The 112,310-nt window shown below is 71.9% G+C and carries 102 protein-coding genes, 1 tRNA gene and 3 pseudogenes (1 of these 106 only partly in view); 62 read left to right on the top strand and 44 right to left on the bottom strand.

Annotated elements, in window-relative coordinates; genetic code table 11:
* Nucleotides 1-96: 96 nt before the first annotated feature.
* Entirely contained in the window at nt 97-915 is an 819-nt protein-coding gene (locus tag IE206_RS10395) for a Fic family protein (RefSeq protein WP_189961758.1), read from the top strand.
* Nucleotides 916-1,394: 479 nt separating this feature from the next.
* On the opposite strand, the gene IE206_RS10390 is transcribed toward IE206_RS10395, so the two are convergent.
* Entirely contained in the window at nt 1,395-2,231 is an 837-nt protein-coding gene (locus IE206_RS10390) for an HAD-IB family hydrolase (RefSeq protein ID WP_189961757.1), read from the bottom strand.
* 457 nt (nt 2,232-2,688) lie between these two features.
* Here IE206_RS10390 and ssd point away from each other — a divergent pair, with 457 nt between their 5' ends.
* From ssd to IE206_RS10355, 7 genes are all read left to right on the top strand, one after another.
* A complete protein-coding gene (gene ssd / locus IE206_RS10385; RefSeq protein ID WP_189961756.1) occupies nt 2,689-3,792 on the top strand; it encodes a septum site-determining protein Ssd in 1,104 nt (367 codons plus the stop codon).
* 29 nt (nt 3,793-3,821) lie between these two features.
* Nucleotides 3,822-5,018, top strand: coding sequence for a TadA family conjugal transfer-associated ATPase (locus tag IE206_RS10380; RefSeq protein ID WP_189961907.1), 1,197 nt, complete (start codon nt 3,822-3,824; stop codon nt 5,016-5,018).
* Nucleotides 5,015-5,893, top strand: a complete 879-nt coding sequence (locus tag IE206_RS10375) for a type II secretion system F family protein (RefSeq protein WP_373300899.1) — start codon at nt 5,015-5,017, stop codon at nt 5,891-5,893. Before IE206_RS10380 ends, IE206_RS10375 begins: the two co-directional genes overlap by 4 nt.
* Nucleotides 5,890-6,684 carry a type II secretion system F family protein gene (locus IE206_RS10370; RefSeq protein WP_189961755.1) on the top strand — a complete coding sequence of 265 codons (795 nt, stop codon included), beginning with the start codon at nt 5,890-5,892 and terminating at the stop codon, nt 6,682-6,684. Before IE206_RS10375 ends, IE206_RS10370 begins: the two co-directional genes overlap by 4 nt.
* A 90-nt stretch (nt 6,685-6,774) precedes the next feature.
* Nucleotides 6,775-7,008: a DUF4244 domain-containing protein gene (locus IE206_RS10365; RefSeq protein ID WP_189961754.1), complete on the top strand. Its 234-nt coding sequence runs from the start codon at nt 6,775-6,777 to the stop codon at nt 7,006-7,008.
* A 34-nt stretch (nt 7,009-7,042) separates the two neighbouring features.
* Entirely contained in the window at nt 7,043-7,372 is a 330-nt protein-coding gene (locus tag IE206_RS10360; RefSeq protein WP_189961753.1) for a TadE family type IV pilus minor pilin, read from the top strand.
* A 44-nt stretch (nt 7,373-7,416) separates the two neighbouring features.
* Nucleotides 7,417-7,848 carry an Rv3654c family TadE-like protein gene (locus IE206_RS10355; RefSeq protein ID WP_226598553.1) on the top strand — a complete coding sequence of 144 codons (432 nt, stop codon included), beginning with the start codon at nt 7,417-7,419 and terminating at the stop codon, nt 7,846-7,848.
* Here the strand turns inward: IE206_RS10355 and sftH are convergent.
* Nucleotides 7,790-10,267, bottom strand: coding sequence for a DEAD/DEAH box helicase (sftH, locus tag IE206_RS10350; protein ID WP_189961752.1), 2,478 nt, complete (start codon nt 10,265-10,267; stop codon nt 7,790-7,792). The genes IE206_RS10355 and sftH overlap by 59 nt on opposite strands.
* A 79-nt stretch (nt 10,268-10,346) precedes the next feature.
* On the opposite strand from sftH, the gene IE206_RS10345 reads away from it, so the two are divergent.
* The 12 genes from IE206_RS10345 to IE206_RS10290 all read left to right on the top strand — a co-directional run bounded on the left by IE206_RS10345 (nt 10,347) and on the right by IE206_RS10290 (nt 27,064).
* Nucleotides 10,347-10,700: an STAS domain-containing protein gene (locus IE206_RS10345; protein WP_053728100.1), complete on the top strand. Its 354-nt coding sequence runs from the start codon at nt 10,347-10,349 to the stop codon at nt 10,698-10,700.
* Nucleotides 10,701-10,805: 105 nt separating this feature from the next.
* Nucleotides 10,806-11,255 (top strand): ATP-binding protein, encoded by a 450-nt coding sequence (locus tag IE206_RS10340; protein WP_189961751.1) that lies wholly within the window; start codon nt 10,806-10,808, stop codon nt 11,253-11,255.
* Nucleotides 11,256-11,517: 262 nt separating this feature from the next.
* Entirely contained in the window at nt 11,518-13,911 is a 2,394-nt protein-coding gene (locus tag IE206_RS10335; protein WP_189961750.1) for a sodium-translocating pyrophosphatase, read from the top strand.
* A gap of 168 nt (nt 13,912-14,079) precedes the next feature.
* Nucleotides 14,080-14,739 carry a small secreted protein gene (locus IE206_RS10330; RefSeq protein WP_189961749.1) on the top strand — a complete coding sequence of 220 codons (660 nt, stop codon included), beginning with the start codon at nt 14,080-14,082 and terminating at the stop codon, nt 14,737-14,739.
* A 97-nt stretch (nt 14,740-14,836) separates the two neighbouring features.
* The gene (locus IE206_RS10325) at nt 14,837-16,336 is read left to right on the top strand and encodes a DUF7059 domain-containing protein (RefSeq protein ID WP_189961748.1); all 1,500 of its coding nucleotides are present in this window, start codon (nt 14,837-14,839) and stop codon (nt 16,334-16,336) included.
* A gap of 216 nt (nt 16,337-16,552) precedes the next feature.
* Nucleotides 16,553-16,957 carry a hypothetical protein gene (locus tag IE206_RS10320; RefSeq protein ID WP_189961747.1) on the top strand — a complete coding sequence of 135 codons (405 nt, stop codon included), beginning with the start codon at nt 16,553-16,555 and terminating at the stop codon, nt 16,955-16,957.
* 75 nt (nt 16,958-17,032) lie between these two features.
* Complete coding sequence (locus IE206_RS10315; RefSeq protein ID WP_226598554.1) at nt 17,033-17,248, top strand: hypothetical protein; 216 nt, start codon at nt 17,033-17,035, stop codon at nt 17,246-17,248.
* 188 nt (nt 17,249-17,436) lie between these two features.
* A complete protein-coding gene (gene topA, locus IE206_RS10310) occupies nt 17,437-20,274 on the top strand; it encodes a type I DNA topoisomerase (protein WP_189961746.1) in 2,838 nt (945 codons plus the stop codon).
* Between the two features lie 140 nt (nt 20,275-20,414).
* Nucleotides 20,415-23,720, top strand: a complete 3,306-nt coding sequence (gene tmk, locus IE206_RS10305) for a dTMP kinase (protein WP_189961745.1) — start codon at nt 20,415-20,417, stop codon at nt 23,718-23,720.
* 288 nt (nt 23,721-24,008) lie between these two features.
* Complete coding sequence (locus IE206_RS10300) at nt 24,009-25,214, top strand: DNA polymerase III subunit delta' (protein ID WP_189961904.1); 1,206 nt, start codon at nt 24,009-24,011, stop codon at nt 25,212-25,214.
* A 121-nt stretch (nt 25,215-25,335) separates the two neighbouring features.
* The gene (locus IE206_RS10295; protein WP_189961744.1) at nt 25,336-26,895 is read left to right on the top strand and encodes an alpha/beta hydrolase; all 1,560 of its coding nucleotides are present in this window, start codon (nt 25,336-25,338) and stop codon (nt 26,893-26,895) included.
* 95 nt (nt 26,896-26,990) lie between these two features.
* Nucleotides 26,991-27,064, top strand: a tRNA-Thr gene (locus IE206_RS10290).
* A 118-nt stretch (nt 27,065-27,182) separates the two neighbouring features.
* Here IE206_RS10290 and IE206_RS10285 read toward each other — a convergent pair.
* Together IE206_RS10285 and IE206_RS10280 are read right to left on the bottom strand one after the other, a co-directional pair.
* Entirely contained in the window at nt 27,183-28,442 is a 1,260-nt protein-coding gene (locus IE206_RS10285) for an MFS transporter (protein ID WP_373300898.1), read from the bottom strand.
* Nucleotides 28,439-29,845: a GH1 family beta-glucosidase gene (locus IE206_RS10280; protein WP_189961743.1), complete on the bottom strand. Its 1,407-nt coding sequence runs from the start codon at nt 29,843-29,845 to the stop codon at nt 28,439-28,441. The genes IE206_RS10285 and IE206_RS10280 overlap by 4 nt, the downstream gene beginning before the upstream one ends.
* 204 nt (nt 29,846-30,049) lie before the next feature.
* On the opposite strand from IE206_RS10280, the gene IE206_RS10275 reads away from it, so the two are divergent.
* From IE206_RS10275 to IE206_RS10265, 3 genes and pseudogenes are all read left to right on the top strand, one after another.
* The gene (locus IE206_RS10275) at nt 30,050-30,709 is read left to right on the top strand and encodes a histidine phosphatase family protein (RefSeq protein WP_189961742.1); all 660 of its coding nucleotides are present in this window, start codon (nt 30,050-30,052) and stop codon (nt 30,707-30,709) included.
* A gap of 307 nt (nt 30,710-31,016) precedes the next feature.
* A pseudogene (locus IE206_RS10270) lies at nt 31,017-31,523 on the top strand (SigE family RNA polymerase sigma factor); the annotation flags it as partial.
* A 77-nt stretch (nt 31,524-31,600) separates the two neighbouring features.
* On the top strand, nt 31,601-32,845 hold the full coding sequence (locus IE206_RS10265) for a hypothetical protein (protein ID WP_226598556.1): 1,245 nt from the start codon (nt 31,601-31,603) through the stop codon (nt 32,843-32,845).
* Nucleotides 32,846-32,874: 29 nt separating this feature from the next.
* Here the strand turns inward: IE206_RS10265 and IE206_RS10260 are convergent, their stop codons facing one another.
* The gene (locus tag IE206_RS10260; protein WP_189961741.1) at nt 32,875-34,593 is read right to left on the bottom strand and encodes a bifunctional 3'-5' exonuclease/DNA polymerase; all 1,719 of its coding nucleotides are present in this window, start codon (nt 34,591-34,593) and stop codon (nt 32,875-32,877) included.
* A 70-nt stretch (nt 34,594-34,663) separates the two neighbouring features.
* Nucleotides 34,664-35,977 (bottom strand): helix-turn-helix transcriptional regulator, encoded by a 1,314-nt coding sequence (locus IE206_RS10255; RefSeq protein WP_189961740.1) that lies wholly within the window; start codon nt 35,975-35,977, stop codon nt 34,664-34,666.
* Between the two features lie 196 nt (nt 35,978-36,173).
* Between IE206_RS10255 and IE206_RS10250 the strand changes: the two genes are divergently transcribed.
* Nucleotides 36,174-37,082, top strand: coding sequence for an NADP-dependent oxidoreductase (locus IE206_RS10250; protein ID WP_189961739.1), 909 nt, complete (start codon nt 36,174-36,176; stop codon nt 37,080-37,082).
* A 79-nt stretch (nt 37,083-37,161) separates the two neighbouring features.
* Here the strand turns inward: IE206_RS10250 and IE206_RS10245 are convergent, their stop codons facing one another.
* A complete protein-coding gene (locus IE206_RS10245; RefSeq protein ID WP_189961738.1) occupies nt 37,162-37,842 on the bottom strand; it encodes a GDSL-type esterase/lipase family protein in 681 nt (226 codons plus the stop codon).
* An 87-nt stretch (nt 37,843-37,929) separates the two neighbouring features.
* On the opposite strand from IE206_RS10245, the gene IE206_RS10240 reads away from it, so the two are divergent.
* Complete coding sequence (locus tag IE206_RS10240) at nt 37,930-38,901, top strand: PQQ-dependent sugar dehydrogenase family protein (protein WP_189961737.1); 972 nt, start codon at nt 37,930-37,932, stop codon at nt 38,899-38,901.
* Between the two features lie 38 nt (nt 38,902-38,939).
* On the opposite strand, the gene IE206_RS10235 is transcribed toward IE206_RS10240, so the two are convergent.
* The 8 genes from IE206_RS10235 to IE206_RS10200 form a co-directional block, all read right to left on the bottom strand.
* Entirely contained in the window at nt 38,940-39,602 is a 663-nt protein-coding gene (locus tag IE206_RS10235) for a DUF4360 domain-containing protein (RefSeq protein ID WP_189961736.1), read from the bottom strand.
* Nucleotides 39,603-39,933: 331 nt separating this feature from the next.
* The gene (gene serC, locus IE206_RS10230; protein WP_189961735.1) at nt 39,934-41,052 is read right to left on the bottom strand and encodes a phosphoserine transaminase; all 1,119 of its coding nucleotides are present in this window, start codon (nt 41,050-41,052) and stop codon (nt 39,934-39,936) included.
* A 253-nt stretch (nt 41,053-41,305) separates the two neighbouring features.
* The gene (locus IE206_RS10225; protein ID WP_189961734.1) at nt 41,306-42,553 is read right to left on the bottom strand and encodes a cytochrome P450 family protein; all 1,248 of its coding nucleotides are present in this window, start codon (nt 42,551-42,553) and stop codon (nt 41,306-41,308) included.
* Nucleotides 42,550-43,779, bottom strand: a complete 1,230-nt coding sequence (locus tag IE206_RS10220; protein ID WP_189961733.1) for a cytochrome P450 — start codon at nt 43,777-43,779, stop codon at nt 42,550-42,552. Before IE206_RS10220 ends, IE206_RS10225 begins: the two co-directional genes overlap by 4 nt.
* Nucleotides 43,776-44,393 (bottom strand): GTP-binding protein, encoded by a 618-nt coding sequence (locus IE206_RS10215; RefSeq protein ID WP_189961732.1) that lies wholly within the window; start codon nt 44,391-44,393, stop codon nt 43,776-43,778. The genes IE206_RS10220 and IE206_RS10215 overlap by 4 nt, the downstream gene beginning before the upstream one ends.
* Nucleotides 44,374-44,721 (bottom strand): DUF742 domain-containing protein, encoded by a 348-nt coding sequence (locus tag IE206_RS10210; RefSeq protein WP_189961731.1) that lies wholly within the window; start codon nt 44,719-44,721, stop codon nt 44,374-44,376. The genes IE206_RS10215 and IE206_RS10210 overlap by 20 nt, the downstream gene beginning before the upstream one ends.
* Nucleotides 44,718-45,119 carry a roadblock/LC7 domain-containing protein gene (locus tag IE206_RS10205; RefSeq protein WP_189961730.1) on the bottom strand — a complete coding sequence of 134 codons (402 nt, stop codon included), beginning with the start codon at nt 45,117-45,119 and terminating at the stop codon, nt 44,718-44,720. Before IE206_RS10205 ends, IE206_RS10210 begins: the two co-directional genes overlap by 4 nt.
* Nucleotides 45,116-46,537 carry a sensor histidine kinase gene (locus IE206_RS10200; RefSeq protein ID WP_189961729.1) on the bottom strand — a complete coding sequence of 474 codons (1,422 nt, stop codon included), beginning with the start codon at nt 46,535-46,537 and terminating at the stop codon, nt 45,116-45,118. Before IE206_RS10200 ends, IE206_RS10205 begins: the two co-directional genes overlap by 4 nt.
* A 288-nt stretch (nt 46,538-46,825) precedes the next feature.
* On the opposite strand from IE206_RS10200, the gene IE206_RS10195 reads away from it, so the two are divergent.
* Nucleotides 46,826-49,750, top strand: a complete 2,925-nt coding sequence (locus IE206_RS10195) for an FAD-binding and (Fe-S)-binding domain-containing protein (RefSeq protein ID WP_189961728.1) — start codon at nt 46,826-46,828, stop codon at nt 49,748-49,750.
* 176 nt (nt 49,751-49,926) lie between these two features.
* Nucleotides 49,927-50,877 (top strand): EamA family transporter, encoded by a 951-nt coding sequence (locus IE206_RS10190; RefSeq protein WP_189961727.1) that lies wholly within the window; start codon nt 49,927-49,929, stop codon nt 50,875-50,877.
* 127 nt (nt 50,878-51,004) lie between these two features.
* On the opposite strand, the pseudogene IE206_RS10185 reads toward IE206_RS10190, so the two are convergent.
* Both IE206_RS10185 and IE206_RS10180 read right to left on the bottom strand, forming a co-directional pair.
* Nucleotides 51,005-51,296, bottom strand: a pseudogene (locus tag IE206_RS10185) (NUDIX domain-containing protein).
* 4 nt (nt 51,297-51,300) lie between these two features.
* A complete protein-coding gene (locus IE206_RS10180) occupies nt 51,301-51,504 on the bottom strand; it encodes a hypothetical protein (protein WP_189961726.1) in 204 nt (67 codons plus the stop codon).
* Nucleotides 51,505-51,647: 143 nt separating this feature from the next.
* On the opposite strand from IE206_RS10180, the gene IE206_RS10175 reads away from it, so the two are divergent.
* The 8 genes from IE206_RS10175 to IE206_RS10140 all read left to right on the top strand — a co-directional run bounded on the left by IE206_RS10175 (nt 51,648) and on the right by IE206_RS10140 (nt 62,320).
* Nucleotides 51,648-52,463 carry a TIGR03084 family metal-binding protein gene (locus IE206_RS10175; protein WP_226598558.1) on the top strand — a complete coding sequence of 272 codons (816 nt, stop codon included), beginning with the start codon at nt 51,648-51,650 and terminating at the stop codon, nt 52,461-52,463.
* Nucleotides 52,464-52,528: 65 nt separating this feature from the next.
* Nucleotides 52,529-54,163 carry an acyclic terpene utilization AtuA family protein gene (locus IE206_RS10170; protein WP_189961900.1) on the top strand — a complete coding sequence of 545 codons (1,635 nt, stop codon included), beginning with the start codon at nt 52,529-52,531 and terminating at the stop codon, nt 54,161-54,163.
* Between the two features lie 318 nt (nt 54,164-54,481).
* On the top strand, nt 54,482-56,083 hold the full coding sequence (locus IE206_RS10165; protein WP_189961724.1) for an acyl-CoA carboxylase subunit beta: 1,602 nt from the start codon (nt 54,482-54,484) through the stop codon (nt 56,081-56,083).
* A gap of 38 nt (nt 56,084-56,121) precedes the next feature.
* A complete protein-coding gene (locus IE206_RS10160; protein WP_189961899.1) occupies nt 56,122-58,005 on the top strand; it encodes an acetyl/propionyl/methylcrotonyl-CoA carboxylase subunit alpha in 1,884 nt (627 codons plus the stop codon).
* A 52-nt stretch (nt 58,006-58,057) separates the two neighbouring features.
* Complete coding sequence (locus IE206_RS10155) at nt 58,058-59,191, top strand: acyl-CoA dehydrogenase family protein (protein WP_189961723.1); 1,134 nt, start codon at nt 58,058-58,060, stop codon at nt 59,189-59,191.
* 167 nt (nt 59,192-59,358) lie between these two features.
* Entirely contained in the window at nt 59,359-60,969 is a 1,611-nt protein-coding gene (locus tag IE206_RS10150) for a 4-coumarate--CoA ligase family protein (protein WP_189961722.1), read from the top strand.
* On the top strand, nt 60,966-61,700 hold the full coding sequence (locus IE206_RS10145) for an enoyl-CoA hydratase family protein (protein WP_189961721.1): 735 nt from the start codon (nt 60,966-60,968) through the stop codon (nt 61,698-61,700). The genes IE206_RS10150 and IE206_RS10145 overlap by 4 nt, the downstream gene beginning before the upstream one ends.
* On the top strand, nt 61,688-62,320 hold the full coding sequence (locus IE206_RS10140) for a TetR/AcrR family transcriptional regulator (RefSeq protein ID WP_189961720.1): 633 nt from the start codon (nt 61,688-61,690) through the stop codon (nt 62,318-62,320). Before IE206_RS10145 ends, IE206_RS10140 begins: the two co-directional genes overlap by 13 nt.
* Nucleotides 62,321-62,387: 67 nt before the next feature.
* Here the strand turns inward: IE206_RS10140 and IE206_RS10135 are convergent, their stop codons facing one another.
* Nucleotides 62,388-62,549 carry a hypothetical protein gene (locus IE206_RS10135; protein WP_506005467.1) on the bottom strand — a complete coding sequence of 54 codons (162 nt, stop codon included), beginning with the start codon at nt 62,547-62,549 and terminating at the stop codon, nt 62,388-62,390.
* A gap of 175 nt (nt 62,550-62,724) precedes the next feature.
* Between IE206_RS10135 and IE206_RS10130 the strand changes: the two genes are divergently transcribed.
* Nucleotides 62,725-62,919, top strand: coding sequence for a hypothetical protein (locus IE206_RS10130; protein ID WP_189961719.1), 195 nt, complete (start codon nt 62,725-62,727; stop codon nt 62,917-62,919).
* Between the two features lie 158 nt (nt 62,920-63,077).
* Here the strand turns inward: IE206_RS10130 and IE206_RS10125 are convergent, their stop codons facing one another.
* Nucleotides 63,078-63,485: a rodlin gene (locus IE206_RS10125; protein WP_189961718.1), complete on the bottom strand. Its 408-nt coding sequence runs from the start codon at nt 63,483-63,485 to the stop codon at nt 63,078-63,080.
* Nucleotides 63,486-63,820: 335 nt separating this feature from the next.
* Between IE206_RS10125 and IE206_RS10120 the strand changes: the two genes are divergently transcribed.
* The 4 genes from IE206_RS10120 to IE206_RS10105 all read left to right on the top strand — a co-directional run bounded on the left by IE206_RS10120 (nt 63,821) and on the right by IE206_RS10105 (nt 67,810).
* Nucleotides 63,821-64,228, top strand: a complete 408-nt coding sequence (locus IE206_RS10120; protein WP_189961717.1) for a rodlin — start codon at nt 63,821-63,823, stop codon at nt 64,226-64,228.
* 297 nt (nt 64,229-64,525) lie between these two features.
* The gene (locus IE206_RS10115; RefSeq protein ID WP_189961898.1) at nt 64,526-64,753 is read left to right on the top strand and encodes a chaplin; all 228 of its coding nucleotides are present in this window, start codon (nt 64,526-64,528) and stop codon (nt 64,751-64,753) included.
* Nucleotides 64,754-64,887: 134 nt separating this feature from the next.
* Nucleotides 64,888-66,222 (top strand): chaplin, encoded by a 1,335-nt coding sequence (locus tag IE206_RS43405; protein WP_189961716.1) that lies wholly within the window; start codon nt 64,888-64,890, stop codon nt 66,220-66,222.
* 334 nt (nt 66,223-66,556) lie between these two features.
* The gene (locus IE206_RS10105; protein WP_189961715.1) at nt 66,557-67,810 is read left to right on the top strand and encodes a glycoside hydrolase family 26 protein; all 1,254 of its coding nucleotides are present in this window, start codon (nt 66,557-66,559) and stop codon (nt 67,808-67,810) included.
* Here IE206_RS10105 and IE206_RS10100 read toward each other — a convergent pair.
* Genes IE206_RS10100 through IE206_RS10065 form a run of 8 tightly spaced genes read right to left on the bottom strand, consistent with a single transcriptional unit; the run spans nt 67,796 to nt 77,078 of the window.
* Nucleotides 67,796-68,926, bottom strand: coding sequence for a GNAT family N-acetyltransferase (locus tag IE206_RS10100; RefSeq protein WP_189961714.1), 1,131 nt, complete (start codon nt 68,924-68,926; stop codon nt 67,796-67,798). The genes IE206_RS10105 and IE206_RS10100 overlap by 15 nt on opposite strands.
* Complete coding sequence (locus IE206_RS10095) at nt 68,926-69,591, bottom strand: YveK family protein (RefSeq protein WP_189961713.1); 666 nt, start codon at nt 69,589-69,591, stop codon at nt 68,926-68,928. The genes IE206_RS10100 and IE206_RS10095 overlap by 1 nt, the downstream gene beginning before the upstream one ends.
* The gene (locus IE206_RS10090) at nt 69,588-70,826 is read right to left on the bottom strand and encodes a glycosyltransferase (protein WP_189961712.1); all 1,239 of its coding nucleotides are present in this window, start codon (nt 70,824-70,826) and stop codon (nt 69,588-69,590) included. Before IE206_RS10090 ends, IE206_RS10095 begins: the two co-directional genes overlap by 4 nt.
* The gene (locus IE206_RS10085) at nt 70,823-71,608 is read right to left on the bottom strand and encodes a polysaccharide deacetylase family protein (RefSeq protein ID WP_189961711.1); all 786 of its coding nucleotides are present in this window, start codon (nt 71,606-71,608) and stop codon (nt 70,823-70,825) included. The genes IE206_RS10090 and IE206_RS10085 overlap by 4 nt, the downstream gene beginning before the upstream one ends.
* The gene (murJ, locus tag IE206_RS10080; protein WP_373300897.1) at nt 71,598-73,208 is read right to left on the bottom strand and encodes a murein biosynthesis integral membrane protein MurJ; all 1,611 of its coding nucleotides are present in this window, start codon (nt 73,206-73,208) and stop codon (nt 71,598-71,600) included. The genes IE206_RS10085 and murJ overlap by 11 nt, the downstream gene beginning before the upstream one ends.
* The gene (locus tag IE206_RS10075; RefSeq protein WP_189961710.1) at nt 73,205-74,533 is read right to left on the bottom strand and encodes an O-antigen ligase family protein; all 1,329 of its coding nucleotides are present in this window, start codon (nt 74,531-74,533) and stop codon (nt 73,205-73,207) included. Before IE206_RS10075 ends, murJ begins: the two co-directional genes overlap by 4 nt.
* 2 nt (nt 74,534-74,535) lie before the next feature.
* Complete coding sequence (locus tag IE206_RS10070) at nt 74,536-75,957, bottom strand: sugar transferase (protein ID WP_229853179.1); 1,422 nt, start codon at nt 75,955-75,957, stop codon at nt 74,536-74,538.
* A 50-nt stretch (nt 75,958-76,007) separates the two neighbouring features.
* Nucleotides 76,008-77,078 carry a glycosyltransferase gene (locus tag IE206_RS10065; RefSeq protein ID WP_229853178.1) on the bottom strand — a complete coding sequence of 357 codons (1,071 nt, stop codon included), beginning with the start codon at nt 77,076-77,078 and terminating at the stop codon, nt 76,008-76,010.
* Between the two features lie 392 nt (nt 77,079-77,470).
* On the opposite strand from IE206_RS10065, the gene IE206_RS10060 reads away from it, so the two are divergent.
* From IE206_RS10060 to IE206_RS10020, 9 genes are all read left to right on the top strand, one after another.
* Nucleotides 77,471-77,716, top strand: a complete 246-nt coding sequence (locus tag IE206_RS10060) for a chaplin (RefSeq protein ID WP_189961707.1) — start codon at nt 77,471-77,473, stop codon at nt 77,714-77,716.
* Between the two features lie 196 nt (nt 77,717-77,912).
* Nucleotides 77,913-78,152 carry a chaplin gene (locus tag IE206_RS10055; protein WP_189961706.1) on the top strand — a complete coding sequence of 80 codons (240 nt, stop codon included), beginning with the start codon at nt 77,913-77,915 and terminating at the stop codon, nt 78,150-78,152.
* 225 nt (nt 78,153-78,377) lie between these two features.
* A complete protein-coding gene (locus IE206_RS10050; protein ID WP_189961705.1) occupies nt 78,378-78,962 on the top strand; it encodes a hypothetical protein in 585 nt (194 codons plus the stop codon).
* Between the two features lie 303 nt (nt 78,963-79,265).
* The gene (locus IE206_RS10045) at nt 79,266-79,604 is read left to right on the top strand and encodes a hypothetical protein (RefSeq protein ID WP_189961704.1); all 339 of its coding nucleotides are present in this window, start codon (nt 79,266-79,268) and stop codon (nt 79,602-79,604) included.
* Between the two features lie 203 nt (nt 79,605-79,807).
* Nucleotides 79,808-80,047, top strand: coding sequence for a chaplin (locus IE206_RS10040; protein WP_189961703.1), 240 nt, complete (start codon nt 79,808-79,810; stop codon nt 80,045-80,047).
* Nucleotides 80,048-80,272: 225 nt separating this feature from the next.
* Nucleotides 80,273-80,773, top strand: a complete 501-nt coding sequence (locus IE206_RS10035; RefSeq protein WP_189961702.1) for a DUF5949 family protein — start codon at nt 80,273-80,275, stop codon at nt 80,771-80,773.
* A gap of 34 nt (nt 80,774-80,807) precedes the next feature.
* Nucleotides 80,808-81,458, top strand: a complete 651-nt coding sequence (locus IE206_RS10030; protein WP_189961701.1) for a vitamin K epoxide reductase family protein — start codon at nt 80,808-80,810, stop codon at nt 81,456-81,458.
* Nucleotides 81,459-81,771: 313 nt separating this feature from the next.
* On the top strand, nt 81,772-82,296 hold the full coding sequence (locus IE206_RS10025) for a tyrosinase family oxidase copper chaperone (protein ID WP_226598898.1): 525 nt from the start codon (nt 81,772-81,774) through the stop codon (nt 82,294-82,296).
* Nucleotides 82,280-83,149 (top strand): tyrosinase family protein, encoded by an 870-nt coding sequence (locus IE206_RS10020; protein ID WP_189961700.1) that lies wholly within the window; start codon nt 82,280-82,282, stop codon nt 83,147-83,149. The genes IE206_RS10025 and IE206_RS10020 overlap by 17 nt, the downstream gene beginning before the upstream one ends.
* 104 nt (nt 83,150-83,253) lie before the next feature.
* Here the strand turns inward: IE206_RS10020 and IE206_RS10015 are convergent, their stop codons facing one another.
* From IE206_RS10015 to IE206_RS09990, 6 genes are all read right to left on the bottom strand, one after another.
* Entirely contained in the window at nt 83,254-83,523 is a 270-nt protein-coding gene (locus IE206_RS10015; protein ID WP_189961699.1) for a chaplin, read from the bottom strand.
* 139 nt (nt 83,524-83,662) lie between these two features.
* Nucleotides 83,663-84,331 carry a hypothetical protein gene (locus tag IE206_RS10010; protein WP_189961698.1) on the bottom strand — a complete coding sequence of 223 codons (669 nt, stop codon included), beginning with the start codon at nt 84,329-84,331 and terminating at the stop codon, nt 83,663-83,665.
* Nucleotides 84,332-84,504: 173 nt separating this feature from the next.
* Entirely contained in the window at nt 84,505-85,485 is a 981-nt protein-coding gene (locus tag IE206_RS10005; protein ID WP_189961697.1) for a glycoside hydrolase family 26 protein, read from the bottom strand.
* A 29-nt stretch (nt 85,486-85,514) separates the two neighbouring features.
* Entirely contained in the window at nt 85,515-85,769 is a 255-nt protein-coding gene (locus IE206_RS10000; RefSeq protein ID WP_189961696.1) for a hypothetical protein, read from the bottom strand.
* A 58-nt stretch (nt 85,770-85,827) separates the two neighbouring features.
* On the bottom strand, nt 85,828-87,099 hold the full coding sequence (locus IE206_RS09995) for a cytochrome P450 (protein WP_189961695.1): 1,272 nt from the start codon (nt 87,097-87,099) through the stop codon (nt 85,828-85,830).
* A 61-nt stretch (nt 87,100-87,160) separates the two neighbouring features.
* Nucleotides 87,161-87,439, bottom strand: coding sequence for a hypothetical protein (locus tag IE206_RS09990; RefSeq protein WP_189961694.1), 279 nt, complete (start codon nt 87,437-87,439; stop codon nt 87,161-87,163).
* A 178-nt stretch (nt 87,440-87,617) separates the two neighbouring features.
* Between IE206_RS09990 and IE206_RS09985 the strand changes: the two genes are divergently transcribed.
* From IE206_RS09985 to IE206_RS09975, 3 genes are all read left to right on the top strand, one after another.
* A complete protein-coding gene (locus tag IE206_RS09985) occupies nt 87,618-88,115 on the top strand; it encodes a hypothetical protein (protein WP_189961693.1) in 498 nt (165 codons plus the stop codon).
* 38 nt (nt 88,116-88,153) lie between these two features.
* Nucleotides 88,154-88,783 carry a hypothetical protein gene (locus IE206_RS09980; protein ID WP_189961692.1) on the top strand — a complete coding sequence of 210 codons (630 nt, stop codon included), beginning with the start codon at nt 88,154-88,156 and terminating at the stop codon, nt 88,781-88,783.
* A 248-nt stretch (nt 88,784-89,031) separates the two neighbouring features.
* On the top strand, nt 89,032-89,325 hold the full coding sequence (locus IE206_RS09975) for a hypothetical protein (RefSeq protein ID WP_226598897.1): 294 nt from the start codon (nt 89,032-89,034) through the stop codon (nt 89,323-89,325).
* A gap of 425 nt (nt 89,326-89,750) precedes the next feature.
* Here the strand turns inward: IE206_RS09975 and IE206_RS09970 are convergent, their stop codons facing one another.
* Nucleotides 89,751-90,860 carry a citrate synthase 2 gene (locus IE206_RS09970; protein WP_189961690.1) on the bottom strand — a complete coding sequence of 370 codons (1,110 nt, stop codon included), beginning with the start codon at nt 90,858-90,860 and terminating at the stop codon, nt 89,751-89,753.
* Between the two features lie 272 nt (nt 90,861-91,132).
* On the opposite strand from IE206_RS09970, the gene pdxH reads away from it, so the two are divergent.
* Nucleotides 91,133-91,789 (top strand): pyridoxamine 5'-phosphate oxidase, encoded by a 657-nt coding sequence (gene pdxH / locus IE206_RS09965; RefSeq protein WP_226598896.1) that lies wholly within the window; start codon nt 91,133-91,135, stop codon nt 91,787-91,789.
* A gap of 285 nt (nt 91,790-92,074) precedes the next feature.
* On the opposite strand, the gene IE206_RS09960 is transcribed toward pdxH, so the two are convergent.
* On the bottom strand, nt 92,075-92,455 hold the full coding sequence (locus tag IE206_RS09960; RefSeq protein ID WP_189961689.1) for a VOC family protein: 381 nt from the start codon (nt 92,453-92,455) through the stop codon (nt 92,075-92,077).
* Nucleotides 92,456-92,637: 182 nt separating this feature from the next.
* On the opposite strand from IE206_RS09960, the gene IE206_RS09955 reads away from it, so the two are divergent.
* Complete coding sequence (locus tag IE206_RS09955; RefSeq protein WP_189961688.1) at nt 92,638-94,002, top strand: PAS domain-containing protein; 1,365 nt, start codon at nt 92,638-92,640, stop codon at nt 94,000-94,002.
* A 94-nt stretch (nt 94,003-94,096) separates the two neighbouring features.
* Here the strand turns inward: IE206_RS09955 and IE206_RS09950 are convergent, their stop codons facing one another.
* The gene (locus IE206_RS09950; protein WP_189961687.1) at nt 94,097-94,852 is read right to left on the bottom strand and encodes an SIS domain-containing protein; all 756 of its coding nucleotides are present in this window, start codon (nt 94,850-94,852) and stop codon (nt 94,097-94,099) included.
* 203 nt (nt 94,853-95,055) lie between these two features.
* Between IE206_RS09950 and IE206_RS09945 the strand changes: the two genes are divergently transcribed.
* Both IE206_RS09945 and IE206_RS09940 read left to right on the top strand, forming a co-directional pair.
* Nucleotides 95,056-95,748: an iron-dependent transcriptional repressor DtxR gene (locus tag IE206_RS09945; RefSeq protein ID WP_189961686.1), complete on the top strand. Its 693-nt coding sequence runs from the start codon at nt 95,056-95,058 to the stop codon at nt 95,746-95,748.
* A gap of 598 nt (nt 95,749-96,346) precedes the next feature.
* Nucleotides 96,347-97,210, top strand: a complete 864-nt coding sequence (locus tag IE206_RS09940; protein WP_189961685.1) for an alpha/beta fold hydrolase — start codon at nt 96,347-96,349, stop codon at nt 97,208-97,210.
* Nucleotides 97,211-97,276: 66 nt separating this feature from the next.
* Here the strand turns inward: IE206_RS09940 and IE206_RS09935 are convergent, their stop codons facing one another.
* The 3 genes from IE206_RS09935 to IE206_RS09925 form a co-directional block, all read right to left on the bottom strand.
* Entirely contained in the window at nt 97,277-98,884 is a 1,608-nt protein-coding gene (locus IE206_RS09935) for a transporter (protein WP_189961684.1), read from the bottom strand.
* Nucleotides 98,881-99,705, bottom strand: coding sequence for an ABC transporter ATP-binding protein (locus IE206_RS09930; RefSeq protein WP_189961683.1), 825 nt, complete (start codon nt 99,703-99,705; stop codon nt 98,881-98,883). The genes IE206_RS09935 and IE206_RS09930 overlap by 4 nt, the downstream gene beginning before the upstream one ends.
* 67 nt (nt 99,706-99,772) lie before the next feature.
* Nucleotides 99,773-100,462 carry a bifunctional DNA primase/polymerase gene (locus IE206_RS09925; RefSeq protein ID WP_189961682.1) on the bottom strand — a complete coding sequence of 230 codons (690 nt, stop codon included), beginning with the start codon at nt 100,460-100,462 and terminating at the stop codon, nt 99,773-99,775.
* Between the two features lie 259 nt (nt 100,463-100,721).
* Here IE206_RS09925 and IE206_RS09920 point away from each other — a divergent pair, with 259 nt between their 5' ends.
* The gene (locus tag IE206_RS09920; RefSeq protein ID WP_189961681.1) at nt 100,722-102,104 is read left to right on the top strand and encodes an NsdA family TPR-like regulatory protein; all 1,383 of its coding nucleotides are present in this window, start codon (nt 100,722-100,724) and stop codon (nt 102,102-102,104) included.
* Nucleotides 102,105-102,228: 124 nt separating this feature from the next.
* The gene (locus IE206_RS09915; RefSeq protein WP_189961680.1) at nt 102,229-103,743 is read left to right on the top strand and encodes a hypothetical protein; all 1,515 of its coding nucleotides are present in this window, start codon (nt 102,229-102,231) and stop codon (nt 103,741-103,743) included.
* Nucleotides 103,744-103,769: 26 nt separating this feature from the next.
* Here the strand turns inward: IE206_RS09915 and IE206_RS09910 are convergent, their stop codons facing one another.
* On the bottom strand, nt 103,770-105,131 hold the full coding sequence (locus tag IE206_RS09910; RefSeq protein WP_189961679.1) for an ABC transporter substrate-binding protein: 1,362 nt from the start codon (nt 105,129-105,131) through the stop codon (nt 103,770-103,772).
* A 173-nt stretch (nt 105,132-105,304) separates the two neighbouring features.
* Here IE206_RS09910 and IE206_RS09905 point away from each other — a divergent pair, with 173 nt between their 5' ends.
* Together IE206_RS09905 and purU are read left to right on the top strand one after the other, a co-directional pair.
* A complete protein-coding gene (locus tag IE206_RS09905) occupies nt 105,305-105,751 on the top strand; it encodes an SCO4402 family protein (RefSeq protein WP_189961894.1) in 447 nt (148 codons plus the stop codon).
* 56 nt (nt 105,752-105,807) lie between these two features.
* On the top strand, nt 105,808-106,659 hold the full coding sequence (gene purU, locus IE206_RS09900) for a formyltetrahydrofolate deformylase (RefSeq protein ID WP_189961678.1): 852 nt from the start codon (nt 105,808-105,810) through the stop codon (nt 106,657-106,659).
* Between the two features lie 26 nt (nt 106,660-106,685).
* Here the strand turns inward: purU and IE206_RS09895 are convergent, their stop codons facing one another.
* Both IE206_RS09895 and IE206_RS09890 read right to left on the bottom strand, forming a co-directional pair.
* Entirely contained in the window at nt 106,686-108,071 is a 1,386-nt protein-coding gene (locus IE206_RS09895) for a zf-HC2 domain-containing protein (protein WP_226598902.1), read from the bottom strand.
* Between the two features lie 8 nt (nt 108,072-108,079).
* Nucleotides 108,080-108,661 (bottom strand): annotated as a pseudogene (locus IE206_RS09890) (sigma-70 family RNA polymerase sigma factor).
* Nucleotides 108,662-108,868: 207 nt separating this feature from the next.
* Here IE206_RS09890 and IE206_RS09885 point away from each other — a divergent pair.
* Complete coding sequence (locus IE206_RS09885) at nt 108,869-109,243, top strand: STAS domain-containing protein (RefSeq protein WP_189961677.1); 375 nt, start codon at nt 108,869-108,871, stop codon at nt 109,241-109,243.
* Nucleotides 109,244-109,398: 155 nt separating this feature from the next.
* Complete coding sequence (locus IE206_RS09880) at nt 109,399-109,929, top strand: EF-hand domain-containing protein (protein WP_308433915.1); 531 nt, start codon at nt 109,399-109,401, stop codon at nt 109,927-109,929.
* 19 nt (nt 109,930-109,948) lie between these two features.
* On the opposite strand, the gene IE206_RS09875 is transcribed toward IE206_RS09880, so the two are convergent.
* The gene (locus tag IE206_RS09875) at nt 109,949-110,893 is read right to left on the bottom strand and encodes a phosphatidylinositol-specific phospholipase C (protein WP_189961676.1); all 945 of its coding nucleotides are present in this window, start codon (nt 110,891-110,893) and stop codon (nt 109,949-109,951) included.
* A 38-nt stretch (nt 110,894-110,931) separates the two neighbouring features.
* Nucleotides 110,932-112,310, bottom strand: partial view of a class I adenylate-forming enzyme family protein gene (locus tag IE206_RS09870; RefSeq protein WP_189961675.1) — the 3' portion only. Its footprint extends 157 nt past the window's final position; only the last 1,379 of its 1,536 coding nucleotides appear in the window; its start codon lies off the right edge, out of view; its stop codon occupies nt 110,932-110,934.

Below are 112,310 nucleotides of genomic sequence, written 5' to 3'. Positions count from 1 at the left end.
CAAGGGTAATTGCATGGTGGCGTTATGTATGCATGCCGAGTGAAGAAGACCACTCGAAGGTGGGGCGCGGCTTGCGGACGCGTAGCCTCCTTACCTATGAGTACGAACGCCGCTGACCCTCTCGTCGCCCTCGGTGGGCTGCCGGGCGTCCCGGACGCCGTGGACTCCGTGCGCAAGGCCGTGGACCGGGTCTACGGGCACCGTGTGATGCGGCGCCGCAGCAACGAGATCACCTCGGAAGCGGCACTGCGCGGGGCCCGCGGCAGTGCCGCCCTGTCCGGCGCGGACTGGGCCCTCGAAGAGGTGCGGCGGCGTACCGACTTCGGCAGCGAGCCCGAGGCGCGCACGGTCGGCGCCGCACTGCGACTGACCGCCGAGGCGGGCCAACTCCTTTCCATCTGGCGGCAGTCGCCCCTGCGGGTGCTGGCCCGGCTGCACCTGGTCGCCGCCGCGGACGCCGGTGACGCGGTCGGCCGGCCGCGTCAGCACGGCGAAGCCGTCGACGAGCCGCTCATCGAACTTTCCCTGCCGGACGCGGACGAGGTCGCGGGGCGCCTCGAAGGCCTCTCCCAACTGATCATCGCGGGCAGCTCGGCCCCGGCCCTGGTGACCGCCGCCATCGTGCACGGAGAGCTCCTCGCGCTGCGGCCCTTCGCCTCGTACAACGGACTCGTCGCGCGCACCGCCGAGCGGATCGTGCTGATCGGCAGCGGCCTGGACCCGAAGGCGATCTGCCCGGCCGAGGTCGGTCATGCGGAGCTGGGGCGGGCGGCCTACGCGGCGGCGCTCGACGGCTACGCCTCGGGGACCCCGCAGGGCATGGCGGCCTGGATCGCCCACTGTGGCAAGGCGGTCGAGCTGGGTGTGCGCGAGTCGACGGCGGTGTGCGAGGCGCTGCAGCGAGGCGCCGCGTAGGCGGCAGGTTCGCCCGACTGCTCGCGACGGGCCCCCGGTTCGCCCTCCCCTGGGAGCCCCAAGCCGTACAGTGCGTACACCTGAAGTCGTACATTTCGTACGGGAAAAGGGTTGCGGCGGTATCGATGTCCGATACCGCCGCTGGCATGTCCACCGTGTTACCAAGCGTCCTCGAAAATTGCCCATCAGGCCGGGATTCTCTGCCCGTTCACCTGGTGCGGCTGGCCCGTAATCGACGGGTCGACGTCGCGTGGGTGCTCGATGTTCATGCTCGGTCCGTGGGGCCTTTATTGCGTAGAAGGTGATCCTCTCGGATGTCCCAGGTCTCGCGGGCCGTTGAGTCCTTTCTACTCCCGTATGGCGGGAAGCGAAACCCCTGACCCCAGTTCTTTACTTTTAGGTTCAAACAGGGGTAAAGCGGACGACCGTTTCCTCGTGTGCTCTCCAGGAACACCCTTCGGGCGGGTTCGTGCACCGCCTCAAGCAGAGTCGCAGCCACGCCGGCGGCTGGCGTACCAGACGAGACCCGCGGTCGCCGCGGCCGCTCCGACCGCTGCCGCGACCAGCAGCGCCGACCGGGGCGGCATCTTGATGACGGGCAGCCGTTGTTTGAGACTGACCGGCCTGTTGAAGACGAGAACCGGCCATTCCCGGGCGGCCGCTTCGCGGCGCAGTGCCCGGTCCGGATTGACGGCGTGGGGGTGGCCGACCGACTCCAGCATCGGCACATCGGTTGCCGAATCGCTGTAGGCGTAGCAGCGTGCCAGGTCGTATCCCTCGGACTCGGCCAGCTCCTTGACGGCCTCGGCCTTCGTCGGCCCATAGGCGTAGTACTCGACGTCCCCCGTGAAGCAGCCGTCGTCGCCGACCACCATTCTGGTAGCCACCACCCGGTCCGCGCCGAGCAGTTCGCCGATCGGCTCGACGACCTCGGCGCCGGACGTCGACACGATGACCACGTCGCGGCCGGCGGCGTGGTGCTCCTCGATCAGCGAGGCGGCCTCGTCGTAGATGATCGGGTCGATCAGGTCGTGCAGGGTCTCGGCGACGATCTCCTTGACCTGCTGGACGTTCCAGCCCTTGCAGAGGGCGGACAGATACTCGCGCATCCGCTCCATCTGATCGTGGTCGGCGCCACCGGCGAGGAATACGAACTGCGCGTACGCGGTGCGCAGTACGGCGCGGCGGTTGATCAGTCCTCCTTGATAGAAGGACTTGCTGAAGGTCAGTGTCGACGACTTGGCAATGACTGTCTTGTCCAAGTCGAAGAAGGCGGCGGTTCGCGGCAACGAGTGGTTTTCCACGAGCCCGAGCATAGGCGCCCACCATTCGGCGTAAGCTGGGGCGCGTGGGTTTGCCTGAGAAGGCTCTCGGGTACACCATGGAAGTCACGGATCGTTCGCGACCGTGCTAACCCGGTCCGACTCCTCCCCCCCCGAGTCGGCCGTGGGGACGACCCCCGCTCTCCCCCCCGGCGGGGGTCGTCGCATGTCCGGATGCGTTTTCGGCCCTTGGATCCGATCGTCGTCCCCCTCTTGCCGACTCGCGCCTGTCGCTCTTCCATGCCTGAGACTCGTCACTGTGCGTAGCGGTTGCGCTGCGCTCCGGAAGTCACCGGTATAGGTGAACGGGATATTCACAACGCGGATAGTTGTCCACAGATTTCGATCAAGATCCACATTATTTCGAGTCTCCCTCCACGGTGATTCCAGTTCGCGAAGAACGCGGACACGGGAATCCGAGTGAGAGGGGGCGGAAATCGTGGACGGAGTCATGGCTTCCGATCGGCCGCCGGGTACGGAGGGGCGGCGCGGCGGACCGCTGATCGTGACCGAGGACGAGGAGCTGCTCGACGATCTGCTGCGCCTGTGCGCGGCGGCCGGCACCGAACCCGAGGTGTGCCACGGCGTGCCCGACCGCAAGGGCGGCTGGGAGAGTGCACCACTGATCCTGGTCGGCGACGACGCCGCTCCCCGGCTGCTCGGATCGGCCCGCAGGCGCGGGGTGCTCCTGGTGGGCCGGGACCAGGACGACCCCGGCGTGTGGCAGGCCGCGGTCGAGCTCGGCGCGGACCATGTGCTGCGGCTGCCCGACGCCGAGCCGTGGCTCGTCGACCGGATCGCGGACGCGGCCGAAGGCGTAGGGCGCCCGGCCCTGACCGTCGGAGTGATCGGCGGACGAGGCGGTGCCGGGGCCTCCACGCTGGCCTGCGCCCTCGCGGTGACCGCCGCCCGGTCCGGGCAGCGCACCATGCTGATCGACGGCGATCCGCTCGGCGGGGGCCTCGACGTCCTGCTCGGCGGGGAGCAGGCCGATGGCCGCCGGTGGCCGGATTTCGCCGCTTCGCGGGGGCGGGTCGCCGGGGGCGCGCTGGAGGAGTCGCTGCCGCGGCTGCATCAATTGAGGGTGCTGAGCTGGGACCGGGGGGACTCGGTGGTGATCCCCGGGGAGGCGATGCGTGCGGTGCTCGCGGCGGCCCGCCGGCGCGGCGGGGTGGTCGTCGTGGACCTGCCGCGCCGCGTCGACGATGCGGTGGTCGAGGCGCTCGCCCAGCTGGACCTGGGGCTTCTGGTGGTCCCGGCCGAGCTGCGCGCGGTCGCGGCGGCGAACCGGGTCGCCTCCGCGGTCGGCATGGTGCTGCGCGATCTGCGCGCGGTGGTACGGGGCCCGTACGCGTCCGGGCTCGACGAGCAGTGGGTGGCCGACGCGCTGGGTCTGCCGCTCGCGGGTGAACTCCCGGTGGAATCAGGTCTGTTGGAGGCGCAGGAGGGTGGTGCGCCGCCCGGGAGTGCGCCACGCGGTCCACTGGCCAGATTCTGTACGGCCTTCTGGGGCCAGGCACTGGCAGGCGGCCTCGCCGGGGGAGCAGTGTCATGAACACGGTGCAGTCCTCCTTGAGTGCGTCGATGCCGGCCGCCGGCGGGGCGCGCCCCAGCAGGGCGCCGGTACAGGGCGCGGGCCCGCCGCTGCTCGACGCCGTACGGCAGCGCCTTGCCGAGAGCGGGGCCGAGCCCACCCCGGCCAGGGTCGCGGCCGCGCTGCGCGCTCAGGGGCGGTTGCTCGGCGACGCCGAAGTACTCGGCGGGGCCGAGGAGTTGCGGTCCGAGCTGGTCGGGACGGGGCCTCTTGAGCCCCTGCTCGCCGACCCGGAGGTCACGGACGTCCTGGTCTCGGCGCCCGACCGGGTGTGGGTGGACCGGGGCGGCGGGCTGGAGCTGACCGGGGTCCGCTTCGTCGACGCGGCGGCGGTGCGCCGGCTCGCCCAGCGCCTCGCCGCGGTGGCGGGACGCCGGCTCGACGACGCCCGGCCCTGGGTGGACGCCCGGCTGCCGGACGGCACCCGGATGCATGCCGTCCTGGAGCCGGTCGCCGTCGGCTCGGCCTGTCTCGCGCTGCGCGTGGTGCGGCCGAGGGCGTTCTCGCTGGCCGAGCTCGCCGAGGCGGGCACGGTGCCGCCCGATGGTGAGCGGATGCTGCGGGCGTTGATCGAAGCCCGGGTGTCGTTCCTGGTGAGCGGCGGCACGGGCACCGGCAAGACCACGCTTCTGTCCACCCTGCTCGGCCTGGTCGGAAAGGGCGAACGGATCGTACTGGCCGAGGATTCGGCCGAGTTGAGGCCCGACCATCCGCATGTGGTGCGCCTCGAATCACGGCCCGCCAACCAGGAGGGCGCGGGTCTGGTGACCCTGCGGGACCTGGTGCGCCAGGCCCTGCGGATGCGGCCGGACCGGCTGGTCGTGGGCGAGGTGCGGGGCGCCGAAGTGACGGATCTGCTGGGGGCTCTGAACACGGGCCACGAGGGAGGTTGTGGGACGGTCCATGCCAATTCCGCCGCAGATGTACCGGCCCGTCTTGAAGCGCTGGGCACGGCGGCCGGGCTCGACCGGGCCGCGCTGCACAGCCAGTTGGGGGCCGCGCTGTCGGTGGTGGTCCATCTCGTACGCGATCGGGATGGGCAGCGCCGGATCGCCGAGGTGCGCGTCCTGGAGCGCGACGCGGCGGGGCTGGTGGTGACGGTGCCCGCGCTGCGGTGGGGCGCGGCGGGGTTCGAGCGCGACTCGGGCTGGGAGCGGCTGCGGGCGCTGGTCGGGGGTGCGTGGTGACGGATCTTCAGGTGGGGCTGCCCGCTTGGGCGGCGATGTGCGCGGGGGCGGCCGCCTGGATGTGGGCCGGGCAGGACCAGGGGATGCGGCGGGCCCGGCTGATGTTCGCGGGAGCCGGAAGCGCCGCCGGGGACGGCGCTTCCGGGGCGTCGCCTCTCGGGCGGTTGCTCGAGGGGATGCGGGGCCGGGCGCGGTGGCGGATGGAGTGGCTGTGCCTGCCGCTGGGTCTTGTGCTCGCCGTCCTGGGCGGATCGGTGCTCCCGCTGGTCGTAGGGGCGGTGGCAGTGCCCTTGGTGGGGCGGCGGCTGCGGGCCCGGGAGCGCGAGCGGGCCAGGGCACGGCGGGCCGACGAGGTGATCGCCTGGTGCGCCGCCGTGGCGGGGGAGCTGCGAGCAGGCCGTCAGCCCGGCCAGGCGCTGGCCGCGGCCGCCCGGGACACGGCGGCCCTGGGCACGGCGACGGCCTCCGTGGTGGCGGCCGCGAAGTTCGGCGGCGATGTGCCGGGGGCGTTGCGCGAGGCGGCCAGGGAGCCGGGCGCCGAGGGCCTCGCCGGGGTCGCCGCGTGCTGGCAGGTCGCGGTGGACGGCGGGGCGGGGCTCGCCTCCGGCCTGGAACGCCTGGAGAGCGCGCTGCGGGCGGAACGGGAGCAACAGGAAGCACTCGGCTCCGAGTTGGCCGGCCCCCGCACCACCGTGCTTCTCCTCGCCCTCCTGCCGGCTCTGGGGCTTGTACTCGGCACGGCGATGGGCGCGAGCCCGCTGCGGGTGCTGCTGCACAGCCCGGCCGGGCTCGGCTGCCTGCTGGTGGCCGCGGTTCTGGAGACCGCAGGGGTGTGGTGGGCGGCGCGGATCGTACGGGCCGGGGAGGGGCGATGAGCCTGTGGTCGCCGGAGGTTGTCCACAGGCTGGGGGCGGCGGTGGGGGTGGTTGCCCTAGTCCTGTGGACGGTGCTGGGCGTGGCGCGGCGCCATGAGGAGCGCAGGGTGCGGCGCCGGACGGCCGCACTGCTGGCCCTCGAGGCGCTCACCCTGCCCTCGCGCCGCAAATGGAGCCCGGCGTGGACGGCCCGAGCCAAGCGCGGGGGAGCCCCGCTCGGGGCGTTGGCGGCCGGCTATGTACTGGTCGGCGGGATCGGGGGCGTACTGGCGGGACTGGCGGCGGCGTACGGGGCCTGGGTGTGGGGGCGTCGGCGCCGGGCCCGAGGGGAGGGGGACGGTGCGCCCCGGGCGGCGCCCCGCGAACTTCCGCTCGCGGCAGACCTGTTGGCCGCCTGTCTCGCGGCCGGGGCCGGGCCGCGCGAGGCGGCGGGGGCGGTCGGGGCCTCATTGGAAGGGCCCGTCGGCGCACGGCTCGGCAAGGTCGCCGCCGAGCTGCGCATGGGCGGTGAACCGGCTGACGCGTGGGGGCGGTTGGGGGCGATGCCGGGCGCGGCCGAGCTGGCCCGCTGCCTGGAGCGGGCGGCTTCATCGGGGGCTCCCGCGGCGGGGCCCGTCGCGAGGGTGGCCGAGCGCTGCCGGGCCGAACGGACCCGCGAGGCATCGGCGCGGGCCAGACGAGCGGGCGTACTGATCACCGGTCCCCTGGGCCTCTGCTTCCTCCCGGCTTTCCTCGCGGCGGGGGTTGCCCCGGTGGTGATCGGGCTCGCGGGAGGGCTGCTCAGGCGGTGAAGGGGTGCACCTCGCCGAACCGCTCGGGCGACTCACCCGTACGACAGGCCCGTCATTCAACGTACGTATTAATCAAAGGAGCTGGGACTCATGGGCACGGTAATCAATCGGCAGGTCGGTGCGATGGCGCGGCGGATGCGGCTCTGGGGGCTCGCGCTGCGGCGCAGGGTGCGGGGGGACGCGGGGATGACGACCTCCGAGTACGCCGTGGGCACCCTCGCGGCGTGCGCCTTCGCGGCGATTCTGTACAAGGTCGTCACCAGTGGCGGGGTTGTGTCGGCGCTGACCCAGCTGATCACCAGGGCGCTCGATGTGCAGTTCTGAGCGCGGACGGCGGTGGCGGGGCGACCGGGGGTTCGTGACGGCCGAGACGGCCGTGGCGATTCCTGCCCTGGTCGGGTTCGCGCTGGCGCTGCTCTGGGCGCTGACGGCGGCCTCGGCGGAGATCCGGTGTGTGGACGCGGCCCGGGCCGGGGCGCGCGCGGCGGCCCGCTCGGAGCCGGAGGCCGTGGCCGTGGCGGCGGCCAGGTCGGCGGCACCCAAGGGCGCCACGGTCACGGTGCGGCGGGCCGGGGAGCTGTGGCGGGTCCGGGTGGAGTCCGCCACGCCCGGTCCGCACCACCTGGCCGTGACGCTGAGCGCCGAGGCCGCGGCACTGGCCGAGGACACGGTGGGGGAGGGCTCGTGAACCGGCGGATGCGGGGTCTTGCGGACCGGCGGACGGGAGGTCGCGTGAGCCGGTGGGTCCGAGACCCTGTGGAGGGGCTGGGCAGAGCTCTGCACAACCGATGTACGCAGGAACGGAGTTGCGCCGACCGGGGCTCCGCCACCGTGTGGGTGGCGCTCACGGCCGCCACGATGTGCGCCGTGTTCGCGGCCGTGCTGTGCCTCGGCCAGGCGGTGGCTGCCCGGCACCGGGCCGGAGGCGCCGCCGACCTGGCCGCGCTCGCGGCGGCCGACCGGGCCCTGTGGGGCTCGCCGGATGCCTGCGCCAAGGCTACCGAGGTGGCCCGGGCCCAGGGCGCGGAGATGGTGCGCTGCACGGTGTCCGGAGAGATCGCGGACGTACGGGTGCGGGCGAGGTTCGGCCCGTACGCGCCGAGCGTCAGGGCCCGGGCGGGGCCGTCTCCGGCTCTTCGGGGGCTCCCCGCAGCAGTTCCGTGAGGAGGCGGACGGCGCCGCGTTTGTGCAGCGGGTCGTTGCCGTTGCCGCACTTGGGCGACTGGATGCAGGACGGGCAGCCGGCCTCGCACTCGCAGGACGCGATTGCCTCGCGCGTCGCGGCCAGCCAGCGCGCGGCGGTGTGGAAGGCGCGCTCGGCGAAACCGGCGCCGCCCGGGTTGCCGTCGTACACGAAGACCGTGGGCAGCAGGGTGTCCGGGTGCAGCGGCACGGAGACGCCGCCGATGTCCCAGCGGTCGCAGGTGGCGAAGAGCGGCAGCATTCCGATGGAGGCGTGCTCGGCGGCGTGCAGGGCGCCGCCGAGGATCTCCGGGTTGATGCGGGCGGCGTCGAGCTGGTCTTCGGTGACGGTCCACCACACGGCCCGGGTGCGCAGGGTGCGGGGCGGCAGGTCGAGCTTGGTCTCGCCGAGCACCTCGCCGGTGATGAGTTTGCGGCGCAGGAAGGAGACGACCTGGTTGGTGACTTCGACGGAGCCGTAGCAGAGGCGGCCGGCTCCCCACGGGATCTCGGTGTCGGTCGAGAGGACGGAGATGGAGGTGGTGTCCCTGGCAACGGTCGAATAGGGCGGGCTCGCCTCCTCGACGAGGGCGGCGGAATCCTCCAGGTCCAGGCGTTCCACCAGGTACGTACGGCCCTGGTGGAGGTGGACGGCGCCGTCGTGGACGGTGGTGTGGGCGGCGGACGCGTCGACCGTGCCGAGCAGCCGTCCCGTCGAGGCCTCGACCACCTGGACCGGGCGGCCGCCACCGCCCCGGATGTCGGTGAGGTCGGCGGCCCGCTCGCGGCGGGTCCAGAACCATCCGTTGCTGCGGCGCCGGAGCAGTCCCGCCTGCTCCAGCTGGGGCATGAGTTCCGGGCTCGCGGGGCCGAACAGTTCCAGGTCGGACTCGGTGAGCGGGAGTTCCGCCGCCGCCGCGCACAGGTGGGGGGCCAGGACGTACGGGTTGTCCGGGTCGAGCACGGTGGACTCGACGGGTTGCTGGAACAGCGCCTCGGGGTGGTGGACGAGGTAGGTGTCCAGCGGGTCGTCGCGGGCGATCAGGACGGCCAGGGCGCCCTGGCCCGAGCGCCCGGCCCGGCCCGCCTGCTGCCACAGCGAGGCCCGGGTGCCCGGGTACCCCGCGATCAGGACGGCGTCGAGGCCCGAGACGTCGATGCCGAGTTCCAGGGCGGTGGTGGCGGCCAGGCCCAGGAGCTCGCCGGAGTGCAGGGCCTGCTCCAGGGCGCGGCGCTCCTCGGGGAGGTAGCCGCCCCGGTAGGCGGCGACACGCCGAGCGAGGGTCCGGTCGACCTCGTACAGGCGCTCCTGGGTGATGACGGAGATCAGTTCCGCGCCGCGCCGGGAGCGGACGAAGGCGACCGTGCGGACCCCCTGCACGGCCAGGTCGGTGAGGAGGTCGGCGGTCTCGGCGATGGCGGTGCGGCGCACCGGGGCGCCCTTCTCGCCGGCCAGCTCGGTGAGCGGGGGCTCCCACAGGGCGAAGACCAGCTCGCCGCGCGGGGAGGCGTCGTCGGCGACCTCGACGACGGGCAGGCCGGTCAGGCGGCCCGCGGCGACGGCGGGCTCGGCGGCCGTGGCCGAGGCGAGCAGGAAGACCGGATCGGCGCCGTAGCGGGCGCACAGGCGGCGCAGACGGCGCAGGACCTGGGCGACGTGGGAGCCGAAGACGCCGCGGTAGGTGTGGCACTCGTCGATGACGACATAGCGCAGGGCGCGCAGGAAGGAGGCCCACCTGGGGTGGGAGGGCAGGATGCCCAGGTGCAGCATGTCCGGATTGGTGAGGACGTAGTTGGCGTACTGGCGTACCCATTCGCGTTCCTCGACCGGGGTGTCCCCGTCGTACACGGCGGGCCGGACCGCGTTGCCCAGCGGGGCCGCGAGGGCCTTCACCGAGCGGCGCTGGTCGGCGGCCAGGGCCTTGGTCGGGGCGAGGTACAGCGCGGTCGCGCCGCGGCCGTTGGGGGCCTCGGAGCCGTCCAGGAGCGTGCTGAGGACGGGCGCCAGGTAGGCGAGCGACTTGCCGGAGGCGGTGCCGGTGGCGATCACCACCGACTCGCCGTTCAGGGCGTGCTCGGCGGCGGTGGCCTGATGGGCCCAGGGATGCTCGACGCCGGCGCCCTGAATGGCGTTGATCACTTCCGGGCGGATGAGGTGTGGCCAGACTGCATGACGGCCCGCGCGCGGGGGCAAGTGCTCCGTATGAGTGATGCGCGCAGCCCGGTCTGCCCCTGCGGTGAGCCGGTCGAGGACCGTGCCGGGGTCGGGTCGTTCACCCGTGCTGTCGGCGGGTGTTCTGGGGCGCTGTTTCCTGGCCATCGGCACCGAGTGTGTCACTGGCGTAGCGGACAATGGTCCCAAGGCGTCGTGCATGGCTGCTGGTAAGTGATTGAATGCCATCGCGGCTGGCGATCCGTTCTCTGGCTCCGCCGGGGAGACTCAGGGGGCGGCCGCTCGATAGCAAGGTGCTGGAGGATCCGTGGACCTGTCCCTGTCGACTCGCAATGTGTCCGGCCCTGGTGGCGACCGTACGGTCGTCGAGGTCGGTGGCGAGATTGATGTGTATACCGCGCCCAAGCTGCGCGAGCAGTTGGTCGAGTTGGTGAACGACGGCAGCTACCACCTGGTTGTCGACATGGAGGGCGTGGACTTCCTCGACTCCACCGGCCTGGGTGTGCTCGTCGGTGGGCTCAAGCGCGTGCGCGCGCACGAGGGCTCGCTGCGCCTGGTCTGCAACCAGGAGCGCATTTTGAAGATCTTCCGGATCACTGGGCTCACCAAGGTGTTCCCGATCCACGGCTCGGTCGACGAGGCCGTCAACGCGACCGACTGACGGTGGCCGTCCTTCGACGGCTCCGGAGGAAGGACAGGGGCGCCGGGCGGCATTGTGGCCCGGGGCCCCTGAGATGTACGCCCGTACGTTCGAGGGGGATCGCCAATGGCCACCGTTGAACTCCGTTTCAGTGCCCAGCCCGAGCACGTCAGGACGGCCCGTCTGGTGGCGGCCGCCGTGGCGCGCCGGGCCGGGGTCGACGAGGCAGTGCTCGACGAGGTCAGACTCGCCGTCGGCGAGGCGTGCAGCCGTGCCGTGGGGCTGCACCGCTCGCACGGCATCGATGCCCCCGTCCGCGTCGTCCTGACCGAGGAGGAGAAGCTGTTCTCCATCGAGGTCGGCGACGAGGTGCCGGGGTCGGGTGTCGGCGCCTCGGCGGTGCCGGGGGTGCGCGGCGGCCCGGCGCCGGACGACGAGCTCGACGACGGCGCGGAGGATGAAATGGGCCTCGCTGTCATCAGTGGGCTTGTGGACGATGTGGAGGTCACCTCCGGCGAGTCCGGTGGTGTCATCCGGATGAGCTGGCCGACCACACCGGCCACGGTGCTTCCCTGATCCACTTCTTTTCGATATTGGGACGGGCCCTGCTGAGCAGGGCCTTTTTCATTTTCCGGGCAAGATTTCCGGGCCCCGTACCTAGATCGTCGATCAAGCGTCAATGCTTTTGCCCCATTACCGCTTTCGGGGGCATTCTCGTGACCGGATCTCTCTCTGATGAGCCGATGAAGGTCAATTCCATTTGCGGCGCCCTGTTTTGATCGTGTTCCGCTACCTACAATCCGTCCACATCTTGAGCTCTGAGCGTCAAGGAGGACGAATGGCGGGGCTCTTCAACCCAACGGAACTCGACCACCCCACATCCCTGGCTGCCGCGGTACTGACCGACGGCAACCGAATGATCGTGATCGTCATCGCGGCTGTCGCGCTGGCGGCCCTGATCGTCGCGCAATTGCTGGTGCGCCAGGTCCTCGCCGCGGGCGAGGGCACCGATTCGATGAAGAAGATCGCGGCTGCCGTGCAGGAAGGCGCAAATGCCTATCTGACCCGGCAGTTGCGCACCCTCGGCATCTTCGCCGTCGTGGTGTTCTTCCTGCTGTTCCTGCTGCCATCCGACAACTGGTCGCAGCGCGTAGGCCGTTCCGTGTTCTTCCTGATCGGCGCCGTCTTCTCGGCGACGACTGGATACATCGGGATGCGCCTCGCCGTGCGCGCGAATGTGCGCGTCGCGGCCGCCGCCCGGGAGGCGACTCCCTCGGAAGGCGAACCCGAAAAGGATCTCACCGCGGTCTCCCACAAGGCCATGAAGATCGCTTTCCGTACCGGCGGCGTCGTCGGCATGTTCACGGTGGGCCTCGGCCTGCTCGGCGCCTCGGTCGTCGTGCTCGTGTACGCGGCCGACGCGCCCAAGGTCCTGGAGGGCTTCGGCCTCGGTGCGGCCCTGATCGCGATGTTCATGCGTGTCGGCGGCGGCATCTTCACCAAGGCCGCCGACGTCGGCGCCGACCTGGTCGGCAAGGTCGAACAGGGCATCCCCGAGGACGACCCGCGCAACGCCGCCACCATCGCGGACAACGTGGGCGACAACGTCGGCGACTGCGCCGGCATGGCGGCCGACCTGTTCGAGTCGTACGCCGTGACCCTGGTCGCGGCGCTGATCCTCGGCAAGGCGGCGTTCGGCGACTCGGGCCTCGCCTTCCCGCTGATCGTCCCGGCGATCGGCGTGGTCACCGCGATGATCGGCATCTTCGCGGTCGCCCCGCGGCGCGCCGACCGCAGCGGAATGTCGGCCATCAACCGCGGCTTCTTCATCTCCGCGGTGATCTCGATGGTCCTGGTGGCCGTCGCGGTCTTCGTCTATCTGCCGTCTTCGTACGCCAAGTTGAACGGCGTCACGGACGACGTGATCAAGGGTCACGAGGGCGACCCGCGGATCCTCGCGCTCGTCGCCGTCGCCATCGGCATCGTGCTCGCGGCGCTGATCCAGCAGCTGACGGGGTACTTCACCGAGACGACCCGGCGTCCTGTCAGGGACATCGGCAAGTCCTCGCTCACGGGGCCCGCCACCGTCGTCCTGGCCGGTATCTCCATCGGCCTCGAATCGGCCGTCTACACCGCCCTGTTGATCGGTCTCGGCGTGTACGGGGCCTTCCTGCTCGGCGGCACCTCGGTCATGCTCGCGCTGTTCGCGGTGGCGCTGGCCGGCACCGGTCTGCTGACCACGGTCGGCGTGATCGTCGCCATGGACACCTTCGGCCCGGTCTCCGACAACGCCCAGGGCATCGCGGAGATGTCCGGCGACGTCCAGGGCGCGGGCGCCCAGGTGCTCACCGATCTGGACGCCGTGGGCAACACCACCAAGGCCATCACCAAGGGCATCGCGATCGCCACCGCCGTACTGGCGGCCGCGGCGCTCTACGGCTCCTTCAAGGACGCCATCGGGACGGCCGTCAACGACGTCCACGCCAAGGCGGGCGAGCTCACCTTGAGCATGGACATCTCACAGCCCAACAACCTGGTCGGCCTGATGCTGGGCGCGGCGGTCGTCTTCCTCTTCTCGGGGCTCGCGATCAACGCCGTGTCCCGGTCGGCCGGTTCGGTGGTCTTCGAGGTGCGGCGGCAGTTCCGCGAGCACCCGGGGATCATGGACTACACCGAGCAGCCGGAGTACGGGCGAGTCGTCGACATCTGCACGAAGGACGCGCTCCGCGAGCTGGCAACCCCCGGCCTGCTCGCGGTGCTCGCGCCCATCGCGGTCGGCTTCACCCTCGGCGTCGGAGCCCTCGGCTCCTACCTCGCGGGCGCGATCGGCACCGGCACCCTGATGGCGGTCTTCCTCGCCAACTCGGGCGGCGCCTGGGACAACGCCAAGAAGCTGGTCGAGGACGGCCACTTCGGCGGCAAGGGCAGCGAGGCCCACGCCGCCACCGTCATCGGCGACACCGTCGGCGACCCCTTCAAGGACACCGCGGGCCCCGCGATCAACCCGCTGCTCAAGGTGATGAACCTGGTGGCACTCCTGATCGCGCCGGCCATCGTGAAGTTCTCCTACGGAGGCGACGCGAACCCGGCCGTACGCGGGATCGTGGCGGCGCTCGCCGTCCTCGTCATCGTCGGCGCGGTGTACGTCTCGAAGCGGCGCAGCGTGGCCGTGGGTGACGACGGCAACAACGAGCGGGTCGCGAAGTCAGTTGACCCGGCGGTGGTTTCGTAGCCGTAGGGCGGGCAAAGGGCGGGCGGACGGTGGGGTTTGACACACCGTCCGCCCGTTCTGCTTGGTGCAAATGGCTGCAATAGGGGGCAGATCACACGTACGGCAAGCGTTTGTCGCCCACTTGGCGTGTATGTTCCGGGGCCGAGAGCCTTGGAAGGGACCAAACCGGTGAACAAGAAGCTTGCAGCCGCACTGTCCGGCGGTGCGGTACTGATGCTGACGTTGTCGGGCTGCAGCGACGACTCCAACAAGAAGGTCGACGACTGGGCGAAGACCTTCTGCAACACGGCCCAGCCCCAGTTCAAGAAGATCACCGACGCCAACGCCGCCATCCAGGCGCAGACGCGTGACGACAGCAAGCCGGCCGACGTGCAGAAGACCGACTCGGCCGCCTTCCAGCAGATCTCGGACGCCTACAAGGCGCTGGGCGCCGCCGTCGACAAGGCCGGTGCTCCGCCGGTCAAGGACGGCGCCACCACCCAGCAGGAGGCCGTCAAGGAACTGAACGCCTCCTCCGTGTCGTACGCGAACCTCAAGAAGAAGGTCGACGCGCTCAACGCCGGCGACCAGGCGGCGTTCGCCAAGGGCCTGGAGGACATCGCGACCGAGCTCGGCAAGATCAGCTCGACGGGTGACGCCTCCCTGAAGAAGCTGGAGTCCGGCGACATCGGAAAGGCCATGCAGAAGCAGCCCGGCTGCCAGAAGCAGACGCCGTCCGCCCCGGCGCCCTCCGGTTCGGGAGCGGGCGCCCCGGCCGCGTCGTCCTCGCCCTCGGGTTCCGCATCGCCGTCCGGCGCGGCCTCGTCCTCGGCGAGCCCGAAGTCGTAGTCGTAGGCGCCCTCGATCGTGGCCCGGCTCCCCCCAACGGGGGCCGGGCCACGGCCGTGATGGGGTGATTGTCAGCGGCAGCGGCCACAATGGCCGGGTGAGTACGACCAGTCTTCCCGCGCCCGATCACGCAGCCCGCCTGCGTGACGCCCTGCTCGCCGCCGCCTTCACCGCCGACGGCCTGCTCGACCTGCTCGGCGCGCCCGCGTACGCCGCGCTGGCCCGCAGCGAGACCGTCCCCGCCCTGCGCGCCACCCGCGGCGAGGCGCCGCTCGACACGCTGGTGCGGCTGTTCCTGCTCCAGCAGCCCGTCGCGTACGAGAGCGCCCGTGCGGCCCTGCCGCTGGAGGAGGCCCTCGCGGACGGCTGGGTGGTCCGCGACGGCGACGAGGTGCGGGCCACGGTGGACGTGCGGCCCTACGGCGGGCCCGAGGGGCAGGACTGGTTCATCGTCTCCGACCTGGGCTGCGCGGTCGGCGGCGCGGGCGGGGCGAGCGGCCGCGACGAGGCCATGGTGCTCGGCGTCGGCGGCGCCTCCACGACGCTGGCCGGCATCACGGTCCGGCGGCCCGTGGGCTCCGCCCTCGATCTCGGCACCGGCTCCGGCATCCAGGCGCTGCACGCCGCCCAGCACGCCACCCGGGTCACCGCCACCGACCTGAACGCGCGCGCGCTCGACTTCACCCGGCTCACCCTCGCCCTGTCCGGCGCGCCGGAGGCCGAGCTGCGGACGGGCTCGCTGTACGAGCCGGTGGGCGAGGAGACGTACGACCTGATCGTGTCCAACCCGCCGTTCGTGATCTCGCCCGGTGCCCGGCTCACCTACCGGGACGGCGGAATGGGCGGGGACGATCTGTGCCGCACGCTCGTTCAGCAGGCGGGGGAGCGGCTCAACCCCGGCGGGTACGCCCAGTTCCTGGCCAACTGGCAGCACGTCGAGGGCGAGGAGTGGCAGGACCGGCTCCGCTCCTGGGTCCCGCGCGGCTGCGACGCCTGGATCGTGCAGCGCGAGGTCCAGGACATCACCCAGTACGCCGAGCTGTGGCTGCGCGACGCCGGGGACCACCACACCGACCCGGCCCGGTACGCGGAGCGCTACGAGGCGTGGCTGGACGAGTTCGAGGCGCGCAAGACCAGGGCGGTCGGCTTCGGCTGGATCACCCTGCGCCGCACGGACAGCGAGCAGCCGTCCATCGTGGCCGAGGAGTGGCCGCACCCGGTCGAGCAGCCGCTCGGCGACGCCGTGCACGCGCACTTCGAGCGGCAGGACTATCTGCGCCGCCACGACGACGCGGCGCTGCTCGCCGACCGGTTCCGCCTGGCCGACGAGGTGGTGCAGGAGCAGGTGGGGCTGCCGGGCGCGGAGGACCCGGAGCACGTGGTGCTGCGGCAGAACCGCGGCATGCGCCGGGCCACCAAGGTGGACACGGTGGGCGCCGGATTCGCGGGCGTCTGCGACGGGCAGCTGCCGGCCGGACGGATCCTGGACGCGATCGCCCAGCTGATCGACGAGGACCCGGTGCGACTGCGGGACCGTACGCCTGAGGCGATCCGGCTCCTGGTCGAGCAGGGCTTCCTGGAGCCGGTGGCGGAGTAGCCCGAGGAGGGAGGCGGCACGGGGGACATCCACCGGGCCTATGGGAACGGCGCGTTGACCGGCGCAGGGCCGAGCATGCGACGGCTCGACGAGGCCGAAGTCCTGGTCGGGGCGTGGACGTTCGAGACGGCGGGGATTGGCTCGGGATACCGCTCGGCTCGGCGCCCTGCGGCTGCGCAGCCGCGTGGACGGGGCGCCGTGCCAGGGCAGTTGGCCTTGGTCCGCCGACCACGCCCCGCCGGTCCGCCGACCACCGTCGGCCACGCCGACCCGGCTCAGCGCGATGCCGTCGTCGCCCGCTCGGCCTCCGGGCTCGCGCTCGGCGTGCCCGGCCTGCGCATGCGGGAGGCGTTCCCCGTATCGAATGTGGCCAGTTCCGCCCTGCTGCTCGCCGGAGCGAACGTGCCCCGGCAGTCGCGGCCAGGGTGGACGCGTACGACGGGTGACGTACTGCAGTCGGCCCGACGGCGCATTCCAGCCGTCCCTCTCCGCATTGATGGAGTGCGGCAGGCGGCGGGCCACGCCCGAGGTGATGTGACGCTCGACGCCCCTGTGACGTACGACGCCTCGACGGGCTCTGACGACAGGGCGGATCTGGCTGAAATGTGCATGATCGGGTGACCGTTCACCCGGCGTTCTCCGGAATGCGGCCCCGGCTCTGTCTGGGAGTGCCGCGCCGTGACCAGGATCGCGCGCATGAACGCAATGGGTGGGACCGAGACGGGGCCGGCCGTCTTCGCGGGAACGGTGTTCGTGCTGTTCGGGGGCGCTCTGCTGCTGTGGACGGCATCCTGCGTGCGCCGCCGCACGCCGGTCGCACACGGCGTCTCCCCGGTCGCCTCGGCCGTGCTGTCGAGCGCCTTCGGCGCGGCCTTCCTCATGCTCGGCCTCTGGTGCTTCGCCCGAATCTAGACTTAAAGGGGACGAAACGCTTTTCGGAAGGCTTCGGGACGGTCCGGGCGGCAGGATCGCGGTAAGTCGGGTTACCGTTCGAGTGGCCGCTGCGGGCTTTTGCTGTTTGACACGGGGGCGGGTTGTACCGTCACACTCCGCAGCGTCATGTACTGACACCCGAGTGCCGACCGGAGAGAAGAGCGAAGTTGTCCCCGACCAGCGAGACCGCAAAGGGCGGCCGCCGACTCGTCATCGTCGAGTCTCCTGCCAAGGCGAAGACGATCAAGGGCTACCTCGGCCCCGGTTATGTCGTCGAGGCGAGCGTCGGGCACATCCGCGACCTGCCGAACGGCGCCGCCGAGGTGCCCGAGAAGTACACCGGCGAGGTGCGCCGTCTCGGCGTGGACGTCGAGCACGACTTCCAGCCGATCTACGTCGTCAACGCCGACAAGAAGGCCCAGGTCAGGAAGCTCAAGGAGCTCCTCGCCGAGTCCGACGAACTCTTCCTCGCCACCGATGAGGACCGCGAGGGCGAAGCCATCGCGTGGCACCTGCAGGAAGTTCTGAAGCCCAAGGTCCCGGTTCACCGGATGGTCTTCCACGAGATCACCAAGGACGCGATCCGCGACGCCGTCGCCAACCCGCGCGAGCTCAACCAGCGCATGGTCGACGCCCAGGAGACCCGCCGCATCCTCGACCGCCTCTACGGCTACGAGGTCTCGCCGGTCCTGTGGAAGAAGGTCATGCCGCGGCTGTCCGCCGGGCGCGTCCAGTCCGTGGCCACCCGACTCGTCGTGGAGCGGGAACGCGAGCGCATCGCGTTTCGTTCTGCTGAGTACTGGGACCTGACCGGGACGTTCTCCACCGGCCGGGCGGGCGACGCCTCCGACCCGTCCACGCTGGTGGCACGGCTCAACACGGTCGACGGCCGGCGCGTGGCGCAGGGCCGCGACTTCGGTCCCGACGGACAACTCAAGAGTGACGTCCTGCACCTGGACGAGGCGAACGCGCGGGCCCTGGCCGCAGCGCTCGCCGACTCCTCCTTCGCCGTGCGCTCGGTGGAGTCCAAGCCCTACCGCCGCTCGCCGTACGCCCCGTTCCGTACGACGACGATGCAGCAGGAGGCCTCGCGCAAGCTGGGCTTCGGCGCCAAGGCGACCATGCAGGTCGCCCAGAAGCTGTACGAGAACGGCTTCATCACCTATATGCGTACGGACTCCACGACGCTGTCCGACACGGCCATCGCGGCCGCCCGGGCCCAGGTGACGCAGCTGTACGGCGCCGACTACCTGCCGGACAAGCCGCGTACGTACGCCGGGAAGGTCAAGAACGCGCAGGAGGCGCACGAGGCGATCCGCCCTTCGGGTGATCGTTTCCGCACCCCGGCCGAGACGGGCCTGACCGGCGATCAGTTCCGGCTCTACGAGCTGATCTGGAAGCGGACCGTCGCCTCCCAGATGAAGGACGCGGTCGGCAACTCGGTGACCGTGAAGATCGCGGGGCGGGCGAGCGACGGCCGGCAGGCCGAGTTCACCGCCTCCGGTAAGACGATCACCTTCCACGGCTTCATGAAGGCCTACGTCGAAGGCGCGGACGACCCGAACGCCGAGCTCGACGACCGCGAGCGCCGACTGCCGCAGGTGGCCGAGGGCGACTCCCTGTCGTCCGAGGAGATCTCGGTGGACGGCCACGCCACCAAGCCGCCGGCCCGCTACACCGAGGCCTCGCTGGTCAAGGAGCTGGAAGAGCGCGAGATCGGGCGTCCTTCGACGTACGCCTCGATCATCGGCACGATCCTGGACCGCGGGTATGTGTTCAAGAAGGGCACGGCGCTCGTCCCGTCGTTCCTGAGCTTCGCCGTGGTCAACCTCCTGGAGAAGCACTTCGGCCGCCTCGTCGACTACGACTTCACCGCCAAGATGGAGGACGACCTCGACCGCATCGCGCGGGGCGAGGCCCAGGCGGTGCCGTGGCTCAAGCGCTTCTACTTCGGCGAGGGTGACGCGGCGACGGGCGGTGCCGCCTCGGCCGCCGGCAACGGCGACGGGGACCACCTCGGCGGGCTCAAGGAGCTCGTCACCGACCTCGGTGCGATCGACGCCCGCGAGATCTCCTCGTTCCCCGTCGGCGAGGGCATCGTGCTGCGCGTCGGCCGCTACGGCCCGTACGTCGAGCGCGGCGAGAAGGACTCCGAGGGCCACCAGCGTGCGGACGTCCCGGACGACCTGGCGCCCGACGAGCTGACCGTCGAGTACGCGGAGGAGCTGCTCGCCAAGCCGAGCGGCGACTTCGAGCTGGGCGCGGACCCCGTGAGCGGCCACCAGATCGTCGCCAAGGACGGGCGTTACGGCCCGTACGTCACCGAGATCCTGCCCGAGGGCACGCCGAAGACCGGCAAGAACGCGGTGAAGCCGCGGACCGCCTCGCTCTTCAAGTCGATGTCCCTCGACACGGTCACGCTGGACGACGCGCTCAAGCTCATGTCGCTGCCGCGCGTGGTCGGCGCCGACGCCGAGGGCGTCGAGATCACCGCGCAGAACGGGCGCTACGGGCCGTACCTGAAGAAGGGCACCGACTCGCGCTCCCTGGAGACCGAGGACCAGCTCTTCTCCATCACGCTCGAAGAGGCGCTGGCGATCTACGCCCAGCCCAAGCAGCGTGGCCGCGCCGCCGCCAAGCCGCCGCTCAAGGAGCTCGGCGTCGACCCGGTCAGCGAGAAGCCGGTCGTGGTGAAGGACGGCCGCTTCGGCCCGTACGTCACCGACGGCGAGACCAACGCGACGCTGCGGACCGCCGACAGCGTCGAGGAGATCACGCCGGAGCGCGGCTTCGAGCTGCTCGCCGAGAAGCGCGCCAAGGGCCCGGCCACGAAGGCGGCGAAGAAGGCTCCGGCGAAGAAGACCGCAGCCAAGAAGACCGCCGCGAAGAAGGCTCCGGCCAAGAAGACGGCGGCCGCGAAGAAGACCGCGGCGTCCAAGACGACCGCGGCCAAGAAGGCTCCCGCGAAGAAGACCGCGGCCAAGAAGGCCACGGCTTCGGAGTAGTCCGACGGTTGACGGGGGGCCGGGGCACACGCCCCGGCCCCCCGTTCCGCGTTGAGCCGCGGTGGAGCCCGAGTCGCGCCGTCCGCCCATATGTTCGGGCACCCCCGCGAGGACCGGCGCGCTCCGGATAGGCTGGGCGGATGACGCGAGGAGCCGAGCACCCCCCAAGCTCTGAAGGAGTCGTGAGCCCCATTTCCGACGCCCTGGCCGCAGACTCACGCGAGCGGGCCGTACGCGCCCTGCTGCGCATCCCTTCGCTGCGGCGGTTGTGGAGCGCACAGCTCGTCGGCGGGATCGGCGACACGCTCGCCGTACTCGTGACGCTGCTGCTGGCGTTGCAGGCCGCGGTGGAGCAGCAGTCCTTCGGCGGCGGATACCGGGGGGCGGCGTTCGCCGTCGCCGCGGTGCTCGGCGCCCGGGTGTTCGCGACGGTGCTCTTCGGGGCCGCGCTCCTTGGCCCGGTCTCCGCGCTGACCGCGCCGAAGGGGCCGCTCGACCGGCGCTGGACGATGGTCGGCGCCGACGGCGTACGGGCCGCACTGCTGATTGTCGCCCCGCTGTGGATCGACTGGACGCCGGCCAACGCCCTGCTCCTCATCCTCGTCACCGCGTTCCTCGCGGGAGTCGCCGAACGGTTCTGGACGGTCGCCAAGGAGAGCGCGGCGCCCGCCCTGCTGCCGGCGCCTCCTTTGGAGGGCGCCGCCGTCCGGCCGCTGCCGGACCATCTGGACGCGCTGCGCAGGCTCTCGCTGCGTACGACGTTCGTGGCGATCCCGCTGGGAGCCGCCGCCCTGCTCGTCGCGGCGCTGGTGAGCAACCTGCTCGGGACGGGCATCGACTGGTTCAAGCTGCACCAGGCCGCGCTCGGCTCCTACCTCGCCGCCGGGCTCTTCGCCGCGTCGATCTCCGTGGTCGCCCTGCTCGAACTGCCCGACACCCAGACGCCGCGGGCGCGGTCGCCGCTTGAGGGGCTGCGCAGGCCCAGCACCGGAAACGGTCCCGACAAGGGACGTACCGGCGCGGTCCCGCTGCTCGTGCTCGCCTGCGCCGCCGTTGCCGGCGCCATCGCCGCGGCCGCCTCGGTCGCCGTGCTGCACGCCGTGGACCTGGGCGGCGGCCCGGCCGCGTTCGCCCTCCTGATCCTCACACTGACCGGTGGCACGGTGCTCGGCATCCGTACCGCCGCCAAGATCCTTCCGGTGCTTTCCCGGCGCCGTCTGCTCTCCCTCGCGATCGCCGTCACCGGCGTCTCGCTGCTCGCCATGGGCCTCGTGCCGGACCTGGCCACCGTGCTGCTCATCGCGTTGTTCGCGGGCGTCGCCGCCGGTGTCGCCGCGAACACCGGACACGTACTGATCGACCAGGAGACCGAGGAGTACCGCAGGGCTCGCACCGCCGAGCACCTCCAAGCCGTCGTACGGGTCTCGATAGGGCTCGGCGCCATCGTCGCGCCGCTGCTCGCCGCGGCCATCGGCAGCCACCGCGTCGAGTCGGGCTCGTTCGTCTTCGCGCACGGCGGCGCCGGATTCACGCTGATGCTGGTCGGCGCGCTGCTCCTGCCCATGGCCGCGGTCGTCCTCGCCAAGGCCGACGACCGCCAGGGCGTCCCGCTGCGGCGCGACCTGGCCGACGCGCTGCGCGGCGCCGACCCGGCCCAGGCGCCCGCCGCGACCGGCTTCTTCATCGCCCTGGAGGGCGGCGACGGGGCAGGCAAGTCCACCCAGGCCGAGGCGCTCGCCGAGTGGATCCGGGCCAAGGGCCACGAGGTCGTCGTGACGCGTGAGCCCGGTGCGACGCCGGTGGGCAAGCGGCTGCGGTCGATCCTGCTCGATGTGTCGTCGGCCGGCCTGTCCAACCGCGCCGAGGCGCTGCTGTACGCCGCCGACCGCGCGGAGCACGTCGACTCACTGGTACGCCCCGCCCTGGAGCGCGGCGCGATCGTCATCTCGGACCGGTACATCGACTCGTCCGTTGCCTATCAGGGGGCGGGTCGTGATCTGTCGCCGACCGAAGTTGCCCGGATCAACCGGTGGGCAACTGGCGGACTTGTTCCGAATCTGACCGTTCTGCTCGATGTTTCGCCCGAAACGGCGCGCGAGCGCTTTACGGAGGCGCCGGACAGGCTGGAGTCGGAGCCGCCGGAGTTCCACGGACGGGTGAGGTCGGGGTTCCTCACCCTGGCCGCCGCCGACCCTTCGCGCTACCTGGTGGTCGACGCAGGCCAGGAGCCGGAAGCCGTCACCACGGTCGTACGCCACCGGCTCGACCAGATGCTGCCGCTCTCCGAGGCGGAGGTCAGGGCCCAGGAGGAGGCGCGGAAGAAGGCCGAGGAAGAGGCCAGGAAGCGCGCCGAGGAAGAGGCCGCACGCAAGGCCGAGGAGGAGCGCCTGGAGCGCGAGCGCCAGGCACAGCTCGCCAAGCTCCGTGCCGAGGAGGAGGAGCGCAAGCGGCGCGAGCTCGAAGAGGCGCGCCTGCGTGAGGAGGAGCGTCAGGCGGAGGAGGCCCGGCAGCGGGCCGAGGAGGCCAGGCGCCTCGCCGAGGAGGAGCGCGTACGCCGCGAGGCCGAGGAGAAGGCTCGCGCGGCCGAGCAGGAACGCCTGCGTCAGCAGGCGGAGGAGGAAGCCCGGCTGCGCGCCGAGGCGGAGGCACGCCGCCTGGAGAAGCAGCGCAAGGCCGAGGAGGCGCTGCTGCGCGCGGAAGAGGCGCGTCGGCTGGCCGAGGCCGCGGCGGTTGCCGCTGCGGCAGAAGCGGCTGCCAAGGAGGCCGGTTCGGCCGCGTCCCGTTCGGCGGGGTCGGCCGGTCCGGCTGCGGCGAACGCGTCCGGGGCGGTTGGCTCTGCAGGCTCTGGTTCCGGCGGGTCGTCGGGTTCCGCCGGTTCGTCCGGCTCGGCCCGCTCCGCCGGCTCGGCCGGTTCTGCCGATGCCTCGGAGTCGGAGATCACCGTGGAGACCCCGGTGGTCGGCCCGAATGAAGTGACCCAGTCGGTGCCGGTCGCCGAGTCCAACGAGGTCACCCAGCCCGTGCCGGTGGCCGAGCCGCATGAGGCGAGTGCGGCGGACGGTGCCAAGTCCGGGCGGGTCTCCGACGCCGAGGAGACGACGGTTCTGCCGTCGGTGCCGGACGCGGGACGGAACACCGGCCGGGACGCCCGGGCCGCCGACGAGACCGCGGTGCTGCCGCCGGTGCGCGACGCCGATCCGGCGGACCGGGTGCCGCCGGGCCTCTTCCGCGACGAGCGGGAGGCCGGGCACCACGCCGAAGGCGGCAACGAGCGCACACGCGAACTGCCGCAGATCGACCCGGAGACGGGCCAGGAGCGGCAGCGCCGGCGTTCGGACTGGGCGGAGGAGACCCCGCTGGACGATCTGCCGACGCTCGCGGACGAACTGCTCGGCCCCCGCGACGACGAGGACGACAACCCGCGCGGCGGCCGCCGCAGGCGCTGAGCGAACCGAGCGGGTCGGTTCGACCTGATTCGCCCCGAGACTGGCAGGCCAGGTCCCGCCCGGGGTGGGGTCGCCCGAAGCCCAGGCATTCGTGCTGGCACGCAGAGAAAGCTGCGTGCCGGCACGATCGTTTCGGGGGCCGGAATTTTCTAGAGTTCTGAGTGCCGCAGGACGGGCGAGCACCACCGCGCTCTCCTGACCTGTGGGGTTTTGCCCGCCGACGTCCGTTGTCAGTGGGATGGCGCACAATGGGGCGCAGCAGTGACCGCAGGTACGGAGGGGCAGTCGATGGCCGTTTGGGACGACCTGGTGGGCCAGGAGCGGGTGCAGGAGCAGCTGGGTGCCGCCGCCCGGGATGCCGATGCGCTCGTCACCGCCGAGCGTTCCGGTCAGCCGCGCCCCGAGGCATCGAAGATGACGCACGCCTGGCTGTTCACCGGCCCGCCCGGCTCGGGCGGCCCCACCGCGGCCCGCGCGTTCGCCGCGGCTCTCCAGTGCGTCAGCCCGGACCGCGCGCTCGGCGGCGCCCCGGGCTGCGGCTTCTGCGACGGATGCCATACGGCTCTGATCGGTACGCACGCCGATGTCACGGTCATCACCACCGAGGGCCTCACCATCGGCGTCAAGCAGACCCGCGAGCTGGTGCGGGGCGCCCAGATGTCGCCGTCCGGAGGCCGCTGGCAGGTGATCATCGTCGAGGACGCCGACCGGTTCACCGAGCAGGCCGCCAACGCCGTCCTCAAGGCCGTGGAGGAGCCCGCCCCGCGCACGGTGTGGCTGCTGTGCGCGCCCTCCTTGGAGGACGTGCTGCCCACCATCAAGTCCCGCTGCCGCCACCTCACCCTGCGCACACCCCCGGTCGAGGCGGTCGCCGACGTGCTGATCCGCCGCGACGGCGTCGAGCCCGAGGCCGCGTACGCGGCGGCCCGCGCCACCCAGGGGCACATCGGCCGGGCCCGCCGCCTGGCCACCGACGCCTCGGCCCGGGCCCGGCGGGCCGCGGTCCTCAAGGTGCCGCTGCGGGTCGACGACGTGGGCGGCTGCCTCAAGGCCGCGCAGGAGCTGGTCGACACCGCCGCGGAGGACGCCAAGCAGATGGCCGAGGAGGTCGACGTCAAGGAGACCGAGGAGCTCAAGGCCGCGATGGGCGGGGTCGCCGGCGGCCGCATGCCGCGCGGCACCGCCGGGGTGATGAAGGAGCTGGAGGACAGGCAGAAGCGCCGCAAGACCCGCACGCAGCGCGACAGTCTGGACCTCGCGCTCACCGAGCTGACCGGCTTCTACCGGGACGTCCTCGCACTGCAACTGGGCACCAGATCGGCCATCGCCAACGAGGACGTACGGGACGCGGTGGACCGGATCGCCCGCGCGTCAGGCCCCGAGCGCACCCTGCGCCGCATCGAGTCGATCCTGGCGTGCCGCGACGCCCTGGACCGCAACGTGGCCCCGCTCCTGGCGGTGGAGTCGATGACGCTCGCCCTGCGAGCGGGCTGAAACCGGCAGGGGTGGCCGGCCATGGGGGATGCCGGGGCGGGCGAGGTTGACGGGATCACCCGTACGAGCCGCACCGTCGCGCAGCGCATACATCACGTCACCGGGCGGATACGCTCCGGAGATGGACTCCAGGCGCCTGCTCCGCACTTCAGCCATCGCCGCCGCGACAGCCGGCCTGCTCATCTCCGGCTGCTCGTCGGGCACTTCGTCCACGTCCGCGACCGCCTCCCCGCACGCCGCGACGAAGGCGGGCCCCGCCGATGCCTCGACGGCCCAGCGCCTCGCCCCGTACTACACGCAGAAGCTGAGCTGGCGGGCGTGCGGCGTCGGGAAGTTCGAGTGCGCCACGATGAAGGCGCCGCTCGACTACGCGAAACCCGACGGGCCGTCGGTCAACCTCGCGGTGGCCCGGGTGAAGGCGACCGGTCCCGGCAAGCGGATCGGATCGCTCATGGTCAACCCCGGCGGCCCGGGCGGCTCGGCGGTCGGTTACCTCCAGTCGTACGCGGGCATCGGCTACCCCGCGCCGGTCCGGGCCCGCTACGACATGGTGGCCATGGACCCGCGCGGCGTGGCCCGCAGCGAACCCGTCGAATGCCTCACGGGCAAGGAGATGGACGCGTACACGGAGGTCGACCAGACCCCCGACGACCCGGCCGAACAGGCCGCCCTGGCCAAGGCGTTCAAGAACTTCGCGGACGGCTGCGAGGCCAAGTCCGGCAAGGTCCTGCCCCATGTCTCCACGGTCGAGGCGGCCCGGGACATGGACATCCTGAGGGCCGTCCTCGGCGACGAGAAGCTGTACTACCTCGGCGCCTCGTACGGAACGTTCCTGGGGGCGACGTACGCGGAGCTCTTCCCCTCCCGCACCGGCCGCCTCGTCCTCGACGGCGCGATGGACCCGTCCCTCTCCTCCCTCGACATGAACCGCGAGCAGACGGCGGGGTTCGAGACCGCCTTCAAGTCCTTCGCCGCGGACTGCATCAAGCAGAAGGACTGCCCGCTGGGCGCGGACTCCGTCGAGGACGCCTCGGACCGGCTGCGGAAATTCTTCAAGGCCACCGACGCCAAACCGATCGCCACCGGCCAGAGCCGCCAGCTCGGCGAGTCCCTGGCCACCACGGGCGTGATCGCCGCGATGTACGACCAGGCGGCGTGGCCCGAGCTGCGCACCGCGCTGACCCGCGCCATGAACGGCGACGGCGCGGGCCTGCTGGCCCTGGCGGACTCGTACTACGAGCGCGACGCGAGCGGCAAGTACGCGAACCTGATGTTCGCCAACGCCGCCGTGAACTGCCTGGACCTGCCGCCGTCCTTCGCCGGCCCGGCCGATGTGGCGGCGACACTGCCCGCCTTCGAGCAGGCCTCCCCGGTGTTCGGCGACGGCTTCGCCTGGTCCGGCCTGAACTGCACGTACTGGCCGGTCAAGGCCACCGGCACCCCGCACCGCATCGAGGCGAAGGGCGCCGCCCCGATCCTGGTCGTCGGCACCACCCGCGACCCGGCGACCCCCTACAAGTGGGCCGAGTCCCTCGCGGCCCAGCTCTCCTCGGGCACCCTCCTCACCTACGAGGGCGACGGCCACACCGCGTACGGCCGCGGCAGCGACTGCATCGACACAGCGATCAATGCCTACCTCCTCGAGGGAGCCCCACCGGCAAAGGGAAAGCGCTGCTCATAGCCCCGCAGGGCGCCGCCACGACCCTGGTCGGGAGCACTCCAGAAACTGTGTAGACTTGGCGACGCTGCTGCTCGCACCATGGTGCGCAGAGCGGTGCCGCCTTAGCTCAGTTGGCCAGAGCAACGCACTCGTAATGCGTAGGTCTCGGGTTCGAATCCCGAAGGCGGCTCTGTAGAAGCCCCAGGACTCACTCGCCGTGACCTGGGGCTTTTGCTTTTTTGCTGAGGCGCCCGGGGTGTCGGAGGCCTCCCGGGCCGGTAGCGACCCGCGGCGTCGGTCCGGGTCCCTCACCCCACCCCCCGAATCCGCCCCACCAGCAAGGACCCGCCCACCCCGATCACCCCCGCCAGGGCGTACAGCACCCCGTAGCCGCCCAGGTGGGTCACCACCGGGGCGGCTATCGCGGGGGCCAGGACCTGGGGGAGGGCGTTGGCTATGTTGATCAGGCCCAGGTCCCGGCCTCGGTCGGTGGCGCTGGGCAGGACGGCGGTCAGGAGGGCGAAGTCGACCGAGGTGTATACGCCGTAGCCGACCCCGAGCACCAGGGAGGCCACCACCGCGCCCGTCCAGGTCTGCCACACCGCGAGCAGCATCGTCGCCGCCGAGATCACCAGGCCGGACCACACCACGAACACCTTGCGCCGGCCCGTGCGGTCCGACCAGACGCCGCTGATCACCACCGTCCCGAGCAGCGTCACCGCGTCGAGGGCGGTCAGGACGAGCACCCCCGTGTCGGCGTCGCCCTCGTAGTGCACCGCGTCGGTCAGGTAGTACAGCAGGTACATCGTGCTGATCGAGTACGACAGGTTCATCAGGAAGCGGGTCAGCCACGCCCAGCCGAAGTCCGGGAACCGGCGGGGGTCGATCCAGAAGCCCTGCACGAACTTCCGCCAGTCGAAGGGGGGTTGGTCGGTCGGCAGGAGGCGGGTGTCTCTGCGCATGGCCACGTACGGCACCACCGCCAGGAGCGAGAACGCCGCGCACACCACGTACCCCGCGCCGATTCCGCCCGCCGCCGTCGCCAGCGCCGTGCCCACCAGGATGCCGCCCACCTGCGACACGCCCAGCCAGCCGCCCACCATGCCGCGTCGGCGCGGCGGCACCTGGTCCGGGACCGCGGCCGTCAGGGCGGCGAACGACGCGTTCAGCGCCAGCTGCACCAGGCACCAGCCCGCCGTCATCACGGCCACACCTGGCGCCCACGCCAGGACCAGGAGCCCCGCCACCCCGCCCGCGCCGCCCGCCACCACCCATGGGATCCGGCGGCCCACCCTCGCCGTCGTACGGTCCGACAGCGCGCCGAACACCGGGTTCGCCACCATCGAAACGGCGGCTCCCATTCCCGTCACCAGGGCGAGAGTTGACGCTTTGTGATCGGGTGTAAAGTGTTCTGCCTGGCGGGCCAGGAGGAGTTGCAGCGGGCCGAACCAGCCCACCCACACCCCCAGGTTGGCCAGCGACAACGCCCCCACCCAGCGTCCGCCCGGCCGCTCCCCCTCGTCCGAACCCGGTTTGCCCAGGGCTCTGGCCCCGGGCTCCACTGTCACCGCCCGTTCCCGCCGGCATCCGCGACCGCACCCCGGACGACATCGCGATACCAGGCGTACGAGGCCTTCGGCGTGCGTACCAGGGTGTCGTAGTCGACGTGGACCAGGCCGAAGCGCTGCCGGTAGCCCTCCGCCCACTCGAAGTTGTCCAGGATCGACCAGATGAAGTAGCCGCGCACGTCCACGCCCTTGGCCATCGCCCGGTGCAGGGCGCGCAGATGGCCGTCGTGGTACGCGATCCGCCGGGCGTCGTCCACCTGTCCCGGGTCCTGCGGGTCGGGGCCGTCGCCGTACGAGCAGCCGTTCTCGGTGATCAGGATCGGGGGGAGTGAATCGCCGTACCGGGTACGGAAGGTGAGCAGCAGCTCGTGCAGGCCGTCGGGGACGACGGGCCAGCCGAAGTCCGTGCGCTCGTGGCCTTCGATCTCGTGCAGGCCGAACGGGAGGCCCGGCGGGAGGTCGATGCCGGCCAGGGTTGTCACCGCGTCCGGCTTCGGAGCGCCCACCAGTGCCGGGTTGTAGTAGTTGATCCCGTACCAGTCGAGGGGAGTCGAGATCGTCTTCAGGTCCTCGGCGACCGGGCCCGGCATCAGATCGGCCCAGCCCTCGGGGTAGGCGCCGGTCAGGATCGGGTCGGCGAAGAGGCGGTTCATCAGCGTGTCGTACAGCTCGGCCGCCTCGCGGTCCTCGTCCGTGTCGCCCGCCGTCCACACCGGGCTGTGCGAGGCCGCGATGCCGATCTCCCGCGCCCCGGCGGCCCGCAGCGCCTCGACTCCCCTGCCGTGGGCGAGCAGTTGGTGGTGCGCTGCCGGCAGCGCGTCGAAGACCATCCGTTTTCCGGGGGCGTGTTCGCCCAGCCCGTACCCGAGGAGCGTGATCTCGGCGGGCTCGTTGAGGGTGATCCAGCGCGGCACCCGGTCCGCGAGCCGCTCCGCGACGATCGAGGCGTACGAGGCGAACCGTTGCGCCGTGTCCCGGTTCAGCCAGCCGCCGCGCTCCTCCAGGGCGAGCGGAGTGTCCCAGTGGAACAGGGTGGGGACGGGGGTGATCCCGGCGGCGCACAACGCGTCGACCAGGCGGTCGTAGAAGTCGAGGCCCCGCTGGTTGACCGGGCCTTCGCCGGACGGCTGGACCCGGGACCACGAGATCGAGAACCGGTATGCCCCGACGCCCAGTCGGGCCATCAGCGCGACGTCCTCGCGGTAGCGGTGGTAGTGGTCGGTGGTCCTGTCCGCGTGCGAGCCGTCCTTGATCCGGCCTGGATCCTTGGTGAACGCGTCCCAGGTCGAGGGGCCCCGGCCGTCGGTGTCCACCGCGCCCTCGATCTGGAACGCGGAGGCGGACACCCCCCACAGGAAGCCGGTCGGGAAGGCGGGCAGCGGCGGCGGAAGCGGCGGCGTCATGGGGGAACCTTTGGGCCCGGAGATGTGTCCTGTCAATGGAAAGTGAACAATCTTCAGGTTCCAGGTTCCAGGTTCCAGGTTCCAGGTTCCAGGTTCCGCGTTCCAGGGTTCAGGGTTCGGGCTCCAGAGTTCAGTTCTGGAGTCGGGTTCCGGAGTCCGGGCTCCGGAGTCCGGGTTTTCAGGGTTCATCCAGGGAGCAGTAGCTTGCAGCACTCCGCGCCACCGACCACCGCCACCCGCTACCTCTACCTCGCCCGGCACGGCGACGCCGGGCACGAGGGGCCCGCGCTGACCGACGCGGGGCGGCGCCAGGCCGCGTTGCTCGGGCGGCGGCTCGCCCGGGTGCCGTTCGACGCCGTGCACCACGGGCCGCTCGGCCGGGCCGCCGAGACCGCGCGGCTGATCGCCGCCGAGCTGGACGGCGCAACGGCCACGGAGGCCGAATGGGCCGGGGACTACGTGCCGTACTGGCCGGAGCGGGGCGAGCTCCCGGAATCGGACGCCGACCGCATCCTCGGCTTCCTCGGCGACCCGGAGCGGGCCGAGCGGGAGGCCGGGCCCCGGCTTGTACGGGAGGCGATGGCGCACTGCACCGGGCCCGTCGTCGGCGCCTCTGCGCGTCACGAACTCGTCGTCACCCACAGCTTCCTCACCGCCTGGCTGGTGCGCGCCGCGCTCGACGCCCCGGGCTGGCGCTGGATCGGGCTCAACCACTGCAACGCCCCCCTGACCGTCATCCGGTACGCACCCGACAGGCCCGCCTCCGTGCTGCTCCTCAACGACATGGCGCACCTGCCGGCCGAGCTGAAGTGGACCGGGTTCCCCGAAGAGTTCGGGGCCGAGTTCGGCGGGCTGGGGGTCTGAGGTCCGCCCGTCCGACCCACCCGCACACCGTGGCCCTCCGCCCCGAAAATCCGGGTGAAACATTGCGGGGGGCCTCGCGCGTCAGTGAGGTGTGGGGGAGAACGAGCAACGGGCGGGGGCGGGGCGGGCCGTGAGGCAGCCGTGGGGGCAGGGGAGGCTGGGTCTCTCGGACAGGCCGGGGACATCGGAGAGATCGGGGCGATCGGACAGGTCGGGCCTGGCGGAGGGACCTGGCCCAGCTGACGTACCGGGCGCCCCTGACGGCCCGGATCGATCCGGGCGACTCGGGCGGTCCGAGCGAACCGCCCGGTCCGGCCGCGCCGAGGAGTTCCGGGAGTTCGCTACCGGGCGCGCGGGGCAGCTCTTCCGGTCCGCCTGCCTGCTGACCAGCGGGGACACCCATCTCGCCGAGGACCTCGTGCAGGAGACGCTGGGCCGGATGTACGCGCTGTGGGGCCGCGTCTCCCGGATCGACAACCCGGCCGGCTATGCGCAGACCGTGCTCGTACGGACCTTCCTCACCCACCGCCGTCGCCGCTCGGCCACCGAACGGCCGCTCGGCGAACTCCCCGACCGAGCGGCGGCCGGCGGCGAGGACCCGGCGCTGCGCGTGGCCCTGCTCGACGCGCTGGGGCAGCTGTCGCCCAAGGACCGGGCGGTCGTCGTGCTCCGGTACTGGGAGGACCGCAGTATCGAGGAGACGGCGGACGCCATGAACGTCAGCTCGGCCGCCGTCCGCACCCGCTCGGTGCGCGCCCTGGCCAAGCTCCGCGAACGCCTCGGCGGCTCCCTCGCGGAGTACGCGGACCACTGACAGTCGGTGTCAACTGCCTTGCAATGAACGCCAGTTACGGAACCTTCAGTCATCAGAACAGGAAGGCGTGGTTTGTCATGCCCTTTGAGGACCGGCTCGGCGAGGCCATGCGCCACACCGGAGGCAGCTTCGAACTCGGCGACCGCCGCGACCTGGTGGAGTCCAGCCTGATCCGGGGCCGTCGCCGGCTGGCCAGGCGTCGCACGGCAGCCGTCACCGGCAGTGTGCTCGCGCTCGCCACGATGGGCCTCGGTGGTGCGTACGCCGCCGGGCTCGTCGGGGGCGAGGGCGGCGGCTCCTCGGTGGCCGCGCCCCCGAAGCCGACGCGGCAGGCCGACGGGTCCATGAGCGGCGAGCAGATGGTCTCGCTCTTCAAGTCGCTGCTGCCTCCGGGCGGCGCCGTGACCGAGGAGCAGGGGCACGGGCCGGGCGACCCGGGGACCTCGGGCAAGCCGAGTGCCTCGTCCGCGGCGTCCGTGTCCGGGGTGTTCGACGACGGGAACGGGCCCGGGCTCGTCGCGCTCGGGGTGAGCCGGGTCGACCCGGCCGCCGAGGCAGGCGGGCAGCAGGTCACCTGTCCCGCCAAGGCCCTCGTGGACTACGACTCCTGCCAGACCGAGCAACGGCCCGACGGCTCCCGGTACATGCTGCTCCAGGGCTACGAGAACCCCAACCGCGGCGACTCGACCAAGGCCTGGCGGGCGGTCCTGCTCACCCCGAAGGGCACCCTGATCGACGCGAGCGAATGGAACGCGCCCACCGAGAAGGGGTCCCCGGCCAGCCGGGAGACGCCGCCGCTCACCGCCGGACAGCTCAAGGCGCTGGTCGTCTCGCCCCAGTGGCTGTCGGTCGCGGACACGCTCCGTGCGCCCGAGAAGGCGGACAGGCCGGTCGGCAGCGGGCCTTCCGCCGAGGCGGTCCAGAAGCAGCTGATCGCGCTGCTCCCGGCGGGCAAGGGCCTCAAGGCAGGCGAGAAGGGCGGCCAGGACGGCTACGCCTTCGTCGTGGTCGACGACGGCAAGGGCAAGAGCCTGGTGCAGATCAATGTGCAGTCCGGGATGTCGGACGTCTCCCCGGAAGGTACGGTCTCGACGCTGGCGGACGGCACCGTGATCGGCCTGGCGAAGAAGCCGGGAGAGAAGGGCGGCGCCGGGGTGGTCTCGTGGATCGCCGACACCGTGCGGCCCGACGGGTTCCGGGTCGTCGTCTCCGCCGTCAACTCCGAAAACCAGCACAAGGCGGCCACCCGCGCCGAGCCCGCCCTCACCCTGGACGAGCTGAGGGCCATCGCCCTCGATCAGCACTGGCTCACCCTCAAGTAGCGGGGCTCCGCAGTGGCTTGACCGGTCGGCTACTTCGCGTCCGAATACCGCTCCACCACCGCCGTCGTGAACGGGAACCGCACCGGTGTGTCCCCGAAGGCGATCCGCCCGGCCAGCTCGCCGGCCCCGCGGATCGCCTTAGCCACGGTGTCGGCCTCCTCGGCGGGGCAGTGCACGATCACCTCGTCGTGCTGGAAGAAGACCAGCTCGGCCCGGAGTCCCGCCGTGAAGATCGCCTGGCGCAGCGCGGCGAGCAGCAGCAGCGCCCAGTCGGCGGCGCTGCCCTGCACCACGAAGTTCCGGGTGAACCTGCCGCGCGCCCGGGCGTCGCTGGAGGCGTACCCGGGGGTGAACTCCCCACCGGGACCGGCCAGTTGACCGCCCTCGTCCTGCGGGATGCCCGCCTCGTCGGCCTCGCCCGCGCCGGCGGCGGGCGGGCTGGTCCTGCCCAGCCAGGTGCGGACGAGCCGGCCCTCCTCGCCTGCCTTCGCCGCGTCGTCCACGTACGCCACCGCGAGGGGGAAGCGTCTTCGCAGCGCGGCCAGGTTCTTCAGGCCGTCGCCCGAGGTCTGGCCGTAGATCGCGCCGAGCAGCGCGAGCTTGGCGTGCTCGCGGTCGCCGGAGAACGCCCGGTCGGACAGCGAGGTGTACAGGTCGCCGTCGTGGCCCGCCACCTCCATCAGACCGGGGTCGCGGGAGATCGCGGCGAGCACCCGGGGCTCCATCTGGTCGGCGTCGGCGACCACCAGGCGCCAGCCCTCGTCGGCGACCACCGCCTGCCGTATCACCTTGGGGATCTGCAGCGCGCCGCCGCCGTTGGTCGTCCAGCGCCCGCTGGCCGCGCCGCCCGGGGTGTACTCGGGCCGGAAGCGGCCGTCCCGCACCCAGTCCTGCAGCCAGCTCCAGCCGTGCGCGGTCCAGATCCGGTACAGCTTCTTGTACTCGATCAGGGGCTCCACCGCCGGGTGGTCCAGCTCGGCCAGCTCCCACCGCCGGGTCGACTTGATGCGCATTCCGGCCTCGCCGAACGCCTTCACCACATCGGCGGGCAGGTCCGGTCTGACCCGCCGCCCGAACGCCGCCGACACCTGGTCCGCGAGCTCCGCCAGGCGGCGCGGCTCGCCCCCGCCGCCCGTGCGGGGCGAGCCGCTGGCGTACCGCTCGCCCAGCAGGCCGTGCAGCACCGCGCGGTGCACATCGGCCCGCCACGGCAGGCCAGCCCGGTTCATCTCGGCGGCGACCAGCATCCCCGCCGACTCGGACGCGGTGAGCAGCCGCATCCGCCCCGGGTGCTCGGTGCGGTCGTACCTGCGCTGCTGGTCCGCGTACACATCGAGCAGCGCCTCGAAGGGCAGCCCCGAGGTGTTCCGGGGCTCGAAGAGGGAGGACTGCGAGCCCGGTTCGGCCGCCCGGGGCGGCGGGTCGGCCGGTACGGGTCTGTTGTGGAGGCGGGCCCAGGCGGCCGCCGCCGAGCGGGGCTCGCCGAGCCGGCCCTCGTGGCCGAGCAGCAGCAGCTCGGCGTCCTCGATGTCGTAACACCGCTCGACCCTGACCCCGGCCGTGAGCAGCCGGGGGTAGATCTCGGTGGTGGACCGCCACACCCAGCGGCCGACCTCGGGGCGCGCGCGGACGGCCGCGATCAGGTCGGCCTCCTCGCGCACCTCGCCCGTGGGCAGCCCGTCGTCCCCGAGGGGCGCGAGCCGTGCCCCGCCGCCCTCGGTTGCCTCGACGGCCCACCGTTCGTTCACGCGATCGAGTCTGGCATCCACCACTGACAACGGCCCGCAGCCGCGACCCGGCATGCGAAAAGGGGAGCGGCTACGCCACCGCGTGCAGCATCGCCGCCGCCTCCCCGCGCGAGCTCACCCCCAGCTTGGCCAGGATGTTCGCGACGTGGAACTTCACCGTCGACTCGCTGATGTGCAGCTCCTCGGCGATCGTCCGGTTGCGGTGGCCCCGGGCGAGATGGCCGAGGACCTCCGCCTCGCGCGGGTGCAGCCCGGCCAGCGGGTCGACGCGCGGGCTCGGGGCCGTGCCCAGCGGCAGGGTCGCGGTGACCGTGGTGCCCCAGCCGGGCAGCGCGTCCACGGCGAGGGTGCCGCCGAGCGCGGCCAGGCGCTGGGCCACCCGGTGGCTGTCGAACGCCGCACGCGACAGCTCGCCGGGCCCGTCGTCCCGTACGGACGCGATCAGTTGGCAGTCGACGATCCGCCAGCGCACGTGGATGCGGCGCACCCCCTGCTGCCCGGCCATGGCGAGCACCAGGGCGCGTACGGCGGCCCGTGAGAGGTGGGCGATTTCGGATGCGACCGGCATCTCGGCGGTCTCCGCCTCCGGCGGCGCGCATTCGAGCCGCACCTCGCTGTGGCGGAGCAGCGGCTTGAGGGAGTCGGCGAGCCGGGCGAAGGCCTCGGCGGCCGGCTCCTCCGTGAGCTCCTGGTTCCGGTCGGCCTCGGCGCGCAGCGCGACCAGGGCGGACACCGCGAGGTCGACGGCGCGCGAGCGGGCCGTCCGGTCCTCCAGGTTCTTGCTGCGCAGCACGCCGAGCAGCGCGGTGAGCGAGGCCTCGTGGGCCTCGCCCAGTTCGGCGATCACGCGGGCCCGCTCGGCGGCGGTGGACCGCGACTGGGCGAGCGTGCCCGGCACCGCCTCGATCGCGAGCCGGGCCCGATGGCCGGTCACCAGGTCCCACAGATGCTGGACGATCTCGCCGTCCGCCTCCGTCAACAACGCTCCCGGCGACTTGCGTACGAGAACGAGCAGCGGCGGCCGCACGGCCATGGGCGCGGCCTCGCTCGCGACCGCCACCACGGCCTGTTCCGCCCCGCCGACCACGGCCGTGCCCTGCCAGGGGAGGCCCGGCGTGACGAGCGGGCCGAGCTCCTGGAGGTCGTTGACGGTGACCCTGATCGCTCCTGTGTCGCCGTGCACCTTGAACGGCGAGTGGGCGCAGTGCCCCGACAGTTCGGCGGCGACCGTGTGCGCCACCAGCGGCGCGACGGCCTCGGAGAGGGTCGGCAGGATCTGGTCCATCGGCCCGCGCACCAGCTCGGCGGCGCGCGCGAGCGCGAAGGCGGCGGGCGTCGTACCGGTACCGGCGCGGGGTGTACTGCGGCTCGTGCGGGGCTCCATCGCCCCAGCGTACGGTCGGCGCGGCCGTCCGTGCCCAGCCTTGTGGCCAGGTCGAACCGGCCGTAAGACGGGCCGGGTTGGGCCGGGTGACGACGGACGCTGGACCCACGACGTGGTGAACCACCACACGGTGGGCCATCGCACGGCGACCCGCCACATCGTGGACGACGTAGTGAGCGATACGAGGAGTGCTGTGATGGAAGCGATCGTGTACGAGCGGTTCGGCGGCCCCGAGGTGCTGGCCCTGGGCGAGGCCGAGAAGCCTTCGCCGGGCGCCGGCCAGGTACGGGTGAAGGTGGTCGCGGCGGGCGTCAACCCGGTCGACTACCGGATCCGCAACGGCTGGATGCAGGACAAGTTCCCGGTGACCTTCCCGGCCGTTCCGGGCCTGGAACTGGCGGGCATCGTCGACGAACTGGGCGAGGGCGTCACCGGGTTCGCGGTCGGCGACGAGGTGTTCGGGCACTCCGACACCGGCGCGTACGCCGAGTACGCCCTGGCCACCCATGTGGTGCGCAAGCCGGCCGAGCTGACCTGGGAGCAGGCCGTCGCCCTTCCGGTGGCGGGCGAGACGTCCGAGCGGGTCCTGCGCCTGCTCGAACTGACCGAGGGCGAGACCCTGTTGATCCACGGTGCCGCAGGCGTGACCGGCTCGGTCGGCGTGCAGCTCGCCGTGGCCCGGGGTGCCAAGGTCATCGGCACCGCGTCCCTGGGCAACCATGCCTTCCTGCGCGAGCTGGGCGCGATACCCCTGGCGTACGGGCCGGCCCTGGTCGAGCGGGTGCGCGAGCTCGCCCCGCAGGGCATCGACGCGGTGTACGACGCGGCCGGCAAGGGCGCGCTGCCCGACTCGATCGAGCTGCGCGGCGGCACGACCTCCCGCATCGTCACCATCGCCGACACGGGCGCCGCCGCTCACGGCGTCCCCTTCAGCGGCGTGGCCACGCCGGACCCCGAACCGATCTACGAGGCCCACGCCCGCCTGGTCGCCGAGGGCCGGCTGCGCGTCCGCCACGCCGAGACCTTCCCGCTCGCCGACGCGGTCAAGGCCCTGGAGCTGAGCGAGGGCGGCCACACCAAGGGCAAGCTCGTCGTCACGCCGTGACGCCGATCCGCTTCGGCGGTCCCGGCGCCTGCGAAGTGCGGTGCGAGGCAGGCCGGTTCGCGGTCAGGGACCGGGCGTCCTACAGCGCGTAGCGGGCGCCCAGCTCCCAGGCGCCGTGCAGCGCGTCAGCGAAGGCCGCCGCCAGCTTGTGCTCGCCGCTCGGGCCAGGATGCGTGCCGTCGTAGGTGTCCTTGTGGATGTCGTACGAGTCCGGGACGGTGGCGAGCAGCAGCGGTGAGGCGGCCGTGTCGAGGTCGGCGACCGCCTTGGCGAGCAGCTCGTTGAAGCGGGCCACCTCGGCCGCGAAGGGGGCGTCCTCTTCGGCCCGTACGTTCGGGATGACGGGCAGCAGGGCGATGCGGACCTGGGGGTTGGCTTCGCGGGCGCCCTCGACGAAGCCGCGCACATTGGCGGCGGTCTGGCCGGAGTCCGTGTAGAAGCCGAGGTCTATCAGGCCGAGCGAGACGAGCAGCACGTCCGCCCGGCTCTCCGCGACCGCCGGGCCGATCACCGGGGCCATGTGCAGCCAGCCCTCGCCCCAGCCCGCGAGGTGGCGGCGGGCGGCGGGCGGGAAGGCGGGGTCGGCGTACTCGTGCGAGACGGGCGCCCCGGCCGCCGGGTCGTACAGCGCGGTGCGCGGGCCGACGATCTCGTACGGGCCGTCGAAGGTCGCTTCGAGGTGGCGCCACATGCGGTGGCGCCAGGTGAAGTCGCCGGGGCATCCGATGGTCATGGAGTCGCCGACGAAGAGAAAACGCATGGGGGTCATCATTACCGATCGGTACGCGGTGCTGCGACGTGACGGTGAACACCCCGGGTACCGGACGCGGCCGTGGACACTGGGGGGATGCGTTCGCTTCTGAGGGTGTGCGGGGTGGCCGGGCTCGTCCTGATGTGTGCGGCGGGGCCGGCGGCGGCCGACGACAGCGGGTTCACCATCAAGGACCCCCGCATCAAGGAGTCCAGCGGCCTCGCCGCGAGCCGCGCCCACCCCGGCGTCTACTGGACGCACAACGACAGCGGCGACGGCGCGTACGTCTACGCCGTGGACGCGAAGACCGGGCAGACCGTCGCGCGGGTCACCATGGAGGGCGTCGGCCGGCCGCGCGACGTGGAGGCGATCTCGATCGGGCCCGACGGCGACCTCTATGTCGGCGACATCGGCGACAACCTGGACGGCTCCTGGAGCCACGTCTGGATCTACCGCTTCCACGAGCCCGACCGGCTGGGGGACCAGACGGTCAAGGCCACGCAGTACGTCGTCCAGTACGCCGACGGGCCGCGCAACGCCGAGGCGCTGATGGTCCATCCGAAGACCGGACGGGTCTACATAGCCTCCAAGCGCGAGAGCGGCGGCGGCCTCTACGAGGGCCCCGCCAAGCTCTCCGCCTCCGGTACGAACGTCTTCCACCGGGTCGGCGAGGTGCCCTGGGTGACCGACGGCGCGTTCTCGCCGGACGGTACGAAGCTGGCGCTGCGCGGGTATTTCGCGCTGGCCGAATACGCCTGGAAGGGCGGGACGAATCCGCTCGGCGACTGGCACGCGGTGCCGGGCACGCCGGTGCAGGCCCAGTCCGAATCCGTGACGTACACCCCGGACGGTGCGGCCCTGATGGTCGGCTCGGAGGGGGCGGACAGCGACGTGGTGCGCGTCCCTCTAAAGGAGGGTGGCGCCAAGTCGCCCTCGGCGGGCGGCAGTTCCACCGATTCGGGTGATGGCGCGGGCAGCGGGAACTATCTGCTGGGCGCGATGGTTCTGGCGGGCGCCGCCGTGCTCGGCCTGGGGGCCAAGCGCGTACTGAGGCGCCGCAGCGGCTGAGGGGCCCGCACCTCGCGGTGCGGGCCCCGTGACGCGGCTCAGCGCTGCTGGTCCGGGCACTGCTTCCAGGCCAGGTGGTAGATGGTCTGGATGTTGCCGTCGGTGGAGTCCATGGCGATGAAGCTGTTGGTCTTCGGGTCCGAGGTGCCGGCGTTCGCGCGCAGTTCGGTGTTGATGTTGAAGTTGCGCTGCACGCCGCAGGGGGCCCAGACCAGCTGGCCCCAGTCGGTGGAGTCGGTGGCCTCCCAGTCGTTGTCGTACGGGCCGTTGAACGGGTGCGTTCTGGTCGCCGTGTCGGGTGAGCCCTGGAAGTAGTACGAGGCTTTCTGGGTCGCGCTCGCGCCGTTCTCCAGGTGGGCGTAGCCGCGGTAGTCGGCGCTCGCGATGGCGTAGGTGAAGCCCGAGGGGACGTGCACGATCAGGTTGAGCTGGCAGTTCTTGCGGAAGTCGGTGGGCTTGGAGCCGGCGCCCACCTGCGCCAGGTACTGGCTGTACGTGACCGTGAAGGCGGTGTTGTCCGGGGAGACGGCGACCGCGGCGGTGCCGATGGGGCAGCCGGATCCGTTGACGGTCGCGACCTCGATCACGATCTTGTCGGGCGGCGCGATGATGGTGGACGGCGCGATGGGGGCCGCCTGGGTGAAGAGCGAGGACGCGAGGAACGCTGCGGTCGCGCCGCCTGCGAGAAGTGCACCGGGCATGGTGAAGCTCCGATCGGTTGGTCGGTGGCCTTGCGTGGATGTGGGGAGTCCAGCCGAGCGTTCATGCCCTCGACGCGACATGGCCGAGCCGCGATGGCCGAGCCATGATGGTTGAGGCATGAACATGTCAAACCTTCGGACCGGTCCGGCCGTGGTGCGGTGCGCGCCGGATCGCTTTGGATGGTAGGGACCAAGTCCCTTGCGGAATAGGGCGGTTATCGGCCGTGACACTCCGCCCCGCCGCCCCGCTGTGAGGCGGGGACGTATCCGCTTGCCCGGAATGCGTGAGGGCCCGGCACCGTCACGGTGCCGGGCCCTCTTCCGCGCAGGCTCAGAGCTGTTCGATGACGTAGTCGATGCAGGCCGTCAGGGCCTCGACGTCCGACGGGTCGATCGCCGGGAACATGGCGATGCGCAGCTGGTTGCGGCCGAGCTTGCGGTACGGCTCGGTGTCCACGATGCCGTTGGCGCGCAGCACCTTGGCGATGGCGGCGGCGTCGATGTCGTCCGCGAAGTCGATCGTGCCGATGACCTGGGAGCGCTTGGCCGGGTCGGTGACGAAGGGGGCGGCGTGCTTGGAGTCTTCGGCCCAGCCGTACAGGGCGCCCGAGGACTGGGCGGTGCGGGCCGTCGACCAGGCGAGGCCGCCCTGGCCGTTGATCCACTTCAGCTGTTCGTTGAGCAGGAACAGGGTGGACAGGGCGGGGGTGTTGTACGTCTGGTTCTTCAGCGAGTTGTCGATCGCGGTCGGCAGGGAGAAGAACTCCGGGACGTGGCGGCCGCCCGCGTGGATGCGCTGGGCGCGCTCCAGGGCGGCGGGTGAGAACGCGGCGAGCCACAGGCCGCCGTCGGAGGCGAACGACTTCTGCGGGGCGAAGTAGTAGACGTCGGTCTCGGTGATGTCGACGGGCAGGCCGCCGGCGCCGGAGGTGGCGTCCACCAGGACGAGGGAGCCCTCGTCGGCGCCTGCCACGCGCTTGATCGGGGCGGCGACACCGGTCGAGGTCTCGTTGTGCGTGAACGCGTACACGTCCACGCCCGCCTCGGCCTGCGGCTCGGGGTGCGTGCCGGGGTCGCTGCTGATGACGGTCGGCTCGGCCAGCCAGGGCGCGAGCTTGGCGGCCTTCGCGAACTTGGAGGAGAACTCGCCGAAGTTCAGGTGCTGGGACTTGTTCTCGATCAGGCCGTGCGTCGCGACGTCCCAGAACGCGGTGGAGCCGCCGTTGCCCAGGATCACCTCGTAGCCCTCGGGGAGGGAGAAGAGGTCGCGGATGCCCTGGCGCACCTCGCCGACCAGGTTCTTGACCGGGGCCTGGCGGTGGGAGGTGCCGAGGAGGGAGGTACCGGTGGCGGCCAGGGCGTCCAGCGCCTCCGTACGCACCTTGGAGGGGCCCGCGCCGAAACGGCCGTCGGCGGGCTTCATGTCAGCGGGAATCTGGATCTCAGCCACGTTCGCGAGCGTATCCGGTTCTGGGCCACCCGGTCCGCCGGGTCCGCCGGATGAGACGGTCCCCACAGCGCGGGCCGTGGCCGCCCGGGGCTCCGCCCAGGGCCCCCTGCACTCCCGTTCGCGCCTGAAGAGCGCTCGTCCTCGAACGCCGGACGGGCGCTCAGTCATCCACGGTCCGCGGCCGGAATTCAGCCCCTCCGGCGTTGAGGAGCAGGGGGCTGGGGGCGGAGCCCCCAGGGCGCCCCGGGCCGGCTCAGGTCAGGCGTACCGGCAAGTCGTACAGGTCGTTCTGGGTCACTATCGGCTTGTTGCGGAGCTCGGCCCGCGGGACCGCCAGGGTCAGGGAGGGAAAGCGGGCGTACAGAGCCGGGAGGGCCACGCTCGCCTCCAGGCGGGACAGGGCCGCGCCCGGGCAGACGTGCGGGCCATGGCCGAAGGAGAGGTGGCGTGCCGGAGCCGGGGTGCGGGTGACGTCGAAGTCGCCCGCAGTCGGCCCGTGCCGGCCCTCGTCACGGCCTATCGCCCCGAAGGAGACGATCAGCGCCTCCCCCGCCGCGAGGACACGGTCACCCACCACCACATCCTCCGTCGCGAAGCGGAACAGGACGTGCGAGGTCGGCGTCGACCAGCGCAGGGTCTCCTCGATCACGTTCTCCCACGGCACCACCCCGTCAAGCACCAGCTTGCGCTGCGAAGGGTGCGTCTCCAGGGCCACCACCGCGTTCACGATGAGGCTGATCGTGGTCTCGTGGCCCGCCGCGACCATCAGCTGGAGGGTGTTGGTGATCTCCTCCGTCGTGAGCTGATCGCCGTCCTCGGAGGCGGCGATCAGCGCGCTCGTCAGGTCGTCGCCCGGCGCCTGCCGCTTGGACTCGACGATCCGCCCGAACAGCTCGCCGAGGTCCGCCATCATCTGCGGCACCTCCTCCGGCGGCGTCTGCGTGGAGAAGAACTTCTCGAAGAGGGACTTCAGGCGCGGATGGTCGGCCGCGTCCACACCCATCAGCTCGCTGATCACGTTCATCGGCAGGGGGTAGGCGAACTCCGCCTTCAAATCCACCACTTCACCGGCCTCACGCGCCGCGAGCCGGTCCAGCATGGACGCCGTCAGCGCCTCGATGCCCGCCCGCAGCCGCTCCACGCGCCGTACGGTCAGCGCCTGCGCGACCAGGGTCCGCAGTCGGCGGTGCTCGTCGCCGTCCACCGTCAGCATCGAGCGGCCCGGGTTGGCCAGCCCGATCAGCGGCCAGTCCGGCGGGATCTCGCCGCGCTGCCAGGCACCCCACACGTCGATGTCCTTGACCAGGCGCGGGTCGGTCAGGAGCCGGCGGGCCTCCGCGTGGTGCGTCACCGCGTAGCAGGCCACCGAGCCGGGCAGCACGACCCGTACCAGCGGACCGGCCGCGCGCAGGGCCGCGCTCTCGGCGTCGAGGTCGCTGACGAACGGGTCCAGGGTGATCGCGCCGTCGTGGTCCACGGGGCACTTCGTCGGGCTGCTCATCGGGCTGCTCCAAGGGCGGGAGTGGGAGTGAACGTCACGGGAAGCTCGGTCAGACCCCGCAGCCACGGGGACGGGCGGCGGGTCAACTTCCCGGCGGGCGCGGCGAGATCGACGTCCGGCAGCCGGTCGAGCAGCACCTCGATCCCGGTGCGCGCGATGACCTCGGCGACCTCCTGCGCGGGGAACGGACAGCGGTGCTCGCCGTGCCCGAACGAGAAGAACGCGCTGTTGCCGCCGGTCAGCGCGCCCGCGTCGGTGCGTACCTGCGGGTCGCCGTTGGCCGCGGCCAGGCCGAGCAGGAGCAGGTCACCGGCCCGGATGTGCTGCCCGCCGAGGTGGGTGTCGCGGGCGGCCCAGCGGCCCGCCACGTTCTGGGTGGGCGTGTCCTCCCAGAGCACCTCGTTCATGGCCTCGCCGACGCTGTGCCGGCCGCCCGCGAGCGAGGCCGCGAACCGGTCGTCGGTCAGCATCAGGCGCAGCGAGTTTCCGATCCAGTCGGCGGTGGGCTGGTGCCCGGCGGCCATCATCACCATCAGGTCCTGGCCGACCTCCTCGACGGAGAAGCCGTACGGGTTGGCGAGCATCCGGGACGCCACGTCCTCGCCGGGCTCGACCTGCTTGGCGGTGAGCAGCGCGTACATCGACTCGGCCAGGTGACGCTGGCCCTCCAGGGCGCCCTCCCGGCCGTTGATCATGTCGTTCATCGCGGTGACCAGGCCCGGGCCCTGCTCGTCGGCGAACCCGTAGAGCCGGGCCAGGACGCGGACCGGCAGGAGCATCGCGTACTGGCCGACGAGGTCGCAGCTGCCCGCGCCGCACAGCGCGTCGATGAGCTCGTCCGCGAACCGCTCGGCGTGGCTGCGCAGTTCGAACGGGTCGACGGCCTCCAGGGCGCCCGAGACCATCGCGGCCCGCTCGCGGTGGCGCTCCCCGACGGTGTAGAGGATCGACGGCTGCTTGCGGCCGATCATGGGAAGCAGCGGCCAGTCGGCGGGGATGCGGTCCCACTGGCTCCACAGGTCGGAGTCGCGCGAGAACAGCACCGGATCGCTGGTGACCTGGTGCAGCTCGCGATAGCCGAGCACCAGCCAGGCCGGCACGTCGCCGTCCAGGACGACGGGCGCCACCGCGCCGTGGTCGCGCCGCAGTTCGCGGTACAGCTCGTTCGGCTCGGTCTGGAACCGGGGGCCGCTCAGCGGGACGGGGGCGGGGGTGTGGCTCGTCACGGTGTGAGCTCCGGTGCCTTCTGCAGGCGTGCGAGATGTTCTACGAGGGTGATCAGGACGGTCTTGCTGGACGCGCGGGAGCGGGCGTCGCAGCGGATCAGCGGCACCTCGGGCGGCAGGTCGAGGGCCTCGCGGACCTGGGCCTCGGTGTGCGGGGGCCCGCCGAAGTCGTTGCACGCCACGACGAACGGCGTGCCGTGGTGCTCCAGGCGGTCGATGGCGTACCAGGAGTCGGCCAGGCGCCGGGTGTCGACGAGGACGACCGCGCCGAGCGTGCCCGCGAACAGCCGGTCCCACAGGAACCAGAACCGCTCCTGGCCGGGCGCGCCGAACAGGTACAGGACGTTGTGCGCGTCCAGGGTGATGCGGCCGAAGTCGAAGGCGACCGTGGTGGCCGTCTTCGTACGCACCCCGTCGAGGTCGTCCACGGCCTCGCCCGCCTTGGTCATGGTCTCCTCGGTGTTCAGCGGACGAATCTCGCTGACCGAGCGCACCATGGTCGTCTTTCCGACGCCGAAACCACCGACGACGACGATTTTCAGGCCATTGTCCGCGGTCCCCGCCAGCGCGGGCCGTTCGGAGCGTGCGGGCCGTTCAGAGATTTCGGAGGCCAACGAGCACCTGCTCCAGGATGTCGGGGTCGGGAAGGCGGTGGGCCGAGCGGGGGTGGCGGGCGCTGACGCGGCCCGTGTCGTGCAGGTCGGTGAGCAGGATGCGGACCACCGTGACGGGCAGGCCGAGCTCGGCCGCGATCTCCACGACCGCCGTCGGGAAGCGGCACATGCGCAGGATCGCCACGTGCTCGGACTGCATGCCGGGCACCGGGTCCGACTCGGTGACCACCAGCGTGACCAGGTCGAAGGCGTCCGAACCGGAGCGGCTGCGGCCGCCGGTGAGGGTGTAGAGCCGGTCCGGCGAGTCGTCCCGGCCCGGCCTGCTCATGCCCGCGGCTCGGCGCTGAGGTATTCGCCGAGCTGCTCCACCAGCTCGGACATGTTGTGGCCGACGAGCCCGGCGTCCGCGTCCTCGGCGGCGACCACCGAGAGGTGCGCGCCCTCGCCGGCCTCGACGATGAAGAGGATGCCGCCGTAGAACTCGGCCATCGCGGACCGCACTCCGCCGCTTCCGTCGCCGAACTCCATCGACGCCCCGTGCGACAGGCTCTGGATGCCCGCGGCGATCGCGGCCAGCTGGTCGGCCTGGTCGACGGAGAGCTCCGGCGTACGGCACAGCTTGAGGCCGTCGCGGGACAGGACGAGGGCGTGCCGGGCGCCCGGCGTGCGCTCCAGGAGGTTCTCCAGGAGCCAGTTGAGCTTCTCGTCGGTGGTGGTGCCGGTCATTCGGTGTTGCCTTCCGGGGTGGGGGAGTTCGCGCGTACGGCCTGGCGGAAGCTGCTGAAGCGGGCGGCCGCGTCCGATGCGGCGGTCGAGGCGCGGCTCGGGGCCGCCGGGGCGTCGGGGCCCTCGGGGTGCGCCGCGGCAAGCGCCCGCCCGCGCTTGCGCCTGGGCAGCCCGCTTTCGCCGAACTGCGGGAATTCGCCACTGGTTTCGGCGCTGATGTCACCAGCGGCAGCGGTCGTGGCGCCGGTTCCGGTGGCGGGCTCGGCGGCCGGCTCGTGGGTGGCCTCCGGCTCGACGTCCGCCTCCCGGGCCTCCTGAGCCTTCTGGGCCTTGGCCTCCCGCGCCTTCGGCTCCTGCGGTACGCCGGTGGTGGGCGCGGCCGGGGTGACGTGGGTGATCAGCTCGTGCGGGAGCAGCATCAGCGCGCCGGTGCCGCCGCGCGCGGAGGGCCGGAACGACACCGTGAGGCCGTGCTTGCGGGCGAGGCGGCCGACGACCGCGAGGCCGAGCCGGGTGCCGGAGAGCCCGGCCAGGTCCAACGACCGGCCGGAAACCGCCTGTTCGGCCCGGCGCAGCTGCACCTCGCTCATGACCAGACCACTGTCCTCGACCGTGATGATCACCCCGGCCGGCACTTCCTCCACGTACACATGGACCTCGGCGGTCGGCGGCGAGAAGTTGGCCGCGTTGTCGAGGAGTTCGGCGAGCGCGTGCATGACACCCTCGGCGGCGTGCCCGGCGACGGCCGCGTCGCTGGTCGAGTGAAGACGTACGCGCTGGTAGCCGCCGATGCGGCCCATCGCGCCACGCAGGATGGACTCCATGACGATGGGCCTGGCCCAGCGGCGGCCCGAACGCGCCCCGGTCAGTACGGCGATGGAGTCCGCGAGGCGGCCCGCCTGCGCGGTGCGGTGGTCGAGATGGAGGAGGTCGCCGAGCACTTCCTCGTCGGCGTGCCGGTGCTCCATGTCGCGCAGGTCGGCGAGCATGCCGGTGGCCAGCGCCTGCATACGGCCGGCCGCGTTGGCGGTGGCGGCGAGCGCGGCGGCCCGCGCGGACTCCGCCCGGCGGAGCTCGGCGGTGTGGGCGGCGATCAGGGCCTTGCGCTCGGCGGCCTGAGCCGCGTCGAGGCGTACCGCGTCGGCGCTGCGCCGGGCGGCGTTGGCCTCCTGGGCGCTGATCTGGCCGTTGAGCGCGGCGAGCCGGGAACGCAGCACACGGTTGCGCAGCACGCTGTGCGTCACGGCGTACGCACCGGCGCTGAGCAGGGCCGCCGCGGCGCCGAGGCTCCAGCCGACTACGGCACGGGTGCCGGGCGTGGCTGCGACCACCGACACCGTGCAGAACGCGCCGGTGACCACCGCGGTGATCAGCAGGGCCAGCGCGGAGGGGCGGGTGAGGGAGGGCGACGCCGTCATCGATCAATGCCTTACAGCGCTCATGGCGGTCGAGGGGGCTGGCGGGGGTGGGGCGAGCGGGGGTGGGACCGGTGTGGAAGGGGGTGTTCCTGTTCCTCGGGGAACGAGGGGCAACTATAGGAGAGTTGGTGATCGATTTGGATAGTTCTTGGTGAAGATTCCCGCTCAGCAAGGTCGTTGACCGGCCACATTCGGCTCATCTTGGTCTGTTTCCGGACACGGAATGGGTACGGCGTGGTCTGTGCGGCGCTGGGCCCGTGCGGGAGCGCGGCCGGGCATCCTGAGCCCATGGCAGATGGTGCGAAGGTCCCCGGACGCAAGCGCGAGCACGGACAAGAGCAGGAACGGGAGCAGGAACGGAGGCAGGACTCCGGCCCGGCCCGCGACTCGGCCCCTGACGTGCACCGCGGCTTGGCCCGTGACGTGGAGCGGGAGCTGTCGCGGGTGGTGCGCGGCCGGGTGGACCTCGGTGTCACCGCCCGCGCCCTGACGACGATGGACGCCTCGAACTACCGCCGGGTGCCGCTGGGGGTGGTCGCGCCGCGCGACGCCGACGACGTGGCGGCGGTGCTCGCGGTGTGCCGGACATATGGAGTGCCGGTGGTGCCGCGCGGCGGCGGCACCTCGATCGCGGGCCAGGCCACCGGCACCGGCATCGTGCTCGACTTCACGCGCTACATGCGCTCGGTCGTCTCGGTGGACGCGGCGGCCCGAACCGCCGTGGTGCAGCCGGGGGTTGTGCTCGACACCCTGCGGGACGCGGCCGCGCCGCACGGGCTCACCTTCGGCCCTGATCCCTCGACGCACAGCCGGTGCACGCTCGGCGGGATGATCGGCAACAACGCGTGCGGGTCGCATTCGGTGCGGTGGGGGACAACGGCCGACAACATCCGCGATCTGACAGTCGTCGGCGCCCAGGGCAACGTTCACCATCTGTCCCAGGGATGGCAGAACTCGACATCGCCTGTCGGGCTGCGCGAGTTTGTCATCCGTCATTTGTCGGCGCTCCGCACCGGCTACCCCCAGGACCTCCCGCGCCGCATCTCCGGCTACGCGATGGACGCCCTGCTCCCCGAGCGGGGGGCCGATCTGGCGCGGGCGTTCTGCGGCAGCGAGGGAACGCTCGGCGTGGTCACCCAGGCAACCGTACGCCTGGTGGAGGTGCCGCCCGCCCGCGCGCTCGCCGTGCTCGGTTACCCCGACGAGAGTGCGGCAGCAGAGGCGGCGCCCGGGCTGCTCCCGTACCGCCCGCTGACCGTCGAGGGCATGGCCGCCGATCTCGTACGGGTACGGGGTGACGTCGGGCTGCCGCGTGGCGGGGCGTGGCTGTTCGTCGAGACGGGTGGGGTGACGGAGGCCGAAGCGCTGGCGCGGGCCCAGGAGTTGGCGCGTGCGGGTGACGCTCTTGAGGCCACCGTGGTCAGTGACCCGGCCGGGATGCGCGCGCTGTGGCGGATCCGCGAGGACGCGGCGGGCACCGCGACCCGCATGCCCGACGGCACCGAGGCCTGGCCGGGCTGGGAGGACTGCGCGGTTCCGCCCACCCAACTGGGCGTGTATATGCGGGAGTTCAGATCCCTCCTCTCCTCGTACGGGCTGCGCGGCACCCCGTACGGGCACTTCGGGGACGGCTGCATCCACGTCCGCATCGACTTCGACCTGCTGACCCCCGCCGGAATCGGGCGCTTCCGGGCGTTCTCCGAGGACCTGGCCGACCTGGTGGTCGCGCACGGCGGCTCGCTCAGCGGTGAGCACGGCGACGGACAGGCCCGTGCGGAACTGCTCCCGAAGATGTACGGGGATGAACTGGTGGGCCTGTTCGGCCAGTTCAAGGATCTGTGGGACCCGGACGGAATCCTGAACCCGGGCGTCCTCGCCCGGCCCGCGCGGCTCGACGAGAACCTGCGCTTCGAGGCGCTGCCGAAGCGTCCGGTGGACGTGGAGTTCGGCTATCCGCACGATGGCGGCGACTTCGCGGCGGCGGTACGCAGGTGCGTGGGAGTCGCCAAGTGTCGTACGGACAGAGGGAGTTCGCGGAGTGATGTGATGTGCCCGTCCTTCCGTGCCACCGGTGAGGAGGAGCACTCGACGCGGGGTCGTGCGCGGCTGCTGCACGAGATGCTGGCGGGCGAGGTGGTCACGGACGGCTGGCGCTCGGAAGAGGTGCGGGACGCGCTCGACCTGTGCCTGTCCTGCAAGGGCTGCCGGAGCGACTGCCCGGTGGGCGTGGACATGGCGACGTACAAGGCGGAGTTCCTGCACCACCACTACGAGGGGCGCCGCCGCCCGGCCTCCCACTATGCGCTGGGCCGGCTCCCCGAGTGGCTGCGCGCGGCCGCGCCGCTGGCCCGTCCCCTGAACGCGGCGGCCCGGGTCCGCCCGCTGGCCGCCCTGGCCAAGCGCCTCGCGGGGATCGCACCGGAGCGGGCACTTCCGCCATTGGCTCCGCGCACGCTGGTCGGCGAGCTGCGAAAGAGGCGGGTGCCGTCCGCCGCGGCGGTCGTGTTGTGGCCGGACACGTTCACCAACCATCTTTCGCCGGAGGTGGGGCACGCGGCCCTGCGGGTGCTGTCCGAGGCGGGAGTGGAGGCCGAGGTTCCGGCGGGACGGGTCTGCTGCGGGCTCACCTATGTGTCCACGGGACAGCTGGACCGCGCGAAGGCGGTGCTCGCCCACACCCTGGACGCCATGGAGCCGTACCTCGGTGAGGCGGGCCGCCGTCCCGTTGTCGTGCTCGAACCGAGCTGCGCGGCCACCCTGCGCACGGACCTGCCGGAGCTGCTGCCCGCAGACCCGCGCGCGGCTCTGCTGTCGTCAGCGGTGCGCACCTTCGCCGAGGCACTGGAGGAGTGCGCGCCGGAGTGGACGCCGCCGCGCCTCGACCGCCCCGTGGCCGGCCAGACCCACTGTCATCAGCATGCGGTCCTGGGCGACGCGGCCGACCGCCGCCTGCGCGAGAAGGCCGGCCTGACGGGCGAGCTCAGCGGCGGGTGCTGCGGTCTCGCGGGGAACTTCGGGTTCGAGCGGGGCCACTGGGAGGTGTCGGTGGCCTGCGCGGAGGACCAGCTGCTGCCCGCCGTACGTTCCGCTCCGCCCGGCACGGAAGTCCTGGCCGACGGCTACTCCTGCCGTACGCAATTGGCGCAGCTGGCGGGCCGCAGGGCGAGGCACCTGGCGGTGGTCCTCGCGGAGGGGCTGGAGGGTGAGGGGTAGGGCGGCTCGGCGCCGCTTACATTGGATGGAGGGTGTCCTTCCGTTTAGTACGGGAAGGCGGTTGCGCCAAGTGGGCGAAGTCCAAGATACTGAATGAGTTAGTGCATTTTGGTGGACTGGCGGTGGGCTTGTGAGCTGCCGCCCGGGATGCTGGATCCGATGGGAGAGGAGCGCCGGTGAATCCGGTCAAGGGCGCGGGTGCGGCGGAGCCGGTCGCGGCGGCCGCCGTCGCCGTACCGGAGGCTGCCGGTGCGCTGAAGGGTGCGGGCCCAGGCGGGCGCCGGGCGGCGTTCGGGCCGGTCGCGCTGGTGGTGGCGGGCGGCATATCCGTGCAGTTCGGGGCCGCGGTGGCGGTGACGCTGATGCCGAGGGCGGGGGCGGCCGGGGTCGTCACGCTGCGGCTCGTCGCCGCGGCGATCGTGCTCCTGCTGGTGTGCCGGCCGAAGCTGCGGGGGCATTCGCGGGCGGACTGGGGAACGGTGGTCGCGTTCGGCGTGGCGATGGCAGGCATGAACGGGCTGTTCTACCAGGCCGTCGACCGCATCCCGCTCGGCGTCGCGGTCACCCTGGAGGTGCTCGGCCCGCTGGCCCTGTCGGTGTTCGCGTCGCGCCGCCTGGTGAACGTCCTGTGGGCCGCGCTGGCCCTGGCGGGCGTCGTCCTGCTCGGCGGGGGCGGCTTCGGCAGCCTGGATGCGGTGGGGGTGGCGTATGCGCTGGGGGCGGGTGCGTGCTGGGCGGTGTACATCCTGTTCAGCGCGCGTACGGGGCGCCGCTTCCCGCAGGCCGACGGGCTCGCCCTGGCCATGGCGGTGGCGGCGGTCCTGTTCCTGCCGATCGGCATCGCCCAGGCGGGCGGAAAGCTTCTTGTCCCCACCACCATGGCGCTGGGCGCGGCGGTGGCCGTCCTGTCCTCGGTGCTGCCCTACACCCTCGAACTCCTGGCCCTGCGCCGCCTGCCCGCGTCCACCTTCGCGATCCTGATGAGCCTGGAGCCGGCGATCGCGGCGACGGCGGGCTTCCTGATCCTGGGCCAGGCGCTGTCGTGGCCGCAGGCGCTGGCGATCGGGTTGGTGATCGGGGCGAGCATGGGGGCGGTGCGGACGCAGATCCGGGCGGTCTCGGGTTAGTTCTGGGTCGAGCGGGGTGGCTCCCCTGGTGGGGGTGGGTTGTGCGTGCAGGGGTGGCAGGCCCGAGCCGCCCGGGGCTCCGCCCCGGACCCCGTGCGGGCTTCGGCATCCACCCCTCGGGGACGGCTCAGCCCAGGTACGGCCGAGCCCGATGCTCCAGGCAGTGCGTCAGCCGCAGCCGCTGTGTGTGGTGCATGGGCAGCACGTCGAAGTCGGCCGGCGAGACGAAGCGCAGCTCTGTCGACTCGTCCGACACGGCGAGTTCCTGGCCCCCCCCCGGGAAGTGCCCACAAGCCGTTGTCCCGGCGCCGCTGGAGCAGGATGCGGCCCTGGTCGTCCGTGACGACGGCGGACGCGGCAACGACCATGCTGTTGGGCTCCGGTGCGTTCGGGTCGTCGTAGTACTCGGTCCGTGCCATGCGATCACCCTTCCACGGGCCCGGCCGTCTTCCCTACGGCATGGAAACCCTCCGCGTAGGTGTCGAACATGCCGCCGCTGTCGTTGCGTCGGAGATGCCGGACGGGCGCGCACCAGGTGTTCATGCCCCACACCTGGTCGTTGACCGGCGCGTCGTCGTCAGCGCGGAACACACTGTTGTAGGCGTGTTCCGTGGGTTCGCGGCTCAATGCCGGGTGCCCGCGGCAAGGGCTGTCGCCCCCTTGGGCGGGTAGGAGCAACAAGGCCGGAAATAAATGCAAGCACGCTTGCTTGTTTCAGGTCCTCCTGCCATGCTCCGGGGCACGCCCGCTGTCCCGGAGGGGAGCGCACTGTGTCCGAACCGGCCGGTTCTGCCGATGCCGTTCTTGCCGTCCTCGACGATCTGCGTGACGAGGGGGATGAACTCGACGTTCTGATCGGGGAGTTGAGCCCGGCCCAGTGGGCCACTCCCACCGCCGCCCCCGGGTGGAGCATCGCGCACCAGGTCGCCCACCTCGCCTGGACCGACACCGCCGCCCTGCTCGCCGTCACCGACCCCGACGCCTTCGCGATGGAGGTCGAGAAGGCCGTCGCGGCGCCGGACCGCTTCGTGGACGACGGGGCCGAGGCCGGGGCCCTGCTCCCGCCCGCCGAGCTGCTCGCGTGGTGGCGGGACAGTCGCGTACAGCTCCAACAGGCCTTGCGGGACGCGCCGGTCGGGGCACGCTTCCCCTGGTACGGGCCGCCCATGTCCACCGCGTCCATGGCCACCGGCCGCCTCATGGAGACCTGGGCCCACGGACAGGACGTCTTCGACGCCCTCGGCCGCACCCGCAAGCCCACCGACCGGCTCCGCCACGTCGCCCGCATCGGCATCCGCGCCCGTGATTATGCGTTTACGGTACGAGGGCTGACGCCCCCGGCCGATGAATTCCGGGTCGAGCTGACCGCGCCGGACGGTGCGAGCACGTGGACGTACGGCCCCGAAGGCGCCCAACAGCGCGTCACGGGGCCCGCGTTGGACTTCTGCCTGCTGGTCACCCAGCGCCTGAACCGTTCCGACACCGCCGTACGAGCGGAAGGCGCCGACGCCGAACGCTGGCTCGACATCGCGCAGGCCTTCGCCGGCCCGGCGGGCCCCGGCCGCCCGCCCAAGGACGCCTCGTGAGCGAAGACGGGCGCATCCTGCGGATCGGCAACGCCTCCGGGTTCTACGGCGACCGCTTCGACGCGATGCGGGAGATGCTGACCGGCGGCCCCCTCGACGTCCTCACCGGCGACTACCTCGCCGAACTCACCCTGCTCATCCTCGGCCGCGACCGGCTGCGCGACCCACGGCTCGGGTACGCCAGGACGTTCCTGCGGCAGCTGGAGGAGTGCCTCGGGATCGCCCAGGAACGCGGCGTGCGCATCGTCGCCAACGCGGGCGGGCTCAACCCTGCTGGACTGGCCGACTCGATAAGGGAGTTGAGCGAGCGTGTCGGGGTTCCCGTACGCGTCGCTCATGTCGAGGGCGATGCCCTGCCGCTGCCCGAGGGGGCGCTCACGGCCAACGCGTACCTCGGTGGCGGCGGGATCGCGGCGTGCCTGCGCGGCGGGGCGGACGTCGTCGTCACCGGGCGGGTGACGGACGCGGCGCTGGTCACGGGGCCCGCCGCGTGGTGGTTCGGCTGGGGGCCCGAGGACTACGACGCGCTCGCGGGCGCGGTCGTCGCCGGGCACGTCCTGGAGTGCGGCACCCAGGCCACCGGCGGGAACTACTCCTTCTTCACGGACTTCGCGGGCCGCGACCTCATCCGGCCCGGCTTCCCCCTCGCCGAGATCCACGCCGACGGCAGCAGCGTCATCACCAAGCACCCCGGCACCGGCGGGGTCGTCGACACCGGCACGGTCACCGCGCAACTCCTGTACGAGACGTCCGGCGCGCGCTACGCCGGGCCCGATGTCACCGCGCGGCTCGACACCGTACGGCTCCACCAGGACGGCCCCGACCGGGTGCGCGTCACCGGCGTACGGGGCGAGGCGCCGCCGCCGACCCTCAAGGCGGGGATCAACCGCATCGGGGGCTGGCGCAACGAGGTCGTGTTCGTGCTGACCGGGCTCGATGTCGAGGCGAAGGCCGACTTGGTGCGGGGGCAGGTCGAGGATGCCTTCGCGCGCGCCAAGTCCCGTCCGGCGGTGGTGGGTTGGGAGCTGACGCGTACGGATCGGCCGGACGCCTCCACCGAGGAGTGCGCCAGTGCGCTGCTGCGGCTTGTCGTGCGGGACCCCGATCCGGAGGCGGTGGGACGAGTGGTGAGCGGCGCGGCGATCGAGCTGGCGCTCGGCAGCTACCCCGGCTTCCACGTCACGGCTCCGCCGGGGAAGGGGGCGCCGTACGGGGTGTTCTCGGCGGTGTATGTGGATGCGGGGGCCGTGGAGCAGGTGGCTGTACTGCCGGATGGAGTACGGGAGTTGGTCCCTGCCGCGTCTCGTACCGCCGGTTTGGAGGCTGTACCGGAGCCGTCCTTGCCTCCCTTTGTCGCTTCGGGGCCGACTCGGCGGGTTCCGCTGGGGCTGGTGGCCGGAGCTCGGAGTGGGGACAAGGGCGGGGATGTGAATGTGGGGGTCTGGGCGCGGTCGGAGGGGGCGTGGGGGTGGTTGGCCCATGCGTTGACAGTTGACCAATTGCGTCAACTGCTACCTGAGGTGGGCGAGTTGAGCGTCACTCGTCACGTTCTGCCCAACCTGCGGGCGCTGAACTTCGTGGTGGAGGGGTTGCTGGGGGAGGGGGTCGCATCGCAGGGCCGGTTCGATCCCCAGGGGAAGGGGGTGGGGGAGTGGCTGCGGAGCCGGTTGGTGGCGGTGCCGGTGGATTTGCTGGGGTGAGCATTCCCCCACCCCGCCCCCTCCCGAGACCCTCCGGGGGTTGGAAGGGGTGAAGCCGGTTTTCCTGGGGCTCCGTCCCAGACCCCGTTCGCGCCTTGAGGGCACTCGTCCTCAAGCGCCGGACGGGCTGAAGACGCCACCCCGGCCGGCACCGGCCCTGCTAGGGCGCGGGGAACTGCGCGACCAGCCACCTTCGACCCGCAGGCGAACGAACTCCCCCGGAGGGTCTCGGGAAGGGGCGGGTAGGGGACTCCGCCCGCCGCAGGCGCCCCCACCCGACCACCCCAAGCCCTCCCCACTCCATACCCAAGGAGCCCCATGCCCGTCCTCCCCACCGCGCTCAGCCCCACCACCCCCGAACACCGCCAGGCCGCCGCGGCCATGCGGGGCAGGCTTGATGAGCTCCACGTCGAGCACGCGAAGGCGATCGCCGGTGGCGGGGCCAAATACACCGAACGGCACCGCAGGCGCGGCAAGCTGCTGCCCCGCGAGCGCATCGAGTTGCTGCTCGACCCCGACACCCCGTTCCTCGAACTGTCGCCGCTCGCGGCATGGGGCAGCGACTACCCCGTCGGCGCCTCGATGGTCACCGGCATCGGCACCGTCGAGGGCGTCGAGTGCGTGATCACCGCCAACGACCCCACCGTCCGCGGCGGCGCCTCCAACCCCTGGACGCTCAAGAAGGCCCTGCGCGCCAACGAGATCGCGTACGCCAACCGGCTTCCCTGCATCAGCCTCGTCGAGTCCGGCGGCGCGGATCTGCCGTCCCAGAAGGAGATCTTCATCCCGGGCGGGGCGATCTTCCGGGACATCACCCGGCTGTCCGCGGCCGGCATCCCCACCATTGCCGTCGTCTTCGGCAACTCCACGGCCGGTGGGGCGTATGTGCCCGGCATGTCCGACCACACCGTGATGATCAACAAGCAGTCCAAGGTGTTTCTCGGGGGGCCGCCCCTCGTCAAGATGGCCACCGGTGAGGAGAGCGACGACGAGTCGCTCGGCGGGGCCGAGATGCACGCCCGTACCTCCGGACTCGCCGACCACTTCGCCGTCGACGAGCACGATGCGATACGCCAGGCCCGCCGCATCGTCGCCCGCCTCAACCACCGCAAGGCGCACCCGGATCCGGGCAAGATCGTCCTGCCGCCCAAGTACGACGAGGACGAGCTGCTCGGCATCGTGCCCGAGGACCTCAAGACTCCCTTCGACCCGCGCGAGGTCATCGCCCGGATCGTGGACGGATCGGAATTCGACGAGTTCAAGGGGCTCTACGGGCCCAGCCTGGTCACCGGATGGGCCGAGCTGCACGGCTACCCCATCGGCATCCTCGCCAACGCCCAGGGCGTCCTGTTCTCCGCCGAATCGCAGAAGGCCGCCCAGTTCATCCAGCTCGCCAACCAGCGCGACATCCCCCTCCTCTTCCTCCACAACACCACCGGCTACATGGTCGGCAAGGAGTACGAGCAGGGCGGCATCATCAAGCACGGCGCAATGATGATCAACGCTGTATCGAATTCCAGGGTTCCCCATCTGTCCGTGCTCCTCGGGGCCTCCTACGGAGCCGGGCACTACGGCATGTGCGGGCGCGCCTTTGACCCCCGCTTCCTCTTCGCCTGGCCGAGCGCCAAGTCCGCCGTCATGGGGCCGCAGCAGCTCGCCGGCGTTCTGTCGATCGTGGCCAGGGCCTCCGCCGAGGCCAAGGGGCAGCCGTACGACGACGAGGCGGACGCCGCGCTGCGCGCCATGGTGGAGCAGCAGATCGAGGCCGAGTCGCTGCCGATGTTCCTGTCCGGACGGCTGTACGACGACGGGGTCATCGACCCCCGCGACACCCGCACCGTCCTCGGGATCTGCCTGTCGGCGATCCACACCGCCCCCGTCGAAGGCGCCCGTGGCGGCTTCGGCATCTTCCGGATGTGAGGAACATGAGGGACATCAGGGATGTCGGGGTGAGGGACATGATCGGCGCCGTACTTGTCGCCAACCGGGGCGAGATCGCCTGCCGGGTCTTCCGCACCTGCCGTGAGCTGGGCATTTCCACGGTCGCGGTGTTCTCGGACGCGGACGCGGGCGCCCTGCACGTACGGGAGGCGGACACCGCCGTACGGCTGCCGGGGGCCTCGCCCGCCGAGACCTATCTGCGCGGTGACCTCATCGTGAAGGCCGCCCTCGCCGCGGGCGCCGACGCCGTGCACCCCGGGTACGGCTTCCTGTCCGAGAACGCCGAGTTCGCGCGGACCGTCACCGGCGCCGGGCTCACCTGGATCGGCCCGCCCCCCGAGGCCATCGAGGCCATGGCGTCCAAGACCCGCGCCAAGGAACTCATGGGTCTGCCGCCCCTCGACCTCGCCGACGTCACCGAGGACGACCTCCCCCTCCTCATCAAGGCTTCGGCGGGAGGTGGCGGACGGGGCATGAGAATCGTCCGGCAACTGGCGGATATCAATGATCAGTTGATGTCGGCCGAAGCTGAGGCTCTGGCCGCCTTCGGTGACGGGGCCGTCTTCGTCGAGCCCTACATCGAGGGCGGGCGGCACGTCGAAGTCCAGGTCCTCGCCGACGCCCACGGCACGGTCTGGGTGCTCGGCACCCGCGACTGCTCCCTCCAGCGCCGCCACCAGAAGGTCATCGAGGAGGCCCCCGCGCCCGGCCTCGGCCCGGAGCTGACCGACGAGCTGCACGCCCTCGCCGTGCGGGCCGCGAAGGCCACCGACTACCGGGGCGCCGGCACCGTCGAGTTCCTGGTCGCGGACAAAAGGGCCCACTTCCTGGAGATGAACACCCGCCTCCAGGTCGAACACCCCGTCACCGAGGCCGTGTTCGGCATCGACCTCGTCGCCCTCCAGCTCCGCATCGCCGAAGGCGGGGCCCTCCCGCCGGCCCCGCCCGCCCCCCGGGGGCATGCCGTCGAGGCCCGCCTCTACGCCGAGGACCCGGCCGCCGACTGGGCCCCGCAGACCGGCACCGTCCACCAACTGGCCATCGACGGCGTCCGGTTGGACGCGGGCTACGCGGCCGGCGACACCATCGGCGTTCACTACGACCCCATGCTCGCCAAGGCCGTCGCCCACGCCCCCACCCGCGCCGAAGCCGTCCGCAAGCTGGCCCGCGCCCTCGAACGCGCCCGCATCCACGGTCCGGCCACCAACCGCGACCTGCTCGTCCGCTCCCTGCGGCACCCCGAGTTCAGCGAAGGCCGCCTCGACACCGGCTTCTACGACCGCAACCTCCCCGACCTCACCACCCTGGCCCCGGGCAGCCGCCACGCCGCCCTCGCCGCCGCCCTCGCCGACGCCGCCTCCCGGGCCGGCCGATTCGGCGGCGGCTGGCGCAACGTACCCTCGCAGCCGCAGGTCAAGCGGTACGGCGAGCACGAGGTCCGCTATCGGCTCACCCGTGACGGCCTCGAAGCCGAAGGCCATCCCGAGGTACGTCTCGACGCCGCCGAGCCCGATCGCGTGCGGCTCGAAATCGACGGCGTGATACGGGAGTTCAGCATCACGCGGTACGAAGACGGAGGCGGAGCCAGAGGCGGCGACATCGTCTACGTCGACACCGCATCGGGGTCCTATGCCCTCACCGCGCACCCCCGCTTCACCGATCCCAGCGACCTCGTCGCGCCCGGCTCGCTGCTCGCCCCCATGCCGGGGGTTGTCGTGCGGGTCGCCGACGGGGTCGAGGAGGGCTGTCGTGTCACCGCCGGACAGCCGCTGCTCTGGCTGGAGGCCATGAAGATGGAGCACCGCATCAGCGCTCCCGCCTCCGGCACGCTCACCGCGCTCCACGCCGCCCCCGGCGGCCAGGTCGAGGTCGGCGCCCTGCTCGCCGTAGTCGTTCCGTAGCCCCTCACATCGCTCGCCGTCGTCCCGTGATCGCTCAGGAGGCCGAACCAGCATGACCGGAGTCATCGAGAGCCAGGAGAACAAGGACCTGCGCGCCGCCGTCGCCGCACTGGGCGCCCGGCACGGACGCGGGTTCGACCGCGCGGCCCTGTGGTCCGAGGCCGCCAAGCTCGGCTACCTCGGCGTGAACCTGCCCGAGCAGTACGGCGGCGGAGGCGGCGGGATGGCGGAACTGTCCATCGTTCTGGAGGAGTTGGGGTCGGCCGGCTGCCCGCTCCTGATGATGGTGGTCTCACCCGCCATCTGCGGCACGGTCATCGCGCGCTTCGGTACGGACGTGCAGAAGCGGAAGTGGCTGCCGGGCCTCGCCGACGGCTCGCTCACCATGGCCTTCGGCATCACCGAGCCCGACGCCGGGTCCAACTCGCACCGCATCACCACCACCGCCCGCCGGGACGGCGACGGCGGGGTCCTCACCGGCCGCAAGGTGTTCATCTCGGGTGTGGACATAGCTGATGCCACACTCGTCGTCGGCCGCACCGAAGATGCCCGGACCGGCAGCCTCAAGCCCTGCCTGTTCATCGTCCCCCGCGACACCCCCGGGTTCCAGCGCTCGCGGATCGACATGGAACTCCAGGCGGCGGAGAAGCAGTTCGAGCTCGTCCTCGACGACGTACGGCTGCCTGCGGACTCCTTGGTCGGCGACGAGGACGCGGGGCTGCTCCAGCTGTTCGCCGGGCTCAACCCCGAGCGGATCATGACGGCCGCGTTCGCGATCGGCATGGGGCGCTACGCGCTCGCGCGGGCCGTCGACTACGCCACGACCCGGCAGGTGTGGAAGCTCCCCATCGGCGGCCACCAGGCCATCGCCCACCCCCTGGCCCAGGCCCACATCGAGCTCGAACTCGCCCGCCTGATGATGCAGAAGGCCGCGGCGCTGTACGACGCGGGGGACGACGCCGGAGCGGGGGAGGCGGCGAACATGGCCAAGTACGCGGCGGCGGAGGCGTGTATCCGGGCGGTCGACCAGGCTGTCCACACTCTGGGCGGGAATGGGCTCACCCGGGAGTACGGGCTTGCTTCGCTGATCACTGCGGCTCGGGTGGCCCGGATCGCGCCGGTCAGCCGCGAGATGATCCTCAACTATGTTTCCCACCAGTCGCTCGGGTTGCCCAAGTCGTACTAGGCGCTCCGCTGAGGTGCGGGTATCCACTGCGGGTCCCGGTGGGCTGGTCGCGCAGTTCCCCGCGCCCCTGTAGGGCACGCGGCACCGTCCCGGCGGAGCCGCACAACGGCACAGTCCCGCGCCCCTGTCCGCACGTACTTCTGCTCTGACGTACCAGGAGGCCCCGCATGGACTCCCCCCGGATCTTCCGCAGCGAGTACGCCGACGTGCCCATCGTCGACGAGGCCATTCACCAGGCCGTTCTCGCTCGGTCCACTGCCACTCACCCCGATGCCGTCGCCCTCGTCGACGGCACCGATCCCAGTGGGGCCACGAGCCTCACCTACGGTCAACTCGACGTCTGGCACCGGAGGCTGGCCGCGTCGCTCGCCGCTGCCGGGGTGCGCAAAGGGGACGTGGTCGCTCTCCACAGTCCCAACTCTCTCCTCTACCCCGTCGTCTTCTACGGGGCCAGCCGGGCCGGGGCGGCGGTCACCACCGTTCATCCGCTGTGTACCGCCGAGGAGTTCGCGAAGCAGCTCGCGGACTCCTCCGCGCGCTGGATCGTCACCGTGGCCCCGCTCCTGGAGACCGCCCGCCGGGCCGCCGAACTCGTCGGGTGCATTGAGGAGATCTTCGTCTGTGATCGGGCCGAGGGACATCGCTCGGTCCTCCACGATCTGCTGACCCGCGGTGACGCCCCCGAGCCCGACGTCGTGATCGACCCCGCCGAGGACATCGCCGTACTGCCGTACTCGTCCGGCACCACAGGCGTCCCCAAAGGCGTCATGCTCACCCACCGCAACATCGCCACCAACCTGGCCCAGCTGCACCCGCTGGTCCCGATGGTGCCCGGCGAACGCATTCTCGCCGTGCTGCCCTTCTTCCACATCTACGGCATGACCGCGCTCATGAACGCGCCGCTGAGGTCCGGCGCGACCGTCGTCGTGCTGCCGCGCTTCGACCTCGACCAGTTCCTCGGCGCGATCGAGAAACACCGCATCACCGGCCTGTACGTCGCCCCGCCCATCGTGCTCGCCCTGGCCAAGCACCCGGCGGTCGCCCGGTACGACCTCTCCAGTCTGGAGTACGTCGTCAGCGCGGCCGCCCCGCTCGACTCCCGCCTTGCGGCGGCCTGTTCGGCCCGGCTCAAGCTGCCGCCGGTACGCCAGGGGTACGGCATGACCGAGCTGTCGCCCGGCACGCACACGGTCCCGCTGTCCACCCCGAACCCTCCGCCCGGCGCGGTCGGCAAGCTTCTGCCGTCCACCGAGATGCGCATCCTGCGCCTGGACGACCCGGCCCGCGACGCCGGGCCCGGCGAGGAGGGCGAGGTCGCCGTTCGCGGCCCGCAGGTCATGAAGGGCTACCTCGGCCGCCCCGAAGCCACCGCCGACATGATCGACGCGGACGGCTGGGTGCACACCGGCGACGTCGGCCACGTCGACGACGACGGCTGGCTGTACGTCGTCGACCGTGTCAAGGAGCTCATCAAGTACAAGGGCTTCCAGGTCGCCCCGGCCGACCTGGAAGCCCTGCTGCTCACCCACCCCGCCGTCGCGGACGCCGCCGTGATCGGCGTGTACGACGCCGACGGCAACGAGGTCCCCAAGGCCTTCGTCGTACGCCAGCCCACAGCGCCGGACCTCGGCGCGGACGAGCTGATGGCGTACGTCGCCGAACGCGTCGCCCCGTACAAGAAGGTGCGCCGCCTGGAGTTCATCGAGAGCGTGCCCCGCGCCGCGTCCGGCAAGATCCTGCGACGCGAGCTGCGCCAACGAGAGAAGGACCGGACGTGACACTCATACGGGCCGACCACGAGCGGGGCATCACCACCCTCGCCCTCGACTCGCCCGCCAACCGCAACGCCCTGTCGGCGCCCCTGGTGGCCGAACTCGGCGAGGCGCTGGCGCGGTGCGCCGGGGACGCGGACGTACGGGCCGTGCTGCTCACCCACACCGGCGGCACGTTCTGCGCGGGCGCGGACCTGAAGGCCCCGCCGGACCCGGCAGCCTTCGTGCACCTGATGCGTACGGTCGTGGAACTCCCCCAACCGGTCGTGGCGCGCGTCACCGGGCACGTGCGCGCGGGCGGCCTCGGGCTGCTGGCGGCGTGCGACATCGCGGTCGCGGGGCCCGGGTCCTCGTACGCGTTCACCGAGGCACGGCTCGGCCTCGCGCCGGCCGTGATCTCCATGCCGGTGCTGCCCCGCATGGACCCGCGCGCCGCGAGCCGCTACTACCTCACCGGCGAGCGGTTCGACGCGGCGGAAGCGGCCCGCACCGGGCTCGTCACGCTCGCCGCAGACGACGTCGACGAGGCGCTCGCACCGGTCCTCGACGGGCTGCGCCGGTCCTCGCCGCAGGGCCTGGCCGCGTCGAAGGCTCTGGTCACGGCTACCGTGGCGGAGACCTTCGACCGCTGGTCCAAGGAACTGACCGCCCGCTCGGCGTCCCTCTTCGCCTCCGCCGAGGCGCGGGAGGGAGTGACGGCCTTCCTCGAACGACGGGACCCAGCATGGGTGTTGTGACCCCACCGAAGTCGACCCCATCGACGACGACCCCACCGAGGTCGGCCCCGCCTAAGACCCCGAAGCAGGACCGCAGCCGGGCCACCCGGCAGCGTCTTCTGGAGGCCGCCGTGGCGTGTCTGGCCGAGCACGGCTGGGCGGGCTCGACCGTGTCGGTGGTCGCCGAACGCGCCGGGGTCTCGCGGGGCGCCGCCCAGCACCACTTCCCGACCCGCGAGGACCTGTTCACGGCGGCCGTCGAGTACGTCGCCGAGCAGCGGTCCTCCGCGCTGCGGGCCCTGGACCGCACGGACCGGCGGGAGGTCGTGGCCGCACTGGTCGGCCTCTACACGGGCCCGCTGTTCCGGGCCGCGCTGCACCTGTGGGTCGCCGCGTCCAACGAGCCGCAGCTGCACGCCCGGGTCACCGAGCTGGAGGCGAGGGTGGGCCGCGAGTCGCACCGCATCGCGGTGGAACTGCTCGCCGCCGACGAGTCCGTGCCGGGCGTACGGGAGACGGTGCAGGGCTTCCTCGACATGGCCCGAGGCCTGGGCCTGGCCAACCTGCTCACCGACGATGCGGCCCGCCGGGAGCGGGTCGTGGCGCAGTGGGCGGTGCTCCTCGACGAGGTGCTGGCCTGAGGCATCGGGCCGGGCACACGAAACGGCCGGCCCCGGATGACCCGGGACCGGCCGTCGACCGGGCTGCTCAGCCCCTGCCGTTGCCGGAGCGGACCGGGATCTCCTCCAGGATGTGCGACAGCGGCTCGTCGCCCTTGACCTGCGCCGAGTTCTCCGTGCACTGCTGGTTCCGCGGCGCGGCCGTCATCGCGACACCGGACACGGCTGCGGTCGACCACACCTTCTGCATGTCTACTCCCGTGGGTCTGATTCCACTGACGGGGATCCGTCGACAGAAACGGCAAGAATCTCTTTAGGATGTGCTCTTTCCCCCGAACGGGGCATTATGGAATTCAACTCCGCTCGGCCGTGGTAATACGCAGGCACCGGTAATACGCAGTCATCACGACCGATGGTGAGGAACCATGACTGAGACGCAGGATGCCTGGCGCCGGCAGACTTTCATTCCGATCACCCGCCGTCAATTCGAGAGCGAGGCGGCGGCCGAACCCATGTATGCGGCTATGGTGCGTTCCTGGGTCACCGAAGGGCGTACGGTTCCCGGCCGCCCCGACTGGGAATGGAACCAGCTCGTCAACGGGTTCTACTGGCCTTCGTGAGCACGGCCTTCCTGCATTGCGTCGCCCGGTCCCGGGCACGGCAAAAGACCGGACCCCCGGAATTCACCGGTGCTCCGGCCATGGAAAGCAGGATGCCGGACCGCCGAAGGGATTGACAGCGGTCCGGCAGTCCTGGAGAAACGCGGGCCCGGCGCCGCTCAGCCCTTGCCGTTTCCGGAGAGGACCGGGATCTGGTCCAGGATGTGCGAGAGCGGCTCGTCGCCCTTGGCCTGCGTCGAATTCTCCGTGCACTGCTGGTTCTGCGGCGCGGAGAGGACCGGGACGTCCTGGAGCGCGGAGACCGGCACGACACCCGCGATCGAGGCAAGGTTGGCCTTGGCCGGCAGGGCGATGCAGGGCTTGTTGAACGAACCCTGGATCAGGCCGATCTGCGGGCTCATGTTGCCGTACGTGGAGGAGTTCCCGTACGCCTGCAGGGCCTCGTTGCCGCCGACGGTGGTGGTGCCGCCGTGGTCTCCGACGGCCATGGCCGGGGCCGCGAGGATGGCGGACGCGCCGACCAGCGAAACAGTGGCAGCGGACGCGGCCATAACCTTCTTGATCACGGTGGTCCCTTTCTGGTGGATGCCCCATACGGAGCCACCTGCCCAACTGGACCCCTGCGGATTGGTTTCTGCTCTTCACTCCTTCAGCCGTACGAAAATGAGATGGACCGAGTCCCGTTCGCCTTTACGGATTGGGATTGTATGGAGATCCGATGCCGTAGGGAGAGTTGTCCTCCCGGCCTTTTTGTTCGGGTTCCTTGCGGCCTCCCGGGGGGCCGTTCGGGTGAAGCGCCGGAACCAAACAAGTGCCGTGAAGTTGACACAGGAAGTAGTACGGCGCAATAGATATGAGCGCGGTGCTGCGTGTGCTCTCCATATCAGGAAAAGAGAAGACCATGCTCAAGAAGGTCATGGCTGTTTCCGCCGCAGTCGTTTCGCTGGTCGGCGCATCCGCCATCCTCGCGGCCCCGGCCATGGCCGTCGGCGACCAGGGCGGCACCACCACCGTCAGCGGCAACGGTGCGAAGCAGGCCTTCGGCAACTCGAAGACCGACGGGGACATGAGCCCCCAGCTGTCGCTGGTCCAGGGCTCGCTGAACAAGCCCTGCCTCGGTGTTCCGGTCAAGGCCAACGCCGCGTCGATCGTGGGTTTCGTGCCGGTCTCCGCCCTCCAGGACGTGCCGGTCCTGTCCGCGCCGCAGAACCAGCAGTGCACGGAGAACTCGGCGCAGGTCAAGGGCGACGAGCCGCTGTCGCACATCCTGGACGAGATCCCGGTCCTGTCCGGCAACGGCAGGGGCTGAGCAGCGCCGATTCGCCTGCGCACCGGCTCGGGCCGGCCGCGGGCCCCTCCCGACCGCGGCCGGCCCGAGTTCTTTTGGGCGTCAAATGCCTTTCGGGTAAAGGGCTGAAGAGGGAAAGCGCACCTTCCTGCCATTTGGGTGAGGAAGTCGGCAGGGCCTTCCCGTTCGGTTTCCTTTGCCTGGACCGATCGTTACCAGGTCGTCAGCGGCTCCTGGGCGAAAGCTCTGGCTACGCGCCGTGAGCAACGACTGGTTGCGCGACTTCTTGACCGAGGGAAGGAAAACCACGTGAACTACATGAAGGCCGCGACGACCATGGCCGGTCTGGCCATCGCCGCGGGTGGTGCCGCCGCTCCGGCGCTCGCCGACGCGCAGGCCGACGGTGCCGCCGTCGACAGCCCGGGTGTCCTGTCGGGCAACCTGCTCCAGGTCCCGGCCCACGTGCCGGTCAATCTGTGCGGCAACACCGGCAGCTTCATCGGCGCCCTGAACCCGGCGTTCGGCAACCCCTGCATCAACAAGTGATGTAGCGCCAGAACTCTTCACTCCGATTTTGGGGCGTGCCCGTCGCACGCCCCAAAGTCGATTTCCCCCACCTCACCGCGAACACGGAAGACAGCCCATTGCGTCAGGTCATCAGCAAGACTCTGTTCACTGCCGTGGCAGCCACGAGCGTCCTTTCGATGAGCGGAAGTTACGCCCAGGCCGCCGGCACCGATGCCGAGACCATGGGCTCGCCGGGCCTGCTGTCGGGGAACTCGATCTCGGCGCCGGCCGACGCCCCGCTCCAGGCGTGCGGGAACACCGCGAACCCGGTCGGGGCGCTCAACCCGTCCTTCGGCAACCCCTGCGCGACGGGCTCGTCGAAGGCCGTCAAGGCTGCCGAAGAGCGGGCCGACCACGCGGCCGAAGACGCTGTTCGGCACGGCGCCGAGGACGTGTACGGGTCCGCGTTCAAGCGCTGGTTCGAGAGGGAGTACGCGAAGGCGCACGGCCCCCAGTACCAGCAGGAGGAGCCCGCTCAGACGCACGAGCCGGAGCAACAGCGTGGTCCCGCCAGTCAGGCGCGGTCCGTGGCGAGCGGCTCCCCGGGTGTCCTGTCGGGCAACTCCGCGGCGGCACCGCTCGACGTGCCGGTGCAGGTGTGCGGGATCACGGCGGACGTCGTGGGGCTGCTCAACCCGGCGATGGGCAACCAGTGCAGGACCGGCCCGGGTGCGGCCCCGCACGGGCCCGGGGCACACCCTGCCCCGCCGGCGCCTCACACGCCGCCCAAGCATCAGGCGCCGCCCGCACATCACAACCCGCCGGTGCATCACGCCCCGCCGGCCTCTCACAAGCCGCCGGTTCACCATGCACCCCCGGTGCACCACGCACCGCCTGTTCATCATGCGCCGCCCGCACACCATGCGCCGCCGGTCCACCACGCACCGCCCGTGCATCACGCACCGCCCGTGCATCACGCCCCGCCCGCGCACAAGACGCCGCCTGTGCACCACGCACCTCCGGTCCACGAAGCGCCGCCTGTGCATCACGCACCCCCGGCCCACCACGCCCCGCCCGCGCACGAGGCGCCTCCGGCCCACAAGGCGCCTCCCGTGCACCACGCACCCCCCGCCCCACCGGCCGCGCACGAAAAGCCGCGGCGCCATCACTGCCCGCCCAAGCATCAGGAACCCCCGGTCCACGAGGCCCCGCCCGTGCGCGTCGTACCGCCGGTTCACCACACGCCCCCGATGCGTCACGTACCGCCGGTTGACGAGGCACCCCCCGTGCACCACACGCCCCCTGTGCACCACACGCCGCCCATGCACCACGTTCCACCTGCGCGGCCCACCGCACCTCGCGTCTTCGCTCCGCCGGCCGCGGCGCACGTCCCGCAGCTCGCCGCCACCGGGGCCGAGTCGCTGCTCGCCGCCGCGGGCGGGGCCGCCGCGCTCATCCTCGGCGGAGGCCTTCTCTACCGGCGCGGCCGGGCGATGGCCGGCGTCTGACGGCATCCGCCAGGACGACCCCCACCCGCGGCAAGTGACGGCCGAAGGCTCGGGGTGGGGGTTGGGTCCGGTTTCGTCATAACTCCCGTACAAATACCGCCGGTTGGTCACACTCACTCGTACGTCGAAGGGCTCGGCTCCTCCTCGGGGGCCGGGCCCTTCGGCGTACCGGCCCTCGCACGGCCGGTTGGTGAGGGGGCCTCAGAAGACCGCCATTTCCCCGTACCCCCGTTCGGGGGTCTTACGGCGTGGGCTGCTTATCTTCCCTATCGGCGCAATAAGAATATTTTCCAACCGGGAATCCGGGGAGGTCCTCAGAACCAAGGGAGCGCACATGCGTCAGCGACGTCATCGAGCGACCACCTTCACCACGAGCGTTCTGGCGGCGGGAGCCCTCTGCAGTCTGGCACTGGCGCCCGGTGCCGATACCCCGCACCCCAGGGTCCATCAACCCGGGGCGGGCAGCGATCCTCCCCCCGCCCATCCCTCCGTCGCGCATTTCGGCGCCTTTCTGGATTCCGGCGCCCTCGGTGTGAAACGCATCGCGGACCTGGAGAAATGGCTCGGCGGCGCCGACATCCGGGTCGGGCACACGTATCTGCCCGGGAACAACTGGTCCGACATCGAGGGGAAGGCGGGGTTTCTCGACGACTGGGCCACCTGGCGCCGCGCGCGCGACGACCGCACCCTCGTCCTCAACGTCCCGATGCAGGCCCTCAACGAGATCGGCCTGCCCGACGCCCGCGTACGCCAGCTGCTCGCGCACGGCGCCCGCGGGGACTACGACGAGCACTTCAAGAAGCTGGCCGAGCGGCTGGTCGAGCTCAAGATCCCGGACACGGTCATCGTGCTCGGCTGGGAGATGAACGGCACGACATACACCCATCGTTGCGGGCCCGATCCGGCCGCCTGGAAGAAATACTGGAAGAACGCGGTCACCGCGATGCGTTCCGTGCCGGGGCAGAAATTCCGCTTCGATTTCGCGCCGAGCCGGGGGCGCGACGCGGTGCCGTGGACCGATTGCTATCCGGGTGACGATCTCGTCGACATCGTCGGAATGGACTCCTACGACCAGCCACCGGGCCAGAATTTCGACGAGCAGATCAAAGAGCCGTACGGACTCCAGCAGCACGTGGACTTCGCCGCCGCGCACAAAAAGCCCATTTCCTATCCGGAATGGGGGCTCTTCCGCAACGGCGACAATCCCGAATACATGCGCCGCATGCTGGCCTGGATGGACGCGCACCAGCCGGTCTACAACACCATCACCGACTACTGCCCGCACGGCGTGTGGGAGTGCACGGACAATCCTCTCGCCTCGGAGGTCTACCGCTCGCTCCTGTTCGGCCGCAAGGACCCCACTCCGCAGCCGACGGCGCCCGCGACCCCGGTCACCCCGGTCACTCCGGTCACTCCGGCGGTCCCCCCGGCCCCCCAGCCCCCGACCGCGCCCAGCCCCAAGCCCACCGCGCCCGTCACGCCGACGCCGCCCGCCAACTGCTCGCCGCTCGACCTCAACCCCTGGGTCGAGTACTGGATCGGAGGCAAGCTCTGCCTCCGCCTCGACTGGTACTCACGCCGGTCCTGAGGCCTCCGTGGCGGGGCGGCGCCTGCCGTCCCGCCACCCCCGCAGCGCCCGCAGCACGGCGCCCGCCCGGCGTCGCAGGCCCGCGTGCAGCGTGCAGGCCCACAGCAGGGGCAGGGTGCGCCGCCGGGCCAGCAGGAAGCGCTGGTTGACCCGGACCTCGGGCCGCCAGTGCTGCTTGTACGGCTCGTTGCCGCGCAGCATGCTCAGCGCGGCCCGGCCGCTGCCGTCGATGCGCTCGGCGCAGGACCGCAGCAGCATCGTGGCCACGTCCACCTTGCGGCCGCGCAGGCCGGGGTGCGCCCCGTACAGGTAGCCGCCCGCGAGCGCCGGGGAGAGCAGGGTCAGATCGGCCGCGACCACCTCGCCGTCCAGGCGGAACTCGGTGACCACCGCGTCGCCCTGCCGCGTCATCTCGCCCACCGCGCGCGCCAGATGCTCCTCGAACCGGGGCCGCAGGTGCTCGCGCGTCACCCCGCGGCCCTGCCACTGGAGCCCGTGCAGTTCGAGCAGCCTACGCAGCGCCGTGGGCACCTCCTCGGGCGGTACGTCGCGCTGCTCGATGCCCAGCGCGTCGATCTTGCGGAGCTTGGCGCGGGCCCGCTGGGCCCGGTTCGACGGGAGCCGTGAGAGGAGGCCGTCCATGCCCTCGGCGGGCAGCTCAAGACAGCGTGAGTCGCTCAACCGCCGCCGCGCGGAAGGCCAGTTGGCGTGCAGCCGTTCGGCGCCGCCGCCCGGGCGCACCTCGCCCAGGTCGATCAGGGCCCCGCGCGCCGAGGCCATCAGCGCCCCCGTGAGGGCGTCCGCGGCCTCCTCGGCGCAGGCGTCGTCCAGGAGTACGTCCGTGAAGTCGGAGATGGTGCCGCCCAGCGGGACGAGCGCCGGAAGCGGGCGCAGCACCCGCATCAGCGGTGCCGCGCCGACCAACTCGTCGTCCAGGTAGGCGAGATGGACCCGCAATCGGCCCGGCACCCCGTACGAGAGCCACCACGAGTGCAGCCACGCGTGGCTCTGGAACGGGGTCGCCGTGCGGCAACTCCGGTGCAGGCGATGCCAGTGGGGGGCCAGGTCCGCGAAGCCCAGGTCGTCCGTGCACACCTCCACGCGGAGCCGGGACATCAGCCGACCTCCTGCGGTACGGAGGCGGCGCCGGCCGGGGCCGGTACCGAGGCCGCGACCTCGGCACCGGATTCGGGCCTGCGGCGAGGCCGGGCCAGGAGGGTGAGGCCGCCGAGGAGTCCGCCCGCGCAGCCGCCCACCAGCGTGGTCAGCACGGCCGACGGGGACGAGGGGGTCAGGGGCTTGGCCGCGCGCGAGAACTGCACCACCTTCACCCCGGTGTCGGCCAGGGTGTGGGTGCCGTTCACGGTGAGGGCCCGGGCCACCGCGTTGGCCATGCCCGCGGCGTCCCCGGCCCGGGCCGAGGTGGCCGTGATCGCGATCATCGGCGCGTCGGGGGAGGTCGCCGTCTGCACGCTGCCGCGCAGGGTGTTCGCGCTCACGCCCGCCCACACCTGGGCGTCCCCGATGACCGCGACCTCGGTCGCGACCCTCCCGTACGCCTGGGCGAAGCCGAGCGCGACCGACGGGTCGGCCTTCTCGGCGGGGGTGACCACGACATAGCTGGTCGCGGTGTACTCCGGGGTCTTCACCACGCCGTACACGCCGCCCGCCGTCGCGCCGAGCAGCGCGAAGACGGGCAGCGGCCACCAGCGCGGCAGCGGCCGGGAGCGCAGCGGGCGGCGGATGCTGTGACGCTGCCGCGGGCCGGAGAATCTGCTCATCTGGACTCCTCTTTCGCCGAGTTGTTCGTCGAGACGTCCGTCGGGGCGTCCGTCGGGGCGTGCGCCGGGCTGGGCACGCGGATGCCGGCCCGGTCGTACGCCGGGTGCGGCCGCGGCGCGCGGGCCACGGCCGCCTCGTACACCTGGACCAGCTGGGCCGAGGTCGTGGTCACGCAGTAGTTGCGCACCGCGTCGGGGACGGGGAGGCGGGTGCGGGCCGCGCGCTGGAATGTGCCCAGTACGTCGGTGAACGCGGCGGCCGTGCGGCCGGTGCGCAGCGCGCCGGGTGCGGATCCGGCGGGCAGGTCGTCGATCGCCGGGCAGGTCACGTACGCCACCGGGAGCCCGGCCGCCAGGCCCTCCACGACGGCCAGGCCGAAGGCCTCCTCGCAGGAGGGGGAGGCCAGGCAGTCCACCGCGGAGAGGAGCCCGGCCAGGCTCGGGCGATGGCCCGCCGGGGTCGTGCCGTCCTGGACGCACTCGCCCGCGAAGACCACCCGGGCGGCCACGCCGAGCCGTTCGGCGCGGGCCCGCAGCGGCTGTTCCTGTGCGCCTCCGCCCGCGATCACCAGCCAGGCGTCCGGGAGTGCGGCGAGCGCGTCGATGAGGACGTGGAACCGCTTGCCCGCGGTCAGTCTGCCGACCGCGCCGATCACGAACGCCCTGGTCGGCAGCCCGAGTTGATGGCGTACGGAGACGCGGGCGGGGATGCTGTAGGCGAACCGGGCGGCGTCGATGCCGTTCGGGACCACCTGGATGCGGCGCTCGGGCACACCCCAGCGGACCAGGCGTCGCGCGATGGTGGGGGACACCGCGACGGTCGTGGTGCCGAGCCGTTCGCTCGCCAGGTAGAGGCCGCGTACGGCGGGGCCGAGCCGGCGGCCCTCGATGCGGGCCTCGCCCAGCGAGTGCTCGGTGGCGACGATGGTGCGCACCCCGGCGAGCCTCGCCGCGATGCGGCCGTACAGGCAGGCCCGGTACAGGTGGGTGTGGACGACGTCGTAGTGGCCGCGCCGGATGAGCCTGGTCAGGCGGGGGACCGCCGTGAGGTCGCGGTTGCCGGTCATGTCCAGGTTCCGCACCCGGCCGCCGTCGCGGACGATGGCGCGGGCCACGGCGCCGGGGTTGGTGAGCGTGACGACGTCGGCCTCGTAGGGCAACTGGCGCAGCAGCAGCCGGAGTTGCTGCTCGGCGCCGCCGATGCCGAGGCCGGTGATGACGTGCAGGACCTTCATGGGCCCTCCGGGAGATCGGCCGGCTCGTGCCGGCGCCAGCGGTGCAGGGCGCGCTTGAGGTGCAGCCGCCAGGCGGTGTCGCGCTCGCCGACGTGGACGCGCGGCAGGGCGTAGCGGCCGGTCAGCGGGCCCGGGTCGATGGCGCAGGCGTACTGATAGCCGGCCGCGCGGACCGCGGCGACGGCGCGCAGGTCGACAGCGCCGTACGGGTAGCAGAAGCCCGCCACGTCGTGCCCGACCAGGTCGAGGAGGAGCTGCCTGCTCTCGTGCACCTCGCGGCGCAGGGTGTCCTCGTCGGCGTGGGTCAGGTCGAGGTGGCGCAGGCCGTGCGAGGCGACCTCCATGCCCCAGGTGGCGGCCTGCTGGATGCCGCGCTCGTCGAGGAGCGGCTTGCGCGGGCCCAACGGGTCCCACTCGTTGGTGGAGCCGAGCAGTCCCGGCAGGACGAACACGGTCGCCGTGCACTCGTAGCGGCGCAGCAGCGCGAGGGCCTCGGCCGTGAAGTCGGCGTACCCGTCGTCGAAGGTGAGGCCGACCAGGCCCTGCACGGTGCCGGCCGTGCGGGCCCGGATGAGCTCGGCCATGCTCACCCCTTTGAGGCCGCGTCTTCGCAGCCAGCGCAGTTGCCGTTCGAATCGGCGCGGGGAGACGGTGATGCGGTACGGGTCGTCCGTGGTGTGGGTCACCGAGTGGTACATGGCCACCCACAGCGGTGCGGCGGGGCGGGGTCGCGAACCAGTCAGTGGACCCCACGGGTCGCCGACTGCCGTGTCAACGGGCATGCCAGAGCTTTCGTGTGACGGGACGGAACAGCAGACAGAACTCCCGGACCCGCAGCAGACGGGCTACGACCGCGAACACGACGACGGACGAGGTGGCTCCAACTGCCAGTGCCACTACGGGATGTGAGGTTTCGTGGGCCCCCCACCAGCAGGCGGCGGTCGCGCCGCCGGCGGCCACCACGAGCCGGGCGAGCTGCCCGCCCACCCAGCGCACGGACAGCGCCGTGCGGCGCCGCCCGCTGCCCCACAGGAGCAGGAGCGCGGTGAGGGTGATGCCGAGCGCGTTGGCGGCGGCGATGCCGGGCGCGCCCCACACCGGTACGGCGAGGGCCCCCGCCGTGGCGGTCGCGGCGAGCCCGGCGAGCATGGCGCAGGCCGGGAACCACAGGGGCCGGGCCTCGGAGAAGTAGGAGCGGGCGAGCACCCCGACGAGGGTCTGCCCGAGGAGCCCGAGCGCGTACATGCGCATGACGTCGGCGGTCGCCGCGGTGTCGTGGACGGTGAACGCGCCGCGCTGGAAGAGGATTTGGATGATCTGCGGGGCGCACGCCACCACCACCGAGGCGCCGACCAGCACGATGGTGCCCGCTACGATCAGGTCGCTCTCCACCCGGCGCCGGGCCCGCTCGGTGTCGCCCGCGGCAAGGGCCCGCGCGATCACGGGGAAGGTGACCGTGCACAGCATCAGCGAGAGCACCATCGGCATCTGCGCCACCTTCTGGGCGTAGTTCAGATGCGAGATGGCCCCGGCGGGCAGCGGGGCGGCCAGGAACCGCTCGATGAGGACCTGCGTCTGGCGGCTGAGCGCGAACACCACGATCGGGGCGACCAGGGCGAGCCGCAGCGCCTGCGCCGTGCCCCGGTCGGCCCGCCGCGCGGCGGGCAGGGCGACGGCGGGCTCCCGGTCCCGCCAGCTGCGCCACAGCGCGGGCAGCTGGACGAGGATCATGAGGACGCCGCCGAGGGCGACCCCGGCCGCCGCGGCCCGCACTCCCCACGCCCTGCCGAGCGCCAGGAGCAGGGCGATGATGCCCACGTTGTACGCCACGTAGATCGACGCGGGGGCCAGGAAGCGGCCGTGTCCGCGCAGGGCGGCGCTGCAGTATCCGGTGAGCCCGAAGGTGAACACGCAGGTCGCGGTCAGCCGGGTGCAGTCGACGGCCAGGTCCGCGCGGGGCAGTCCGGGCGCGAGCACCGCGACCATCGCGGGCGCCGCGGCGATCAGGACCGCGCCGCCCCCGGCCAGCGCGAGCATCAGCCGGGGCAGGGTGGCCGCGACCAGTGCGCGTACCGGATCGGGGCCGGTGCGCCGGGCGCGTCCGACCAGGGCGAGACTGAACGCGGGTACGAGGACGAAGGCCAGGCCGTCCTCGATCAGCAGCGTCGCCGCGACCTCGGGGACCGTCCAGGCGACCAGGAAGGCGTCGGTGTCGGTGTCGGCGCCGAAGTAGTGCGCGAAGGCCTGGTCGCGCAGCAGGCCGAGGAGCGCTCCGGCGACGGTGAGCCCTGCGGTGAGGAGCGCGGCCCGGGCCAACAGCCGCCCGGAGGTGCCGAGTTCGGGTGTGTTCGTGGGTGCGAGCGGCGGAACGATCTTCGTCACGGGCGCGCCGCCCTGTGCGTGGCCAGGGCCCACCAGGCGGCGAGGCCGAGGACGAGCGCGGTCACCGCGGTCGAGGGGCCGCCGATGTCACCGTAGAAGAAGTCCACGAGCAGCCAGATCAGGAGGCCGTTGGCGATCAGGGCGCAGTCCATCGGGGCGCCCTGCCTGCGCGTGAGGCGCAGCCTGCGTACGCCGGCGACCAGGAGCGCGGCCCAGCCGCCGACGAGGGTGACCACGCCGAGCAGGCCCTGCTCGCTCAGGACGAGGAGGTACATGTTGTGCGGGGAGAGCAGGGGCTGGCGCTTGAAGGCGGCGCCGGCGCCCGCGGTGTCGCTGCCGGAGGACAGGGCGAGCGAGGAGTTCGCGTCGCGGTGGTCGGGGAAGCCCTTCAGGCCGACGCCGGTGAGCGGCGACTGACGCCACATCAGCGCTGCGGCCGACCACATGGTGTAGCGGTCGGTCACGGACTGGTCGGGGGCGCTCTCGACCTGGGTGATGCTGGCGAGCCGCTCCTGGAGCAGCTGGGTGCCGGACCCGCTCGCGCCGGCCAGGACGACGGTGGCCGCCGCGATCACCGCGAGGACGGCGAGGGCGCGGCGCACCCCGGAGAGCAGCAGCAGGGCGCAGGCCGCGACGGCCGTCGCGATCCAGGCGCCCCGGCTGAACGACACGGCGAGCGGAAGCAGCAGGAGGGCCGCGCAGGCGAGCGCGGCGCGGCGGTGGGTGCGGCTGGCGCCGGGGGCGGGGGCGGGGTCGAGGGCGAGGCCGACCGAGCAGAGCAGCCCGCAGGACACCACGGTGGCCATGCCCATGATGTCCGAGGCGCCGAAGGTGCCGACCGCCCGGATGTCCTCGTTCATGTAGGAGGCGCCGGTGGACGTCAGGTACTGCACGACGCCGACGCCGCCCTCGAACAGCGCGAGCGCGACCACGGCCGCCGCCGCGAGGCGGAAGTCGTCGCGGTCACGCAGCAGGAGCAGCACGGCGAGCGGCACGAGCACGAAGATCTGGAGATAGCGGCCGAGCCCGGCGACGGCCGTGCCGGGAGTGGCCGCCCCCATCGCAGCGACACAGATCCCGGTCACCGGAAGCCCCATGACGAGAGCGGCCGTACGGCTCAGCGGCCGGATGCTCTCGCGCAGGACCCGTACCACCGCCCACACCACGAGCACCCCGCAGGCCGCGTCGGCGGCGGTCGCCGAGCCCTCTGCGCCCAGCGGGGGAGTGGCGAGCAGGGCGATCACGGCGAGCAGCGGCAGCAGGTGCAGGGCCCGGCGCAGCGGGGCCGGGACGGACATCGGCGGCGCGGCCGCGAGGGCGTGCATGCTCAGCTCCCCGTGGGGCGGACGAGGCAGACCGCGGTGCGCAGCAGGATGCACAGGTCCTGCCACAGCGACCAGTGGTCGATGTAGTAGTTGTCGTAGCGGGCCCGGTCCTCGATCGAGGTGTCGCCGCGCAGCCCCTGCACCTGGGCGAGCCCGGTCAGCCCGACCGGCATCCGGTGGCGGGCGGCGTAGCCGGGGTGCGCCTGGCTGAACTTGGCCACGAAATACGGGCGTTCGGGCCGGGGGCCGACGAGGCTTATGTCGCCGCGGATCACGTTCCACAGCTGGGGCAGCTCGTCCAGGGACGTACGCCGCATGAAGCTCCCGGCCCGGCTCATGCGCTGGTCGTCGGCGATGGTCCAGCGGGTGGCGGCCTCGTGCGCGGTGTCGGGGCGCAGCGTACGGAACTTGAGGAGGGTGAACGCCCGCCCGCCGAGTCCGATCCGCTCCTGCCGGAACAGCACCCCGGGCCCGTCGCTGCGGCGCAGGACAAGGGCACACACCGCGAGGACGGGGGCCGCGACGATCAGCGCGGGCACGGTGACGGCGAGGTCGAGGAGCCGCTTGAAGAACAGGGCGGGCGCGGTGGCGGGGGCAGTGGTCAGCGGGCGGCAGGGGAAGGCGGCCACCTCGTCCGACTGCTGACGGGGTACGGCATGGCCGGGTGCGCGCGTGTCCAGCTGCCACAGGGTGCAGCCCAGGGCCTCAAGCAGCGCCGGGGACACGGAAGTCGAGGCCTCGTGGGTGAACAGGCAGTCCTGCACCCCGTTCTGGATGACGGCGCGCTGGACGTCCTCCAGACTGCGAAGCACCGGCACGGGCCCCGCCTCGACGGCACTCTCGGACGGCGGCACGACCATCCCGACCGGCCGGATGCCGCCGCTCGACTGGCGAACCAGAGCGGCCGTGACACGGACGGCGCTGGCCGCCGGGCCCACCACCAGGGTGGGCCGGGGCCTGCGGACGGCCTGCCGGCGCCGCAGCCACAGCGCGGCGCCGCGCCCCGCGCAGCTCACCAGTGTCTGGACGGCACAGCCCGTCGCGACCGCGGACACCGCGAGCGGCGCGGCGGACGGCTCGTGGACCAGCGCGCTCTGGTGGGCGAGCACGGTCGACAGCAGGCACCAGGCGATCAGGGCGCGGAAGGACAGCGCGGGCACGTCGGCGAGCACGCCCCGCGCCATCGTCGGCCGGTAGAGCCCGGCCTGGGCGTTGAGCACGAGCGCCGCGGCCACGAGCAGCGCGGCGGGCCCGGGCGGCAGCCCGGAGTACGGCAGCACGAGCATGCCGAGCAGCCCGGCCGCGCAGTCCACCGCGAGCAGGGCGGACACGAACGCCCGTCCCGCGCGCGGGCGCCCGGCCGGCAGGGTGAAGTGGTCCGGCGCCTCGCGGGGCGTGACCACCGAAACGGTTCCCGATGACATCCCGGTGCCGTGGGACGGCCCCCCGGCGGACGGGACGATGCTTTCCGCGGTCACTGGCTGATGCGTTCCCTGTGCTCGGAGCGCTGCAGGGCGGCCACGTCGCGGTACACCTCCGCGATGCTTCGGGCCGTCTGCCGCACGTCGTGGGTGGTGGATACGTGCTCGTGCCCCTGGCGGGCGAGGACGGTGCGCAGCGCCGGGTTGGTCAGCAGATGCGTCATCGCGCGCGCCAACCGGGCCGGTTCGTCCGGCGGTACGAGACAGAGGGGGGCGTGTCCCGGCGCGAGGCTCTCGGCCGAGCCCCCGACGTCGGTGACCACCACCGGCCGGCCGCACGCCATCGCCTCCAGGGGGGCGAGCGCCATCCCCTCCCAGCGCGAGGGCAGCACGACCAGATCGGCCGCCCGGTACCAGGCGGCGGTGTCGGACACCGACCCGACGAAGGACACCGAGCGGGGCGTGCACGCGCGCAGCGCCGCGAGGTCCGGACCGTCGCCGACCAGCACGAGATGCGCGCCGGGCACCGCCTCGCGCACGTCCTGCCAGGCGCGGAGCAGCACGTCCTGGCCCTTTTGCCGGCACAGCCGACCGACACAGACCACCAGGGGTGCGTCGTCGGCGGACGGTGTGTCGTCGGGCGCGCGGTAGTGGTCGAGGTCGACGCCGTTGGGGATGACCGAGCAGGGTGCGAGGACGCCGGCCCGCAGCCCCGTGGCCCGCTCGCCCTCGCTGACGCACACGACCCGTGAGGTCCAGCGCACGGCGGCGCGCTCCCAACCCCGGGAAAGCCGCGCGGTGATCCCGCCGACCGCCTCGAACGACCAGGCGTGCGGCTGGAAGACGGTGGGCACCCTGCCGCGCACCGCGAGCCGCGCGGCAACGCCGGCCTTCGCGCTGTGCGCGTGGATGACATCGGGACGTACGCGCCGGATCAGGCGGGCCGCCCGCAGCGTCTCGCCGAGCAGCGCGGGGCCGGGGGAGCGGGTGGCCCGCCAGGGGTGCACCCGGGCACCCAGACGGGCCAGTTCGGCGCTCAAAGGGCCGGCCTCGGGGCATGCCACGGCGACCCGGAATCCGTCGCGCAGCTGGTCCCGCACCAGGTCCGTGACGACTCGGGCCACGCCCCCCTCAACGGGCTGGACCACGTGCAGGACACTCAGGCCCCCCGAGGACCCCGGCCCACCGGGCCCGCCCGGGGAGTTCGCTCTCGTCGGCATGCGCGGTCACTCCGGTCTGGCGCTCGAAATGAAAGCTGAACAAATGATGCTGCCGGGCTCGCCTCGCGGCGTCCCGCCCTGTGAATTACGCATAACCGGTCCTCCGGCTGCCAAGTTCCCCGCGCTTTGATCTACCCGGGGCGGCGGGGAGCACTGTAACCGTATTTACAACCTGGTTCCGTCATGAATGCGTACGCCGGAGTGTCTCCTTCGGGGGATCGCGCGTATCCAGTTGACGGCCCTGTCGTTGTATCGGTGGCCTGATCTCCAACCGAAAGGGAAAAGCGGTGAATCGAATGGCCAAGTCCGCCGTGTCGACGGGCGCCGGCGCCGCGATCGTGCTGCTCGGAGCCGGTATGGCGGCGGCCACGGGACACGGGGACGGGGCGAGTGCCGAGGGCGTTGCCGAGGGCTCGCCGGGCGTCCTGTCGGGCAACATGCTTCAGGTCCCGGTCCATGTACCGGTGAATCTGTGCGGAAACACGGTGTCCGTGATCGGTCTGCTGAACCCCGCATTCGGCAACACCTGCGTCAACAAGTAATCCGCAGGGGTGACGCCCCTGGACCATGGAGGCGGCCGGCGTTCACGGTCCGGACCCGCCCTTTGGCCGATTTCGCGATCTCCGAAACCCCGGTTCACCCGTTAGAGGCAAAACCGTGGGCCCGGGGGCCGCGTTGGGGTCTAGGTCGAGTGACCACACCCGGTCAATGACTTTCTCAATCTAGGAGTGCTTCTCCATGTCGCGTACCGCGAAGGCCCTGGTCCTGTCCACCGCTGCCGCCGCAGCCATCGCCGGTGGGGCCGGCGTCGCTTCCGCCAATGCCGACGCGCATGGCGCGGCCACCCACTCCCCCGGTGTCGTCTCCGGGAACGCGGCACAGGCCCCCGTCCACATCCCTGTCAACGTCTGCGGCAACACGGTGACCGTGATCGGTCTGCTGAACCCGGCGTTCGGCAACACCTGCGTCAACAAGTAGTTACTCGCCGAAGCCCCGGCCGCTCCCCTTCCCGGAGCCGCCGGGGCTTTGTGCTGCCCCGGATGGCGGTAGATCACCAAGGTGCCCCGGGCACGGAGTTGTACCAGCTAGATGCAGTGCGGTGCGGATCTGACGGTCCGACAGGACGGCCATGCGGTTGCGGGGGTTCCGGTGCCCGCGGACGGTGAGAAGAATTCACACGCCTCACCGAAGGAGGACCGTTTCATGCGCGTACGCACACCACGGCGACTGGTCGCCGTGGCTCTTTCGACCGTGATCGTCATCGGATCCGCTGAAACGGCGATGGCCGCCGACTTCCAGCCGCCGCGATCGGTCCGTGCCGACGTACCGGTACCGGGTGCCGACGCCCTGCTCGCACAGATCAAGCAGCTGGGCCCCGTCGGGCCACTGCTCTCGACCGTGACCGACCTGCTGAACGGCGTGCTCGGCGGGGCGTCCCCGGCCGATGCCGCGGCGCTGGCCGCCAAGGCGACGGCCGCCCTCGACGCGGTCAAGTCGGCGGCCCCGGCGGCGCCCACCGCCCCCGGGCTTCCGCTCGGCGGACCGCAGAAGTCCGGCGCCCCGATGGACATCAAGGACGACGCGATCGCGGCGGCCAAGAAGGCCATCGCCGACCTCATCGCCGCCGTCACCAAGGGCGATGTCGTCGCCATCCTGGCCGCGGCGACCGCGGTGCTCACCGGCCTCATCGGCGTCATCCTGGCCATCCTGCTCGGCAGCGGCCTGCCGCTGCCCGCCCTGCCGGGCCTCCCCCTGCCCAAGCTGCCGGCACCCCTGCCCGTCGCCTGATCCGTATCCCCGCCGAGAGCGCCGGCCTGCCGTCGCGACCGGCGCTCTCGGCTGTCCGGAAGCCGACAGAGACCCCCCAACTCCCCTTCCTCGCACGGCAATTAATGAAATCCCATACGAGTATCTGCGGGTTTCCGAAATTCGCGGGCAGCCCATGAATCGGTGCCCGAAGGGTTTCCCAATCGTCCGGGAGTCGTTACTCAGGGCGAAGCAGCGCAATGCTTTCAGAGACACGCACGGCGCCAGCGGTGTGCGGTGCGTGCAGCCAATTCGGCGATCCAACTCGCCGCGGAAGGAATGATGATGAAGTCGATGAAGGTTGCTGCGGCACTCGCCGGCTCCCTCGCGGTCGTGGGCGCGGCGGCGCCGGCCTTCGCGGCCGGCAACATCACGCCACCGGCGGCGCCGGCCTTCAAGGCCGGTGAGCTCACACCCATGAGCCTCAACGGCGGCCTCGACACCATCGCCCAGAACGTCGCCGAGGCGAACCTGGCCGACGCGCAGCCCATCCACACCACCCTGTTCACCTCCGAGAGGGACGACTCGCTGGGTCACACCGTGGTCGGCACCGCCAAGAGCATCAGGAAGACCGACGCGGCAACCAGTCCGGACCAGCTCATCGGCGGCCTCCCGGTCGGCTGATCACCCCATGCTCATCCCCACGCATTGATCACCGCATCTTGATCTCCCCCATGGTGAACTCCTCTTTCCCGACAGTGAATTGATCGGACAATCGGCCCGTTCATGCGCTGTACGAGGGAAAGACAATAAACCCGGCGTGTTCACTTCCGGTGCCTCCTGGGCGTCTGCCTACGCTGAGGCCATCCCGAACGGAAGGTTTCACCATGAACACAGCCAGGAAGACCGCTCTGGCGTTTGTCGCCGCGGGTCTTGTCACGGGCGCCGCTTCCGGTGCCGCCTTCGCCGATGCGGGTGCGCAGGGTGCGGCCGCGCACTCGCCCGGCGTCATTTCCGGCAACGTGGTGCAGATTCCCCTGCACGTGCCGGTCAACGTGTGCGGCAACACCGTCAGCGTCATCGGCGCCCTGAACCCGGCATTCGGGAACGTGTGCGCCAACTCCTAGTGGTTGAACGCCGGTTCACGCCGGTCGCGTAGTGCAGGACGGGCGGCTCCGTGGAGTTGGGGATTCCGGAGCCGCCCTGCTGCGTCCGGGCGCGGAAGGGCCGGCGACGGGCCCGGGAAGGGCCCGGAAAGGGCAGCGAGGCGCTGCGAGGGGGCGCGAAGGCGGTTTCATCCGGACGGGTGACGGCAGCGCAGCACGGTGCCCGGAATGTCCTAGAGTCCCGGCATGACTTCAGCCATCAGCGCCGTAGAGCCGTCCAGGGCCGTCCTGTTGGGCTCGCTCGTCGTCATCGCGTGGAGCGGCGGACACCCCGACGAGGGCGATGATGTGCCGTTCCTCATGGCGTACCCGCTCGGTGACGGGACCGAGGGGCCCGAGGGCGCTGAGACCGCCGCGCGGGCGCTGCTCGACGAACTGGGCATGCCGGCCGGCAGCGTGCTCGACAAGGACCGCGGGGCCGCGCTCCCGGTGGCCCTCGTCGTCCAGGGCGGCCAGGCCGTCCTGACCATGCCGTCGCTGACCGTCCAGTGCCCGGTGCCGCCCGAGTGGCTCGTGGCGGCCGAGAGGCGCGGCACCGTCCAGTTCATGTTCGCCACCCGCTCCTGGCCCGATGCGCTGCCCGGAATCGCCGTCGGTGACGAGCGGCTGAGGGCGTTCGCGGGCGACGCGGACACCATCTCCACCGCCGGCCACTGCGTCCTCCCCGTCCGCCGCCTGCGCGGCTGACCCCGCCGCCGGACAAGAAGTGGAGACGACAGCCATGCCCACTCCCGGGACGATCCCGCACCAGGCGCCGGCCACCGATCCGTCCGGCCCGCCGCCGCCGGGCCGCGCCCGCTTCGGCGCTGGCCGCGGCTTCGCCTGGCTGGTCGTGCTCACCGGCGCGGCCGGCCTGCTCGCCTCATGGGTCATCACCCTCGACGAGTTCGAGCTCCTCAGGAACCCGAACTTCGTACCCGGGTGCAGCCTCAACCCGGTGATCTCCTGCGGCAGCGTCATGAAGAGCGCCCAGGCCTCCGTCTTCGGCTTCCCGAACCCCATGCTGGGCCTGGTCGCGTACGGGATCGTCGTCTGCGTCGGCATGAGCCTGCTCGGGGGCGGCCGGTTCGGGCGCTGGTACTGGCTGACGCTGAACACGGGGGCGTTGGCCGGGGTCGTCTTCGTCAGCTGGCTCCAGTTCGAGTCGCTCTACCGGATCGACGCGCTGTGCCTGTGGTGCTGCCTGGCGTGGGTCGCCACCATCGTCCTGTTCTGGCGGGTCACCGCGCTCAACGTGGGCAACTCGGCCTTGCCTGCGCCGAGGTGGGCCAGGCCGCTGTTCGCCGAGTTCGGCTGGGCCGTGCCCGTGCTGCACATCGGGGTGGTCGGGATGCTGATCCTGACCCGCTGGTGGGACTTCTGGACCGGCTGAGACCGGCAGGAACGTTGGGCCGACCGCGTGAATCGCCCGCGCACGCCGACACGCCACGTGAGCGGAGGCGTTGACTCCACTGACCAGTCGCATGGTTGAAGCCTCCCCGGGCCGTGCAACCAGTACCGGCCCGGGGAGAGCCCGCCCGCTGCCGTGCCGTGAGGCGGCAACCGTTTCCTGTGACTCCGGGCGTCGTTGAACCGGCATCGAACAAGGAGAGCGGACGCTTGGACGGGCCCCGGAACCACGAAGGCTTCCGGGGCCTACGCATGTGCCGGACGAGTCCGCGCGAGCGAGCACGAGGGAGACGCCGATGAACGACGCGACACACTTCTGGCACGCATACCGGACGGGCCGCACCCGCCCCAGGGGCCGAGCCCCCGAGCCCACCCGGCCCGGCACGCCCCCGCCCCGCACCACCTGGCACATGGCCCGGCGTAGCCTGTTGCGCGCCCTGTTCGCCTCGGCGACCGTCGCCTTCACCGCGGCCGCGCTCTCCCGCATCCCGGCCGCCCGGGCCTACGGCGAGCCCGCGGGCGCGGCCACGCCGCAGCCGGACGACGGGTTCACCTTCGACGAGATGTACGCCGGGCACCGCATCCAGGGCTGGCCCATCGAGGCCGACGGCGCCTCGGTCACCGCGTTCGTGGACGGCCGGCAGCTCGACCTGATGCGCCGCGCCGACGGCAGCTACCTGAGCTCCGTCGACCACTACGAGTCGTACGCCACCGCCCGCGAAGCCGCACGCGCCGCCGCGGCCGAGCTCGGCGCCGCCCGGCTCGCCTTCGTACCCGTGCACGGCCACGAGGAGGGAGCCGCACGTGGTGTACACGCGTAAGAACCAGCGGAACCTTTCGAGCGCCGAACGCCGGGCCTTCGTCAGCGCCGTACTCGAACTCAAGCGAACCGGCGTGTACGACCAGTTCGTGCGGACCCACATCGCGTTCTATGTCTCGGACGGCGACGCCGGGCTGCGGGTCGCGCACATGGCGCCGTCGTTCCTGCCGTGGCACCGCCAGTTCCTGCTGGTTTTCGAGCAGGCCCTGCAGCGGGTCAACCCCCGTGTCACGCTGCCCTACTGGGACTGGACGCAGGACAACTCGCCCGCCTCCTCGCTCTGGGCCGAGGACTTCATGGGCGGCAACGGGCGGCGTGGCGACTTCCAGGTCATGACCGGTCCCTTCGCGTACGCCCGCGGGCAGTGGGAGATCTCGGTCAACGTCACCGAAGGCCGCTTCCTGGCCAGGGACGTGGGCCGCCCCTCGCGCCCCATCCGCCTGCCCACCCCCGCCGACGTGGACCGCGCACTCGCCGATCCCGTCTATGACGTCGCGCCGTGGGACTCCACCAGCAGGACCGGGTTCCGCAACAAGATCGAGGGCTGGACGACGGCTTCGGGCGAGGCCCGGTTCCGCAACCACAATCAGGTGCACCGCTGGGTCAGCGGCACCATGCTCGGCGCGGCTGCCGTGAACGACCCCCTGTTCTGGCTCCACCACGCGTACGTCGACAGCCTCTGGTCGCGCTGGCAGGACGCACACCCCGGGTCCAAGCGCTATCTCCCGGAAGTACCGCCCCCGGAGGGGGACCCGCAGCACGGCCGGGTGGCCTCGCTCAGGGAGCTGATGCCGCCGTTCGACGTCACGCCCGCGTCGGTCCTGGACCACAGCGGGATCTACCGATACGCCTGACACGGCGACGGCCTCCCGGGGGAAGAATTCCGGGAGGCCGCTGGTACTGCTGGGTTGCATGACCGGCCGACCGCCGCCAGGGCGCCCGGCCGGAGGGCGGGGATCTACTCCCCGTAGCCGCCCTCGTTGTGGCTGTCCTCGTTGACGCAGGTGTTGCCGAACGCCGGGTTCAGCAGCCCGATGACGTTGACCGAGTTGCCGCAGAGGTTGACCGGGACGTGCACCGGAACCTGGAGCAGGTTGCCGGAGAGGACTCCGGGGGAGTGCGATGCGACGGCCTCGGCGCCAGCGTCGGCTGCGGCAATACCCGCACCGGCCAGCGCCACGGCGCCCGCTCCGGCGACGACAGCGGCCGTCTTCGCGATACGAGACATCAAAGTTCTCCTTGAATGGACACGCGACCGCAGACTCGCAGTCGTCATTTCACTTCAACGTGTCGATCGCTCATAAGTAACGGACGCCTGTGTCCAAAACGGTTCTGCACCGGTCACCGGCGCGACGGGCTCCTTCGCGCTACTTCTCGCACTTGCTCCGCGAAGCCCGCCGGGTGAGCGCGACCGCCGCCGCCCCTGTGACGATCGCGCCCGCGCTCAGCGCCCCGAGCAGGGAGGCCTTGGATCCGGCGCCGGTGTGCGCGAGGTGCGGCGGGGCCGACGGGGACGCGCTGGTCCAGGGCGTGCCCGGCGTCGTCTGCTCCGGCGGGGTGGACGTCGGGTACGTCGGCGTGGGAGCCGGCGTCCAGGGGGCGGAGGGAGACGTCGAGGGTGTGGTCGGCGGCGTGCTGGCCGGCGGAGTGCTGGCCGACGGGGTCTCCTCGCCCCAGGTCGGCTGGACCGTCGGGGTCGGGGTGGTCGTGTGCTTCGGCGGGGTGGAGGTGGAGCCCGGCGACCACGGAGTCTGCGGGCCGGAGCCGTGCTCCTCGGTGCCGCCGTTGCCGGGGGGCTGCTCGCCCCACTTCTCGGCGATGGCGAGATGCGCGAGGTGAGGTCGGGGAGCGGCCTCGGGCCCGTTGGCCGAGTCGTTTCCCTTTCCCTCCCCGGCGTCGGAGTGCGGTGCGCACGTGCTGTGCGGCGAGGCCGGGACGGGGTGGTCCGCGGCGTACGCCGCATATCCGGTGCCCAGCACGGAGACCAGACCCGCGACGAGAGCGGCCCGCGCTGCGGGACCCGTGAACTTGTACATGCCTGCGACCCTTCAACAGTAAATCCGGAGGGAGAATCAGATGCTGATACGCATAATTGGGATCAGCGCTGACGCGACCCCTGGACCACGCGAGCCGCGACCGGCAGACAACCCGTCCGGCGCAGCCCGCGCCCCCACACGGCGCAACCCGCGGCGTGCTGGGATGCCGCACGTCACCTCGCGCGATAGGCACGTGCGGCCTCCGGATGGGCGGCGCACTCCCACACGCCGTGCGGGCAGTAATCGGTCAGGGTCTGGTAGACGGGCCGGTAGGTGCGGAACCAGCGGGCCATTTCGCGCATGTAGTCCGCGTCGTCCCCGTTGCGGAAGAGCCCCCACTCCGGATACGAGACCGGCTTGTGGTGCCGGGCGGCGAACCGCACCTGCGCCCGCAGCCCGTACGGCTCCTCGACCTGGCCGAGGAACGTCAGGCCCTCGGGCTGGTCGTAGGAGTCCATGCCGATGATGTCCACATAGGCATCGCCCGGATAGCAGTCGGTCCAGGGCACGGCGTCCCGCCCCCGGCTCGGTGCGAAGTCGAACCGGAACCGTCGGCCCGCCACCGTACGCATCGCCGTGACGATCCGGCGCCAGTACGTCTGCCACGCACCGGGGTCGGGGGCGCACCGGTGGGTATAGGTGACGCCGTTCATCTCCCAGCCCAACACCACGATGGTGTCGGTGAGTTGAAGGTCCACCAGGTGCTGGGCGAGGCGCCTGAAGTGGTCGTCGAAGGCGCCGCGGGCACCCTGCCCGAGCAGCGCGCGGACCTGCTCGTCGGACAGGCCCTCCTCGCTGTGGTCCAGCATCGGCACATTGAGGACGAAGACCCGGTCCGCCCGCTGGTGGCGCCAGCGGGCCCAGGGCGCGAGCAGTCCCGGCGGGCCCTCGATGTCGCGCCACGTACCGCCCGGCAGATAGGTGTGGCCCGCGAGCAGCAGGCCCTGGCCGCGCCACTTCTCGACCTCCGCGAGCCTGCCGATGCCGGTCGCGTCCGACCCCGTGAAGACGCCCGCCGCGGTGCGGGACGCGGGAGGCAGCGGGCCCTGCCGGAGGCTTTCGGACGCGAGCGGAACCAGCGCCGACAGCAGCAGGACCAGCGCACACAGCGCGGCCTTCCACGAGGGCGGGATGCTCCGGGGCGAGGGGGCCATCGGTCGAGGCCTTCCGGCGGGCCCGGGTCTCAGTTGGCTCCGGTCGTGCCGCCTCCGCGCTGGAGGGCTCCGCTCATCATGGCCATGCCGTTGCTGAGCGCCTCGCCGACCCTGCCCTGCCCGCCGAGCACCTCGGGCCGGCCGAACTCGGAGACCTTGCCGTGTCCCGCGCTCGAGTCGGTGCCGTGTCCCGCGCTCCCGTCCGCCGCGGCGATGCCGGGCGCGGCCAGGAGCAGGAGCGATGCCGCGACGGTGGCGGCCTTCAGATGGTGGTGAATGTTCATGCCCGGTACAACGCCGCGTGCGCGGGGAGGGCACGGATGCCGGGCCGGGCCCGGCGATTCAGGGCTTGGTCACATCAAATGCGAAATGCTGCTTGCGTACGCGGTGGTCGAAGTTGGAGGTGCCCAGCTCGGGTTCGCCGAGGGTGCGCAGGGTCAGCGGCCTGGTCAGCAGTTCGCGCAGGACGGCCTTGATCTCGAGCCGTGCCAGATGCGCCCCGAGGCAGTAGTGCGGACCGCCGCCCCCGTACCCCAGATGCGGATTGGGATCGCGCGTGATGTCGAAGGCGTCCGGGTCGGCGAACACGGAGGCGTCGCGATTGGCGGACGCGTAGAGGAGCATCACCTTGTCGCCGGGCAGGAAGGTGTGGCCCGACATCGCATAGCGGGTGGTCACGGTCCGGCGGAACTGGATGATGGGCGTCGAATGGCGCACGATCTCGTCGACGGCGCCGTCCGCGTACTTCTCGAAGTCCGAGAGCAGCAGGGCATGTTGATCGGGATTGTTGATCAGCAGAGCCAGCGCATGGGCGATCGCGTTGCGGGTCGTCTCGACACCTGCTACGAGCAACAGCGAGAAGAACGAACCGAGTTGACGGTACGTCAGCCGCTCGCCGTCCAGGTCGGCGCACACCAGAGCCGAGATGAGGTCGCCGGTGGGGCGCCGCCGCCGCTCGCGGCCCAGCCGGGCCACCGTCAGCTCCATCCGGGCCAGCGCCCGCAGCCCCTTGCCCGGGCTCAGCAGGCGGGCGCCGAGACTGCGCCGTACGCCCGCGTGCTCGGAGGCCCGGTCGATCTGCCGGGCGATGCGGTACCGGTAGGCGTCGGGGACGCCCAGCATCGCGCAGATGACCTCGAACGACATGCGGGAGGCCACCGCCGAGACGAACTCGTCGGGCCGTTCGGCGACCATGTCGTCGACGATGCGTACGGCGAGCTCACGGATGCTGGCCTCGGTCTCGGCAAGCAGGCGCGGGGTGAACGCCTGCTGGACGATGCGACGCAGGCGGGTGTGGTCGGCGCCGTCGAGATTGACCATCGAATCGCCGAACACCGCCCGCACCCAGCGGGCCGGCTCAGGCGAGGTGACGCCCGGGGCGCTCGCGAAGACACGCGGCAGCCGGCTCGCCTTCAGGACGTCGGCGTGCCGGACCAGTGCGTAGAAGCCCCGCTCGGGGCGGTGCCGGGTGGCCCGGCGCTCGGTGAAGAACACCGGGCGCGGCTCGCTGCGCAACTCCGCGAAACGCGCCAGGCGTTGAGCGGGCGGCTGCTTCCAGAATGCCGGGTCGGCGAGATCGGCGGCGGGGGCCGGGAGGGTCCGGGGGTGGTTCACGCTCGCACCGTCCTGGCCGCCGCGCGGCCTTCGTGCACGGGAGTCGGGGGCGGGTCGGGGTTCAGCTCACCAGCGCGTGACCGGCACGCACCGCGTCGTTGGCGGCCGTCACCGCCTCGGTCCCGGCCCGCACGCCGTTCTTCAGGGCGGTCACCTTGCGGCCCAGCCTGTCCCCGACGGCGGTTTCGGCCGCGGGCTTGACCTGCGCGCCCGCGGCGCTCGTGGTCCTGGCCGCACTGCTCAGGGTGTTGCCCAGGTCGAGGGCGTGGGCGCTGGGGGACAGGGCGGCGGCGAGCGCGGTTCCGGCAGCGGCGGCCGCAAGGTATCGACGTACGTTCATGTCGGCTACAACGCCCGAGCCGGGCCAAGGGCACGCCCCGTCAATACGAGCACGCCGTATTGACTTCGCATTGCTGCAAGCGTTGCTGCAAGCAGGCGAACTTTGCAGTGATCGAGGTGCCGGGGTCGTTCTTGCAGGGCGACACGGCAGCGTAGGCCAGGGAAGGAACACAACACCCATGGGAATCACCTCACGTACGGGACTGGCGGGCGTCATGGCCTGCATGGCGACCGCGGCAGCGGTGGCGCCGGCCGCGGCGGAGGTCCCGGCCGTTCCGATCGCCCCTCCCCTCTACGTTCTGAACAACGTCCTCCCGTTCGACGCCCCCACCCTGCAGACGGGCATGCCGCTCCCCATCCCCGGGGCGCCGAACGGCCCGCGCTATGTGAAGGGCAAGCTCCTGCCGACGAACATGGTCCCGGCCATCCCGTTCGACAGCGCGATGCCCGACACGCACATCAGCACGCCGCTGCCCAATCCGCTGACTTCCGGCAACCTCGGCACCCCCGAGCTGGTCAGCCCCAGCTCCGAGCTGCGCGCCGCCACCCCCGGCGCGGAACTCGGCGCCCCCATCGGCCGGCCTGAGCCCGGCCGCCTGCCCGGGGTCACCACGCCCTCGGCCGGCGTGAGCGCACCCGCCGTCCAGGGCGACCCCGACGCCACCGCGCTCCTCTGAAATCCTTCAAGTCTGCCTCTACGCACCGGAGTTGGCCCATGGCCCGTCCGTCAAGGAACGTCCTCGCCACGGCGCCGCTCGGCAGGGCCGTCGCAGCGCTGCTCGCCGTCACCGCCGCGGCCCTGTTGTCCGGGGGTGCCTCGGCGTCTCCCGGCCGGCCCGACCCGCACGGCGTGGGTGCCGACCAGGGCGCGCTGCCGCCGTGGCCCGCACCCGCCGACGCCTCCGCCGCGGTCGCGGCGGCAGGCCTGGAGATGCTGTCCGCCGAGGGCACGGTGCAGCACACCCACACCCACCTGGACGTCCTCGTCGACGGCAAGCCCGTCACCGTCCCCGCCTCGATCGGCATCGACGAGCCGCGCCGCCGCATCAGCCCCGTGCACACCCACGACACCAGCGGCGTGATCCACGTCGAGTCGCCGCGGCCGGCGGTCTTCACGCTCGGCCAGTTCATGGCCGAATGGCGGGTGCCGCTCTCCGCGAACCGCATCGGCGGCCTCCACGCCGGCGGCGGCCGCCACCTCACGGCGTACGTCAACGGCCGCAAGACCCCCGGAAACCCCGGGGCGATCGTGCTGCGCGCCCACGACGAGATCGCCCTCGTCTTCACCCGGGACGCCGACACCGGGCCCGTACCCGAGACCTACGACTGGCCGCAGGGCCTCTAGGGCATCTCCCCGCGCGAGTGGCCCGGTCGGCTGCTCCGGCAGAACGTTTCTCCGCACCGGTCGTTGGACCGCGCGGAACAGGATCCGTGTCGCGGCGCGGACAGTGCGCCAGCAGCTCCTGCCCGGGGTTCTACTCCCCCCGGGCGGGAGCTGTTGCCTTGTGCGACCGGGCTGTTCGGGCAGGTAGGCGTTTCGGGTGAGAGCCGGGGGCGACCGTGTCCGGTGCTGCCGCTCCCCGTTGTGCAGGCGTGATCTCAACACGACGAATCGCCACAGTCCTTGTCGTCGCCGCCGGTGCCGCGGGCCTTGCCGCTTCCACCGCGAGCGCCGAGAGCCCCGTAGACCGCCTCGTCAAGGCGGCCGACCCGGCCACCGAGCTCGACGCCATCGCCACCAGTAACATCCCCGAGGAGTACCGGGCCCAGTTCCCCACGACCAGGGACCAGCTGGCCGGGCTCAGCCGCCTCAACGACGCGAACAAGGTGACGCAGGTGGCCGACCAGGCGGCCCCGCTCACCAACCTCGTACCCGAGGTGGGGTGACGGACTCCCGCGTACGCGGACGAGACACGGGCGCGCCCGGAACACGGAGTTCCGGGCGCGCGCCTGTGCCGTTCTGACCGGGGTGCAGGTCAGAGGATGTGGATCAAGTCGTGCTCGTGGTCCCCCCATCCCCACCCCCATCCCCATCCGCCGTGCCCGCCGTGCCCGTGACCCCCCTCGTCGTCATCATCGGCCACCACGCGAGGGGCGGGTTGCGGGGCCGCCTGTGCGGACACGGCGGCGGGGACTATTACGGCGGCGGAAAGCGCGACCACAACGGCGGCGCGTCGTATGAGGCTCACGATGAACTCCACATGTCGGTGGACAAACCTGACAATTACGACGCTAGCTCGAACGTGGCACAGTGTCGCGCTGAGTGGTCTAACGACTACTCCACGCGTGCGGTCCGCCTTCCCTCTCCCGGCTCAGTGGGAGATGTCCGTGATGTCTGCGTATCCCTCGATGGAACGCGGATCCCGCGCACCCGGGCCCACATAGCGGGCCGACGGCCGCACCAGACGGCCCGTCCGCTTCTGCTCCAGGATGTGCGCCGACCAGCCCGCCGTCCGGGCGCAGGTGAACATCGACGTGAACATGTGCGCCGGGACCTCCGCGAAGTCCAGGACGATCGCCGCCCAGAACTCCACGTTCGTCGCGAGGACACGGTCGGGCCGCCGCGCGTGCAGCTCGTCCAGGGCCGCCTTCTCCAGCGCCTCCGCCACCTCGAAGCGCGGCGCGCCCAGCTCCTTCGCGGTGCGGCGCAGCACCCGCGCGCGCGGGTCCTCGGCGCGGTAGACGCGGTGGCCGAAGCCCATCAGGCGCTCGCCGTTGTCGAGCGCCTGCTTCACGTACGCGGTCGCGTCCCCGGTCCGCTCGATCTCCTCGATCATGCCGAGCACGCGCGAGGGGGCACCGCCGTGCAGCGGACCCGACATCGCGCCGACCGCGCCGGACAGCGCGGCCGCCACGTCCGCGCCGGTCGAGGCGATGACGCGGGCGGTGAACGTCGAGGCGTTCATGCCGTGCTCCGCGGCGCTCGTCCAGTACGCGTCCACCGCCTTGACGTGCTTGGGGTCCGGCTCGCCGCGCCAGCGGATCATGAACCGCTCGACGATGGACTCCGCCTTGTCGATCTCCCGCTGCGGCACCATCGGCAGGCCCTGCCCGCGCGCCGACTGGGCGACGTACGACAGCGCCATGACGGCGGCCCGGGCCAGGTTGTCGCGGGCGGTGCGCTCGTCGATGTCGAGCAGCGGTTTGAGGCCCCACACGGGCGCCAGCATGGCCAGCGCGGACTGCACGTCCACCCGGATGTCCCCGGAGTGGACGGGGATCGGGAACGGCTCGGCGGGCGGCAGGCCGGGGTTGAACGCCCCGTCGACCAGGAGTCCCCACACGTTCCCGAACGAGACGTGGCCGACCAGGTCCTCGATGTCGACGCCCCGGTAGCGAAGGGCGCCGCCCTCCTTGTCCGGCTCGGCGATCTCCGTCTCGAACGCGACGACTCCCTCAAGTCCGGGTACGAAGTCGGACATCAGGCGGCTCCTCAAGATGTGTGCGTCGGGCTGCGGGCGGGCCGTGCCGCCCCGGGTCCCTCGGTCATGCCCCGTACGACGGTCAGGAATCCCGCCGGAGGCTTCACGCGTGTATGGAGGCCACAGTGGCCCAGCCGAGAGTTTGGCGGGTCCCGCCGATGCGGGGAAGCGTGACATCCGGCACACTGCCCCAATTCGGCGGCACAGGGTTAACGCCCCGCCGCCGCGGGCACACTGGCCCCCCGCCCAGGCCATGGCGGCGGTGCGGCAGGATGGGTCACGTGACCGACCTGGACCCCGCAGCGATGCGCGAGCAGTACCGCACCACCGTCCTCGCCGAGGAGGATCTGGCCGCCACGCCCATGGGGCAGTTCGCGCGCTGGTTCAAGGAGGCCGTGGCCGGCGGGCTGCACGAGCCCAACGCGATGGTCGTCGCCACCGCCACCCCCGACGGGCGCCCCTCCACCCGCACGGTGCTCCTGAAGTCCTATGACGAGCACGGCTTCGTCTTCTTCACCAATTACGCCTCGCGCAAGGCCACCGAGCTCACCGCGAACCCGTACGCCTCGCTGCTCTTCCCCTGGCACCAGCTGGCCCGCCAGGTCATCGTCACCGGGACCGCCTCCCGCGTCCCGCGCGCCGAGACCGAGCGCTACTTCCGCAGCCGCCCGCACGGCTCGCAGCTCGGCGCCTGGGCCAGCGCCCAGTCCGCGGTGATCGCCTCCCGCGCCGAACTGACCGTCCGCTACGAGGAGTTGGTGGCCCGCTACCCCGAAGGCAGCGACGTCCCGGTCCCCGAACACTGGGGCGGCTTCCGGATCAGCCCCGAGACGGTGGAGTTCTGGCAGGGCCACGAGAACCGCCTCCACGACCGGCTCCGGTACGCGTCGGACGGCCCCACCTGGCACGTGGAGCGCCTCGCCCCCTGAGCCCGGGCATGCGCTTCCCGCCCCCGGACATGCAGAAACCCGCGGGCTCGGGTTCCTCCGAAGAGAAGCCGGCCGGACGTACCGGCGAGCCCGCGGGTCGGTGACTGCTTGGGAATTCGGCCGGCGTCATGCCGGCACCGCACAAAGAGTGCGACTGGCAGGCGTCAGCCCGCAGTCACCTCACGCGTCCGGTTTGCATACATCTGTCAAACCACCTCCCTTCTCGTGTGCACCACACATTAGGCAGCCCCTCGGCGCCCCTCAACCGATTTATTGGGTACGCGTTCATTGCGTACGCGCCCGCTCCGCCGCGCTGCGTTCCACGCAGAACTCGTTGCCCTCGATGTCGGCCAGGGTGAGCCAGCCCCTGCCGTCCGGGAGGCGGTGGTCGGCGAGGAGGGTGGCACCCAGGGCCACCAGGCGGTCGGCCTCCTCGTCGCGGGTGCGGTCCTGGGGCTGGAGGTCCAGGTGGATGCGATTCTTCACCGCCTTGCCCTCGGGCACCTGGATGAACAGCAGGCCGATGCCCTCGGCCTCGACGAGGACCTCCGGGTCGTCGGGCTCGTCCTCCTTGCTCACGGTGCCGCCGAGCGCCTCGGCCCAGAACGCGGCCAGGCGGTAGGCGTCGGCGCAGTCGAATGTCACATGGCGTACGAGAGAGGTCATGGGCGTCACTATGTGCGCGGCCCGGCGGGGCGTCCAGAGGCGGCCGGTAACTGCCGTTGGACGGAAGGGATTTCGCCGAAGTCGGTGTGGGGTGCGTCACGTTCGAGTTGAATGATCCGACGTGCGTACGTCTGCGCGTCAGCCGTGTGATGCGGCGACCACGTCCTGCAGGGGGTGCCAGGATGAGTGCTTCCCGGAGTGAGACCGCCAGTGCTCCGGTTCCGGACGGATCCGGTGCCGGGCCCGCGAATGCGGCCGCCCCGGAACCCGGCGGGGACCTTCTCGCCGCGCTGCTTGATGGGATGGACGCGGCCCTGTGCGCGTTCGACGCGGACGGCGTGGTCACCCACTGGAACCGCGAGGCCGAGCGGATCCTCGGCTGGGCGGCCGAAGAGGCTGTCGGGCGGCGGGGGTTCGCGGGCTGGGCGGTGCGGCCCGCCGACGCCGACGAGGTACAGGGCCGGCTCATGGCCGTCATGGACACGCCGGGCCGCCAGGTCCATGAGTTCGCCCTCCTCAGGAGGGACGGCGGTCGCGTCCTCGTCCGTACGCAGTCGGCGGGCGTGCGGGGCGCCGACGGGAGCCCGGCCGGGGTGTACTGCGCGTTCAGCGAGGTGCACGCGCAGATCGACCTGGAACGGTCCATCGCACTCAGCGAGGCCCTGTTCGAGGACGTGTCCTGGGGCGTCGTCCTGCTCGACGTCGACCTGCGGCCCACCGTCGTCAACGCCTACGCCGCCCGAGCCCTCGGTACCGGACGCGCGACCCTCCTCGGCCGCCCCCTGGGTGAGCTGATCGTCCAGGGCGTCGAGGACCTGGAGGGCGCACTCCAGCACGTCCTGTCCGAAGGCGCGCCGGCCAGCCCCGCCGAGGTGTGGGTCACGCTGCGCACCGCGGAGGGCGAGCGGCGGCGCTGCTGGCGCAGCGGGTTCCTCCGGCTGTCCTCGCCGCTCGCGGAAGAACCGGTTCCGCTCGGGGTCGGCTGGCTCTTCCAGGACGTCACCGACGCCCGGCTCGCCGAACAGGACGCCGACCGGCTCCGCTTCCGCTCCAACCAGCTCCACCGCGCCTCGCGGACCGCCGCCGAGTGCGAGGACCCGATGGAGGCGGCGACCTCCCACCTGGACTACGCCCTGGCCGGCTTCGCCGACCACGCCCTGGTGGACCTGGCCGTGGGCGAGCGGCTCGTACGGGCAGCCGCGACCCCGGCCGGCGCGCCCGGCCCGGCAGCTCCCGTGGTGGGCGGCGGCATCCCGGTCCGCTATCCGGCGGGCCACCCCGCGCTGCAGGCGATGGACCGGATCGGCTCCGTACGGGACAGCGCGGGCGGCGCGGACGAATCCTGGGCGGCGGAGCGCCAGTGGCCGCCGGACGCGGCCCACGCCCTGTGCGTGGTGCTGCGCAGCCGCGGCCGCACCCTGGGCGTCCTGACCTTCCTGCGCGGCCCGTCCCGCCCGGCCTTCGAACGCCCGGACGCGGCGTACGCGGAGAGCGTGGCGGGCCGGGTGGCCGGGGCGCTGGACCTTGCGCAGGTCCTGGGCACCTGAGCCACCCGCGAGGGCTGGGAGGAAGGCGTTGCGCAGGTCCCCGCGCGCCTGGCAGGACCGGTGCCGGGCCGGTCCGGCACCGGGAGGGTTCGGCTCAGTGGCGGAAGAAGATGCGGTCCCCGTACTCCGACATGACCCGCCCGTTCCACTCGTGGCCCCCGTCGACATTCCCCGAACGCAGCAACGGCGGCTCGATCCCTCGGGCGACCAGGGCCTCCACCGCGGCAGCCATCGTCGCCTGCATGAGCGCGCTGGTGACCACCGTGGACGCGGGCGCGAAGGGCGCCTCGATGCCCTCGTGGGTCAGCTCGGCGTCGCCCACCGCGATCTTGCTGTCGAGCACGATGTCGCAGTGGTCGCGCAGGAACGTACCCGAGACGTGCCGTGACCTGGTGCCCTCGGCGTACGCCAGCGAGGTGACCCCGACGACCTTGAGGCCGAGCGCCCGCGCGTTCATGGCCATCTCGACGGGCAGCGCGTTGCGCCCGGACAGGGAGATGATCACGAGGAGGTCGCCGGCCCTGGCGGGGCTGGAGTCGAGGACCGCGCCCGCGAGGCCGTCGACCCGTTCCAGGGCGGAGCCGAGCGTGGCGGGCATGACGTCGACGCCGACCACGCCGGGCACCGCGAGCAGGTTCATCAGGGCGAATCCGCCGGCCCGGTAGACCACGTCCTGGGCGGCGAGCGAGGAGTGCCCGGCGCCGAAGGCGAAGAGCCGGCCGCCCGCCTCGACGGTGTCGGCGACGAGGGACCCGGCGGCCGCGATGTTCAGCGACTCCTCGTCCCGCACCCGCCCCAGGAGCCCGATCGCGGCGTCGAAGAACTGACCGGCCAGCTTGCTCTCGCTCATCGCCGAGGACCCTTTCCGGGGTGGGGTAACGACCGTGCGCCGATCACGGTGCGGTCTGGACCTTTCCCCTGTCAATACGGGGTCCGCGGGCAGCCGGTCAAGATGGCGGGCGGTCGCTGCGGCACGGTTGTCAGTGCGATGCGTCAGAATTGGTTCAGGGCCAGCGGCACGACGTTTTTATGTCACAGCATCGAGGGGCACGTATGTCCGGACTGATCGACACCACGGAGATGTATCTCCGCACCATCCTCGAGCTCGAGGAGGAGGGTGTGGTCCCCATGCGCGCCCGCATCGCCGAGCGCCTGGACCAGAGCGGCCCGACGGTGAGCCAGACCGTGGCGCGCATGGAGCGCGACGGCCTGGTGCAGGTCGCGGGAGACCGCCACCTGGAGCTGACCGACGAGGGGCGCAAGCTCGCGACGCGCGTCATGCGCAAGCACCGGCTCGCCGAGTGCCTGCTCGTCGACGTGATCGGCCTGGAGTGGGAGCAGGTCCACGCGGAGGCCTGCCGCTGGGAGCACGTGATGAGCGAGGCGGTGGAGCGCCGCGTCCTGGAGCTCCTGCGCCACCCGACCGAGTCCCCGTACGGAAACCCGATCCCGGGCCTGGAGGAGCTGGGCGAGAAGGCCGAGGCGGACGCGTTCCTGGAGGACGGCATCATCAGCCTGGGCGAGCTCGACCCGGGCCCCGAGGGCAAGACGGTGATCGTGCGCCGGATCGGCGAGCCGATCCAGACCGACGCCCAGCTGATGTACACGCTGCGACGGGCGGGCGTGCAGCCCGGCTCCGTGGTGAGCGTGACGCAGTCGCCCGGCGGGGTCCTGGTGGGCAGCAGCGGCGAGGCCGCCGAGCTCGGCGCGGACGTCGCCTCGCACGTCTTCGTCGCCAAGCGCTGACCGGGTGCCGGGCAGGGCGCGCTGATCCGGGCGCGCCGAGCCGGACCGGATGCGGAATACCGAAGAGGCGGTGACGGAACGTCATCGCCCTTCCTCCCGGCGCCCGTTGGGGCCACTTCGTGAAGGCTGCGGGAAGCTTGCGGGGAAGGCCGGTTTCCGGGTGGAATGGCAGCGGCCGGGCGGATCGCGTGCGAGGCTGTGCCTTGAGGCATATGACCGCAGAGGCGTGCGGCAGGGGAGGGGGCGGCAGCATGATGCCGTTCGGACCACTTGCACCACCTTCGGCACCCCGGCCTGCCTGGGCGTCCGTGCCCGTACACCCGCTTCGGGAAGACCAGGGCCCCGGCGCCTCGCGGCGCCGGGGCCTGTCCTCCCCGGTGTCGACCCGGAGCCCCGAGCTCTCAGGGTCGACCCCCGCAGACCGTCTTCCCCGAGCGGCCCGCCTCCCGGAGAAGATCTCCCCTCGGCGCGTTCCGTCAATCCTTGAGTGTGGTCACTCGAACGAGGGGTGTTGCGCGAGAGGCGCGAGTTTTCGAATAGAGGTTCGATACTCTGCGGGGAACTGACCACTCGGGGGCTGAAGGGGGTGCCAGGGCACATGGTGCGGCGCATCGATGTGACGGGGACCGGCGGGGTTCGCCTCGCCGCCTGGGAGTTCGCGGAGCAGCCCAAGGCCCGCGCGGAGAGTGAGCGTGCTCCTGGGGTCTTACTGCTCCACGGGCTGATGGGCCGGGCCTCGCACTGGGCCTCCACGGCCCGCTGGCTCGCCGAGAAACACCGGGCGGTCGCCATCGACCAGCGCGGCCACGGCCGCAGCGACAAGCCCGCCGACGGCCCCTTCACCCGCGAGGTCTACGTGGCCGACGCCGAGGCCGCCGTCGAACAGCTGGGCCTCGCCCCCGTCATCCTGATCGGCCACTCCATGGGCGCCCTCACCGCCTGGCAGCTCGCCGCCAAGCGCCCCGACCTGGTCCGCGCCCTGGTCATCTGCGACATGCGGGCCTCGGCGCTCGGCGCGGCCTCGCAGCGCGAGTGGGAGGACTGGTTCAAGTCCTGGCCGGTGCCCTTCGCCACGCTCGCCGACGTACGCAAGTGGTTCGGCGAGGACGATCCCTGGGTCGAGCGGCCCAGCCCCGCCCGGGGCGAGTTCTTCGCCGAGGTCATGGCCGAGCGGGCCGACGGCTGGCGCCCGGTCTTCTCCCGCCGCCAGATGCTGACCTCCCGCGAGACCTGGGTGTACGACGCCCACTGGGAGGAGCTCGCCCAGGTCGACTGCCCGGCGCTCGTGGTGCGGGGGCTGGACGGGGAGCTGGGCCGCGCGGAGGCCCAGGAGATGGTCCGGGTGCTGCCGCGCGGGCAGTACGCCGAGGTTTCCGATGCGGGGCACCTCGTCCACTACGACCAGCCCGAGGGCTGGCGCACCGCGATCGAGCCGTTCCTCGACGGGGTGCTCACCCCGTAACCCCGCTTGGGGAGTTCCCCGCGCCCCTGGCAGGACCGGGGTGTTGTGCCGGACCGAGATCCGGCCTCAGCCCGTGCTGACCGCCGTCAGGATTTCCGGGAGGCGGTTTGCCGTGCGCGGGGCCGCCACCTTCAGGCCCGCCCAGGCGATCAGTGCTCCGTACGCCGCGCCCAGTGGCAGCAGCAGCCACAGGGAGCCGTGGTTGCCGGACACGTGCAGCCAGATCGCGAGGGCGATCATCGGCGCGCACAGGATCGCGCTCACCACCATCCCGCCCAGGATCGACAGGAACGCGATGCCGCCCTGCCCGGGTGCCACGTTCTTGCGGCTGTCCTGCGGGATCGAGTACGCCAGCGTCGCCGACGCCACCGAACCCGTCGCCAGCATCGCCCCGAGCAGGGCGAGCGCCAGCCCGATGACCTCGGGCAGCTTCGTCCAGTCGCCGAGCATCCCGGCCGTCACCGCGGTCACGAGCAGCGTGTACGGAAGCGTCACGAGCAGCAGCGCGAACGCCCGGGCGCGCAGCTCCAGATAGGCGTCCCGGGTCGAGGAGATGCTCAGGAGGACCATCCAGAACGCCGAGGTGTCCTGCCCGAACTGGTTGTACATCTGCATGCCGAGCATGCCCGTCGCGAAGCACGCGAAGTAGACGCTGCCGTGGCCCTGGAGGGCGTTGAGGGCCGGAACGATCAGGCCGATGGCGAGCGAGGTGATCCACGCCGCCTTGGTCTTGGGGTCCCGCCAGGCGTAGCGCAGCGTCCGCAGCATGACGGTGCCGGTGCGGCCCTCAGGGAGAAGCGAGGTGAGGCCCTTGCCGCCGGACTCCTTGCGGGAGGCCTCGGATGCGGCGAGCGTCGAGCCGTCCGGCGTGGTCATCAGCTTCACCAGCGAGCGCTGCCAGGCGTACAGGAGAAGCCCCAACGTCACTGCAGAAATGAGGAGTTGGAGGACGGCTTGGCCGTACGAACCCTCGCCCGCCGAGCCGACCGCGCCGATCGCGGAGGCCGGCGGCAGCCAGCGCACCACGTCGGCGACCGGATCGAGCGCGGAGAGGCCGCCCGACTCGCCGAGCCGCTGCGCGCCGAAGTTCACGAACTGGAAGCCGACCGCGATGACCAGGCCGCTCAGCACCGCGAGGTCGCGGCCCTTGCGCGAGGTGAGGAGCCGGGTGTTGGCGGCGGCGACGGCCCGGGAGAGCGCGATGCACACGAGCAGCGCGAGCGGCACCGCGAGCACGGCGACCACGACGGCGCCCGCCCCGTGTGCCACGGCGATCGCCGAGCCGAGGATCAGGCAGAGCGTGAACAGCGGCCCGATGCCCACCAGGGAGGCCGCGAGCAGCGCGCCGACCAGGGGCTGCGGCCGCAGCGGCAGCATGACGAGCCGGGTCGGGTCCAGGGTTTCGTCGCCGCTGGGGAAGAACAGCGGCATCACGGTCCAGCCGAGGGCCATCAGCGCCACGAGCAGCAGGGTCACGGTGCCGGCGTGCTCGCTGCCGCGCAGCGCGATCAGGCCGAGCAGCTGGAGCGCCGCGAAGAGCAGGGCGAGGACGGCCGAGGTGATGTAGGCGGCCTGGCGGCCGCCGGACTGCCGCAGTCCGTTCTTGATCAGCGACAGCTTCAGGCGTACGAAGACGGGGGCCAGGGCCGAGGCGTTCTGAGAGGACACGGTCATCGGGCACCGCCGCCGAGCCAGTCGAGGGAGTCGCCGGCGCTACGGCCGTTCGCGCCGACGAGTTCGAGGAAGGCGTTCTGCAGCGAGGTCGCGTCGCCGCGGACCTCGGCCAGGGTGCCCTGGGCGCGGATGCGGCCCGCGGCCATCACGGCGACCCAGTCGCACAGCGACTCGACGAGCTCCATGACGTGGCTGGAGAACACGACGGTGGCGCCGGAGGCGGTGTAGCGCTCCAGGACGCCGCGGATGGTCTGGGCGGACACCGGGTCGACGCCCTCGAACGGCTCGTCCAGGAACAGCACTTCGGGGTTGTGCAGCAGGGCGGCCGCGAGCCCGATCTTCTTGCGCATGCCGGTCGAGTAGTCGACGACGAGCTTGTGCTGGGCGCCCGCCAGGTCCAGTACGTCCAGGAGCTGGGCGGCCCGCTTGTCGACCTCGGCGCCGGGCAGTCCGCGCAGCCGGCCCGAGTAGCCGAGAAGCTCGCGCCCCGAGAGCCGCTCGAACAGGCGCAGGCCCTCGGGCAGCACGCCGATGCGGGACTTCACGGCGACCGGGTCGCGCCACACGTCGTGCCCGCCGACCTCGACCCTGCCCTGGTCGGGCCTGAGCAGCCCGGTCACCATGGACAGGGTGGTGGTCTTGCCCGCGCCGTTCGGGCCGACCAGACCGATGAACTTGCCTGCGGGCAGTTCCAGGTCGATCCCCGCGACCGCGATCTGCTCCCCGAAGCGCTTCCACAGCCCCTGGACGCGGACGGCGGGCGGCGCCGTACGCGCTCCGCCCGCCGTGTCCGCCGTTTTCTCGAATGCCTGGTCCGGCATGGTGGTGCCTTTCGTCCCCGTGACGGTGCCTACCTGGACACCATAGGAGCCGAATGCACCGGTAGCGCTAGGGGCGGCGGGCCCTGGCGTCGGCGGCTTCGCGGCCGCAGGCGTAGGCGAGGGGGCTGATCAGTTCCTCGGCGTCCGGCAGCCAGCGGTTGGCGGGGGTGGGGCGGCGCGCCCACTGCACCGCGCCGGAGCCGCCTACGCGGGTCGGCGGCGCGGCCACGTAGTCGCCCTCGCCGCGCGTGATGAGGTCGACCGAGGCGGGTGTCCACCCCAACTTCCGGACCAGGTCGGGGACTTTGGCGCCCGCGCCCGGCAGGACGAAGAACAGCATCCGGCGGTCCGGGGTGCAGGTGACCGGGCCGAGCGTGAGCTGCATCCGCTCCATGCGGGCCAGCGCCAGGAACCCGGCCGACTCCGGTACGTCGATGGCGTCGAAGGTGCGCCCGGTGGGAAGCAGGATCGAGGACCGGGGGCTCTTGGACCACAGGCGGCGGGCGGCGACCGCGCTGCCGGTGGCCTGCGTAGCCCAGTCCGGCCGGGCCGGGTGCGCACCCGGTTTCGGGCACGCCGTGTCACCGCACGAGCAGCGCTCGACGCCCTCGTCGGCCTCCAGGGAGGTGCCGGGGAAGACGTCCCAGTGCCGCTCCTCCGCGTACCGTACGGCGCTGTCCAGGAGCTGTTCGCCGCGCTGCTTGGGGATCTGTGCGGATTCCGTATCCGTGCCCGTGCCTGTGATGGTTTCTTCCACGACGGGCTCAACTCCGGCCGCCACCCAGGGTTACGGGCTCGGCGACCGTGGGATCAGCGGGATCGGTCCTGCAAATGGGGCGCATGGGTGCATGGGTGGGGGCGCGCGTGGGGCTGCGTGTCGGCGACAGGGTAGCCATATGCGGGGGAAGCAGACGGGAATTCTGGCAATGAAGCCATATTCCCGATTCCCCTCGTTTCTCTGCATATTCGCAGGGCAGTGATCACTGTGCTGATCACTGCCGCTCCAGGGGGTTCACATGGCAGCCAGGCCTCTCGTCGCCCGCCAGCCCAACGAACGGCTGCAGGCGCTCATCCAGGAAGCCGGATGTTCCAACGCCGGCCTCGCCCGCCGCGTGAACATGGTCGGCGCGGAGCGGGGTCTCGACCTGCGCTACGACAAGACGTCCGTGGCGCGCTGGCTGCGCGGACAGCAGCCGAGGGGGCGGGCGCCGGGCATCATCGCGGAGGCGCTCGGCCGCAAGCTGGGCCGTACCGTCACGATCGACGAGATCGGCATGGCCAACGGCAAGAACCTCGCGTCGGGGGTGGGGCTCCAGTTCTCGCCCACCGTCCTCGGCGCGATCGAGCAGGTCTGCGAGCTGTGGCGCAGCGACGTGGGGCGCCGCGACTTCCTGTCCGGCTCCACCGTCGCGGCATCGGCGCTCGTCGAGCCGAGCCGGGACTGGCTGATCACCGGGGCGGACGCGCAGGTCGCGCGCAGCGCGGGGCAGCGGGTCGGCGCCGCCGACGTCGAGGCGGTCAAGGCGATGACGGACGCCCTGGTGCAGCTGGACCACCGGTTCGGGGCGGGCCATGTGCGGCCGGTCGTCGTGCACTACCTCAACAGCGTCGTGTCCGGGCTGCTCGCCGGGTCCTACCGGGAGTCCGTGGGGCGGCAGTTGTTCGCGGCGGTGGCCCGGCTCACCGAACTCGCCGGGTACATGGCCGTCGACACCGGCCAGCCGGGCCTGGCCCAGCGCTACTACATCCAGGCGCTGCGCCTGGCCCAGGCCGCCGACGACCGGGGTTACGGCGGATATGTCCTGGCCGCGTCCATGAGTCACCTCGCCGCCCAGCTCGGCAATCCGCGCGAGATCGCCCAACTGGCGCGGGCCGCACAGGAGGGCGCGCGCGGCCGGGTCACGCCGCGCGCCGAGGCCATGTTCCACGCGGCCGAGGCGCGCGGGCACGCGCTGCTCGGCGACGCCCGCACGTGCCAGGTGGTGGCGGGCCGTGCGCTGTCCGCGCTGGAGGCGGCGGATCCCGACTCCGGCGACGACCCGAGCTGGATCGCGCACTTCGACCACGCCTACCTCGCGGACGAACTCGCGCACTGCCACCGGGACTTGGGCCAGCCGGAGGCGGCGGCCCGGCGGGCCGAGGAGTCGTTGGCCGGGCACCCCGAGTCGCGGGCCAGGCGGCGCGCCATCGGGCTCATCCTGCTCGCCACCGCGCAGGTCCAGCAGCGCGAGGTCGAGGAGGCGTGCGCGACGGGCACGCGGGCGGTGGAGCTCCTGTCCACGCTGCGTTCCAACCGGGGCGCGGACTACTTGGAGGACCTCCAGGTGCGCCTGGAACCGTACGGGGACGACCCGGCGGTGCGGGAGTTCGGCGAGCGCCTGGAGGTCCAGGCGGCCTGAGCGGAGGGCTTCTTGAGGCCCGGGCGGGCCCGGGTGGACGGGGTTGAGGGAGGGCTTGGCAAGGGCGTGGGGGGACCCGGTAGCGTGAACCGACGATTCCGTAGGTCCACGTACAGGAGTTCCGGTGACGCAGAGCCGACAGGGTGACGAGCCGCAGCTTCCGGCTGTGCGGCCCGCGCACGAGGGTGTCGTGCTGCCCGCCGACGGAAGCGGCCCCCGAGCCGGGGAGCCGCTGCCGGCGCCTCCTGGAGCCCAGCCCTGGGGGCAGCCCTGGGGTCCGCAGGGCCAGGCCTCCCAGCCGCCTCCCGTCGCGCCCCCGCAGGGACCGGCGACCTTCGGGCAGCCCCTGCCGCCCGAGAACGGCGGCGGGGACGCGGAGGCGACCCAGTACATAGCGCACATGCCGGGCAACCCGGGCAACTCCGGCGGTGAGGCCACGCAGTTCCTCGCGCCGGTGCCGCCCGGGCACGGAGACGCGGAAGCCACGCAGTACATAGCCCCCGTGCCGGGAAACTCCGGCAGTGAGGCGACGCAGTACCTGGCTCCCGTGCCGGGCGGCCCCGGCAGCTCCGGCAGCGAGGCCACGCAGTACATCGCCCCGGTGGGGGGCGGGCCCGGCGCGCTGCCGCCGGAGCACTCCGGTGACGCGGCCCGCTTCCCTGGAGCGCAGGCCCCCGGCGCCGACCCGACGCAGGTCCTTCCGCCGGTGCCGCCGGCCCCGCAGGACGCCCCGTACGGGATACGTCCGGGCGCGCCGGGCGACCGGCAGCCGCCCGCCGAGTTCGACAGCCTCTTCCGGGCCGACGGACCGCCCCAACAGGGCGACGGATCCGCGCAGTTGCCCCGTTTCCAGCCCTCCGTGCCGCTGAACCGGCCCCAGCAGCAGGCCCACCAGCCGTCGCAGGCCCCGGCCCCGCAGTTCCAGCAGCCGCAGTTCGCGGCCCAACCCCCGTACCAGGAGCCCGCCGGGCAGCATTCCGGGTACGAGCCCGAGGCGCCCCGGCGCAAGTCGCGGGTCGGCATCATCGCCGCGGTCGTCGTCGGCTGTGCGGTCATCGGCCTCGGCGCGGGCGCGCTCCTGAGCGGCGGCGGGGACGACAAGAAGGACGACAAGCAGCCCGCGGCCGTCAGCTCGCCCGCCACCGGCGACGGCGGGGGCACCAAGGCCGCCGACGATCCCGCCAAGGCGCAGGCCGAGGCCCTCGACAAGCTGCTCGCCGACAGTGGCAGCAGCCGGGACGCGGTGATCGGCGCGGTCGCTGACATCCGCAAGTGCGACAAGCTCGACCAGGCGTCCGCCTCGCTGCGTTCCGCCGCGCAGCAGCGCGCCGACCTGGTGACGCGGCTCGGCCAGCTCTCCGTCGACAAGCTGCCCGACCACGACAAGCTCTCGGCCGCGCTCACCAAGGCCTGGCAGTCCTCCGCGTCCGCGGACAACCACTACGCGGCGTGGTCCGACGCTGTGGCGGGGGACAAGGGCAAGGGGTGCAAGGACGGGCACGCGAAGCGGACGAAGGACGCCGGGCAGGGGGACAAGGCGTCCGGGGAGGCGACCAAGTCCAAGCAGGAGGCCGCGGGGCTGTGGAACGCCATTGCCACCAAGTGGAATCTGACCAAGCGAGGGGCTACCCAGCTTTAGGCGCTGGGAGGACCGGGCGCTTCTGTTCAGCCGTTGGCCGCCGAGTTCTCCAGGGTTGAACTCACGTCTGTGAAGCCCCCCTTCAGTGACACCAGGCGCCCGTCCTTCACCACCTGGAACGTCACCTGGCGGTTCACGATTCTCGGGAAGTCCGGGGCCGCCAGCATGTCTTCGAAGCGCCAGCGCAGGTCGGGGGTGAGGCCGCCGGTGTTCACGCTGACGCCCTTGTTGAGCGCGCGCACCACGTCCACCGCGCGCACCGAGTCCTGGCCGAGGGACTCGACGATCTTCTTCAGGACCGTGTACGCGATCCACGTGGTCTGCACCCCCGCGTCCGCCGCGTCGATCGCGTCGTCCCCGAAGGCCTGTTCGCGGATGACCTTCTTCATCGGGGCCCAGCGCGGATCGTCGGCCTCCGGGTACCAGCCGGTGACGTACGCGCCCTCGAAGGGGCCGTCCTTGCCGCCGGTGCGGTCGAGGAGCGGCTGGCCGATCGAGCCGATGACCGAGGCGACGCGCACCTTCTGGTCGTCGCTCTCCACCCGCCGGAAGGAGTCGAAGAACGTCTCCGTGCGGTCGCCGAGCACGGCCGTGACGCAGCCCTTCTTCGCCTTCTGCTCGGCCGCCTTCCTGCCGATCCGGTTCACAAGCGCCGGGTCCGCGCCGGCCTGTGCGAGCGCGCGCTGGGCCTCGGAGGTGTAGTCGCCGGCGTCCTCGGTCGTACGGATGTCGGTGGCGGCCTTGCGGTGCCCGGAGAGGAGCCCCGCACTGAGCAGGGCCGGCAGGACGTCGCCGGAGACGGTGTCGGGGCGCACCAGGGAGACCTGTTCGCAGTCCGGGGCCAGCTGGCGGCCGCTGCCCGCGATGAGGGCGGCCTGGCCGCCGTTGACGGGGTAGGAGAGCGCGCTGGTGAATTCCTGGTCGGATATGCCGTATCCGCCGAGGTAGGGGATGCCGGCCACTTCCAGCGGGGGCATGAAGGCGCTGCCGTACTGGCTGTAGGAGCCGACGACGGCGACCGCCTTCTCCTTCACCGCGCGGCGTGCGCAGTCCGAGGCGCCGGCCGCGGTGTTGTGCTCGTTGCAGGTGATGACGTTCAGCTCGTGGCCGTCGATGCCGCCGCCCGCGTTGACCCAGCGGGCGAACGCCTTGGCCATGGCGGGCATGCCGGGGGTGTTGGTGGCGGAGGTGCCGTCGGGTGCCCAGGTCATCACGGTGATGGGCTCCCTGGAGCCCCCCGCGACTCCAGGGAGTACACCGCAGCCGGTCAACAGGGAGGCGCCGACCGCCGAACACGCGGCGAACACGGTGGCTGTCGTGCTGATCGAACTGATCGAGCGACGAGGCCTGGTCGAGCCCCGGGGACGCTGCCATCCGTAACCGGTCATGTGCCCACACACTTCCGCCCCACGGGTAACGGCAAAGTGAGCATGCTTCAACGCTGGGTGACGCGGAGGTGAATTGCGGGGGGTGATCGGGCCGCGCTTGTGGGGAACGTACGATCGAAAACGTGCAGCAAGGTTCAGCAAGCCCTTCCCGTCGCGGCCGTCGCTCCTCCACCATGGGCGGCATGCCGTTGAATGACATGCCGTGGTGGCGCTGGCGTACGAACGTACGGTCCGCGCTGCACATGCTCTCCGACCCCGTCTTCCACGAGGAGACCTGGCTGGCCGGGCGCGAGGGGTTCGGGGACGTCACCGACGCCGTGTACCGCCTGGTCGAGGACACCTGGCTGGACAACTGGTCCGCCGAGAAGTACGTCGGCACGATCTTCCGGGACTCGGGCGAGGCGGCCCTCGTCGACGTCGCCGTCCTGCGGGTGCTGCGCATCATGCACCAGGTCGGCGCCGACGCACCCGTCTCCGCCTACCTCGCCCACCACGCCTGGCCCGAGGCCGTGCGGGCGGCGCGTGAGGCGCATGTGCGGCTCGCGCAGAGTGACGGTGAGGACCCCGACGCGCCGCCGCGCTCCCTCGAAGTCCTGAGGATCCTGACCCGCTCGGCCTGAGGTCCGGATCCTGGGCTGCGCACGGCGGGGGTGTCCGGTTGTGGCATCCTGCCTGGATGACTGACCAGTACGTCCTCACGCTCTCCTGTCCGGACAAACAGGGCATCGTGCATGCCGTGTCGAGCTATCTGTTCATCACCGGCTGCAACATCGAGGACAGTCAGCAGTTCGGAGACCGCGACACGGGTCTCTTCTTCATGCGGGTCCACTTCTCGGCCGAGGCCCCGGTGACCGTCGACAAGCTGCGCGCCAGCTTCGCGGCCGTCGGCGACTCCTTCCAGATGGACTGGCAGATCCACCGCCCCGAGGAGCGGATGCGGATCATCCTCATGGTGTCGAAGTTCGGGCACTGCCTGAACGACCTGCTGTTCCGCTCCCGGTCCGGCGCGCTGCCGGTGGAGATCGCGGCGGTCGTCTCCAACCACACCGACTTCGCGGAGCTCGTCGCCTCCTACGACGTGCCCTTCCACCACATCCCGGTCACCAAGGACACCAAGGCGGCGGCCGAGGCGCGCCTTGTGGAGCTGGTGCGCGAGGAGCGGGTCGAGCTGGTCGTGCTCGCGCGGTACATGCAGGTGCTCTCGGACGACCTGTGCAAGCAGCTCAGCGGGCGGATCATCAACATCCACCACTCGTTCCTGCCGAGCTTCAAGGGCGCCAAGCCCTACCACCAGGCGCACGCGCGCGGCGTGAAGCTGATCGGCGCGACCGCCCACTACGTGACGGCCGACCTCGACGAGGGGCCGATCATCGAGCAGGAGGTGGAGCGCGTCGGGCACGAGGTCACTCCGGCCCAGCTCGTCGCGATCGGCCGGGACGTCGAGTGCCAGGCGCTGGCGCGGGCGGTCAAGTGGCACGCCGAGCACCGCATCCTGCTGAACGGGCGGCGTACGGTCGTCTTCACGTAACCCCGCGCCCGGGTGGCCCCGCAGGGTTACAGCCGGCTCAGTGACGCCGCCGCGAACAGCACGTCCCTGATGGCCTCGCGGTCGCCCAGCTGGCCCACCGCCGCGTCCTGCGGCGGCACGTGGCCGGCGGCCAGTCTGCAGAACTCCACGCCGTCCAGGGCCACATGGGCCACCTCGTGCTCCGGCGAGGCGACGGCCGCCGGGGAGTCCAGCGGGATGTGCCAGTCGCCGCCGCCCACGCCCTCGATCTCCAGGCGCAGCGAACGCCCCGGCGAGCCCGCCGTGACCAGGCCGCGCGCGGGCGCCGCGAGGCCCGCCCGGCGGCGGCCGGCCAGCGTGGTGGGCAGCACGCGGGCCGCCAGGTCGATCATGCGGTGCAGATGCGCCCCGGACGGCGGTTCGTACGGATAGTCCACCGCGTCCGCGATGTCACCGGCGTGGATCCAGCACTCGAAGGCCCGGTCGAGCATCGCGTCCTGCAACGGGAGCGCGAACTCCCCGTAGGGGACGGCCAGTTCGGCCACTCCGCGGCCCGCGAACGACACCGTGCGGATCAGCGTGTGGGACTGCTCGCGCCAGGGCTCGCGAACCGTGCGCGTCAGCGGGTACTGCCCGGCCCGCCACAGCGCCTCGGTGCGCGCGGTCGGCCCGGCGGACGCGGCCTCGGGGTCCATCGGCACCGGCTCGTCGAGACCGAGCGCGGTCGCCACCAGCGCATCGACGGCCATCAGGTGCCCGATGACGCCGGCGACCGTCGTCCGGCGGGTGACCCGCCGCTCCTGCTCGAACCACTTCAGCCGCACCGGAGCGTGCCACTCGGCATCCCCGAAGTCGTTGAGCAGTGCGTCGAGCCGGGCGGTCTCCGCGTCGTACGGGGCCGCCCATACGGGCACCGGGATGCGGGCCGGGCGCCGGCCCAGGCAGTTCTCCAGAACGCGGGAGCGCAGCATCGGGTCCAGGTCGAGGCTGCGCTCGGTGTGCAGCAGCCCCACCGCGTCCCGCAGCCGCAGCGCCTCGTCGGCGCAGGGCGCGCACTCGGTGAGGTGCGCCTCGACGGCGTCGGTCTCCTCGGCGGAGCACGCGGCAAGGGCCCACGCACCGAGCAGCGACTTCAGGACGGTGTGCGAGGGCGGGTCGGCGTGGGCTTCGGGCGGGGCGGGTTCGTGCACCGTGGCTTCCGGCTCGGGGGCGGCTTGGGGCTCGGGATCCGGCTCCGGTACGGAGTGCGGCTCCGGGTCCATCGAAGCGTGCGGCTCCGGTTCTGGCGCGGTGAAACGGTTACCCTCGCGCGGCCCGGGCACGAACGTGCCGGATCCGCCACGCCCGCCGCCGGCCAGGTCGTCGCCCGCCGCCCGCGGTGACGGTATGCGCGGCGTGTTCTCGTCGTCGGGCGTGGGCTCGCCCTGCTCCATCGGGCCCGTCACAGCGCCCGTCCGTATCCGGGCGGCGCGGCTCCTTCCGGCGGCCGGGTGTTGGCCGAGGAGAGCAGTTGCAGGCCGAGCCGCAGGCGCCGGCGCGCCTAGTCCTCGGTGATGCTGAGGTCGGCGGCGGCCTGCCGGTAGTCGCGGCGCTGGAAGTAGGCGAGCTCCAGGGCGGCACGCAGCGGGGCGGGCATCGAGGTGACGATGTAGTCGGCGCGGGCCGCGGCCGAGGCCCGCCGCACCTTCTGCTCCAGCTCCTCGGTGGAGCACCCGCCGTTCTCCGCGTACGTGGACGCCTCGGACTGGCGCAGGCGCTGCACGGCCTGGCGCTGGGTGAGCTTGGCGACCCAGGAGCGCATCGAGCCCAGCTTGGGGTCGTAGGCGTCCGGGTTCTCCCACACGTAGCCGAAGACCTCGCGGGTGATCTGGTCCGCCGCGTCGTCGTCGCTGAGCACGCGGTGGGCGAGGCTGTGCACCAGGGAAGCGAAGCGGTCGTACAGCTCGCCGAGCGCCGCCGCCTCGCCGCGCGCGAGGCGCTGCTGCATCCGGCGGTCCCACCGAGGTGGTGCGTCCTTCGGCATAGGTTCCCCAACCCTGTCGTTCCCCGCGTGTGCCCCTGTGCGCCCGTCCCTGTGTACCTACGAATGTAATGCGACGGGCTGACAATGCACGGAGGTTTGCACCAAGTACCCCCTCGCAAGGGCATCCGGTGGTAATGGCGTGTTTCACGGGAGCAGGCCGGGGCAGCCGCGCAAGGAGGGGGCACAGCACAGAGAGGGGCCGGCAACGTGGCGCTGAGAGTGGACGAGTCCGAGCAGGGCACGTGGACGGTGCTGCGGGTCAGCGGTGAGCTGGATCTGGTCACCTCGCCGAGACTGCGCAGGCAGGTGCACGAGGCGGTCGCCGAGGGCCGCCGCGATCTGGTCCTGGACCTGTCCGGGGTGCAGTTCTGCGATTCGAGCGGCGTGGGCGTGCTGATAGCGGCCCGCCGGCTGATGCGCTCCTGCCAGGGCCGGCTGCGCCTGATCCTGCCCGCGCGCGGCGCCCTGGACGGCAGCCATGTGAACAAGGTGCTCGCCGCGCTCGGGGTGCGCCGCCTCTTCGAGGTGTACGGCGATGTGGGGTCGGCCGCCGACGACTTGGCCGAGCCGCTCTCCGCGTAAAGCCGATCCACTCTCCGCGTGAAGAAGTCACCACCGCGAAGAGGTGCACGCGGCAGAGAGGGTCTGGCCGTAAAGAAGTCTCCGCGAAGACACCCCCTGCGGTACTCCTCCGCGTAACCCCCTCGCCCGGGCGCCGTGCGTCGTACGCTCCGGACATGGACAGTATGAACAGTCCCGAGAGTGCGGAGTACGAGCGCAGGGTGGCCGCCCGTTTCGCCTCCTTCGACCAGGACGGCAACGGCTGGATCGACCGCGAGGACTTCTCGACGGCGGCGGCGGCGCTGCTCTCCGAGTTCGACACGACCGCCCGCTGCGACAAGGGGCAGGCGCTCTACGCAGGTGCCGAGGCGCTGTGGCAGGGCCTGGCCGGGATCGCGGACGTGGACGGCGACCAGCGGGTGACCCGGCAGGAGTTCGTGGGCGGCGCGCTCAAACGGCTGCGGGACCGCACGACCGGGTTCACCGAGATCGCCCGGCCCTTCCTGCACGCCGCGTTCGCGGTGGCCGACACGGCCGGCGTCGGCACGGTGTCCGTGCCCGACGCCGAGCGCGCGCTGCGGGCCCTCGGTGTCTCGCCCGGGGTCGCGGCGGACGTGGCCGTGACCCTGGACGAGGACGCCGACGGCCGCATCACCGAACCGGACGCGGTGACCGCCTTCACGGCCTACTTCACGACGATGCCGTGACGCGGCGGGCGTGAACGGCTCAGTGCCAGTTCCAGTCGATCAGCGTGCGCAGGGTGTCCGAGTGGAAGTCGGGGAAGTCCATCGGGACGACGCCCAGGTGGGTCTGCTGGCTCAGGCGCGCGGCGAGATAGCTCTGTACACCGGGCATGATCGCGTCCGCGTTTACCTTGGGCCAGCCACCGCCCGCGTAGCTCGTGAAGTTGATGTAGAGCTGGGCCGAGTTCTGATCGTTGTAGGCGTTGTCGAACTGCTGGGTCACCTTGGCCGTCTTCTTCGACGGCCAGGACAGGCCCTGGTAGATGTCCTGGAGCTTGATGTACTGGTTGGACAGGAAGTCGTTGTCGCCGCCGGGCCATTGGAGAACCGGCCAGTCGTTGTCGAACTGGGCGAGCAGCACGATCTTCCCGCGCGCCTCGCCGAGCGTCGGCACCCGGTCGGTGATCAGGAACCGGGAGCGCCAGCCCTTCTGGTCGAGGTAGACGTTGAGGACGTTCTTGAAGTTGGCGCCGACGTCGTTGCTGGTCCCGTTCTCCTTCTTGAGCCGCATCAGGAGGACTTCGCCGGGGTGGCTGTCGAGGAAGGCCGCGCTCTGGGTGAGCACGTCGCCGAACGTCATGCCCTGGTAGAAGGCGCCGTGGTAGATCCCGAACGCGTCGCCCAGATGGCCTTCGAGTCCGTTGGCCCGGATGTCGAAGAACCGGATGCCCTGCTGCAACTGCTGGGTCAGGCCCCAGTTCTGGGTGTGCGACCACTCGGTGCCGTTGCCCGGGTCGGTGCAGCAGGAGTCGTGGGTCCCCGGGATCGTCATGCGCAGCAGGGACCGGCTGTCGGGCAGCGCCGCCATCCAGTTGGCGGGGTCCGCGCTCGTACGCGGCCGCACGGCGGCGTGGGCGGCGGCCGGGACGAGCGTGGTCGCGGAGACGGCGGCGGCGCCGAGTATGAGGTGTCTGCGGGTGAGTTCCATGCGGTCCGTCCTCGTGGGGGAGTGGCAGGGCGCAGAGCTCATGCCCTGCCGAAGCGCTCACGCAACTTGTATTTCAGTACCTTCCGCAGCGTCTCGTTCCTCGGCAGCGCCTCCACCACCTCAAGCCGCTCGGGCAACTTGTGCACCGAGAGCCCCTGTCCGCGCAGGTAGGAAGTCACACCCTCCAGCGTCAACTCCCCAGCTTCCGGCGGCTGTTCGACGACGGCGCACACCAGCTCTCCCCGCTCGGGGTCCGGAAGTCCGACCACGGCGGCGTCGCCGATCGCCGGGTGGGTGTGCAACAGATCCTCGATCTCCTTCGCGGAGATGTTCTCGCCCTTGCGGATGATGATGTCCTTGATGCGGCCGGTGAGGACGAGGTGCCCGGACTCCTTCAGGTGCCCCACGTCGCCGGTGATCAGGAACCCGTCGGCGTCGAAGACGGCCTTCGACTGGGCCGCGTCGAGATACCCCCGGCACACCGCCTCGCCGCGCAGCCGCACTTCGCCGTCCACGCCGGGCGGCACCGGCCCGCCCGCCTCGTCGGTGATGCGGATCTCCATGCCGGGCGGGGGGCAGCCCTCGGTGGTGGCCAGGTTCTCGGCGGTGTCGTCCGGGGCGCCCATCGTGATCATCGGGACCTCGGTCATGCCGTACCCGTGGGTGAGCTGCACGCCCATCTCGCGTACGACCGCGTGGTAGACCTCGGGCGGTTTCGGCGCGCCGCCGCCCGCGAGCAGCCGGAGCGTCGGGATCACCTTCTGGCCGGGCTGTTTGCGCTGCTCGGCCAGGAACATCGAGTAGAAGGCGGTCGAGCCGCCGGCCACCGTCACGCCGTGGCGGCGGTATTCGTCAAGGGCGTCCGGCAGCGCGAAGTGCTCGAACATCACGGCGGGGAAGCCGTAGAGCAGCAGCATCACCGTGTAGTCGGGCCCGGCTATGTGGGCGAACGGGAAGGCCATCGAGCCCACGTCGGCCTCCGACAGGCGCAGCGCGTGTGCGAGGCAGGAGCCGCCCGCGATCAGCGAACGGTCGGTGTGTAGCACGCCCTTGGGGTCGGAGGTGGTGCCGGAGGTCCAGTAGATCCAGCGTACGGAGGTGCCGTCGGACGGCGGGGGCGGCAACAACTCGGGGTTTCCGTCGGGGAGTTCGCCGTACGCCTCGAAAACTCCGCGCGCGCCGAGCCGCCGGGCCATCGCGGTGTGGTCGAAGCCGCGCCACACCCCCGGCACCGCGAAGAACTCCGCCTTCGACTCGCGCAGCGCGAAGCCCACCTCGCGGTCCCGGTAGAACGGGATCACCGGGGACTGGACCGCGCCGAGCCGGGCCAGGGCGAACGACAGGACCGCCGTCTCGATCCGGGTCGGCAGCTGCCAGGCGACCACGGTTGCGGGCCGTACGCCCATGCCGTACAGGC

The organism is Streptomyces violascens, from assembly GCF_014649955.1.
Classification (GTDB): Bacteria; Actinomycetota; Actinomycetes; order Streptomycetales; family Streptomycetaceae; genus Streptomyces; species Streptomyces violascens.
Note: the sequence above shows the minus strand (reverse complement) of the source record. Positions and strands in the feature narration are given on the sequence as shown.

Excerpts from the sequence above, each read along its gene's own strand:
- IE206_RS09935 (WP_189961684.1), bottom strand. The coding sequence starts at position 98,884 with ATGACCGTGTCCTCTCAGAACGCCTCGGCCCTGGCCCCCGTCTTCGTA.
- IE206_RS10240 (WP_189961737.1), top strand. The coding sequence starts at position 37,930 with ATGCGTTCGCTTCTGAGGGTGTGCGGGGTGGCCGGGCTCGTCCTGATG.
- IE206_RS10035 (WP_189961702.1), top strand. The coding sequence starts at position 80,273 with ATGACTTCAGCCATCAGCGCCGTAGAGCCGTCCAGGGCCGTCCTGTTG.
- IE206_RS10095 (WP_189961713.1), bottom strand. The coding sequence starts at position 69,591 with ATGAGCAGATTCTCCGGCCCGCGGCAGCGTCACAGCATCCGCCGCCCG.
- IE206_RS10085 (WP_189961711.1), bottom strand. The coding sequence starts at position 71,608 with ATGCCCGTTGACACGGCAGTCGGCGACCCGTGGGGTCCACTGACTGGT.
- IE206_RS10370 (WP_189961755.1), top strand. The coding sequence starts at position 5,890 with ATGAGCCTGTGGTCGCCGGAGGTTGTCCACAGGCTGGGGGCGGCGGTG.
- IE206_RS10000 (WP_189961696.1), bottom strand. The coding sequence starts at position 85,769 with ATGAACATTCACCACCATCTGAAGGCCGCCACCGTCGCGGCATCGCTC.
- IE206_RS10365 (WP_189961754.1), top strand. The coding sequence starts at position 6,775 with ATGGGCACGGTAATCAATCGGCAGGTCGGTGCGATGGCGCGGCGGATG.
- IE206_RS10015 (WP_189961699.1), bottom strand. The coding sequence starts at position 83,523 with ATGTCTCGTATCGCGAAGACGGCCGCTGTCGTCGCCGGAGCGGGCGCC.
- IE206_RS10255 (WP_189961740.1), bottom strand. The coding sequence starts at position 35,977 with ATGGAGCCCCGCACGAGCCGCAGTACACCCCGCGCCGGTACCGGTACG.
- IE206_RS10195 (WP_189961728.1), top strand. The coding sequence starts at position 46,826 with ATGGCAGATGGTGCGAAGGTCCCCGGACGCAAGCGCGAGCACGGACAA.
- purU (WP_189961678.1), top strand. The coding sequence starts at position 105,808 with ATGACTGACCAGTACGTCCTCACGCTCTCCTGTCCGGACAAACAGGGC.
- IE206_RS10050 (WP_189961705.1), top strand. The coding sequence starts at position 78,378 with ATGCGCGTACGCACACCACGGCGACTGGTCGCCGTGGCTCTTTCGACC.
- IE206_RS10265 (WP_226598556.1), top strand. The coding sequence starts at position 31,601 with ATGCCCTTTGAGGACCGGCTCGGCGAGGCCATGCGCCACACCGGAGGC.
- IE206_RS10060 (WP_189961707.1), top strand. The coding sequence starts at position 77,471 with ATGGCCAAGTCCGCCGTGTCGACGGGCGCCGGCGCCGCGATCGTGCTG.
- IE206_RS10090 (WP_189961712.1), bottom strand. The coding sequence starts at position 70,826 with ATGAAGGTCCTGCACGTCATCACCGGCCTCGGCATCGGCGGCGCCGAG.
- IE206_RS10235 (WP_189961736.1), bottom strand. The coding sequence starts at position 39,602 with ATGCCCGGTGCACTTCTCGCAGGCGGCGCGACCGCAGCGTTCCTCGCG.
- IE206_RS09955 (WP_189961688.1), top strand. The coding sequence starts at position 92,638 with ATGAGTGCTTCCCGGAGTGAGACCGCCAGTGCTCCGGTTCCGGACGGA.
- ssd (WP_189961756.1), top strand. The coding sequence starts at position 2,689 with ATGGCTTCCGATCGGCCGCCGGGTACGGAGGGGCGGCGCGGCGGACCG.
- IE206_RS10380 (WP_189961907.1), top strand. The coding sequence starts at position 3,822 with ATGCCGGCCGCCGGCGGGGCGCGCCCCAGCAGGGCGCCGGTACAGGGC.
- IE206_RS09895 (WP_226598902.1), bottom strand. The coding sequence starts at position 108,071 with ATGGAGCAGGGCGAGCCCACGCCCGACGACGAGAACACGCCGCGCATA.
- IE206_RS10395 (WP_189961758.1), top strand. The coding sequence starts at position 97 with ATGAGTACGAACGCCGCTGACCCTCTCGTCGCCCTCGGTGGGCTGCCG.
- IE206_RS09930 (WP_189961683.1), bottom strand. The coding sequence starts at position 99,705 with ATGCCGGACCAGGCATTCGAGAAAACGGCGGACACGGCGGGCGGAGCG.
- IE206_RS10280 (WP_189961743.1), bottom strand. The coding sequence starts at position 29,845 with ATGACGCCGCCGCTTCCGCCGCCGCTGCCCGCCTTCCCGACCGGCTTC.
- IE206_RS09920 (WP_189961681.1), top strand. The coding sequence starts at position 100,722 with ATGGCAGCCAGGCCTCTCGTCGCCCGCCAGCCCAACGAACGGCTGCAG.
- IE206_RS10010 (WP_189961698.1), bottom strand. The coding sequence starts at position 84,331 with ATGTACAAGTTCACGGGTCCCGCAGCGCGGGCCGCTCTCGTCGCGGGT.
- IE206_RS10200 (WP_189961729.1), bottom strand. The coding sequence starts at position 46,537 with ATGACGGCGTCGCCCTCCCTCACCCGCCCCTCCGCGCTGGCCCTGCTG.
- IE206_RS10135 (WP_506005467.1), bottom strand. The coding sequence starts at position 62,549 with ATGCAGAAGGTGTGGTCGACCGCAGCCGTGTCCGGTGTCGCGATGACG.
- IE206_RS10130 (WP_189961719.1), top strand. The coding sequence starts at position 62,725 with ATGACTGAGACGCAGGATGCCTGGCGCCGGCAGACTTTCATTCCGATC.
- IE206_RS10225 (WP_189961734.1), bottom strand. The coding sequence starts at position 42,553 with ATGAGCAGCCCGACGAAGTGCCCCGTGGACCACGACGGCGCGATCACC.
- IE206_RS09980 (WP_189961692.1), top strand. The coding sequence starts at position 88,154 with ATGGCCCGTCCGTCAAGGAACGTCCTCGCCACGGCGCCGCTCGGCAGG.
- IE206_RS10140 (WP_189961720.1), top strand. The coding sequence starts at position 61,688 with ATGGGTGTTGTGACCCCACCGAAGTCGACCCCATCGACGACGACCCCA.
- sftH (WP_189961752.1), bottom strand. The coding sequence starts at position 10,267 with ATGGCATTCAATCACTTACCAGCAGCCATGCACGACGCCTTGGGACCA.
- IE206_RS09875 (WP_189961676.1), bottom strand. The coding sequence starts at position 110,893 with ATGGAACTCACCCGCAGACACCTCATACTCGGCGCCGCCGCCGTCTCC.
- IE206_RS10165 (WP_189961724.1), top strand. The coding sequence starts at position 54,482 with ATGCCCGTCCTCCCCACCGCGCTCAGCCCCACCACCCCCGAACACCGC.
- IE206_RS10170 (WP_189961900.1), top strand. The coding sequence starts at position 52,529 with ATGCGGGAGATGCTGACCGGCGGCCCCCTCGACGTCCTCACCGGCGAC.
- IE206_RS10245 (WP_189961738.1), bottom strand. The coding sequence starts at position 37,842 with ATGCGTTTTCTCTTCGTCGGCGACTCCATGACCATCGGATGCCCCGGC.
- IE206_RS10120 (WP_189961717.1), top strand. The coding sequence starts at position 63,821 with ATGCTCAAGAAGGTCATGGCTGTTTCCGCCGCAGTCGTTTCGCTGGTC.
- IE206_RS10295 (WP_189961744.1), top strand. The coding sequence starts at position 25,336 with ATGGACTCCAGGCGCCTGCTCCGCACTTCAGCCATCGCCGCCGCGACA.
- IE206_RS09880 (WP_308433915.1), top strand. The coding sequence starts at position 109,399 with ATGGACAGTATGAACAGTCCCGAGAGTGCGGAGTACGAGCGCAGGGTG.
- IE206_RS10055 (WP_189961706.1), top strand. The coding sequence starts at position 77,913 with ATGTCGCGTACCGCGAAGGCCCTGGTCCTGTCCACCGCTGCCGCCGCA.
- IE206_RS10075 (WP_189961710.1), bottom strand. The coding sequence starts at position 74,533 with ATGCACGCCCTCGCGGCCGCGCCGCCGATGTCCGTCCCGGCCCCGCTG.
- IE206_RS10045 (WP_189961704.1), top strand. The coding sequence starts at position 79,266 with ATGAAGTCGATGAAGGTTGCTGCGGCACTCGCCGGCTCCCTCGCGGTC.
- IE206_RS10040 (WP_189961703.1), top strand. The coding sequence starts at position 79,808 with ATGAACACAGCCAGGAAGACCGCTCTGGCGTTTGTCGCCGCGGGTCTT.
- IE206_RS10100 (WP_189961714.1), bottom strand. The coding sequence starts at position 68,926 with ATGTCCCGGCTCCGCGTGGAGGTGTGCACGGACGACCTGGGCTTCGCG.
- IE206_RS10070 (WP_229853179.1), bottom strand. The coding sequence starts at position 75,957 with ATGTCATCGGGAACCGTTTCGGTGGTCACGCCCCGCGAGGCGCCGGAC.
- IE206_RS10115 (WP_189961898.1), top strand. The coding sequence starts at position 64,526 with ATGAAGGCCGCGACGACCATGGCCGGTCTGGCCATCGCCGCGGGTGGT.
- IE206_RS10340 (WP_189961751.1), top strand. The coding sequence starts at position 10,806 with ATGGCCACCGTTGAACTCCGTTTCAGTGCCCAGCCCGAGCACGTCAGG.
- IE206_RS10210 (WP_189961731.1), bottom strand. The coding sequence starts at position 44,721 with ATGAGCAGGCCGGGCCGGGACGACTCGCCGGACCGGCTCTACACCCTC.
- IE206_RS09910 (WP_189961679.1), bottom strand. The coding sequence starts at position 105,131 with ATGACCGGTTACGGATGGCAGCGTCCCCGGGGCTCGACCAGGCCTCGT.
- IE206_RS09985 (WP_189961693.1), top strand. The coding sequence starts at position 87,618 with ATGGGAATCACCTCACGTACGGGACTGGCGGGCGTCATGGCCTGCATG.
- IE206_RS10150 (WP_189961722.1), top strand. The coding sequence starts at position 59,359 with ATGGACTCCCCCCGGATCTTCCGCAGCGAGTACGCCGACGTGCCCATC.
- IE206_RS10300 (WP_189961904.1), top strand. The coding sequence starts at position 24,009 with ATGGCCGTTTGGGACGACCTGGTGGGCCAGGAGCGGGTGCAGGAGCAG.
- IE206_RS10105 (WP_189961715.1), top strand. The coding sequence starts at position 66,557 with ATGCGTCAGCGACGTCATCGAGCGACCACCTTCACCACGAGCGTTCTG.
- tmk (WP_189961745.1), top strand. The coding sequence starts at position 20,415 with ATGACGCGAGGAGCCGAGCACCCCCCAAGCTCTGAAGGAGTCGTGAGC.
- IE206_RS10025 (WP_226598898.1), top strand. The coding sequence starts at position 81,772 with ATGAACGACGCGACACACTTCTGGCACGCATACCGGACGGGCCGCACC.
- IE206_RS10205 (WP_189961730.1), bottom strand. The coding sequence starts at position 45,119 with ATGACCGGCACCACCACCGACGAGAAGCTCAACTGGCTCCTGGAGAAC.
- IE206_RS10390 (WP_189961757.1), bottom strand. The coding sequence starts at position 2,231 with ATGCTCGGGCTCGTGGAAAACCACTCGTTGCCGCGAACCGCCGCCTTC.
- pdxH (WP_226598896.1), top strand. The coding sequence starts at position 91,133 with ATGGGTCACGTGACCGACCTGGACCCCGCAGCGATGCGCGAGCAGTAC.
- IE206_RS10005 (WP_189961697.1), bottom strand. The coding sequence starts at position 85,485 with ATGGCCCCCTCGCCCCGGAGCATCCCGCCCTCGTGGAAGGCCGCGCTG.
- IE206_RS09950 (WP_189961687.1), bottom strand. The coding sequence starts at position 94,852 with ATGAGCGAGAGCAAGCTGGCCGGTCAGTTCTTCGACGCCGCGATCGGG.
- IE206_RS09905 (WP_189961894.1), top strand. The coding sequence starts at position 105,305 with ATGGGCGGCATGCCGTTGAATGACATGCCGTGGTGGCGCTGGCGTACG.
- IE206_RS09940 (WP_189961685.1), top strand. The coding sequence starts at position 96,347 with ATGGTGCGGCGCATCGATGTGACGGGGACCGGCGGGGTTCGCCTCGCC.
- IE206_RS10030 (WP_189961701.1), top strand. The coding sequence starts at position 80,808 with ATGCCCACTCCCGGGACGATCCCGCACCAGGCGCCGGCCACCGATCCG.
- IE206_RS10335 (WP_189961750.1), top strand. The coding sequence starts at position 11,518 with ATGGCGGGGCTCTTCAACCCAACGGAACTCGACCACCCCACATCCCTG.
- IE206_RS10250 (WP_189961739.1), top strand. The coding sequence starts at position 36,174 with ATGGAAGCGATCGTGTACGAGCGGTTCGGCGGCCCCGAGGTGCTGGCC.
- IE206_RS09945 (WP_189961686.1), top strand. The coding sequence starts at position 95,056 with ATGTCCGGACTGATCGACACCACGGAGATGTATCTCCGCACCATCCTC.
- IE206_RS09990 (WP_189961694.1), bottom strand. The coding sequence starts at position 87,439 with ATGAACGTACGTCGATACCTTGCGGCCGCCGCTGCCGGAACCGCGCTC.
- IE206_RS09960 (WP_189961689.1), bottom strand. The coding sequence starts at position 92,455 with ATGACCTCTCTCGTACGCCATGTGACATTCGACTGCGCCGACGCCTAC.
- IE206_RS09970 (WP_189961690.1), bottom strand. The coding sequence starts at position 90,860 with ATGTCCGACTTCGTACCCGGACTTGAGGGAGTCGTCGCGTTCGAGACG.
- IE206_RS10315 (WP_226598554.1), top strand. The coding sequence starts at position 17,033 with ATGAACGCAATGGGTGGGACCGAGACGGGGCCGGCCGTCTTCGCGGGA.
- IE206_RS10160 (WP_189961899.1), top strand. The coding sequence starts at position 56,122 with ATGATCGGCGCCGTACTTGTCGCCAACCGGGGCGAGATCGCCTGCCGG.
- IE206_RS10155 (WP_189961723.1), top strand. The coding sequence starts at position 58,058 with ATGACCGGAGTCATCGAGAGCCAGGAGAACAAGGACCTGCGCGCCGCC.